The 109,314-nt window shown below is 69.3% G+C and carries 106 protein-coding genes and 3 pseudogenes; 75 read left to right on the forward strand and 34 right to left on the reverse strand.

Annotated features, from left to right (window positions below):
* The 7 genes and pseudogenes from AB0G56_RS07210 to AB0G56_RS07240 all read left to right on the forward strand — a co-directional run.
* Positions 1–343, forward strand: a pseudogene (locus tag AB0G56_RS07210) (hypothetical protein); the annotation flags it as partial.
* Positions 340–531, forward strand: a complete 192-nt coding sequence (locus tag AB0G56_RS07215) for a hypothetical protein (RefSeq protein WP_073946777.1) — start codon at positions 340–342, stop codon at positions 529–531. The pseudogene AB0G56_RS07210 and the gene AB0G56_RS07215, both read left to right, overlap by 4 nt.
* 435 nt (positions 532–966) lie before the next feature.
* On the forward strand, positions 967–1,485 hold the full coding sequence (mobC, locus tag AB0G56_RS07220) for a plasmid mobilization relaxosome protein MobC (protein ID WP_234377038.1): 519 nt from the start codon (positions 967–969) through the stop codon (positions 1,483–1,485).
* A gap of 59 nt (positions 1,486–1,544) precedes the next feature.
* Positions 1,545–3,266 carry a relaxase/mobilization nuclease domain-containing protein gene (locus tag AB0G56_RS07225; RefSeq protein ID WP_360964936.1) on the forward strand — a complete coding sequence of 574 codons (1,722 nt, stop codon included), beginning with the start codon at positions 1,545–1,547 and terminating at the stop codon, positions 3,264–3,266.
* Between the two features lie 83 nt (positions 3,267–3,349).
* Positions 3,350–3,805, forward strand: coding sequence for a hypothetical protein (locus tag AB0G56_RS07230; RefSeq protein WP_360964939.1), 456 nt, complete (start codon positions 3,350–3,352; stop codon positions 3,803–3,805).
* Positions 3,806–3,887: 82 nt separating this feature from the next.
* Complete coding sequence (locus AB0G56_RS07235; protein WP_334540778.1) at positions 3,888–4,586, forward strand: hypothetical protein; 699 nt, start codon at positions 3,888–3,890, stop codon at positions 4,584–4,586.
* Between the two features lie 153 nt (positions 4,587–4,739).
* Positions 4,740–5,090: a helix-turn-helix domain-containing protein gene (locus AB0G56_RS07240; protein ID WP_360964942.1), complete on the forward strand. Its 351-nt coding sequence runs from the start codon at positions 4,740–4,742 to the stop codon at positions 5,088–5,090.
* A gap of 21 nt (positions 5,091–5,111) precedes the next feature.
* On the opposite strand, the gene AB0G56_RS07245 is transcribed toward AB0G56_RS07240, so the two are convergent.
* The 4 genes from AB0G56_RS07245 to aspS form a co-directional block, all read right to left on the reverse strand.
* The gene (locus AB0G56_RS07245; RefSeq protein ID WP_360964945.1) at positions 5,112–5,966 is read right to left on the reverse strand and encodes a hypothetical protein; all 855 of its coding nucleotides are present in this window, start codon (positions 5,964–5,966) and stop codon (positions 5,112–5,114) included.
* Positions 5,947–6,348 carry a hypothetical protein gene (locus AB0G56_RS07250; RefSeq protein WP_360964947.1) on the reverse strand — a complete coding sequence of 134 codons (402 nt, stop codon included), beginning with the start codon at positions 6,346–6,348 and terminating at the stop codon, positions 5,947–5,949. The genes AB0G56_RS07245 and AB0G56_RS07250 overlap by 20 nt, the downstream gene beginning before the upstream one ends.
* Positions 6,349–6,596: 248 nt before the next feature.
* Positions 6,597–7,166: an amino acid transporter gene (locus AB0G56_RS07255; protein WP_360965228.1), complete on the reverse strand. Its 570-nt coding sequence runs from the start codon at positions 7,164–7,166 to the stop codon at positions 6,597–6,599.
* 128 nt (positions 7,167–7,294) lie between these two features.
* Positions 7,295–8,617: an aspartate--tRNA(Asn) ligase gene (gene aspS / locus AB0G56_RS07260; protein ID WP_360964950.1), complete on the reverse strand. Its 1,323-nt coding sequence runs from the start codon at positions 8,615–8,617 to the stop codon at positions 7,295–7,297.
* Between the two features lie 521 nt (positions 8,618–9,138).
* On the opposite strand from aspS, the gene AB0G56_RS07265 reads away from it, so the two are divergent.
* A complete protein-coding gene (locus tag AB0G56_RS07265) occupies positions 9,139–10,122 on the forward strand; it encodes a hypothetical protein (RefSeq protein WP_360964953.1) in 984 nt (327 codons plus the stop codon).
* A 44-nt stretch (positions 10,123–10,166) separates the two neighbouring features.
* On the opposite strand, the gene serS is transcribed toward AB0G56_RS07265, so the two are convergent.
* Positions 10,167–11,453 carry a serine--tRNA ligase gene (gene serS / locus AB0G56_RS07270; protein WP_360964956.1) on the reverse strand — a complete coding sequence of 429 codons (1,287 nt, stop codon included), beginning with the start codon at positions 11,451–11,453 and terminating at the stop codon, positions 10,167–10,169.
* 376 nt (positions 11,454–11,829) lie between these two features.
* Here serS and AB0G56_RS07275 point away from each other — a divergent pair, with 376 nt between their 5' ends.
* Complete coding sequence (locus tag AB0G56_RS07275; protein ID WP_360964958.1) at positions 11,830–12,441, forward strand: HD domain-containing protein; 612 nt, start codon at positions 11,830–11,832, stop codon at positions 12,439–12,441.
* Between the two features lie 10 nt (positions 12,442–12,451).
* Here AB0G56_RS07275 and AB0G56_RS07280 read toward each other — a convergent pair whose 3' ends face one another.
* The 5 genes from AB0G56_RS07280 to AB0G56_RS07300 form a co-directional block, all read right to left on the reverse strand.
* A complete protein-coding gene (locus AB0G56_RS07280; RefSeq protein ID WP_334540763.1) occupies positions 12,452–12,919 on the reverse strand; it encodes an NUDIX domain-containing protein in 468 nt (155 codons plus the stop codon).
* A gap of 7 nt (positions 12,920–12,926) precedes the next feature.
* Entirely contained in the window at positions 12,927–13,082 is a 156-nt protein-coding gene (locus AB0G56_RS07285; RefSeq protein WP_199880944.1) for a hypothetical protein, read from the reverse strand.
* Positions 13,083–13,344: 262 nt separating this feature from the next.
* Entirely contained in the window at positions 13,345–14,166 is an 822-nt protein-coding gene (locus AB0G56_RS07290; RefSeq protein WP_006143135.1) for a DUF317 domain-containing protein, read from the reverse strand.
* 16 nt (positions 14,167–14,182) lie between these two features.
* A complete protein-coding gene (locus AB0G56_RS07295; RefSeq protein WP_061915897.1) occupies positions 14,183–14,473 on the reverse strand; it encodes a hypothetical protein in 291 nt (96 codons plus the stop codon).
* 102 nt (positions 14,474–14,575) lie between these two features.
* Positions 14,576–14,878 (reverse strand): DUF317 domain-containing protein, encoded by a 303-nt coding sequence (locus AB0G56_RS07300; protein ID WP_360964962.1) that lies wholly within the window; start codon positions 14,876–14,878, stop codon positions 14,576–14,578.
* Positions 14,879–15,289: 411 nt separating this feature from the next.
* Between AB0G56_RS07300 and AB0G56_RS07305 the strand changes: the two genes are divergently transcribed.
* The gene (locus tag AB0G56_RS07305) at positions 15,290–17,080 is read left to right on the forward strand and encodes a reverse transcriptase domain-containing protein (protein ID WP_360964965.1); all 1,791 of its coding nucleotides are present in this window, start codon (positions 15,290–15,292) and stop codon (positions 17,078–17,080) included.
* Positions 17,081–17,809: 729 nt separating this feature from the next.
* Here the strand turns inward: AB0G56_RS07305 and AB0G56_RS07310 are convergent.
* A pseudogene (locus AB0G56_RS07310) lies at positions 17,810–17,972 on the reverse strand (SAM-dependent methyltransferase); the annotation flags it as partial.
* Positions 17,973–18,183: 211 nt separating this feature from the next.
* Positions 18,184–19,584 carry a Shedu anti-phage system protein SduA domain-containing protein gene (locus AB0G56_RS07315; protein WP_360964968.1) on the reverse strand — a complete coding sequence of 467 codons (1,401 nt, stop codon included), beginning with the start codon at positions 19,582–19,584 and terminating at the stop codon, positions 18,184–18,186.
* A gap of 248 nt (positions 19,585–19,832) precedes the next feature.
* Between AB0G56_RS07315 and AB0G56_RS07320 the strand changes: the two genes are divergently transcribed.
* Both AB0G56_RS07320 and AB0G56_RS07325 read left to right on the forward strand, forming a co-directional pair.
* Positions 19,833–21,011, forward strand: a complete 1,179-nt coding sequence (locus tag AB0G56_RS07320; protein ID WP_360964971.1) for a hypothetical protein — start codon at positions 19,833–19,835, stop codon at positions 21,009–21,011.
* Positions 21,012–21,218: 207 nt separating this feature from the next.
* Positions 21,219–22,742, forward strand: coding sequence for a gamma-glutamyltransferase (locus tag AB0G56_RS07325; RefSeq protein ID WP_360964974.1), 1,524 nt, complete (start codon positions 21,219–21,221; stop codon positions 22,740–22,742).
* Between the two features lie 643 nt (positions 22,743–23,385).
* Here AB0G56_RS07325 and AB0G56_RS07330 read toward each other — a convergent pair.
* The 19 genes from AB0G56_RS07330 to AB0G56_RS07420 form a co-directional block, all read right to left on the reverse strand.
* Positions 23,386–24,426 (reverse strand): carboxypeptidase-like regulatory domain-containing protein, encoded by a 1,041-nt coding sequence (locus tag AB0G56_RS07330; RefSeq protein WP_360964977.1) that lies wholly within the window; start codon positions 24,424–24,426, stop codon positions 23,386–23,388.
* A gap of 53 nt (positions 24,427–24,479) precedes the next feature.
* A complete protein-coding gene (locus tag AB0G56_RS07335) occupies positions 24,480–24,968 on the reverse strand; it encodes a hypothetical protein (protein ID WP_006143140.1) in 489 nt (162 codons plus the stop codon).
* A gap of 30 nt (positions 24,969–24,998) precedes the next feature.
* Positions 24,999–25,865, reverse strand: a complete 867-nt coding sequence (locus AB0G56_RS07340) for a DUF317 domain-containing protein (RefSeq protein WP_360964980.1) — start codon at positions 25,863–25,865, stop codon at positions 24,999–25,001.
* A gap of 31 nt (positions 25,866–25,896) precedes the next feature.
* Positions 25,897–26,517: an HAD family phosphatase gene (locus AB0G56_RS07345; protein ID WP_360964983.1), complete on the reverse strand. Its 621-nt coding sequence runs from the start codon at positions 26,515–26,517 to the stop codon at positions 25,897–25,899.
* Positions 26,514–27,659, reverse strand: coding sequence for an MFS transporter (locus tag AB0G56_RS07350; RefSeq protein WP_360964986.1), 1,146 nt, complete (start codon positions 27,657–27,659; stop codon positions 26,514–26,516). Before AB0G56_RS07350 ends, AB0G56_RS07345 begins: the two co-directional genes overlap by 4 nt.
* Complete coding sequence (locus AB0G56_RS07355) at positions 27,656–28,882, reverse strand: ATP-grasp domain-containing protein (RefSeq protein ID WP_360965231.1); 1,227 nt, start codon at positions 28,880–28,882, stop codon at positions 27,656–27,658. The genes AB0G56_RS07350 and AB0G56_RS07355 overlap by 4 nt, the downstream gene beginning before the upstream one ends.
* 213 nt (positions 28,883–29,095) lie before the next feature.
* On the reverse strand, positions 29,096–29,398 hold the full coding sequence (locus tag AB0G56_RS07360) for a hypothetical protein (protein ID WP_360964989.1): 303 nt from the start codon (positions 29,396–29,398) through the stop codon (positions 29,096–29,098).
* A gap of 32 nt (positions 29,399–29,430) precedes the next feature.
* The gene (locus AB0G56_RS07365) at positions 29,431–30,666 is read right to left on the reverse strand and encodes an MFS transporter (RefSeq protein WP_360964992.1); all 1,236 of its coding nucleotides are present in this window, start codon (positions 30,664–30,666) and stop codon (positions 29,431–29,433) included.
* Entirely contained in the window at positions 30,663–31,166 is a 504-nt protein-coding gene (locus AB0G56_RS07370) for a regulator (protein ID WP_360964995.1), read from the reverse strand. The genes AB0G56_RS07365 and AB0G56_RS07370 overlap by 4 nt, the downstream gene beginning before the upstream one ends.
* Positions 31,163–32,005 (reverse strand): winged helix-turn-helix transcriptional regulator, encoded by an 843-nt coding sequence (locus AB0G56_RS07375; RefSeq protein WP_006143148.1) that lies wholly within the window; start codon positions 32,003–32,005, stop codon positions 31,163–31,165. Before AB0G56_RS07375 ends, AB0G56_RS07370 begins: the two co-directional genes overlap by 4 nt.
* 42 nt (positions 32,006–32,047) lie before the next feature.
* A complete protein-coding gene (locus AB0G56_RS07380; RefSeq protein WP_360964998.1) occupies positions 32,048–32,461 on the reverse strand; it encodes a hypothetical protein in 414 nt (137 codons plus the stop codon).
* Positions 32,462–32,471: 10 nt separating this feature from the next.
* On the reverse strand, positions 32,472–32,915 hold the full coding sequence (locus AB0G56_RS07385; protein ID WP_360965001.1) for a hypothetical protein: 444 nt from the start codon (positions 32,913–32,915) through the stop codon (positions 32,472–32,474).
* Entirely contained in the window at positions 32,912–33,394 is a 483-nt protein-coding gene (locus AB0G56_RS07390) for a hypothetical protein (RefSeq protein ID WP_360965004.1), read from the reverse strand. The genes AB0G56_RS07385 and AB0G56_RS07390 overlap by 4 nt, the downstream gene beginning before the upstream one ends.
* Positions 33,395–33,489: 95 nt before the next feature.
* Positions 33,490–33,783, reverse strand: coding sequence for an SH3 domain-containing protein (locus AB0G56_RS07395; protein ID WP_360965234.1), 294 nt, complete (start codon positions 33,781–33,783; stop codon positions 33,490–33,492).
* 180 nt (positions 33,784–33,963) lie between these two features.
* Positions 33,964–34,704, reverse strand: coding sequence for a hypothetical protein (locus AB0G56_RS07400; RefSeq protein WP_360965007.1), 741 nt, complete (start codon positions 34,702–34,704; stop codon positions 33,964–33,966).
* A 16-nt stretch (positions 34,705–34,720) separates the two neighbouring features.
* Positions 34,721–35,149 (reverse strand): hypothetical protein, encoded by a 429-nt coding sequence (locus AB0G56_RS07405; RefSeq protein ID WP_360965010.1) that lies wholly within the window; start codon positions 35,147–35,149, stop codon positions 34,721–34,723.
* Positions 35,150–35,436: 287 nt separating this feature from the next.
* Entirely contained in the window at positions 35,437–35,922 is a 486-nt protein-coding gene (locus AB0G56_RS07410) for a hypothetical protein (protein WP_360965013.1), read from the reverse strand.
* Positions 35,919–36,461 carry a DUF4913 domain-containing protein gene (locus AB0G56_RS07415; protein ID WP_061915836.1) on the reverse strand — a complete coding sequence of 181 codons (543 nt, stop codon included), beginning with the start codon at positions 36,459–36,461 and terminating at the stop codon, positions 35,919–35,921. The genes AB0G56_RS07410 and AB0G56_RS07415 overlap by 4 nt, the downstream gene beginning before the upstream one ends.
* A 253-nt stretch (positions 36,462–36,714) precedes the next feature.
* Positions 36,715–37,470: a site-specific DNA-methyltransferase gene (locus AB0G56_RS07420; protein WP_360965016.1), complete on the reverse strand. Its 756-nt coding sequence runs from the start codon at positions 37,468–37,470 to the stop codon at positions 36,715–36,717.
* A gap of 516 nt (positions 37,471–37,986) precedes the next feature.
* On the opposite strand from AB0G56_RS07420, the gene AB0G56_RS07425 reads away from it, so the two are divergent.
* The 47 genes and pseudogenes from AB0G56_RS07425 (at position 37,987) to AB0G56_RS07655 (ending at position 91,307) form a co-directional block, all read left to right on the forward strand.
* A complete protein-coding gene (locus tag AB0G56_RS07425) occupies positions 37,987–39,120 on the forward strand; it encodes a C40 family peptidase (RefSeq protein ID WP_360965019.1) in 1,134 nt (377 codons plus the stop codon).
* A gap of 140 nt (positions 39,121–39,260) precedes the next feature.
* Positions 39,261–39,575, forward strand: coding sequence for a DUF6112 family protein (locus AB0G56_RS07430; protein WP_006143162.1), 315 nt, complete (start codon positions 39,261–39,263; stop codon positions 39,573–39,575).
* Positions 39,575–40,270 (forward strand): hypothetical protein, encoded by a 696-nt coding sequence (locus AB0G56_RS07435; RefSeq protein WP_360965022.1) that lies wholly within the window; start codon positions 39,575–39,577, stop codon positions 40,268–40,270. The genes AB0G56_RS07430 and AB0G56_RS07435 overlap by 1 nt, the downstream gene beginning before the upstream one ends.
* Before the next feature lie 37 nt (positions 40,271–40,307).
* The gene (locus tag AB0G56_RS07440; RefSeq protein ID WP_360965025.1) at positions 40,308–41,687 is read left to right on the forward strand and encodes an ATP-binding protein; all 1,380 of its coding nucleotides are present in this window, start codon (positions 40,308–40,310) and stop codon (positions 41,685–41,687) included.
* An 82-nt stretch (positions 41,688–41,769) separates the two neighbouring features.
* Positions 41,770–43,242, forward strand: a complete 1,473-nt coding sequence (locus AB0G56_RS07445; RefSeq protein WP_360965028.1) for an SCO6880 family protein — start codon at positions 41,770–41,772, stop codon at positions 43,240–43,242.
* Between the two features lie 58 nt (positions 43,243–43,300).
* On the forward strand, positions 43,301–43,750 hold the full coding sequence (locus tag AB0G56_RS07450) for a DUF6238 family protein (protein WP_360965237.1): 450 nt from the start codon (positions 43,301–43,303) through the stop codon (positions 43,748–43,750).
* A 28-nt stretch (positions 43,751–43,778) separates the two neighbouring features.
* A complete protein-coding gene (locus AB0G56_RS07455; RefSeq protein WP_360965031.1) occupies positions 43,779–45,293 on the forward strand; it encodes an ATP-binding protein in 1,515 nt (504 codons plus the stop codon).
* A gap of 333 nt (positions 45,294–45,626) precedes the next feature.
* Positions 45,627–45,887: a hypothetical protein gene (locus AB0G56_RS07460; RefSeq protein ID WP_360965034.1), complete on the forward strand. Its 261-nt coding sequence runs from the start codon at positions 45,627–45,629 to the stop codon at positions 45,885–45,887.
* A gap of 106 nt (positions 45,888–45,993) precedes the next feature.
* Entirely contained in the window at positions 45,994–46,242 is a 249-nt protein-coding gene (locus tag AB0G56_RS07465; RefSeq protein ID WP_360965037.1) for a hypothetical protein, read from the forward strand.
* Entirely contained in the window at positions 46,232–47,158 is a 927-nt protein-coding gene (locus AB0G56_RS07470; RefSeq protein WP_360965040.1) for a hypothetical protein, read from the forward strand. The genes AB0G56_RS07465 and AB0G56_RS07470 overlap by 11 nt, the downstream gene beginning before the upstream one ends.
* A gap of 29 nt (positions 47,159–47,187) precedes the next feature.
* Positions 47,188–47,961, forward strand: coding sequence for a hypothetical protein (locus AB0G56_RS07475; RefSeq protein WP_360965043.1), 774 nt, complete (start codon positions 47,188–47,190; stop codon positions 47,959–47,961).
* Positions 47,962–48,252: 291 nt separating this feature from the next.
* Positions 48,253–49,047 (forward strand): hypothetical protein, encoded by a 795-nt coding sequence (locus AB0G56_RS07480; RefSeq protein WP_360965046.1) that lies wholly within the window; start codon positions 48,253–48,255, stop codon positions 49,045–49,047.
* 141 nt (positions 49,048–49,188) lie between these two features.
* Entirely contained in the window at positions 49,189–49,704 is a 516-nt protein-coding gene (locus AB0G56_RS07485) for a hypothetical protein (RefSeq protein ID WP_360965049.1), read from the forward strand.
* 48 nt (positions 49,705–49,752) lie between these two features.
* Entirely contained in the window at positions 49,753–50,496 is a 744-nt protein-coding gene (locus AB0G56_RS07490; protein ID WP_360965052.1) for a glycosyltransferase, read from the forward strand.
* A complete protein-coding gene (locus AB0G56_RS07495) occupies positions 50,489–51,595 on the forward strand; it encodes a hypothetical protein (RefSeq protein WP_360965054.1) in 1,107 nt (368 codons plus the stop codon). The genes AB0G56_RS07490 and AB0G56_RS07495 overlap by 8 nt, the downstream gene beginning before the upstream one ends.
* 36 nt (positions 51,596–51,631) lie before the next feature.
* Complete coding sequence (locus AB0G56_RS07500) at positions 51,632–52,090, forward strand: hypothetical protein (protein ID WP_360965057.1); 459 nt, start codon at positions 51,632–51,634, stop codon at positions 52,088–52,090.
* Positions 52,087–53,277, forward strand: coding sequence for a hypothetical protein (locus tag AB0G56_RS07505; protein WP_360965060.1), 1,191 nt, complete (start codon positions 52,087–52,089; stop codon positions 53,275–53,277). Before AB0G56_RS07500 ends, AB0G56_RS07505 begins: the two co-directional genes overlap by 4 nt.
* 955 nt (positions 53,278–54,232) lie before the next feature.
* A complete protein-coding gene (locus AB0G56_RS07510) occupies positions 54,233–54,730 on the forward strand; it encodes a hypothetical protein (RefSeq protein WP_360965063.1) in 498 nt (165 codons plus the stop codon).
* 99 nt (positions 54,731–54,829) lie between these two features.
* The gene (locus AB0G56_RS07515) at positions 54,830–55,255 is read left to right on the forward strand and encodes a hypothetical protein (protein WP_360965066.1); all 426 of its coding nucleotides are present in this window, start codon (positions 54,830–54,832) and stop codon (positions 55,253–55,255) included.
* Positions 55,252–56,040: a hypothetical protein gene (locus AB0G56_RS07520; RefSeq protein ID WP_061915796.1), complete on the forward strand. Its 789-nt coding sequence runs from the start codon at positions 55,252–55,254 to the stop codon at positions 56,038–56,040. The genes AB0G56_RS07515 and AB0G56_RS07520 overlap by 4 nt, the downstream gene beginning before the upstream one ends.
* Positions 56,037–56,888 carry a relaxase/mobilization nuclease gene (locus AB0G56_RS07525; protein WP_360965069.1) on the forward strand — a complete coding sequence of 284 codons (852 nt, stop codon included), beginning with the start codon at positions 56,037–56,039 and terminating at the stop codon, positions 56,886–56,888. The genes AB0G56_RS07520 and AB0G56_RS07525 overlap by 4 nt, the downstream gene beginning before the upstream one ends.
* A gap of 13 nt (positions 56,889–56,901) precedes the next feature.
* Positions 56,902–57,603, forward strand: a complete 702-nt coding sequence (locus AB0G56_RS07530) for a hypothetical protein (RefSeq protein ID WP_360965072.1) — start codon at positions 56,902–56,904, stop codon at positions 57,601–57,603.
* A gap of 25 nt (positions 57,604–57,628) precedes the next feature.
* Positions 57,629–58,387, forward strand: coding sequence for a hypothetical protein (locus tag AB0G56_RS07535; RefSeq protein ID WP_360965075.1), 759 nt, complete (start codon positions 57,629–57,631; stop codon positions 58,385–58,387).
* On the forward strand, positions 58,384–58,587 hold the full coding sequence (locus tag AB0G56_RS07540; protein ID WP_360965078.1) for a hypothetical protein: 204 nt from the start codon (positions 58,384–58,386) through the stop codon (positions 58,585–58,587). The genes AB0G56_RS07535 and AB0G56_RS07540 overlap by 4 nt, the downstream gene beginning before the upstream one ends.
* A gap of 275 nt (positions 58,588–58,862) precedes the next feature.
* Positions 58,863–59,246, forward strand: a complete 384-nt coding sequence (locus AB0G56_RS07545) for a hypothetical protein (protein WP_061915785.1) — start codon at positions 58,863–58,865, stop codon at positions 59,244–59,246.
* Positions 59,243–60,046, forward strand: coding sequence for a DUF317 domain-containing protein (locus AB0G56_RS07550; protein WP_360965081.1), 804 nt, complete (start codon positions 59,243–59,245; stop codon positions 60,044–60,046). The genes AB0G56_RS07545 and AB0G56_RS07550 overlap by 4 nt, the downstream gene beginning before the upstream one ends.
* A 29-nt stretch (positions 60,047–60,075) precedes the next feature.
* On the forward strand, positions 60,076–60,432 hold the full coding sequence (locus tag AB0G56_RS07555) for a hypothetical protein (protein WP_360965084.1): 357 nt from the start codon (positions 60,076–60,078) through the stop codon (positions 60,430–60,432).
* The gene (locus AB0G56_RS07560; protein WP_360965087.1) at positions 60,423–61,244 is read left to right on the forward strand and encodes a DUF317 domain-containing protein; all 822 of its coding nucleotides are present in this window, start codon (positions 60,423–60,425) and stop codon (positions 61,242–61,244) included. Before AB0G56_RS07555 ends, AB0G56_RS07560 begins: the two co-directional genes overlap by 10 nt.
* Before the next feature lie 74 nt (positions 61,245–61,318).
* Positions 61,319–61,843 carry a hypothetical protein gene (locus tag AB0G56_RS07565; protein ID WP_360965090.1) on the forward strand — a complete coding sequence of 175 codons (525 nt, stop codon included), beginning with the start codon at positions 61,319–61,321 and terminating at the stop codon, positions 61,841–61,843.
* Positions 61,840–62,139: pseudogene (locus AB0G56_RS07570) on the forward strand (DUF317 domain-containing protein); the annotation flags it as partial. The gene AB0G56_RS07565 and the pseudogene AB0G56_RS07570, both read left to right, overlap by 4 nt.
* A gap of 105 nt (positions 62,140–62,244) precedes the next feature.
* The gene (locus AB0G56_RS07575) at positions 62,245–64,038 is read left to right on the forward strand and encodes a TraM recognition domain-containing protein (RefSeq protein WP_360965093.1); all 1,794 of its coding nucleotides are present in this window, start codon (positions 62,245–62,247) and stop codon (positions 64,036–64,038) included.
* Positions 64,035–64,253, forward strand: a complete 219-nt coding sequence (locus tag AB0G56_RS07580) for an XF1762 family protein (protein WP_360965095.1) — start codon at positions 64,035–64,037, stop codon at positions 64,251–64,253. Before AB0G56_RS07575 ends, AB0G56_RS07580 begins: the two co-directional genes overlap by 4 nt.
* Positions 64,147–64,491: an XF1762 family protein gene (locus AB0G56_RS07585; protein WP_360965098.1), complete on the forward strand. Its 345-nt coding sequence runs from the start codon at positions 64,147–64,149 to the stop codon at positions 64,489–64,491. Before AB0G56_RS07580 ends, AB0G56_RS07585 begins: the two co-directional genes overlap by 107 nt.
* A gap of 183 nt (positions 64,492–64,674) precedes the next feature.
* Positions 64,675–65,277, forward strand: a complete 603-nt coding sequence (locus AB0G56_RS07590) for a hypothetical protein (protein WP_360965101.1) — start codon at positions 64,675–64,677, stop codon at positions 65,275–65,277.
* Between the two features lie 194 nt (positions 65,278–65,471).
* Positions 65,472–65,942 (forward strand): hypothetical protein, encoded by a 471-nt coding sequence (locus AB0G56_RS07595; protein ID WP_360965104.1) that lies wholly within the window; start codon positions 65,472–65,474, stop codon positions 65,940–65,942.
* A 38-nt stretch (positions 65,943–65,980) separates the two neighbouring features.
* A complete protein-coding gene (gene trpA / locus AB0G56_RS07600; RefSeq protein WP_360965240.1) occupies positions 65,981–66,775 on the forward strand; it encodes a tryptophan synthase subunit alpha in 795 nt (264 codons plus the stop codon).
* A complete protein-coding gene (locus AB0G56_RS07605) occupies positions 66,768–67,235 on the forward strand; it encodes a hypothetical protein (RefSeq protein ID WP_360965107.1) in 468 nt (155 codons plus the stop codon). The genes trpA and AB0G56_RS07605 overlap by 8 nt, the downstream gene beginning before the upstream one ends.
* A 96-nt stretch (positions 67,236–67,331) precedes the next feature.
* Complete coding sequence (locus AB0G56_RS07610) at positions 67,332–68,195, forward strand: hypothetical protein (protein ID WP_360965243.1); 864 nt, start codon at positions 67,332–67,334, stop codon at positions 68,193–68,195.
* Positions 68,192–69,463, forward strand: coding sequence for a DNA cytosine methyltransferase (locus tag AB0G56_RS07615; protein WP_360965110.1), 1,272 nt, complete (start codon positions 68,192–68,194; stop codon positions 69,461–69,463). Before AB0G56_RS07610 ends, AB0G56_RS07615 begins: the two co-directional genes overlap by 4 nt.
* Positions 69,463–70,581, forward strand: coding sequence for a DnaB-like helicase N-terminal domain-containing protein (locus tag AB0G56_RS07620; protein ID WP_360965113.1), 1,119 nt, complete (start codon positions 69,463–69,465; stop codon positions 70,579–70,581). Before AB0G56_RS07615 ends, AB0G56_RS07620 begins: the two co-directional genes overlap by 1 nt.
* A gap of 65 nt (positions 70,582–70,646) precedes the next feature.
* Positions 70,647–72,017: a DUF317 domain-containing protein gene (locus AB0G56_RS07625; protein ID WP_360965116.1), complete on the forward strand. Its 1,371-nt coding sequence runs from the start codon at positions 70,647–70,649 to the stop codon at positions 72,015–72,017.
* A gap of 261 nt (positions 72,018–72,278) precedes the next feature.
* On the forward strand, positions 72,279–76,967 hold the full coding sequence (gene pglW, locus AB0G56_RS07630; protein ID WP_360965119.1) for a BREX system serine/threonine kinase PglW: 4,689 nt from the start codon (positions 72,279–72,281) through the stop codon (positions 76,965–76,967).
* A gap of 62 nt (positions 76,968–77,029) precedes the next feature.
* Positions 77,030–80,791 (forward strand): BREX-2 system adenine-specific DNA-methyltransferase PglX, encoded by a 3,762-nt coding sequence (gene pglX / locus AB0G56_RS07635; protein ID WP_356307353.1) that lies wholly within the window; start codon positions 77,030–77,032, stop codon positions 80,789–80,791.
* Positions 80,792–80,814: 23 nt separating this feature from the next.
* Entirely contained in the window at positions 80,815–84,714 is a 3,900-nt protein-coding gene (locus AB0G56_RS07640; protein ID WP_360965122.1) for a phage resistance protein, read from the forward strand.
* Positions 84,714–87,632, forward strand: a complete 2,919-nt coding sequence (pglZ, locus tag AB0G56_RS07645; RefSeq protein WP_360965125.1) for a BREX-2 system phosphatase PglZ — start codon at positions 84,714–84,716, stop codon at positions 87,630–87,632. Before AB0G56_RS07640 ends, pglZ begins: the two co-directional genes overlap by 1 nt.
* A 121-nt stretch (positions 87,633–87,753) precedes the next feature.
* Positions 87,754–89,106 (forward strand): BREX system ATP-binding protein BrxD, encoded by a 1,353-nt coding sequence (gene brxD, locus AB0G56_RS07650; protein ID WP_360965128.1) that lies wholly within the window; start codon positions 87,754–87,756, stop codon positions 89,104–89,106.
* 53 nt (positions 89,107–89,159) lie between these two features.
* Positions 89,160–91,307 (forward strand): DEAD/DEAH box helicase, encoded by a 2,148-nt coding sequence (locus AB0G56_RS07655; protein ID WP_360965131.1) that lies wholly within the window; start codon positions 89,160–89,162, stop codon positions 91,305–91,307.
* A gap of 246 nt (positions 91,308–91,553) precedes the next feature.
* On the opposite strand, the gene AB0G56_RS07660 is transcribed toward AB0G56_RS07655, so the two are convergent.
* Positions 91,554–91,967, reverse strand: coding sequence for an NUDIX hydrolase (locus AB0G56_RS07660; RefSeq protein WP_360965134.1), 414 nt, complete (start codon positions 91,965–91,967; stop codon positions 91,554–91,556).
* Positions 91,964–92,623, reverse strand: coding sequence for an NUDIX hydrolase (locus tag AB0G56_RS07665; RefSeq protein WP_360965137.1), 660 nt, complete (start codon positions 92,621–92,623; stop codon positions 91,964–91,966). Before AB0G56_RS07665 ends, AB0G56_RS07660 begins: the two co-directional genes overlap by 4 nt.
* Before the next feature lie 405 nt (positions 92,624–93,028).
* Here AB0G56_RS07665 and AB0G56_RS07670 point away from each other — a divergent pair, with 405 nt between their 5' ends.
* The 6 genes from AB0G56_RS07670 to AB0G56_RS07695 all read left to right on the forward strand — a co-directional run bounded on the left by AB0G56_RS07670 (position 93,029) and on the right by AB0G56_RS07695 (position 97,646).
* Positions 93,029–93,538 (forward strand): nucleoside-diphosphate kinase, encoded by a 510-nt coding sequence (locus tag AB0G56_RS07670; protein ID WP_360965140.1) that lies wholly within the window; start codon positions 93,029–93,031, stop codon positions 93,536–93,538.
* Positions 93,539–93,618: 80 nt separating this feature from the next.
* Complete coding sequence (locus tag AB0G56_RS07675; RefSeq protein ID WP_360965143.1) at positions 93,619–93,918, forward strand: hypothetical protein; 300 nt, start codon at positions 93,619–93,621, stop codon at positions 93,916–93,918.
* A 157-nt stretch (positions 93,919–94,075) separates the two neighbouring features.
* Positions 94,076–94,660 (forward strand): hypothetical protein, encoded by a 585-nt coding sequence (locus AB0G56_RS07680; protein WP_360965146.1) that lies wholly within the window; start codon positions 94,076–94,078, stop codon positions 94,658–94,660.
* Positions 94,661–94,699: 39 nt separating this feature from the next.
* Positions 94,700–95,464: a hypothetical protein gene (locus tag AB0G56_RS07685; protein WP_360965149.1), complete on the forward strand. Its 765-nt coding sequence runs from the start codon at positions 94,700–94,702 to the stop codon at positions 95,462–95,464.
* Between the two features lie 2 nt (positions 95,465–95,466).
* A complete protein-coding gene (locus AB0G56_RS07690; protein WP_360965152.1) occupies positions 95,467–96,858 on the forward strand; it encodes a hypothetical protein in 1,392 nt (463 codons plus the stop codon).
* Positions 96,859–96,908: 50 nt separating this feature from the next.
* Positions 96,909–97,646, forward strand: a complete 738-nt coding sequence (locus AB0G56_RS07695) for a methyltransferase domain-containing protein (protein WP_360965155.1) — start codon at positions 96,909–96,911, stop codon at positions 97,644–97,646.
* Positions 97,647–97,928: 282 nt separating this feature from the next.
* On the opposite strand, the gene AB0G56_RS07700 is transcribed toward AB0G56_RS07695, so the two are convergent.
* On the reverse strand, positions 97,929–98,825 hold the full coding sequence (locus AB0G56_RS07700) for a DUF5655 domain-containing protein (protein WP_189925590.1): 897 nt from the start codon (positions 98,823–98,825) through the stop codon (positions 97,929–97,931).
* Positions 98,826–99,413: 588 nt separating this feature from the next.
* Between AB0G56_RS07700 and AB0G56_RS07705 the strand changes: the two genes are divergently transcribed.
* The 10 genes from AB0G56_RS07705 (at position 99,414) to AB0G56_RS07750 (ending at position 109,018) form a co-directional block, all read left to right on the forward strand.
* Entirely contained in the window at positions 99,414–99,689 is a 276-nt protein-coding gene (locus tag AB0G56_RS07705; RefSeq protein ID WP_360965158.1) for a helix-turn-helix domain-containing protein, read from the forward strand.
* Positions 99,690–99,846: 157 nt separating this feature from the next.
* Entirely contained in the window at positions 99,847–100,857 is a 1,011-nt protein-coding gene (locus AB0G56_RS07710) for a cyclic GMP-AMP synthase DncV-like nucleotidyltransferase (RefSeq protein ID WP_360965161.1), read from the forward strand.
* Positions 100,854–102,599 (forward strand): ThiF family adenylyltransferase, encoded by a 1,746-nt coding sequence (locus tag AB0G56_RS07715; protein ID WP_360965164.1) that lies wholly within the window; start codon positions 100,854–100,856, stop codon positions 102,597–102,599. The genes AB0G56_RS07710 and AB0G56_RS07715 overlap by 4 nt, the downstream gene beginning before the upstream one ends.
* Before the next feature lie 134 nt (positions 102,600–102,733).
* Positions 102,734–103,894 carry an HNH endonuclease gene (locus tag AB0G56_RS07720; RefSeq protein ID WP_360965167.1) on the forward strand — a complete coding sequence of 387 codons (1,161 nt, stop codon included), beginning with the start codon at positions 102,734–102,736 and terminating at the stop codon, positions 103,892–103,894.
* Between the two features lie 600 nt (positions 103,895–104,494).
* On the forward strand, positions 104,495–105,367 hold the full coding sequence (locus tag AB0G56_RS07725) for a hypothetical protein (protein ID WP_360965170.1): 873 nt from the start codon (positions 104,495–104,497) through the stop codon (positions 105,365–105,367).
* 113 nt (positions 105,368–105,480) lie between these two features.
* Positions 105,481–106,422: a PIN domain-containing protein gene (locus tag AB0G56_RS07730; protein ID WP_360965173.1), complete on the forward strand. Its 942-nt coding sequence runs from the start codon at positions 105,481–105,483 to the stop codon at positions 106,420–106,422.
* Between the two features lie 160 nt (positions 106,423–106,582).
* Positions 106,583–106,837: a hypothetical protein gene (locus AB0G56_RS07735; protein WP_360965176.1), complete on the forward strand. Its 255-nt coding sequence runs from the start codon at positions 106,583–106,585 to the stop codon at positions 106,835–106,837.
* A gap of 170 nt (positions 106,838–107,007) precedes the next feature.
* The gene (locus tag AB0G56_RS07740; protein WP_360965179.1) at positions 107,008–108,261 is read left to right on the forward strand and encodes a hypothetical protein; all 1,254 of its coding nucleotides are present in this window, start codon (positions 107,008–107,010) and stop codon (positions 108,259–108,261) included.
* 140 nt (positions 108,262–108,401) lie between these two features.
* A complete protein-coding gene (locus AB0G56_RS07745; RefSeq protein ID WP_360965182.1) occupies positions 108,402–108,542 on the forward strand; it encodes a hypothetical protein in 141 nt (46 codons plus the stop codon).
* Positions 108,539–109,018 (forward strand): GIY-YIG nuclease family protein, encoded by a 480-nt coding sequence (locus AB0G56_RS07750; RefSeq protein WP_360965185.1) that lies wholly within the window; start codon positions 108,539–108,541, stop codon positions 109,016–109,018. The genes AB0G56_RS07745 and AB0G56_RS07750 overlap by 4 nt, the downstream gene beginning before the upstream one ends.
* Positions 109,019–109,314: the final 296 nt, after the last annotated feature.

The raw sequence follows: 109,314 nt of genomic DNA on the forward strand, positions 1-109,314 counted from the left end.
GACCGAGCCCACCGGGGACCGGGGACACACGGTGCCTCTGCGGAGCAAGACGGCCACGAAGCCCCGGACTAAGACCAAGGGGAAGCGCGCCCGGTCCCGCAGCCCGCAGACGCAGCGCGCGCCGCGGGAGCTCGAGCAGTCGGTAGACCAGCTCGTCCAGCAGGTCCGTCCGCACGTCTCTGCCCTGCTCGAACGGGACGGCAACGAGTCCGTCACCCGGGTCCAGCTGCGGGAGATTCTCCGCCGTGAGGGCCTGAAGGGCGGCCGGAACGACCGGCTGAGCCTCGTCCTCCAGGAACTGCGGAGTGACGCCACCACGACGACAAGGAGCTCCGCCCGATGAAGACCTGCCACCAGTTCGACGCCGTCCGTGCGGAGTACGAGCGGGAGATCGGCTTCATGCTCGCCCACTCAAAGCGGCACGAGGGCAGGCCGGCGGCGAAGTCCAGCGCGAAGCAGGCTGCCTCGACGAAGCAGCGGATGGCCCGCGCGCTCAACAGCCACGTCGGTCGCTGCCCCGAGTGCGGCTGAACCGGCAAAACCCCGCTCAAGGCCCCCTAATCGCAAAGGGTGGCCCGACTCCGTGCCGGGCCACCCGCCCCGCTTGAGGAGACACGCCTTGATTCCGCGTCCTGTTCGCTCATCCGAGGCCACGGTCGTCGAGGCCAGCGCCTGGGCGGACGTCCTGGTCCGCCGGAGACTCCTGCACGCCGCCGTCCTCGCGCCTACCGGCCAGTGGCTCATCCAGGGCCACTCATAAGGATCCGTCCGTGTCCTTACGGGACCGGCCGACGTCCTCGCGCTGGCCGCGAGCATCCAACAGCACACCCGCTCCACGAGGCCCGAATCCTGATGACGAACCCCACCCAGACCGGCACCGCCCCGGAACCTGCTCCCAACTCCAACTCGGTCTCGGGGCGAGCAAGTTATCGGCCAAGACACTCTTCCCCGTCGGGGAAGCGCGCCTTGGCCAAGCCCGCCCCGGGGGTGGCGAGAGCGGACCAGCACCGGGGGGTGCTGGTCCGTGAGACAGCGACCGAGGGCGGATCGCAGCCGGAGGAGACGCCTTCACTGCACAAGCCGCGCGCCGCGAAGAAGACCTCGCGCAAGCGCTCGCCCAAGCCGCCCTCGCACAAGCGTGATTACGTCTGCAGCGTCCGCCTGAACGGCGACGAGAAGACCCTGCTCTGCGCTGCCGCCACCGCGACCCGTACGAGCCTGCCAGGCTTCCTCGCCCGCAGCGGGCTCGCCGCCGCTCACGACCTCGACAGCACCGCCGCCGCCATCGCCGGCCACCGCGAGCTGATCGCCGAGCTGTTCGCCGCACGCCGGCACCTCGGACAAGTCGGCAACAACCTCAACCAGATAGCCCGGGCCATCAACTCCGGCGGCCAGCCAGCGGAAATCGACGCGGTCGTCGCGGCGGTCCAGCGCGCCGTGACCCGCGTACAGGCAGCCACAGACCGACTGCTGGAGCAGCGCTGAGCTGGCTCCCCTTACCGCCCCGCATCCCGCCACTCCCAGCGACGACCTCGGACAGCAGCATGATCCCCCGGATACAAAAGCGCGGGCAGCGCACCATCGGTCTCCTCTACTACCTCTACGGGCCCGGGAAGCACGAGGAGCACATCGACCCGCACCTGGTCGCCTCGTGGGACCACAACGCTCCCGACCCCGGCCGCGACCCGTCTGCCACCCTCAAGCAGCTCCAGCAGCTCCTGGACCAACCCGTCGAGAACATCGACCAGGCTGACCGGCCGAAGAAGCACGTGTGGCATCTGTCCGTCCGCAACAGTGCCGAGGACCGGATCCTGACCGACGAGGAGTGGGGCGAGGTGGCCCGCCGGATGGTCGCCGCCACCGGTATCGACTACCCCGAACAGGGCGCGGGCTGCCGGTGGGTGGCCGTCCGGCATGCCGACGACCACATTCACATCGTCGCCACGCTCGCCCGTGAGGACGGCTACAAGCCCGACCTCGACCACGACGCCGCTCGCGCCCAGGCCCAGGCCCGCGCCTTGGAAGCGGAGCTGGGCTTGCGCCGGCTCAACAAGGGCGACGGCACCGCGGCCCAACGCCCCACCAGCGCCGAGCGCCACAAAGCCGAACGTCAGGGCCGCGAGCGCACCGCGCGGGAGGAACTGCGCGAAACCGTGCGCCGCGCGGTGGCCGGCGCCAGCAGCGAGACCGAGTTCTTCGACCGGCTGGCCGCCGCCGGCCTGATCATCCGTAAGCGCGTCGCCCCCTCCGGCGACCTGCTCGGCTACAAGGTCGCCCTGCCCGACGACCGCAACAAGGACGGCGAACCGGTCTTCTACCCCGGCGCCCGCCTGGCCCCCGATCTGTCCCTGCCCCGTATCCGGGAGCGCTGGTCCGCCGACACTCGCGACCAGGACGCCACAGCGGCAGACGTGCCCGCCCCTGCGGCGCCGAGCGACCCGGCCGCCGCCCGCCGACGCACGGCCTCGGCCGCGTGGAACGCGGTGCTCGTCATCGAGCACGGCGACGACGCCATCGCCGCCGCGTACATTGCCGCTGCCGGCGAGGTCCTGGACGCGCTCGCGAAGACCTCCGCGGCCCGCACCAGGCGCGAACTGCGTGACGCCGCCTTCGCGTTCGAGCGGGCCTCCCGCTCCCACGTCCGCGCCGAGCGTGGCCACGACCGAGCGCTGCGGCAGGCCGCCCGTGACCTCGTCTATAGCGGTCCGGCGTTGGGCCGCGGCGAGGACGGCGCGACCACCGCGATGGCGATCGACATGCTGTTCTTCCTCATCACCGCCGCCGCCCACTGGCACGCGAAGAAGAACCACGCCCAGCAGGCCGCCGCCGCCCGCCAGGCCGCCGAACATCTGCGCGCCGCCTACCAGGCCGCCGCCGCCCAACCCCTCGGTGCCCTCTACCAGCGAGGCCGGCGCCTGGGCCGGGCGCTGCGGCAGCGGCAGACGACGGTGCTGCGCACAGCGCTGCCGGAGTTGGCCGAGCAGATCCTCGCCGAGCCCGGCTGGTACGCGCTCGCCGCCACCCTCGCCGACGCCGAAGCCGCCGGCCATGACCCGGCCGCCCTGCTCGCCGACGCCGCGGGTCGGCGGGAGCTGGACACGGCGGAGTCCGTCAGCGACGTCCTGGTGTGGCGGCTGCGCCGGGCAGCGGACCTGCCTGCGGATACCACCGGCATGGTGCCCGACGCTCACGCCGCACAGCGCTCGGCACAGCGCGCCGGGCAGCACATCCCCGGACAGGCCCGGCCTGGGCGTGGCCGGTCGTGACTGTGGACTTTGTGAATTGAACAGGTCAGCGGACTTCGCGCACGATCATGACGCGTGCAGGACGAGACGAGGGAGGACACCGGGTGTTTCACCGGATACGACGACGCCGCCGCGCGGTTGAGGAAGAGTTCAGTGAGGTGCAGCGCCAAGCGTGCGAGGCGTGGCTGCGGATGGCCGACCAGGTGCCGCCGGTCCTGCAGATGCAGGAGGAGCATCAGCTCGCGGAGCCGGCGCCGGTTGTGGACGACTTCCTCCCGCCGGAGCTGCGCGTCCCCAGCCACGACCAGCTCGACGGCCGGGTGATGCCCTGGCCGTGGCCGGTCGTCCTGGACGGCGAGGTCGTCGCCTGCGCCGAGTGCGGCGCCTACCGCGAGTGGCTCATCCTCTCCACCCACAACCAGGTCTGGCTGCGCTGCCAGGCCGGCCACGAGCAGCACGAGACCCGTCTCGACACCGCGTGGTTCAACCGGCACTCCGGCCCGGGAGATGCCATCCACGCCACGTTCGAGGACTGCCTGCGGCACCTCGGCCACCGCTGACCTCCACTCCTTCGGCCCCTTCTCGGGCTCACGGGCCCGCACTGTCCAACCGTCACCGAGCACCACAGGGGTCAGTTCACCCATGCGCGTTCGCCTCACCATCACCGCCCTCGGCCTCACCGCCGCCGCCCTCACCCTGCCCGCCTGCTCCGCCGGCACCAGCCAGGCGAAGTCCACCTCCCCGTCCTCCGCCCCCGCAGACCACCCGGCCACCACCAAGCAGAGCGACGCCCCGCTGTCGTCGGCCGCGCTTCAGCCCCGCCTGCTCGACGAGAGCGACCTCGGGTCCGACTACACCCGCAAGCCGGAGGACACCTCCAGCCACGACGACGTCACCGTCACCGGCTGCCCCGCCCTGGAGAAGCTGGGCGGCGACGCGGCGGCCAGCGGCTCCCTCGACTTCCCCAACAAGGCGAAGGTGTCCTTCACCTACACCGGCGGCAGCGCCGGTTCGGAGGTCTCCGAGGAGCTGTACAGCGACACCTCCACGAAACTGTCCGCCGGCATCGATCGGATCTTCGACGCCATGACCGGCTGCCCGACGTACCAAGTCGTCTCCGGTAGCACCGCCATCAACGTCACCTCACAGAAGACGACCGCGCCCCGGCTCGGCGACCAGCAGTGGAGCCAGCTGATGATCTTCACCTCCGGTGGGCAGGACAGCGTCGTCAAGCAGACCGCGATACGTGAGGGAAGCCTGCTGCTCATCGTCTCCGGCGCCCCAGCCCTGGTCGACCAGCATCTCGACAAGGCCCTCGCCAAGGCGACAGCAACCCGCTGACGCGCCCGCAACGGCGCCCTCGACCACCGCTGTCGAGGGCGCCGTGTCGATACGAGGCTTCAGAGCATCTGGGTGAGCGTGCTGGGTGTCGCCGAGCAGCAGCCCGCCTGGCGTGGCGGGTCAGACGGCCCTCGACTTGAACCGCCATACCGCGTGCTCCATCCCGCCCGGTTCGTGTCCGAGGGCGGCGGCGGCCTCCTCGTACACAGCTCGCAGCTCCTCGTACTGCAGGCCCAACACGCCGGCATCCGCAGCGAAGGCCCGCAGGTGTACGTCCACAGCGACGTGCGATCGACCGAGGAGCTCACGGCCGTCCACAGCCGGTACGACAGTCTCCGGTCCGACAACGCTGGGTCCTCCGGTGATGCCCCGCGGCCGGGTGGGGACGGCAAGCTGGACATAGCCCGTGCGCGACGCGACAAGGGCGAGAGCGTCACCAGCATTGCCAAGGCGCTGGGAGTCCACCGCGCCACCCTCTACCGCCACCTGGCAGAGAGGGCCTGAGAGAGGCGCGCAGGGGCGCAGTCAGGCGCTCACCTCGGAGTGCACCGGAACGGGCGGGCGCACTCCCGTGAGTGCCTCCGCTCGGGCGAGAAGGTGGGGCGCAAGGTCGGGGTACCAGCCACGGGCCACGGCTTGCAGCATCTCGGCCAGGGCCGCGAGTTCCCCGATTCGACCGGCTGGGGTGTCGAGGATGGCGGCGAACTCTTTGCGGATGCGGGCGGCTACGTCGGGTACAAGCAGGCTGTTGGCGTGGAGAAGCCCCGCGTCATAGCCGAAGGGCACCAGGCCCCACCGCTCCCAGTCCAGCAGGCACAGGGGCTCGGCGGTGAGGTTGCCCCAGTGCAGGTCACCGTGACCGGTCACCCGCTCCACGTTGGCGGGGGCCGGGATGCCGAGGAACTGGGGGAAGGCTCGTTCGATCCATCCGTCCCGGACAGTCGTCTTCACACCCTCCGCTTCAGCGAGCAGGGCAAGGGCTTGGCGAAGGTCCGCCCACCATTCGTCAGGCAGCGCCGGATCGTGGTCGATGTCGGCTCTGTCCGGGGACACCACAGGTTGCGTGAGGTAGTCCAGGACTTCGGCCTCGAAGGCCCACTCGCCGTCAGTCCAGTCGTGCACCCCGTGCAGGCGGGGGCGCGGGACGCCTTCGGGTAGGAGCTGGGAAGCCCCGACGATGCCCTCCCCCGGCTTCCTGCCCGCGTTCCTCTTCGCCGTCCGGCTCACCCGTAGCCACCGGTCCTCCGCTCGGCGTCCGAGGGTGACACCGAGGAAGCCCCACGCCAGGGGACCCGTGCAGCTGAGGCCCAGTGCCTTGGCCGCCCGGTCGTGGGCTGCCTCCATCAGGGCTCGTACCTCCTCATTCACCGGCGAGTTCATCCGTCACCCTCCTGAGTTCCTGGGCCGTCAGCGGCGCAGCCAGAGCCTTGGCCATATCGTCCCAGTGCTCGCGGGTGCTCGCGGAGGTGAGGACGACATCGAGGCCGGGGCACGAGCCAGCGGTCAGCAGGGCAGCGGCTGCGGCCGACAGGCCGGGGCGGATGAGGTTCACCAGTTCGGGTGTCATGGCGTCGAGGAGTTCGCCCCCGTGCAGGGGCGCGGAGCCGAACGTGATCAGCCCGGCGTCCTTCGCCTGTACCAGTGGTCCGCCGCCGTTCAGGGCCTGTGTGATCGGGGCATCCATGATCAGGCTGACGGGCATCTGCAAGCCCGTAAAGTGATGCTCGGCGGAACCAGCCGCCTGGCGTGCGAGCGCGAGCAACTCGGCGACACTGAACGCTCCGGAGGTTAGGCTTGACCAAGTGGCGACGCCGTACCCACCTCCTGCCCGCATGGGCGAACTCCTCCAGCGCCGTGAAGGCTTCCCGCTGATCTGCCTGCGGTTGGTTAGCGTGGCTTCGCCATGGCCTCGTCGACCAAGTGTTCACTCATGGAGTGCCAGAGCTTCAGTTTGTATAACTCTCGTGCCACCTTCGTGTCTCCCGCGGACCGCGCTCGGCGGCCGACGTCTCATTTGTGTGCGTCCGGTGGCGTAAGACGCTGCCGCCATGGGTGGTCCGGCACGGTTACTGCGATGGCGTTCGCCAACCAAATGCGTTGAGGTTCGCCGAGCAGCGGCAGTACCGCTTCGAAGTCTGTCTCATCCTTCTCCCGTGTCGCCTTCGTCTTGTAGTAGAGCTGCACCTCGGGCGCCAGGTAGGGGATACCAGTCCCGCTTCTTCGTCCCAACCGCTCGATCGGAAGCCGGATCCGTGGGGTACGCCGGGAGACCCAATGGGTGCCCTCCGCCTCGTCCAGCATGAGCTGCACGGACCAGGGCGCCTCAGGCGTGCGTCGGCACCAGATGTCGTGGAGGGGCGGCTGAAGAGTCTCCCCAGAACGCCACGGCCGCAGCCGCCCCAAGCCAGGTGGGTCCGCCACGTACAGGTCCCAGTCGGTCAAGAGATCGCGCACGCGAGCTTGGTCCCGTCGGAGGACGAGGACATCGAGATCGCCGTGCGGGCGTAGCTCACGGCCGACGGCGAGTTCGATCGCGTACCCGCCAGCGATCCACCACGGGAAGTCGGCCGCAGCGAACATGACAGCTAGATCTTCGGGACGAGCCGGCACCCAGCGCCCCACTCCCTCAATACTCACCTGTCCATGCTCTCAGTGAACGAGGCCCCGGAAGGGAAATCCGACGTAGGCCAGCCATACACAGAGGCCAGCTATGGGGTGAGCCGGTTCGGTCCGCGGAAGAGGAAGGTGGCCTCGCGGATCGACTCCAGTCCGAGCAAGACCATGAGCACGCGTCCAAGGCCCATGCCCAGCCCGCCGTGCGGTGGGCACCCGTACCGGAACGCGTTCAGGTAGTCCTGCATCGGCTCCGGACTCATGCCCTTCTCGGCGGCTTGCTTCAGCAGCACGTCGTAGCGGTGCTCGCGCTGGGCGCCGGTGGTGATCTCCAGCCCCTTCCAGAGCAGGTCGAAGCTCAGGGTCACGCTCGGGTCGTCGGCCGGCCTCATGTGGTAGAAGGGCCGGATGCCCACGGGGTAGTGGGTGATGAACACGAACTCGTGGCCGGTGGCCTGCTGGATGTGGGCGCTGATGCTCCGCTCGCCCTCCGGGTCCAGGTCCTCCTTGGTTCCTTCCGCGTCCCATCCGCCCTTGCGCAGGATGTCGTGCGCCTTGGCCATGGTGATGCGGGGGAAGGGCGTCGTGGGGACGGTGATCTCCACGCCGAACTGCTCCCGGACCGCATCGCCGTGTGCACCCGCGACCTTGGTGATGGCGTGGGCGAGCATCTGCTCCTCGAACGCCATAACGTCCTCGACGCCGTAAATCCAGGCCAGCTCGACGTCGACGCCGGTGAACTCGGTGGCGTGCCGGGAGGTGAACGACGGCTCTGCACGGAAGACGGGGCCGATCTCGAAGACCTTCTCGATTCCGGCCGAGATCGCCATCTGCTTGTAGAACTGCGGCGACTGGGCGAGATAGGCGCTGCGATCGAAGTAGCCCAGTTCGAAGACCTCGGCGCCAGACTCCGAGGCGGTGCCCATGAGCTTGGGGGTGTGCATTTCCGTGGCGCCCTGGGCATAGGCGTACTCGCGCATCCCCTGCTCCAGGGTGGTCTGCACTGCGAACATCAGCTGAGCGGCGGGACGGCGGCGTACGTCCAAGAACCGCCAGTCCAGGCGGTGCTCCAGGCTGGTGTGCTCGTCGATGGGCAGCGGTGTCGCGGCCCGGTTCAGGACCTCGACCCGCTCCGGGATGATCTCCAGGCTGTGGAGCTTCACGATCGGGTTCTCGACGACGCGGCCGGTGATCCGCACCGCGGACTCCGGCGTGAGCTGCTGCAGGGCGGCCTCGATGTCGTCGCCTGCGCCGCCGCGCCGGTGGGTGACCTGCACCATGCCCGTGTGGTCGCGTACGACGACGAACTGGACCTTACTCAGCAGGCGCAGAGTGTGCGCCCAGCCCGACACGGAAACGGTTCGACCCAAGTGCTCGCGCAGGTCAGATACCAGTACACGATCGGTCGTATGGATCATCGCAGCCCTCCCGGGCGTCATGGTGATCCCTTGGGGGCGCGGACGACAAGGGTACTCGCGGTTCCACCACGCCTTCACCACCACTCGACAGTGGCGGCCTCATTCGTGGCCGGTAACGGGGCCAGCCGGCGGGGCATTGGACCACATGGCCTTTCCTCCCCGCACTCAGGAGGGTCTTCGCCCCGGGGCGCGAGGCTGCCTTCCCAGCTGCCAGCAGCTCTCTCGGCTCGCGTGATCCCGGGCTACTCGTCTCCGTCATCGCGTTGTGACGGAGGATAGCGAGCCAGGGCCTCGAGACGACAGCGAGATTTCTGCGTAGATCGTGATCGTGCCAGTGGGCAGGTTCGGAAGCAGGTGCGGCCACCCGACGATCAACGGCGCCAGGAAGGAGGAGGTGTAGTCGCACTGATGAGGACGCTACCCGGGGCGCAGCCTACGAGGCTCAGTCAGCGAATGGACGGACACGGATCCGCGTGACAATTTCGTGGCGCCGGGAAACACAGCTCCCCCATCCTGACGGAATGCCCGACATCATCACCTCGCGCCTTCAGTACAACGCCACAGCGGTACGCCCAGACTGGAAGGACCTCCCACAAGACGTTCGCCATCTCATCACCCGACGCCTCGGAGGCTCAGTACAGGCCGGGCGCAGCGCAGGGAGCGGATTTACCAGCGGCTTCGCCGCTGTACTCCGCGGGGCCTTCGGACCTCTGTTCGTCAAGGCGGTCAAGAGCCTCGACAACAGCGTGGTGGCCGACTCCTACCGCAGGGAAGCGTTGATCAACCAGGCGCTCCCGGCAGAGATTCCGGCGCCACGCCTGCAGTGGATTGAGGAGCACGACGGATGGGTCGTTCTCGGCATCGACGCTGTCCCCGGTGGCCGCATGCCCACCACACCGTGGAAGCCTGATGAGCTAACGGCCACTCTCGACGCATACACGATCACAGCAGAGGCACTCTCCACCCCACCCACAGCACTCCAGCATGTGGGCCTCAAGCCGGTGGGTGACGGCGGTGACTTCGCCGACTGGCGCAACCTCGCCCGAGGCGCCACGCCCACGAACGCCCTGCCTTCCTGGGTACCACTCGACCTACTGGACGTGCTGGCCAGCCTGGAAAGCGGATGGCGGGAGGCCGTCGCAGGCAATGCCGTCCTCCACCACGACCTACGACAGGACAACGTGCTGATCGATGCGTACGGCGCCGCGTGGATCTGCGACTGGAACTGGCCCTGCCTGGGGGCGAGCTGGTTCGACCTCGTCCTGCTCCTGGCCACCGCCTACGCCGACGGGCACGACGCCACCGCCCTGTTCACCCAGCACCCCACCGCCCGCGGAGTCGCCGACGAACAACTCGATGCGGCGCTCGCCGCTCTCTCCGGTTTCTTCCTCACCTCCGGCGGACAGCCCGCAGCAGACTGGTCACCGCATCTTCGCCAGCACCAGACGTGGTGTGGAGAGGTCACACTGCGATGGCTGGCTAACCGGCGTGGTTGGGCATTCTGACCTGGAGCCCACCCGTTCAGTGTTCGACAGACAGCCCGCTCAGCTCAGGCCGAGGGCGGTGCTGTCAGGACACCGCTCGGGATCCACTTGCGCAACACGTCGGGTACCTCCACCGTGCCGTCGGCCCGCTGGTGCTGCTCCAGCAGCGCGGGCACAAGCCTGCTCGTGGCCAGACCTGAGCCGTTCAGCGTGTGGACGAACATCGACTTCCCCTGTTGCGGCCGGTAGCGGATGTTGCCACGCCTCGCCTGGTAGTCGCGGGCATTCGACACCGAGCTGACCTCGACGTACGCCTCGATGCTCGGCAGCCACACCTCGACGTCGTACGTCTTGGCCATCGCTGCGCTGGTGTCCCCGGCCGCGAGTCGCGTGATCCGATAGTGCAGGCCCAGTCCCTTTACCAAGTCCTCCGCTCTGCCGAGAAGCTCCTGGTGTGCGACGTCCGAGGCGTCCGGGTGGGTGAACTGGAACAGCTCGACCTTGTTGAACTGGTGACCGCGCAGGGTCCCCCGTTCAGCCGTGCGGTAGCCGCCGGCCTCCTTGCGGTAGCACGGCGTGTACGCGACGTACTTCCGAGGCAGCTCCGTCTCGGGCAGCGTCTCGTCCCGGTGCAGATTGACCAACGCTGTCTCCGCGGTCGGTAGCAGGAACCGCTCCGGACCGTGCTCCCCCTGCTCCAAGGCGAAGACCTCGTCCGCAAACTTGGGGAACTGGCCCGCGGTGTACCCGGCCGCGAAGGTCAGGATGTGCGGTGGCAACACGAACTCATAGCCGTCCCGCACATGTGCCTCCAGGAAGTGGTTCAGCAGCGCCCACTCCAGGAGCGCGCCGTCGCCCCGGTAGAGCCAGAAGCCGCTGCCGCCGAGCTTCGTGCCCCGCTCATAGTCGACCAAGCCCAGAGTTCGAGCGAGCTCCACATGGTCCCTGGGCGTGAAACCGAACTCCGGACGCTGGCCGGCTTCACGAATGACCTCGTTGTTCTCCTTGCCCCCGGCCAGCACGTCCGCGTCGGGTAGGTTCGGCAGCGGATCAAGGAAGACCTGACGCGCCTGCTCCAGTTCGATGAGCCGCGCCCCGACGGCGGTCAGCTGCTCGCCCACGGCCGATGCTTCACCGTGCAGACTTGCCACGCCCTCGCCAACCCGCTGCCGTTTCGCGATCTCGCCCGAGATCCTCTTGCGCTCCCCACGGAGGCGTTCCATCTCAGCCCGCACCTGTCGGTAGTCGTCGTCCAGTCGAAGAAACTCGTCGAGGTCGACGTGGACCGCCCGCTTGGCTAGCGCCTGCTGGACACGGACTGGGTTCTGGCGAATCAGGGTGACATCGATCATCCTGCCGTGCTCCGTTCGATCAGTCATCATGACGTGATCCCTTGGGAGCGCGGGCGAGAAGGGGCAACTCGCGGTGCCACCGCGCCTTCGCCACCAGCAGATGGTGGCCTCATTCACGACCCGGTCACGGGGGTCAACCGGCGGGGCATTGGACCTTCCCTGAGGCCGTTCCTCCCCGCACTCGGGAGGGGATTCACCTGGGGCGCGAGGCTGCCTTCCCAGCTGCCAGCAGCTCTCTCGGCACGCGTGATCCCTGGCTACTCGTCTCCGTCAACGCGTTGCCCGGAAGGATACGTACGCCGCGATCGGGTCCGCAATCGAGAAACGCTTCGGCGGCTCCCGCAGCGTCCAGGCTTCCCCTTTGCGCACGGCCAGGATGTCCAAGACGTCCTCGCCGTCGCTGCCATATCCTCCCCAGGTGGCAACGACCAAGGTTGACTGGGCGTACGAACTGGCTGGTGAGCTGCTGAGTAGCAGCCTCCCGCGCAGGTGGGCACACTCGCAGGGCGTTGCCGCTTGCGCCCAGACGCTGGCGCCGCTGGCCGGTAACAGCGCCGAGGTGCTGGAAGCGGCTGCGGTGCTGCATGACATCGGCTACGCGCCCCCGCTCGTCTCTACGGGATTCCATCCGCTGGACGGAGCACGGTACCTCCGGGACGTGCACGGGGCGGAGGGACGGGTTGTCCGCCTGGTCGCGAACCACTCGTATGCGCTGCTCGAAGCCGCGGAGCGTGGCCTCCGGACTGAGCTGGCCGACGAGTTCCCCCTCCTGGATGATCCGCTCCTCGTGGACGCGCTGGTCTACTGCGACATGACCACGACGCCGGACGGCCGACGGACGACGCCCCATGAGCGGCTGCAGGAGATCTTGGGCCGCTACGGCGAGGACAGCGTGGTCGGGCGTTTCATCCGCCGGGCCGCCCCGCACATCCACGCGAGTGTGGATCGGGTGCGGGCGGCAGCGGTCGAGGCCGGCGTGGAGCTGTAAGTCCGAGCGGTCAGCCGAGGTAGGGGTAAGCCCCGGTCAGGTAGTGGCCGATCTGCTCGTGCATGCTCGGGTGGATGTCGAGCTTGTCCAGGTCGTCCGGGTGAACCCAGCGCACGCCGTCGGCCTCCTCATTGACGGTGGGCTTGCCCCCTACGGGGCGGCCGATGTACACGGCCTCGTACTGCTGCCGGATCTCGCCGTCGGTGTACTCGATGATGTGCTCCGGGTTGGAGTAGACGCCGAGGAAGCCGGTGACCGCCGCGACGATGCCGGTCTCCTCCTCGCACTCGCGGACGGCGCACTGCGCCGGGCTCTCGCCGATGTCCTGGGCTCCTCCGGGCAGGGCCCACTGGCCGGTGTCGCGGCGTCGCTGGAGAAGGATGGCGCCTTCGTCGTTGACCACGAGCAGGTTGCTGGCGGGGATAAGGGTGTTGGCCTTGGGGGCCTTGGGGTCGTGGTAGTACTCGGTCCTGCCCACGGCAGTGCTACTCCTGTCTGTCGGGCGCCCAGGGGCGCGCGGATGCCCACACGGCCTCGAAGCTGTCGCCGTACCGCTGGAACCACTCCCCGCCGTCTATGTTGCGGAGCTGGAGTAGCGGGTTGGCGCTGGCCGGCTGGCCCCAGATGTGCGGGTTGACCATGAGGTGGTCGTCGTAAGGGTGAACATGGACGAACGATGGCACTCCGGTCTGACAATCGGGGCGAGATCGTGGAACGCATCGTCTGGGCAGGCAAGATGGCACTGCTGGTGGGGATTACGGGTTCTGTCGCCGCTGTCGTCACATACTGCCGTCACGGTCCGAACCCCTCAGCGCACCGGCAAACACAGCAGCATGAAGCCCGCCCTTCCCGAAATCGGGGAGGCCGGGCTTCATGCGTCGAATGAAGGACGGACACCGGCGTTCAGCCAGCCGGGGCGCGCAGGAGCCGGTCCCGCGTGCTCGCCGGCAGCACCCGGCGCAGGACCGGTGCGGTCGAGCTGAGCGAGGCGGCGAACGCGGCGACCAGGTCGTGCGGGACGCTGGCTGCGAAGGACGCCGCCCACAGGCACTGCGTGCCCAGCGCGGGCTCGGCCCATGCCTGCCATCCGGCCGGTCCCGCAGCGTCGGCCTCGGCGACCAGGGTGCGCGGGTCGGCGTCCTGGATGAGCGGCGGCACCTCGCCAAGGCTGATGTGCGAGGTGAACGTCGGGTCCGTCGCTGCCGCCTGGGGCTGGTCGATGTCGCGGAGCCAGCCGTGTGCGGCGACGGTGTCGAGGACCAGCTCGGGGCCAGCGAGCGGCAGGGCGGGCTGGTCGCGGGCGTCGAGCGCGACGAGGAAGTCGGTCACGGCCTCGCCGGGGACGTCGGGGGTGAAGTAGGCCGACCACTGGGCGAGCGGGTTGTTCGTGTCCGCACGGGCGGAGATCTGCCAGGCGATCGGCAAGTCGCCCAGGTGGAACGGCTCGTCCGCCAGGCTCCACTGCGCCCAGCAGCGCGCGTCGGGGCTGATGTGCAGGACGGTGCTGCGCAGGACCTGGCGGTCCTCGGGTGCTTCGTCCGGCTCGTGCCGTCCACGGACGATCGTCAGGCTCGTCCAGCCCAGGCCGGCGAGCGTGTCGGCGACGGTGTCGTAGAGGCGCCCATCGTCACCGGCCAGGTGCCGGGGGCCGACCCAGAACGCGAGCTGGCCGCCGCGTGGAGTGGACGGGTTGGGCGGGAATTCGGGGTACAGGGGCGCCTCCAAAGGGCTCGGTGCGGGTCTAGTTGCCGCCGGCACGGCGGCGGGGGCGGCGCGGCGGTGCCTGCGTGTCGCCCTGCCAGGTCAGAGCGACGGCGACCTCGGGCGGCAGATGGCCGAGCTGTGAGCCCTCGTCTCGGCCTTCGGCGAGGTAGACGACGGTTTGGCCGGTCTCGTCCACGGACTGCACGACTTGCGCCAAGCGGTGTGCCATCGGAAAGAACGGGTTCATGGCCTGGCGGACGGGAGCACTGCGGTCGCAACCAGACAGCAGGTCGATGAGATCGCCGACGGTCATCTCCGTGGACGTCATGAACGGCCTCCTTGGGTGAGGAAAACGGTGAGCGGTGGAATCAGCCGGCGGCCTGGCAGTCAGTCGGCCACCCTCCCAGCGAGGACTACGCGTGGGGCACTGTCATACGCGACGTGAGGTTTCCAGCACGCGCGCCACGGCGGCAGCGACGATGTCGGCCGGCGTCTCGGTGTCGAACGACAGCTGGTAGCCGCGTACGTTGGCCGTGCCGGTGACGGCGATCTTCCATCCCTCGCCGTCGGTGCCGGGACGACCGAGCGGGAACCAGCCGAGGTAGAACCGGCGTGCGCCGTGAGGCGCTTCGTTGTATCCCCGACGCAGTCGGGAGGAACAGGAGGGAGGTTCTTGGGTCTCCTGGCTTACCTGGACGCGAAAGCGCGAGGGGACAGAAGCATGCCAGATCAACGGTGGTCGTCCGGAAGCGTCCTGGACGGGGTGCCGTGGGACCCGCGCGACATGGCCAAAGCTGGATTGCCTGAAGCCCAATCCCCAGGTGGTAAAACTACTGACCCGCCGGAAGGACGCTTGAAACCGGTGCCACACCCTGCTCTGGCTACGGTCGATGGTCGGGGCACCCTCTGGGTCGTGGACCGCCGCCCAGTGAGGGCGGCCAAGGGGATGAGTGGGCGGCCTACCTCGCGCTCGATACGTACAACGAAGACGTACCACGGGATCACCTACCGGGCGCGAGCCCCAAGGTGACGGAGTGCCCGTAGTAGTCGCAGGAGTAACGACCTGCCAGGGAGACCGGGAAAGCCGGTCGCAGGGCGAAGGGGCACAGGTGTTCTGGACGCTCAGCGAAGGGAGGTATGCGAAATGCAGAGCGCCGAAACGGTGCTGGGCGTCATCCGGGAACGCGGCAGGCGCGGCCTGCCGCTTGAGAAGCTGTACCGGCAGCTGTTCAATCACGAGTTGTTCCTCCTTGCCTACGGGCGCATCCGCTCCAACGCGGGTGCGATGACTCCGGGGGTGAACGGGGAGACCGCGGACGGCATGTCGCTGGCCAAGATCGGCACGATCATCGGGGCGTTACGCCGCGAGTCGTACCGATGGGCGCCAGTAAGGCGGGTCTACATCGAGAAGAAGGGATCGAAGAAGAAGCGCCCGCTGGGCCTGCCGACCTGGTCGGACAAGCTGGTCGCTGAAGTGGTGCGCCTGCTCCTTGAGGCGTACTACGACGTCCAGTTCTCTGACCGGTCCCACGGATTCCGCCCGCGTCGGGGCTGCCACACCGCCCTGCGTGAGATAGCGGACAACTGGCAGGGGACCCACTGGTTCATCGAGGGTGACATCTCCGACTGCTTCGGGTCCCTCGACCACGCGATTCTGGTCGAGACCCTCGCGGAGAAGATCCACGATGGCAGGTTCCTGCGCCTGATCGACCGGATGCTCAAAGCCGGGTACCTGGAGGACTGGCGGTGGAAGGCGACGCTCAGCGGTGCGCCGCAGGGTGGCGTCGCCTCGCCGATTCTGTCCAACATCTACCTGGACCGGCTCGACCAGTTCGTTGAACAGCGCCTGATGCCGGACTACAACCGGGGCAAGCAGCGCCGGAGCAACCCTGCGTACGTAAGCGTCCATAACCGGATGAACCGGGCCCGCAAGCGCGGCGACCGTGAAGCGGTACGGCAACTGCGCAAGCAGAAGCGCCGTCTGCCGGTCGGAGACCCGTTCGATCCGGATTACCGGCGGTTGCGGTACGTCAGGTACGCCGACGACTGGCTGCTCGGGTTCGCTGGGCCCAAACGCGAAGCGGAGGAAATCAAGGCCCGCGTCCGGGAGTTCCTGCGCGATGACCTCAAACTGGAGCTGTCGGAGTCCAAGACTTTGATCACGCACGCCGCCAGCCAGCCGGCGTGCTTCCTCGGCTACGACATCAAGACCCAGTACGCCGACACGAGGATCACCGGCGGTCTCCGGGGCGTGAACGGAACCATCGGCCTCTTCGTGCCTCGGCAGGTGATCCGGCAGCGCTGCGCGCTGTACATGAAGCGCGGGAAGCCGGTGCACCGTGGCGTACTGATTCACGACAGCGACTACTCGATCGTGTCTCAGTACCAGGCGGAGTACCGGGGGCTGGTTCACTACTACCTCCTCGCTCAGGACGTATTCCGGTTCAACCGGCTGTGTTGGGTGATGGGGTACTCGCTGCTCGCGACCCTGGCGAACAAGCACAAGTCCTCCGTTGGGGCGATGGCTCACAAGCTCAAGACGACCATCGACACTCCCCACGGGCCCAGGACATGCTTCGAGGTCAAGGTCCACAGAGACGGCGGGAGAGAACCACTGATCGCGCGCTTCGGAGGCATACCGCTCAAGCGCCAGCGCACCGCTCAACTGGTCGACCATGCACCGCCGGAGAGCCGGGCAGGCCGCAACGAGCTGCTGCACCGGCTTCTGGCCGGAGAGTGCGAGCTCTGCGGAACGCGGACCGGACTACAGGTCCACCACGTCCGCAAGCTCGCCGACCTCAACCGGCCAGGTCGGCCACCTCGGTCCGCATGGGTACGCCTGATGGCGAAACGGCGGCGCAAGACCCTCGTGGTCTGTCTGCCCTGCCATCAGGACATCCACGCGGGCCGTGCCACAGCCTCAACCCGGAAATGACCACTGGAGAGCGGTGTGCCGGGAAACTGGCCCGCACCGTTCGGGAAGGGGCCGTCGGAAAAGGACCCGCGCCACGGGCACCTCGTCGGCGGCCTACTTCACCGTCCTTGGAGCTGACGTGTACGTCCGCACGGTCGTCCACGATGAGGTTGAAGTCCTCCGCGGAGAACTGGTCCATGACGAGCGTGGGCTGGCCAGGACCCAGCTGCCACTCGCGCAGCCGCAGGGCTTCGACGGTGGTGGAGAATCCAGGGCCGGCGGGAGCCACGGTCACGGGTAATCACCTCTCTGACCTGGGGTTTCTTGCAAGGTCGTCTACGTTGACATGCTCTCGCGCACGTTGGCCAGTCCTTCCGCGATCTTTCCTGTCTGCCCCCGGCGAACTGCTGTCCTTCGACACTGAAGTTAGTCGACGTCGTCGCTCTGATCTGGGGCGACTGGCTTCCTTGTCAAGGCGTCTGCCCTCTCGCCACCCGGCACAGGACGGCGAGGAGTCCTTGGCTTCGCCAGGCGCGAAGGGCCAGCCCGTCGCGACGTCAATCCCACCGTCGTGGCAGACGTACTCGGCCCCGGGAAACTCGCGCAGCCACGCGGCCAGAGTCGGGGCGGAGCGGTCGGGCAGGACGTCAATCCGCTCAATTGACGGCGTCGATGCCGAGGTGCTTCGCCACCCCGGCGATCTGGCGGCCAGAGGCGCAACCGTCCGGCGATCGCCATCCGGGATCAGGTTTAGGTTTTCCGGGCCAGTCCGGTGGCGATGAGGTGTTCCCAGACCGTGAGACCTCGTCTTTCGCCCATATCCCACGCGATGTCGGTCTCGTCGGGACGCCACAGGGAAGCGGGGGCGATCCCGGGGTCGTTCCAAACCGTCTAGCAGGGAGGCGATTTCCGATTTCGCTGTCAAGGCGTCTGGGTTGGCGACGCGGGGCTTCGGCTTCGCCTGGGGGGAACTGCGCGACCCCAGACGTCGCCGCGGCGACACCCTCAACCGCCCGCGAGGCATGGGGAGCTCAGCACCGGAGTATTCCGGCGGGCGACGTAGTGCGTCAGCTGATCCTCAAGACCGCGAGTTAGCAGACCCCATCAGGCCCGAGTCCGGCGTGTCAGTCTTCCTCGTCCCAAGATTCATCGAGTTCGATGTCCAGGGCTCCGATGCCCATCGGCGGACGGGACGCAGCCGCTCGGACGAGCCAGTCATAGGTGCGGATCTCAATGCGATTCTCTTCCAAGAACTCGTTGCGCATCGCCTCGGTCGGCGCGCCAGGGTTGTCGCGTCCAATGATGATGAGTCCAGGGGGATTCACCCGGATACCTTCAAGCCCTGTGCCGCCGCGGTCCTCGGGAGAGCCAGCTGTGTGGAAGTGTTCTGTGATCCACCGGCGCCAGTCCCGGATCTGCTGCGTGGCCTTGCGGAGCTCTTTTGAGGGTTGCCCGTCGTTGAGGACTAGCCGAGCGGTGGGGCTTTCCAACTCGACGAGCCGCCAGATCACGCCCATGGACGTGACCCCGCCGACTACGAAGTCGGCCACGAACTTGTCAGCGAACCGCACTTGGTGCCTGACGAAGGTGTGGTGGTTGCCGGTGACCAGGTGCCCGAGGATCTGCGGGTGCTGTTCCAGGACGAGCTGCATCGGTCGTTCGTCCGAAGCCTGAGCGAGAGCATCTTCCAGAGCGCGCAGATCACCCAGGTTGGGCGGGTCTTCTACCCTCCACTTGTGCAGCCGCTCCAGCTGTCCAGTGCCCAGCACATGCGCGTTCTTCCGCCGAAGCGCGGACTGTTGCTGCGCCTTGGCAAGGGCATCCACGTACTCCTGCTCGCCTGGCCGAATGATGCGCTGCACGTGCTGTGGCCACGCCCACTGGCCACCACCGCCACGGAAGTAGAGCCTTCCCGAGGCAGCGATCGAGGAGATCACGTCGAAGCGGTCCCCGGGCCCACTGCGGCAGACAACCACCTGGCCGGGCTCGGGCTTCCAGATCTCAAGGCTTTCCGCCACACGCTGAGCGTGTAGGGCACTGATCCATCCGTGGGCGAGCTCCCGATCGATGCCTGCATCCGGCACGACAGCACCGGTCGACTTCGCTAGATCATGCAGATACGAGGACTGCCCATAGGTGCACTCGCGGGCTCTGCCCAGTTCGAGCGGCCCCCGCAGATGCATGCGCAGGATGCCCGCCGCCACAGCAGCTGGAGTGTCTCCTGCTAGGTCCACATCCAGACCGGCAGCAAGCTCCAACTGCGCCGCCGTGGGAGCGGAACGGTATCGCTTCAGTTCCGCCGCGACCGACGCCCACCGTGGTGCGGTCACCGTCATCGCTCCTTTGCCGTGCAGGTCATCATTCAGATCACAAAGTTCTTCCTCTCCGGCCAGCAGCTGACTTGTTTTGCGTTCGCTCAGAGCTGGGCGGAAGACACGCTGCGTGAGGGTATCGATACCACCCCGGACGCGGGGAGAGTTCCCCGAAGTCGGCATGTGACGAAGCCGCTGCGCCACCAGCGCCACAGGGCGATCAACCTCGCATGACTGGGTTGCTGTCGCCGACGCCGAACGGCCGGGTTCACTGTCAAACGCCTCGCTCGCATGACGAGGGACAACTGCCGCCCGACGACATCGGATGGCATTCAGATGGCGTCACCGCATCTCACGACCGCTGGCTGCTCGGTGGCCCATGTGCCACAGATGGGAGACCACTTGTTTCCCGTGCCAGTCGACCATGCCTCGTTGTCAGTGCCTTGCGACACACTTCGAGGATGATCCTCGTACTGATCGAAAACCCACGCCTGTTGGTCGCCTTACTCGCTCTGATCGCAGCCGTCTACGGTGCGCGGCGTGCATGGATGCGCTGGGCGCGCCCGGTGGTACGAGCCCGGGTAGATACCTTCTCGGCCGACACCGAACGCAGGATCTCCACCGCGATGCGGGAGGCCCTGGAAGGCGTCGTGACCCGCGGACCGGAGACTCGTGGCCTTGTGGCTGTATCCGTCCGGCGCTGGGCGCGAGCCATGCCCACGACCATGCTCTGGCAGCTCGCCGTCGTGCTCGTGGTGTTCCTGCTCGTAGACCTTGGCCCCATACCGCACGACATGAAGACCTGGGTTGCCGCAGCGCGTGGGGAGTGGGATGCGATAAAGAGCCTGCCGGGAAAGGCCGTTGCTCTGGGGCAGCATCCGGGCCGGTTCTTGCCGCTTCGGTTTCTCTTTTTCTGCTTGATGTTCGGTCTAGCCCTCTTGGTGTGCTGGCCCGCGCACCTGGCGCGTTCAGGAGGCGAGGCTCAGCTCACCGGTTCGCCGAGGCAGACGCATAGGCGCGAGGCCGCCGAAGCTGCCGCACTGAACTGGCCGGTCGTGGCACTGGCCGTGTGCGCGATCCAGTGCGGCCGTGCGTATCACGAGTTGCAGCGACAGTCCCAAGCGCCGACGGGAGTGCTGGAGCGCAAGCCAGTCTCCGTGAGGCGAGCGGAGAACGTGATCAAGCAGGCATGGCGCACGTGCTATCGGGTCGGCCCGTTCAACGGGGTGCGCCGCCACGACCGGAAGGTGCTCAAACAGCACGCCGAAAAGGTCATAGCCGCTCTGAGGAGTGCCGAGAGTCGCCAGTACAAAGACCCCTCGGGTGCGCTGCCCGAGTTGGCGACGATGCTCTTGGTGATCGCCGAACGGTACGCACAAGGCCGAGTCTCACAGTTGCTGGACGACGAGCAGCTCGAGAACGTACAGGTCCCGCGGGATTGGGGGTGGCTACGGCTGCTGTTCGGCGGAGTGCTGATCACAGTCGCGCTGGTTGGCGTGGCACAGATAGGGCTACCCGACACCGCCGTAAGCCCTGTAGCGGCACTGCTCATCACGCTGGTTCTCACCATGGTCTACCGAGGACGCCTTCCGAGCCTTGGCGACCTGATCGACATCATGCGGGGTGCGGATCGACGCTAGCCGATGATCACCAGCGCCCAGCACACCAGAGGTTGTCCAGGATTGTAAGACTCACCAGCATGGCCGTGGCGCAAAGTGAATCCAGAACCAGCGGGCCAGCAGCGCAATTGCGGCCGGAGGGCGCTGGAACCTACCTCGGCCCCTGTCCGTGATGCTCCTTGATACCCGGCGCCGGGAGACCTCGAGGCCCGTGCCAGAGTGATCGACATGATCCCCGCAGACGTTCCCGACGAGCCGCCGCCCACGTATGCCGACAGCTTCGACGTGCCGGTCCTGTTCCGTAACGGGCCCGCGAACAAGCCGCGCAGACAGTGGCGGACGGCCGAGCATCAGCCGTGGGCCGGGTCGAACGGCTTCCCGGCGGCCGACGGCTGGTACGCCCCGACCACCACGTGGCGGGAGATCATCAAAGCCGCCACCGAGGTCGGCCGGGACGTCACCCCGCACCTGCAGAACCAACCACGCTACGCACACGGCGAACTGGTCGCTCGGGTTTCCCCGCTGTACGCCTACCTCGGGGCGCACTCCGTCGAGCCCCGTCACCCTGTGCCTGGGTCCAAGGGACGACGCCTGACCTGGAACCCGGTGTACGCGCACGGCACCGAGCGCAGCGCTAAGAACGCCGCCGGCTACCGGCTGGGCATGACGATGACCGAGTGGGCCTGCCGCTCGCTGCTGGGCCTCGGTCAGACTCAGCATCTTGAACTCGGCGGCCCCATCCCGGCTCTGTACGACACGTTCAAGGATCCAAAGAAGAAGCTGCCCGACCTGTGGGGGCGCCACGAGGCAGAGGAGATGTACTGGCTGATCGAGGCCAAGGGGGGCGACGTCGGCCTGGGCACGCTTCGCAAGGGGTGGGCGCAGCTGGCGGCCGGCAGCAAGATCCTCGGCGCGTACGCGCACCGCACCGTCCTGGTCGGAGCATCCGTACGGCCCGGTGACGATCTCTTTCTCACCATCGACCACGACCTGCACCCCGGCCAGCCGCCCATCAGCCCTGACGGGTCCGGCATCGACGAAGAGGCGGTGGGCCCGGGCAACCTGGAAGACCACCTCAGCGACAGCGACGACGCGCTCATCGGCGCGGCCCGCGCCCAGATGCTCACCTACCTCGCCTTGCGCTCCGCTCCCGCCTCGCAACTGCGCACCGTGCCGGTGGCCGCCGACCGCACTTCCCGCCGCCGACGCACCGGGCTCACCACGCCCCTGGAGCACGACGGGCTCACGCTGGCCATGCGGGCCGACGCCCGCGGAGCAGCGCTTCAAGCCGAGCAGCAGACCTTGCGCGCCGGTATCCGCTCCATGGGGCTCGACGACTTCCTCACCTGCCGCATCCCCGGAACCGAAGTGCATCTCGGCATGTCCCGGAAGCTATTCGCCGCCTGCGAGCGCCTCCACGAGGAAGACCTAGCCATCGCCCGGCGCACTCCAGGACTTCGCGCCGAGGACGAGCCGAGCTTCGACCAAGAACTCAGCGACGAAGCCCAGGAAGAACAGCGGCTCACCCAACGGCGGATCTTCCGCGAACAGCAGGAGGGAGCCCGCCCCCGGCTGCGCCTCTTGCTCCGCGACGCCTACGAGCGGGGTGCGACGAGCGACTGGAGCGAACTGCTGCGCCGCCCCCAGGAGCCGGCACTCGACCTGGAAGGCGACGCGAGTCTTCTCGAAGCGGCGACCCCAGAGACGTACCTGGCTGTCAGTCGCTACGACCTGCCCCCGGTACGCGCCTAGATCTCCACATCAACCGACCCCGAACGGTGGCGGTGCGTTCCTGGGAGCCGCTCACCCAACCTGGATGACAGAGCGGTAGGTCAGCTGCCGTCGGCCAGCTGGAGCACCGTACGCACGGAGACGATTCGCTGATCTTGGGGCGCGGCCGACAGTCGGAGGCGGGAACTGATCACCGGCCGCTGGTCCTCATCGGCACCCCCAAGGGCGGTCCGCAGCGTCAAGGGCATCACGGGCCGCTGGTGTGGCGGGAAGTTCCCTACCGATTGTGCGTCCGTGAGCGCCGACTGAGCGTCAGCGTGCGTGGTGCTCAGGTGCTCACGCGCCCGCCCCTCAGTGTCCAGGGTGGATCACGACTGCGTGGCGGAACGGCAGTCTACGGAACCGCCGGCTGCACCCTGTTGGTCCTGGCGGACACACGCCTCCAGCAGCGTCGCGAGGCGCAGATGGGGCCTCCTCCGGATGGCACCGCCTCCCATCCGGGCGAAGGAAGTATCGCGTGCGCCGCCCGTCTCGCTCCGGTGTGAGGTAGCCGACTTGTTCCAGGTCCTCGATGATGCTCTGAACGGTGCGGTTCGGCGTCGATAGACGCCAGCAGGCCCCCGGATTCGCTTCACGGGGGCCTGCGGCGGTGGTTGATGTTCGGCTAGTTGGTCTTGCTGTTGTCGTCGGGCTCGGACTCGGTCGTCGTACGACGGCGGACGGCGACCAGGGTGACGACGCCCGCGATGACGAGGATCCCCGCGCCTGCGGCGATCCAAGGCGTGGCGTCGGCACCGGTGTGGGCGAGGGAGCCTGCCGGGGTCGGCGGCGAGGAGTCGCCGTCCGGGGCCGTGGCTGCGGTGGACGAGGAGTCAGCATCCGCTGTGCCGGTGTCCGGCGCTGAGGGCTTGACCCCGCCGGTCCCGTCGCCCGGCGTGTCCGCAGGAGTCGGGGTGCCTGTGGGCTTGGGCGTCGGCTTGTCCGAGGGGTGGGGCTTCGGGCTGGTGGCGGTTTTGGTGTTGGTAACGGTCACCGTCACCGGAGCGCCGGGGCCCGCGGTGAATGTCTTGGACGGCTTGTAGCGGTCGTATCCGGCGGGTGCCTTGACCTGCTTGACCCAGAACTCCATGTTCCGGCTCGACACCGGCAGCTCCCCTGAGGCCGTGCCCTTGTCCCCGGTCGTCAGGGTGAGCAGCGTCGATGTGCCGGTGCCGATGTTCACCGTTGCGCCGGGCAGGAGCTTGCCGGTCTTGTCGTCCTTGGCCTGCAGGAGAACCTTGGCGGCCTTGAATGGGTCGGTGATCGTCAGTCGCGTGGTGGCGCCAGGCGTGATGATGACGTCCTGGTCGGCGACAACCTCGTGGAGCGGGCTGTTGGAGGCGGTCTCCTTGAGTCGGTAGATGCCCGGGGCGAGGTCGGGGAAGGTCAGCTTGCCCTGCGCGTCGGTTGTCCCGTGTCCGGCCTCCTGGCCAGCTGAGTTGAGCAGCAGGAACGCGGCGCCGGGGAGCCCATCGCCGGCCGTGTCCCTGGTGGTGATCTCGACGCTGCCCGCGTCCGGGGCCGGTGTGTCGGCAACGGTGGCCGACGCGGAGGGGGTCGGTTCGGAGGGTTGGGCGTTCGCGGCCGGCGCCCAGGTGAGGGTGCCGGTCACTGCGGCGACGACTGCGGCGGATCGGACGGCGCCACGGACGAAACGAGCGTGCACGAGGAAGGGGGCTCCTTGATCGGTTGGTGGAAGGTCGGTCACCGCACGGGGATTCAGCGGGTGCGGGCTTGGCTGCGGGTGGCTGGCGGGGCGGGCGCCCGGTGCGCTGCGCGGCTCGCCGCGGGGCTTGGCGTGGTCGCGGCCCAGGCGCCGGGGAACCAGACGGTGGTGTACTGCTCGATGGCGTCGCGCAGCCCGGTGGTGACGGCTCCCTCCCAGGGTGGCCGACCGGGGCGGCGGTTGGTGCTGAACGTGCCGTACTGCTTGGTGTTCGGCCGGGTGTTGTGGGCTTCGTCGCGGCGGTGGAAGGTGCCGTGATCGAGGAAGCTGAGGGCGACCACGTCGATTTCACCGCGGTCCGGGTGGATGACCGCCACACGAAGTCCGCCGTAGGTGTCCGCGTGGATGGTGGCGGTGAAGTCGATCCGCAGCCGCAGCGGTGCGCCCGGGACCGGGGCGGCGAAGTAAGTGGCGCCCACGACGGCGTGGTCGTGGAAGGGGAGGCACAGTTCGGCGAAGAACTCGGCGGCGTGCAGGGACAAGGGGGATCTCCGGTCGGGGACGGGCCGGCGCTATCGGCGCGGGCCGGGCAGGGCCGGTCGGCTGTTGGTGCTCCACCGAGGGACACTCGCAGCCGGCAGCGCGGCCGGCCGGCGAGAGGCAGCCCGCTGCACGTCGAGCGGAGTTGGGGCCTGCGGCTGCGGTGGGATGATGGGGGTGAGCTGGGCCATGCCCTCGATGTAGCTGAGGGTGTCCTGGCGCCACCGGGGAAGCGGAGCCGGATCGGCGACGCACTGGGTGACTGCGGTGAGCAGGGCGACGGGGGTGTCGGTGCTGGCCGTCGCGTACCAGACGGGCCGGTCGATGGATCTTCCCGCCCACAGCTGCCAGCGAGCGTCACGGGTGGTCAGCTCGGCTTCCGGATCAAGGTCCCCGGTGGTGAACTCCAGACCGGCGAGGCCGTCCGGGGCCTGGACGGCGAACACGCCCCAGCGGGGACGGTCGATCTCCCAGCCTTGTTGCAGGAGAGGCACGACGGCGAGGAAGGGATCGTGCTCGTCGGTTCCCGAGACCGGTCTGGCGAGGTAGGCGTCCGGCCCCTGTTCGTAGGCGGTGGCGAGGGCGGTGGTGAACGCCTGGACGAACTCGGTGGGGACGCGGTCGTTGAAACAGACGCCCCATGTCGGCGGGCCAAACTGGTCCTTGTAGGCGTTGATGCGCCAGAGCCCGTCGTCCTCGCCTTCGGGCAGGTAGCCCAGGCGCATGCGCCGGTCGGGAGCGTTGACGTACACGTTGCCGAGGTCGTCGTGCTGGACGTCCCAGCCATGGTCGATGAGCGGGGTGAGGGCGGGGTCGCCGGTGTTGGTGCTGCTGGCGAGATGACGCGGTGAGACGAAGACGTCTCCGTCAGGCGTGTGAGGGTCGTCGTGGAGGGACACGGGTTCCTGATTGGCGGCGTGGGCGGATGAGTCAGTCAGCGGGCAGCAAAGCTGCTCGTAGGGCGTCGGTCGAGCCGGTGTAGTGCAGCGTGCGAAGGCCCAAGCGGGCGGCGGCCTGGCAGTTGTCGGGGCGGTCGTCCACGAACAGGACACGTCGTGGATCACCGACCCCGGTGGCCGCCAGCGCCTGCTGGTAGATAGCCGGGTCGGGCTTGCACAGCTGCAGGCGGGCCGAGTAGAGCGCCTGGGTCATCATTCGGCGCCAGTCGTGGGTGTCCAGCACCGTACTGAGGTGGGCGGGTGCGTTGGACAACAGCACCATCGGCAGTCCGGTGGCATGGGCGCGGCACAGGACGGACAGAACGCCCTCGTCGGTCGCGGTCCACATGTCGGTGTCTGCGGCGAGGAGTTCGCGCAACAGGCGGGGGCCCGGATGGAAGCCGAGGACGCGGGCCCAGTACGCCAGGTCGCTGAGCTGGCCGGCGTCGTAGAGGTCGCGGGCGTTCCAGAAGACGCGCTGGAATGCTGCGAGATCGTCTTCGGGCCAGGAAGCGGTACGGGCCAGCCGTAGCCACTGGGCGCGGGTGGGCTGCAGGCCGAGGACGCCGTTGTAGTCAAGGATGACGGCGTCGGGGCCGGTGGGGCGGGTCAAGGGGCGGTGTTCTCCAGGGCTCGGCGGGTGAGGGCGGCGAGAGCGGCTGCGAGGAGGGCGGGCAGCAGCAGGGCCGTGGGCAAGGTGGTGGCGCTGGCGAGGGCGCCGATGACGGCGGGGCCGGCGAGGAGGCCGAGGTAGCCGGTGACGGATACCGTGGCGACGGCCCTCGGGCCGTGTCTGCCGGCGGCGGTGATCAGGGAGGGGACGGTGCTGGACAGGCCGAGCCCGAAGACCGCCCAGCCGGCCAGCGCCGCAAGCACGCTGCCGACCAGGACGCCGGTGGTAAGTCCGCCGGCGGCGAGCGCAGCGCCGGTGCGGACCACGGCAGGAGCGCCGAAGCGGGTCATGAGCCAGTCGCCGGTGAGCCGGCCGATCGCCATGCCCATGCTGTAGAGGGCAAACGCTGTCGCGCTGAGGGCGGTTGTGGCGTGCAGCGTGTGCAGGTGCACTGCGGCCCAGTCGGCCGCCGCCCCCTCCCCCAGCAGGCTCGCAGCCGCCAGCGCACCCAACAGCCACACACCTCCCGCCCGGCCCTGACCGGCCCCCTGGGGCTCCGGCAGCTTGGGCTGGTCGGCGCCGCTCAGCGCGAGGGTGCGCGGCCCGGCCACGAGCACGGTCGCGGTCAGCGCGAGGCCGGTGGCCATAAACAAGGCGCTGTGGGCTGTGCGCGCAGTGGCAGCGGCCAGGGCGGCACCGCCCAGGGCACCGATCGAGTACGCGGCGTGCAGGGAGGACATGACCGGCCGGCTGGCGGCGTTCTGGCAGCGAACCGCCGCGGTATTGGCGGCGACGACCAGGACACCGTGCGCGGCACCGAAGGTGACAGCCGCCGCGAGTAGCGAGGTCAGCGTCCGGCACTGCCCCAGCACGGCGAGAGCCGCTCCCAGTGCGACAGCTCCGCCAATCAGGAGCAGGGGAAGTCGGTCGGGCCGGGCGAGTCGGCCGCCGGCCTGCAGTCCGGCAACCATGCCGACAGCGGCGGCGAGCAGGACGAGCGACAGGCCGGCGGTGGTGAGGTGAGCGGCGTGCTGGACGGCCGGCATCCGGGCGCCCCAGACCGCCATCACCACGCCCAGGCCGAGGAAGTAGCTGGTCAGCAGGACACGGCTGCGGCGCACGGAAGCGTCGGCGCGGGTCATGCGGGGCGGCCACCCGCAGCAGGCTCGTCGGCCGTGTGCGGCACCAGGGCGACCTGCAGATGGCGCACAGCCTGCTTGGCGCGGGCCTGTGCGAGGTCCGCGGTGGGCGCGGTGGTGATCAGGTAGCCGATACGGGCGGTGAACATGTTGCCGCCGTCGGCCGGGAGGAGCAGCTGGTCGCCGACCTGGTGCTGGAAGTGCACGCGTTCCAACCAGCGCGGGCTGGCGCCGTCGAATCCGAGGCGGAGCAAGGTGCCGGAGGTGTCAGGGTAGAGCAGCTGCATCGCGGCGGCCGAGGACCGGGTCGGGGTGAGGTCGGGGGCACGGCCGCAGGCGATGTCGGCGGCGGTGCGCGGCAGGTCGATGCCGGTGGCGAGCTGGACGAGATGGCCGATCATGTCACCGGCGATCCGGCCGTTGACCTCGACCAGCCGCGGCCGGCCGTCGACCAGCCGCATCTCGACATGGGAGACGCCGTCGGTGATTCCCAGGGCGTGGATCGCGGCGCGTGCCGCCGGTGCGACCACGTCGAGCAGTGGGTCGGCGGCGTCGACCGAGTGGGCCAGTTCCTCGAAATACGGCGGGGCGCTGACCGTCTTGCGGGTGACGGCCACCACGGTGCTCTCACCGCCGTAGGTGACACACTCGGCCGACACCTCGGGTCCGTCGAGATACTCCTCCACCAGCACGCTGGTGGACTCGAGTCCCAGCCCGGCCGCCTGGTCGGCGAACGCGAAGGCGGCGGTGAGCTGTTCGGGGGTGTCGGCGCGGATCACCCCGATGCTGGCCGCGTGCGCGGCGGGCTTCAGCACGACCGGGTAGCCGATCCGCTCGGCCGCCACCTGGGCCTCGGCACGCGTGCGCACGCTCACCGAGGCTGCCGACGGAACCCCGTGCCGGGCGAACAACGTACGGGAGGTGGCTTTGTTGCGGCATGCCTGCATGGCTTCCGGGGCAGTGGTGGGCAGGCCGAGCTGGCGGGCGAGGCGGGCGACCGGGACGAGGTACCACTCGGTCCACGTGAACACGCCGGCAAGGTCGTAGCGGTCGGCCAGGTCCTGGCCGGCGGCGGACAGCGCCGCCTGGTCGGTCGGATCGGACACGACCACGCAGTCCCGCAGGTACGGCGTCTCCCACGAGGGCTCTTCGCCGGTGATCAGGACGACGTCGTAGACGGCGGCCACGGACTGAAGGCAGTACCCGCGGTACGCCTCGGCCTCCATGTCGGATGCGGCGACGACCAGGACGACAGGACGGTCGGGCAAGAACAGGCTCCTCGGAATCTAAAGAGGGGGCAGGGATATGTGGACGGCGGCCCTCGGCGGCGCAGGGCCGCTGAGTGTCCGGCGAGCAGCCGCCGCGAGCGGGGCCGGCGGAGCAGAGCGGCGAAGTCGGTGCCGGCCGAGGATGCTTAGGCGGGAGGAAACCGGGAGCTGTCAGTCGGCACTACGGCGGCGCAACTCGAACGCCGCAGCCCAGTGCGGGTTTTCGCTGATCAGCCGACGGGCGTAGAGGGCGGTGAAGTTGTTGTTCAGCCCGGCGACCCCGTACGGGAGTTGGCGGCGCAGGTCCTCGAAGAGGTCCTTCACACCGACGCGTGTGGCGCCGGAGGCCAGACGGCGGGCGGCCATGCGTTCCAGGGCCCGGTAGACGTTCGGGTTGTGGGCGTCGAAGGCGTGGAACTGCTCGGTGATGGTGCGACCGGTCGCGCGGTGCGATCCGAGGGCGGCGATAGACATGAAGTTCTCCACAGGCTGAGGACGCAGCAGGGTCAGGTGCGCAGGACGGGATCGGTGCGAAGGCGGGCGAAGGAGCAGAACAGGCCGATGGCCTGCAGGGCGGCGCATGCGGTGATGACGTGTCCCAGTGCGTCGGGCGGGGCGAGCGCGGTGAGTACGCCGGCGACGGGGAAGGGCAGCAGGAGGATGAGGATGGTCGCCGACAGGGTGCTGCCGAACTTCTCCGGAGGGATCAGGCGGGAGCGCAGGGTGCGCAGGACGACCGTCATGCCTCCTTCGCCCGCCATGAGGACCGCGACTAGGACGAGGTAGGACCGGTAGTCGGGGGCCTGGGCGGCGGCGAGACAGCCGAGTGAGGCGAGGGCGGCGCAGGCGGCGCCGACCGGCCACAGACCGAGGCGGTCGATCGCAAACCGGCAGAATGTGACGCTGAGGAGCGTCGCTGCGGCAGCGGCGGACCAGACGAGGCCGACGGCGGTGGTGGACTGCCCGAAGTGCTTGACGACGATCACGGGGCCGGCCGCTTGGAGAAGGCCGGTGGCCAGGTTGGACAGGGTCAGCCCGGTCACGAGCCAGCCGAGCGCGGGCAGCGAGCGGATGGTGCGCCACCCGGTGAGCAGTCCGGCGCCGGACTGCCCCTTCGGCGCGCGGGCCGGTGCCACGGGCGAGGGCGGGGTGCGCAGGGCGAGCATGGCAGCCAGCAGCGAGAGCACGCTGATCATTGCGAGCATCGGCGGCGGCCCGGCGAGCAGGAGCACTGCGGCGAACGCCGGCCCGGCCATGGTTGCGGTCTGGTCGATGCCAAGCAGGACGGCCTGGACACGGTGGGCCCGCCGTCCTGCTCGCCGTCCGGCGGCGGCGCCCGCGGTCTCGGCCGCGATATAGCTGAACTCGGTGAGCACGCCGGTCGTCGCCGCCAGCACCATCACGGTCGCGCCCGCCACGGTGCCGGACGGGTGGAGGTGGAGCAGGACCGCGCCAGCGGCGAGGGCCAGCGCCCTCCCCAGGGAGGCAAGGTGGAAGACCACCGAGGCACCGCGCCGGTCAACGACCGAGCCGGCCCACCCGAACGCAGCCAGCCGCGGAATCCACTCCAGGGCGAAGGCGGCGCCCGTCAGCGCAGCGGATCGCGTCGTGGCTAGGACAAGCAGCGGGATGCCGTAGGTGGACATCGCGAACGCCAACGCGTCCGCCGTGCGCGGCAGGTAGATGCTGCGCATCAGCCCGCCGGTGTGGCGTGCGTGCCGCGGTGTGACCGCTGCGCTCACGCGACCGGCTCAGGCTCGGGCACCCTGGCCACCTGGGGGTTGTCGGCCAGCCACTGGATCAGGAGGGTGCGGGGACGGCCCAGCCCCGCCTCGGCACCGTCGCCGGTCAGCGGAGAGAGAGCGTCGGCGCGCTCGGTGGAGAGCGACGGTGCCAACAGGTCGAGGACGTGCCGGATACGGCGGCTGAACTCGCAGACGGGGGCCGGGACGGCCTGACGCCGGGCCCAGCGAGCCATCGCGTCGTACAGGTCGGCCAACTCCGCTCCTTCCTCGGTAAGTTCGAGACCGGAGCCGGGTGCGATCCGGACGAGGCCGTGGGCGCGGGCCGTGTCGGAGGCGCTTCGCAGTTGGTGCGTGGAGAGGTCGGGCAGGGTGCCGGCCAGCCGTCGCGGCGGTATGGCGCCGTTGTCGTCGATCTCGGTGACCAGGCGGATCAAGGAGCGCGAGGCGAGAAGTTCGACGGCGTGGCGTACTTCGGCAGGGGTGAAGGGGGTGCTCATCGGCGCGGGCCTCCCGCCGGGATGGCTGCCTTCGGGCGGGCGGTCGTAGCGTGCGAGAAGAGATCGCGGTGGTGCCACGCCGGAGAGGATGCGGTCGTGCGAGCGGGTGGGAGCGCCGCGGGGGTCGGCCGTGGCTGGCTGCTGAGCCACGGCCTCGGCGCGGGCTTCGCCTGCGGGTGTCCCCAGACCGGGTGTTGGGCCGCCTGGTCGAGGCTCTGCCCGGCGGACCAGGCGGACAGGGCGCCGAGCACGGGGCCAAGGCCGTCGCCGGCTGCGGACAGCCGGTAGGGCTGGCCGATGCCGTCGGTGTCGACCAGGCCGTCGGCGACGAGCTGCCGCAGCGGCGGATAAATGTTGGTCCAGTCGCTGCTGGGCATCACGATCCGGGCCAGAGCCCGGCCGCTGACCTCCTGTCGGGACTTGAGCACCCACAGGATGGCGGCGGCGTGGCGCCGGGTAAGCAGGGTGAGGCCGTCCTCGATCTGCTCGATCGCGGGCAGCGGACCGTCCGCCTTCTCCAGGTGTTCCTCGGCCCAGGTGACGATCACCGGCAGGACCGGCAGCAGGGCCGCGCCACGTTCGGTGTGGCGGTAGCTCACGTGCCGTGCGGTGTGTTCGGTGCGTTCGACGAGTCCGGCGTCGCACAGAGACTTGAGCTTGGGGTGGAGTTGGCCGTTCTGCAGCCAGGACACCTTGGCCGCCAGCTCGCTGTAGCGCAGCGGCGGGCCGGAGAGGGCCAGGAGGATCCTCACGTTCCAGCGTGGGGTGATCATGGCGAGGGCCTCGGTGACCCGGGCGATGTCGGCGTCGGTGTCAGGGGGCAGAGCGGTGATGGCCAAGGGAGGAACTCCTGGGTGAAGGAAAGAGAGAGATCGCCTGGGTCAGCGGCTGTGTGCCGGGCTCGGCACCGGTAGAGGCGGAGCTGGAACGGACGGCGAGGGAGCCGGCGGGGCAGGCGTCGAAGCCGCGACGCGGGCCAGGCTCTGCAGGACGGCGGCGACCGACTTGGCCTGGACGTCGCGGACGGCGACGGCTTCGGCGAGCCGGCGTGCACCGTCGAGGAGGTGGGAGACCTCGTGCGGGTCGATCTGCCGCTCGGGGTGGATGAGCCGGGCGAGGTGGTCGCGGTGGACGTCGATGCTGCGCTCGGCGAGGGCGAGGTCGTCGTGCATGCCGAGCAGGGCGGAGAGCATGCCGGGCGGCTGGTCCTGGGCGTGGGCTTCGAGGTCGGCGAGCGGCGCGCCGTACAAGTCCTCGATCCGTCCGGCTATGTCGGTGGACGTGAGGTGGGGCAAGCGTGGGCTTTCACGGTCGGCGGGCCCGGGCCGCCCCGGCACGCTGCGGTGCCGGGGCGGCAGACGGGAGCAGGGTTGCGGTGGCCCTGAGCTGAGCCGTTCGTACGGGCCGAGCCTGCTGGGCAGGCGGGGGCATGGTGCGCAGCAGTCCGCCGAGGGCGGCGCGGTAGCCGTCGCGGGCCTCCAGTGCGGCTTCCAGCCACTGCGCGTCGAAGCGGAGCTTGTCCGCCGACAGTTCGCCCATGTCGCGGTCCGGGTCCATGTCGGCGTGGACGCGGTCGCGGACGCGGGCGACCTGCTCCTCGGTGAGCGCCAGGAACGAACGCAGCTCCAGGGCACGGGCGAGCGCGGGCGAGGCACCTGGGCTGGCAGCCGTCTCGTACAGCTCGGGTAGCGGGTTGCCGAAGACCTTCTGCAGGTCGGCGTCCATGGTGCTGGCCTTGTCCCGGCTCATCGGGCGGTCCTTGCCGGCCGCCACGCCGATGCCGGTGCGGCTGTGCCGGCGGGCCGGTGGGGAGCGCTGGTCTGCACCGCCGGGCCGGTTCGGGGCCGGAGGCGGGCGAGGCGCTGGGCGGCGAGGTCCTTCTTCCCCGGGGCGTCCGGGTCGAGGAGCCAGCGCACGACCATGGCTCGGCCGTCGCGGGCGGTGACGGCCGCGTTCACCCGGTGGGCGAGGCCCATCGTCGGATCGTCGATCTCGCTGGGCTGGGTTTGCAGCGCAGCGAGGAGGTCGTCCTCCGCACGCTCCAGCACGGACTGGGCCTCGACGAGAAGGCCATGCCACTTGACGACGTCGGTGGCATCGGGATTCGCGGTCGGCGCGGCGGCGACCGCGGCCTTCAACTGGTCCATGCCCATGTCGAAGCGCGCTTCGATCCGTTCGGTGAGCACGCCCACGACATCCTCAGACTCATCGGATATGCCATCGAGCAAGCGGAAATCTCCTGTTCTGGAAAGGCCGATCCCTGGGGTGGGAGGGGCTGCCGTACCCGGTGGCTGAGCCGCTTACGGGCACCTGCTGGGCTCTGTCAGTCCAGGCACATTCGGACGTCGCGGTAGACGTACGTTCCGGAGACCCAGCCCTTGACCCCGGTGGTCTTGTCCGTGATGTAGAGCCAGTTGCCGCTCTTCTTGTGCACGGTGAACTTGTGGCTCTTGTAGAGCACGCCGAGCGCGGTGGACTTCGTGGTGGCCTTGGACCGGATGGTCACGGCCTTGGTGTGTACCTCGTACGGCAGCGGCGGCTGGGACGAGCAGCTGCTCGCGGGGGTCGCGCTGGCGGTGGTGGCGAACAGCACAGGCAGAGCGAGTGCGCCGAGCATGGCTGCGGATATGGCAATTCGGGTGGAGCGCATGCGGAAGAAACCTCCGTGAAGGCATAGGGATTGCGGGGAAGGTGCCGCGGGTGTTGTCCCGGCGGCTGTATAAGAGTCCGGATATTCGCCGGTTTGGCTAACCGGCGATCGTCGGCTATGTTGCGCCGCCCTGGTCGGCTTTGACGCTCAGCGTGAGCGGCCGGGAGGGCGCGGGGCAGGAGCCTTCGGCAAGCCGGCCGGGCGGCTAACTGCGGCTGCCGGGCGGACCGGCGGAAGAGGGCCGGCCTCGCCCGCGAGGCGGTCGTCGCACCACTGCAGTGCCTCGCCGAGCGTGTCGAAGCCGCCCTCGCGCAGGGTGTGCGTCCACGTCTCGGTGTCGACCTCTTCGACCACGACGCGGAACGGCGAGGGAGCTCGCTCGTCCAGGGCACGCAGGGCCACGACGATGACCATGTCGTCCGGGTCGTCGCTGGTGTAGGAGTAGCCCATGGCGTAGTGGTCGCCGTCGCCGGCGAGGCGCAACTCCAGCGCGCGCGTGGCCTCGTCCGCCGGCGGCGGGCCCAGTGGGGCGAGGGCGATGGCATCGGACGGACAGCCACGGTGGATGAGCCAGGACTGCGCCATCGCGGGCAGCGGCAGAGGGGCATGCTCGAAGCTGAACGTCCGCTTCTCGCGGTCCCGTTGCAGATGCACGGCGAGCACCTGCGGCACGCCGGGGTGTCCCCAGGTGGTGGTGCGGTCGAACAGGACGTAGTAGCTGTGCGGGCCGTCGTGGTGTTCGGCGAGGGGAACGAGCATGTCCTCGTGGACGGCGACCTTGCGGTAGAAGTCGAGGTATTTCTCCTCGTCGGCGTCGAGGTCGTCCAGGTCGAAGTCGACTTCGGGGAGGGGCTTCCGGTCCGGCGCCGGGTCGGTGGGAGACAACAAGGGCCTTTCGGTGAAGTCAGCGCCGCTGCGCCGGGGTGGGCCGATTTGCGCCGGGGCGAGCCGGGACCTTCGGCGCCTGCACCGTGGGAGCCCGGCGGGCGGCGAACAGCGCGGCCCGTCCGGCGTCGGTGAGCGCGACCGGCTGGCCTGCGTGCACGGGGTGGCCGGTGTCCCGGACGACCAGGCCGGCGTCCTCCAACTGCTGCAGCTTGGCGTGGGGGATGCGGGTACCGGAGGCGGCTGTGACGGACATCCGGCCGGTCAGCAGGTGTTCGTAGAGCTTGGCGCCGCCAGCGATGGCGAGCAGCGCCGCCTGGTCATCCGTCGAGAGCTGCCGTGCGTCGGGCGCGGAAGCCGCCGCTGCGGCTTCGATGGGCTCCAGGGCGGCGAGCACCGCCCGGGCGGCGGCGTCCCGCGCGGCGGCGGCCTCTTCCAGCTGGTCCACGGTGCGGTCGATGCGCGTGAACAGGGCGCTGTCGACGTCGAACTCGCCGCTGGACAGGCGGTTGAGGAGCCGGAGGTAGAAGGTGACGCTGGTCTGGGCCTTGGCCAGTTCACGGTGCCGGTCGACCAGGTGGGCGTGCTGCTCGTCGAGGACGCCGCGGTCGCGGTAGGCCCACAGGGTGTCGATGTCGTGCCCGGTGACGGCTTCGAGGCGGTGGTCGAGCGGGGAGACCGGCGCCGACCTGGTGTCGGCGCGGGTGGAGGGGGCATAGGCGGACCTCGGTGCGTTCAGCGGGTGTGATGGTGCGCGGGGTTTGGGGCGGGACGGGGCAGCCCCGGCAGTGCGGTGGGCGGCGGACCGGGCCGGGGCACGGGAGCGCGGGTGGTCAGCTGCGGGGAACGCGAGCGTGCCGCGTGGGTGCGGGCGCTCAGCGGCCGGCGGGTCATCCCCAGGCGGCGGCCGACCTCGTCGTAGACGTCGTTGCCTGCTCGCGGCCGGATGGCGACGACGTGGATCTCCTTGGGATGCGCGGACTCAGCGGGTGCCGGGCGGACGCCGTAGACGACGCGCCAGTCCTTGCGCGAGTCCACGAACAGCTTCCGGAATCCCTCCAGGTCACCGTCGAGACGCAGGCCGAAGCGCTGCGCGTTCACGACTTCCTGCAGGTAGGCGAGGGTGAGGTCGCGGATGTCGCTGGGGGCCTGGAGGAGATCGGTCAGCGCGCGGGGGTCGAAACTGAGTCCGAAGGCGGGCTGTTCCGCTCCCGCGGTCATGACGTCGGCTCGTCCGGTTCGGCGGCTTGTGTCGTGTTCGCCGTCTCCGTGCGCACGGACGGCGGCGGACCGGGCAGAAGGCGGTGCGCGGGCCGGTCGGGCGAGGTCATGCAGGCCGACAGCGGCCCACCCGGCGCGCGGATCGCCGCGACGGCGTGGGTGAGGAAGTCCCGGTGCCACACGAACAGGCCGGACAGCCCGGCTTCGGGATCCTTGTGCTGCTGGTAGGCGAGCCACAGGGCGTGGAGCCAGGCCACGACGTCGTCGTGCTCCTGCCACTGCAGGCACCAGGGTGCCGCGGTGGTGACCTCCGCCCCGTACACCGGGAGGAAGAAGTCATCCACCCAGTCGGACAGGGCGTCGAGTTCGTCCTCGCGTTCTTCTCCATCGAGTTCCAGGATCGGGCGGGGCTCCGGTGGAGCGGCGGGAGGCGGCCCACCGAGTCCTGGCATGCCGAAGGCCGCGAACGGTGATCCGCTGGGCGGCGGGGCAGACGCGAGGTGGTCGAGCTGCTGAGCCTGTTGCGCCGACTGCTCCATGAGCCGCCGCACGCTCGCCTCGATTCCCTCCAGCTGTCGATCCGGAATACGAACCGGCTCCAACTCGCCATCGTCAGGCGACTTTGTTGATTCGGGCATTGAAAAGCTCGGCCTCCTACGAGACACGGGATGAGAAAAGGACGGAAGCGTCTGCGCGCGGCCCATCCGGCGAGCTGCACGGCCACTACGGCGGTATTTCGCCGACGGCTACGCTTGGGGAGCCGGTCGCCTTGGCAGCAGGCAAGGACGGGGCTCAGCCGGTAAGGTCCACGTCGTCCTGCGTGAGGGTTTCGCGGATCGTCTCGGTGAGCCGGTCGGCCGCGATCGACGCGTAGTGCTCGGTCTTCTCCACGCCGATGAAGTCCCGGCCTTCCAGCAGAGCGGCCACGCCCGTGGAGCCGGAGCCGGCGCAGAAGTCGAGGACCGTGCCGCCCTCGGGGCTGATCTTGACCAGCTCGCGCATCACCTCGACCGGCTTCTGCGTGATATGCCGGCGCTGCGCGCCCGACGGCTGCGACGCCGAGTACATGCCGGGCAGATAGACCGGGTTCCGGGAGCCGTCGATCGCCCCCTTCGACGCCCAGACGATGAATTCGCAGTTCTGGGTGAACCGGCCCTTCTGCGGCCTGGCCTGCGGCTTGTGCCAGGCCAGCACACCGCGCCACAGCCACCCGGCGGCCTGGATCGCGTCCGTCGTCGTCGGGAGCTGACGCCAGTCGGTGAACAGCAGCGCGGTCCCGCCGGTCTTCGTCAGACGGTGCGCTTCGGTCATGATCTGCGTCAGCCAGAACGCGTAGGACCTCTGGTCCATGTTCTCGCCGGTGAAGTCGGCGAGGTCGTTCTTGGCATCGGCGGAGGTGTACTTCTGCTTCGCGGAGCGGGTGGTGCGCTCCTTCGCGGTCCGGCCACCGCTGTTGTACGGCGGGTCGGTGATGACGGAGTCGACGCAGCCGTCCGGAAGGCCGGAGAGAACGGCCAGGGCGTCGCCCTGGTGAAGGGAAAAAGGCAAAGAGGGGCCCCTATTCGGGTGCGGATTCACGGTGGGAACTAGCCGCCTCGCACAGGAGTCCTCGCAGGCCGGAAGTGGGCGTGCAGAAGCCCAGGGCCGCAGACCGAGGAGGCGAGGGGAGTCCAAAAACTGTAGAGGCGAATCCGCCGACGACCAAGAAGTGCCGTGCGAGGGTGCCGGATTCCGGCACCCTCGCGCCAGCTTTTTGGTCAACCGCCAATCCGCATCTACTGTTTTTGAACCGCCCGGCGCACACCGCCGCTGGCTACTCCCCCGCCACACCTCACGGAGGTACCCCCTTGCCCCGGCACACCTAGCTCACGGCCCGGCCAGCTGGGAGCGAGCGGCAACTCGCCCCGCATCGGTCCGCCTTGATCGCCCACCCCGGCCGCCGCGCCCTTCCACCACGCCTCGCGCACGCGGCACGCCGGACACCGCACCCCCGAAGGACACGCTCATGACGTCTCGCTACCCACCCCTGCCCGACCTCGCTGACCCACGAGCGGTCCGCTCCGGTTGAAGGCGCTCGCCGCCGGCATCGGTGTCGTCTTCCTCTCCCCGCTTCTGCTCGCCGGCACCGGCATGATGATGGCGTCCTCCGCGGACGCCGTTCAAAGCAGCAGCAGCTCCCTCATCTGCCTGAACGACATCGACACCGGCAAGGTCGCCGAGCAGGTCACCAAGATCCTCGACGGGGCGTCCGGCAAGACCGTCCACGTCGAGGGCCTGGACCTGCCCGCCGAGCAGGTGCCCAATGCCCAGACGATCGTGGCCACCGGTATCAGCCTCGACGTCCCCAAGAAGGGCCAGGTCATCGCGCTCGCCACGGCGATGCAGGAGTCGAGGCTGCGCAACCTCAACTATGGCGACAGGGACAGCCTTGGGTTGTTCCAGCAGCGTCCCTCCCAGGGCTGGGGCACCGCCGAGCAGATCCGTGACCCGACGTACGCGAGCGAGCAGTTCTACAAGCACCTGCTCAAGGTGCACGGCTGGCAACAGATGACCGTCACCCAGGCCGCCCAAGCCGTCCAGCAGTCCGGCCTGCCGGACGCCTACGCGCAGTGGGAGCACCTGGCCACCGCGCTGCAGGAAGCCATCGCCAAGACGTTCCCCGGCGCCGGCAACAACAAGGACGCCAAGGAACCGAACCCAGGCAAGGAGCCGGGAGCTGGCACTACTGGCTGCGCTCCGGGCCAGGACGGCTCCGGCTTCGGCCCGATCCCCGAGGGCAGCGTCCCGAAGGGATACAAGATCCCCAAGGACGCCGACCCGAAGGCACGCAACGCCATCAAGTGGGCGATGCACCAGCTCGGCACCCTCTACCAGTGGGGCGGATCCTGCACCAACGCCCACGGTCCCGACCCGATGGGCCGCTGCGACTGCAGCTCGCTGATGCAACAGGCGTACGCGCACGCCGGCGTCACCCTCGCCCGCACCACGTACACGCAGGTCAACGAGGGCAAGGCGATCTCGCCCGCCCAGCTCAAGCCCGGTGACCTCATCTTCAGCCGCGGCACCACCGCCCGGCCTGAGCATGTCGGCATGTACATCGGCGAGGGCCTCGTGATCGAGGCACCGCGCACCACCAAGCCGGTCCGGATCACCCCGATCAAGGACTGGACGATTCTCGCCGCCCGCCGCGTCATCTGAGGCCACCGCCCGGCCACCGCTCCAGGCCGACCGCCGCGGCGATCTCCCGCGCCCCGAGCCCCTCTCCCCACCCCCTCTGCTTCCCCTCCCCCCGCCGGCCCCTCGTCTGGCCCGCGTATGCAAGGAGCCCCGCCACACCTATGTCCCTCCCTCTCGCAGACCGCGTCATCCAGCTCGCCTACGACCCAGGGATCTCGCCCAAGGGCGGCGGCCTGCCCGGGCTCAGCGTGCTGAAGAACGTCGTCAACTCGATCAACATGTTCGGGATCATCGCCGTCGTCGGCGCCCTCGCGGTCTCGCTCGGCGTGTGGGCCTGGGGCCACCACACCGGCGGCCACCAGGCCGAGGCCAACGGCAAGAAGGGTGCCGTCGTCGCCGCGGGCGCCGCCCTCGGCCTCGGCGCCGCGAACGGAATCGTCGCGTTCTTCTCCACCCTCGGCTCGCAGGTCCACTGATGCGGAACCGATTCCCCACCCTCTCGCTGTCCTCTTACGGCGTCGGCTGGTCGGCCCACCGGCGCATCGCCATCGTCGCTCTGGTCGTCTCCGTCCTGCTCGCCATCGCCGCAGCCGTCGCCTGGCTGTCCGGCAGCGGCAACGCCCACCGGGCATCGGATGCTGCCGGGCCGGCCGCGACGCACAGCCCGTCATCCTCCGAGGCCCCCGCCCCGAAACCCGAGGCCGACTCCGGTTCCGTACCCAAGCCTCCGCAGATCGCCGAGCCGGTCGCGTACGCCAGGGCAGCAGCCCAGATGCTGTGGTCCTACGACACCCGCGACACCAGTCGCGACCAGCAGCTCGCCGGCATGCGCGAGTGGATGACCAAGGAGCCCACCTACGCCGACTGGGCGTCCGTCTCCGGCCAGGTCCCTGATCCGTTGCTGTGGTCGCGGATGGCCGAGCAGGACCAGCACGCCACCGCCCGCGTCACCGAAGGCCACTACCCGGGCGCGTTCAAGCAGGCCCTCGCGGAGGACCCCTCGGCGATCACCGAGGCGTACATCTACGTCGTCACCGTCAACGGCAAGCAGCAGATCGCCTGGAAGAAGGGCGGTGGCGGAGCCGAGGACCGCGCCGTGACCCTCGCCGTGCAGTGCCGCCCCGGCCACGACTGTGCCCTGGCCGCCATCGCTCCGAGCGTCACGCAGTGACCCGCGCCTGACACGATATAAGGAGGAGTAATTCCCCGTGGGTTTCTGTGATTACCCCCTGGCGGACAAGCTCTGTGCCGTCGGCGACGCGGTCGATTTCGCCTCGGACCCTGGCAAGGCCATCGGTGACTGGATGGCGAAGTCCGCAGGTGAGCTGGCTGCGGCAGCGGCCGACTTGGCCGCCAAGGCGGTCAACACCACCACGAGGGTCGACCTGAACGCCGGATGGTTCCGCGACAACTACGAGATGCTGCTGCCGTTGGGCCTGGTCCTGCTGGTCGCCACCTTCTGCGCGCAGCTCGTCCGGGCCGCCGTCAGACGCGACGGACAAGCCCTCACCCAGGCGTTCACCGGCACCATGTCAGGGGTCCTGTTCGCGTTCTGCGCCATCGCCCTGACCACGGTCGCCGTCGAAGTCGTCGACGCCGTCAGCGACGGCCTGTTCAAGACCGCGCACCTGAGCATCGAGTCGGCCGTGCGCCGCATCGTGAAGGTCAGCCAGATCGGGTCCCTGGCCGGACTCGGCTGGCTCGTCCCGGTCGTCGTCGGTCTCGGCGCTGCCATCGGCGCCTTCCTCTACTGGTGCGTGATGATGGTCCGCAAGGTCGGCATCCTCGTCATGGTCACCCTGGCCGTCTTCGCGTCCGCCGGTGGCGGCTGGGAAGTCGCACGCCGCTGGCGCAAGGGCTGGATCGAAGCCACCGCCACCCTCGTCGTCAGCAAGCTGCTGATGACTGTGATCTTCGTGCTCGGCATCGCCGCCATGGGCAAGACCGACGCCACCGACGGCATCGCCGCCCTCGCCGACGTCATGTCCGGCATCGTGATCATGATCCTGGTGCTGCTGTGCCCCTATGCCGTCTTCAAGTTCGTGCACTGGGCGGCCGACGGCACCGACGGCGAGTCCATCCACCGCGCCGGCGGCGCCGGAGCGCAGATCGCCAAGGCCCACGCCGAGAACGCCGCCCGCAAGGCCGCGGCAGCAGCCGCCACCGCCGGAACCGGCAGCGCGGCAGCCGGAGCGGGTGTCGCCGCCGCGCAAGGCCCCGACGCTGGCGGAGGCGGATTCCCCGGCGACATCGCCGCCAACCCGACCGGCGACAGCGGCGGCGGCAAGGACGCTTCGCAGGGTGGCGGAACGGGCGGCTCGTCCGGTGGCGGTGCCATGAAGTCCGGCCTGGAGAAGGCCGTCCAGCCCGCGCCGACGAGCGTGTCGGATGACACCAGCGGCCAGGTGGGCGGCAGCCCGGGGCCGGGCGGATCCGGCGTGAGCGCCGCGTCCGGCCAGCAAGGCGGCTGGCAGTCAGTGCCGCCGACCACGACCCCGCCGCCGCAAGGCGCACCGCCGTCCCCTGGGGCACAGAACGCCACGCCCAGCGGGACGGCCTCACCGCCGCCGCCTGCGACCGGCCTCTGATCCCCTGTCCGTCTACCGGGGGCGGGACGTGTACTGCACCCCCGCCCCCGGGTTTCCGCCCGCGCCTTTCAGGACCCGCCCCTTGACTGATCTCTCCGTCGCTCCGGTCACGGTGAAGTTTCCGCACCGGTCCCGCCGCGGCATCCTCCTCGGCCTCTCTCTGCCGCAACTCGTCCTTGTTTCCTGCACGCTGGGGCTGCTGCTGATGACGGTGGTCTCCACCGGGCTGGTCGGCGCCGTCGCCCTGGCCCCGCTGTGGGCGGCTTCCGGTGCGCTCGTGGTGATCCGTCGGCACGGACGCTCCCTGATCGACTGGGCGCCGATCGTCGCCCGCTACGCACAGCGCCGACGCACCGGCCAGACGCTCTGGCTCGCCCGGCCCGTCACCCGGCCCCGGCAGGACGGCCTTCTGCATCTGCCCGGCACGGCTGCCTCGCTCAAGGTGGTCACGCCCGGCGACTCCGCCAACGGCGCCGCGGCCGTGCACGACCCGCACCGGCAGACCCTGACCGCCATCGCCCGGGTCAGCAGCCGCGCCTTCGCCCTTCTCGACGCCGCCACCCAGAACCACAACGTGGGCAGCTGGGGCCGCGCGCTCGCGGGCATCGCCCGCACTGGGCACATCGCCACCGTGCAGGTGCTGGAGCGCACCGTCCCCGACAGCGGCGACACCCTCACCCGCCACTGGGCCCAGAACGGGCAGCCCCAGACACCGGTCGCCGGACAGATCTACTCCGAACTGGTCGCCTCGGCCGGTCCCGCCGCCGCACCCCACGAGACCTACCTCGCCATCTCCCTCGATCTGAAGGCCGCCCGGCGCCTGATCTCGCAGGCCGGCGGCGGGCTGCCCGGGGCGTTCACCGTCATGGAGCAGACCACCGCGTCCATCGCCCAGGCGGCCCGCAACGCCGGACTGATGGTCACCGGGTGGCTGACCTCCCGGGAGATCGCCGCCGTCATCCGCACCGCCTATGACCCGGGGGCCCTCGCCGCACTCCAGCAGTGGTCCGACACCGGCCGCGCCGAGGCCGATCCCGCAGCCGCAGGTCCCGTCGTCCAGGTCGAGGAGTACGACCGCCTCGCCACCGACAGCGCACGGCACGCCACGTACTGGGTGGAGAACTGGCCCCGCACCGAGACGAACGCCGGATTCATGCACGGCCTCATGTTCACGGCCGGCGTGCGACGCAGCCTGTCCCTCATCTATGTCCCGCAGGGGCTCGAGTCCGCGCTGCGGGACGTCCAGCGCAAGAAGGCCGCGATCATCGCCGACGCCAACGAGCGCGCACGCCGCGGGCAGGTCGACAGCGAGGAAGACTCCGTCGAGTACGCCGACGTCAAACAGCGTGAGCGCCAGCTCATCGCCGGACACGCGGACGTCGCCCTGACCGGCCTCGTCACCGTCACCGCCGAGACCGACGCCCTCCTGGACGCCGCCTGCGCCCAGATTGAGACCCACGCCGTCACCTCGGGCGTCGACCTGCGACGGCTGAACTACCAGCAGCCCGACGCGTTCGCCGTCGCCGCACTCCCCCTGGCCCGCACCACCCTGTAGCTGCCAGTTCGCCCCCACACCCCGCTCCCGCCTCTTTGGCGGCAAGGACCTCCCATTGATCCCTCCCCGTCCCAGCGCGCCCGACGCGCACCCCTACCTTCGGGCCGCCACCGCAGGCGTCCGCCACCACGCTCGGGCCCTCAGCCGTGCCGCGCCCCCGGATCGCGGGAACCTCGACACCCTCCACGCCCACCTCACCGAACTACACCGCTTCATCGACCAGTTGGCCGAGGTAGCGCGGCCCCCGCACCCTGCAGCAGGCCGCCACCTCGCCACCGCGCACACCCGGCTGTGGCAGGCCGCCACCGAGCTCCATGCCGCCTTCCACCTGCTGCCCGGCAATACAGCGCAGGCAGACACCGAGACGAGCGCGTGCCATCCGGAACGGCTGCCCGAAGGGCCGCCCGTGCTGACCATCTGCCAACGCCACCTCGCCGCCGGGCACAGCATCCGGCGCAAGACCACCCCCACCGACCTCCGTCCGCACACCACGGCCTGCGTGCGATGAGCACCACCCGCAGAATCGAGGGCCTCCGATGAGCCACCGGCCCGCTCGCCGCGCCCGCCGCGCCTCCGCCAGCCCGCTGTTCACCCCCCACGGCACCGACCGGGCCAGCCGCAAAGCAGCCCGCCGCCAGCTCGCCGAAGCCACCGCCAAGGCCCGCGCCGAAGCCAGCGCCCACCAGGCAGAAAGCACACCCGCCGAGCACGAGATGCCCGCTCCGCTCTACCCTGCGAGCGGACGTCCCGGGCCCGCCTCCGCGCGCAACAACCGGCTGAAGCTGCCCGCACACCGCATGACGACCGCGGTGGCCGCCGGCGCGTACCCGTTCCTGGCCGAAGGCGGGCTCGGCGCCGAGGGCATCTACATCGGCCGCGACGTCCACGCCGAGGCATCGTTCGTCTTCGACCCGTTCGCGCTGTACGGCAAGGTCGAGGGATTCACCAACCCCAACCTCCTGCTCGCCGGAGTGATCGGCCAGGGCAAGAGCGCGCTCGCCAAGTCCTTCGCGCTGCGCTCGGTCGCCTTCGGCTACCGCGTCTACGTCCCCTGCGATCCGAAAGGCGAGTGGACGCCGGTGGCGAACGCGCTCGGCGGCCGGTCCGTCGCGCTCGGCCCAGGACTGCCCGGACGCCTGAACCCCCTGGACGCGGCCCCCCGCCCGCAGAGCGTCACGGAGGCCGACTGGGTCGGCGAGATCCGCAAACGGCGCCTGCTCCTGCTCGGCTCCCTCGCCCGGACAGTCCTGGGGCGGGACCTGATGCCCATGGAGCATACCGCCCTCGACGTCGCCCTCGACGCCGTCGTCACCCGCGCCGCCGCCACCGGCCGCACCCCGCTCCTCGGCGACGTCGCAGCCACCCTCAACAACCCCCACGCGCTCGACGAAGCCGCCGGCATGATGTCGGGCCAGCTCGGCGACGCCGCACGCGACCTGGCCCACGCGATGCGCCGCCTCGTCCACGGTGACCTGGCCGGCATGTTCGACGCCCCCTCCACCGTCGCCTTCGACCCGCACGCGCCGATGCTCACCATCGACCTCTCTCGGCTCGGCGGCTCCGGCGACGACACCGCTCTCGTCCTGGCCATGACCTGCGCAAGCGCCTGGATGGAGTCCGCCCTCTCCGACCCGAACGGCGGCCGGCGCTGGATCGTGTACGACGAGGCGTGGCGCCTGATGCGCCACGTCGGCCTGCTGCAGCGCATGCAGGCCCAGTGGAAACTCAGCCGCGGCCTCGGCATCGCCAACCTCATGGTGATCCACCGGCTGTCCGACCTGCTCACCGCCGGCGACGCCGGATCACAAGGCCGCGCCCTCGCCGAGGGCCTCCTCGCCGACTGCAGCACCCGGATCATCTACCGCCAGGAGACCGACCAACTCCACGCCGCCGCCGCCCTGCTGGGCCTGACCTCCGTGGAAATGGACGCCATCGCGCACCTCAACCGGGGCCGTGGTCTGTGGAAAGTCGCTGGCAGATCCTTCATCGTCCAGCACCTGCTGCATCCCCACGAGCTGGCGCTCTTCGACACCGACGCCCGAATGCATTGAAAAAGCGTCGAGTTCACGAATCCTGACAACACCCCATCGAAGGACTTTCGTATCTCCCCGCGTGACCCGGACTTCGAGCTGTACGACAACGTCGGCCGCGACGCCGACCAGATCCACGCCGCCCGGTACAACCTCGCCACTCGCGGCGACCTGAAGCGGTGGGCGCGACGCGACGCGCAGCCCTTCCGCGACGCGCATCCGCTGCCGGACCAGCCCTGGCCCGCACCCGACCTCACCCCCTACCTGGACGCCCTCGCCGCGGCGCAGACTCCGGCAGAGATCGAAGCAGTCACCGACCACTTCCTGGACGCCGCCGAACCTGCACTGCGCGCCGTGAGCGACTACCTCGTCGCCGCCGCCCGGTGGCGGCGGGAGAACCGCGGTGCGGCCAAGGGATCTCCCTCAAACCTGCTGATGACGGCGGCCAGCCGGGCGCTGTCGGTCCTGGCCCTCGCCGACGAGGCCGGCCTGAGCAGGCTGCGCGCCGCCTACGACCCGGTCCTCACCCCCGCGACACCGACCGGCGGCCAGCCTGGGGCTAGCGCAGGTGTCCCACCTGCTCCTCCGTCCCCCGGCACCGCACCCCGCCGATAGCTCTCTTTCTGCGATTCCAGTCCCGCCCGACTCTCGCAAACGCGATCCCGAGGGACCACCACTGTTGATCGACACGGCACCGCCACCGCCTGCACACGGAGTCCTCTTGAAACGTCCCCCTCACCTGAACGCCACCGAATGGGCCGAATACCAACAACGCCGAGCCGAACTCGACGACCTCGTGGCACAGGTCGCCGACCAGGACGCCCAGATGGAACACGACCTGATCGCCACCCACGACGAGTACGAACTCGGCTTCAGTCAGGAGTCGCAGCCGGTAGTCACCCCCACTGGACGGACGCCTCCACCGCACCGATCTCCCGCCTCCTCCCGCAGGAGGAACCGTGGCCGCTGACGAAGCGAGCACCCCAGACTCCCGCCGCGTTGCCTCGCTCGCACCGCTTCCCGACCACCGCAACGTGAACACCCCGTGGTGGCAGGAGCTGTGGCGTCGCCACGCGCACATCACCACGCCGCTGCGGGCGCGCGGCCTGCAGTGCGACATCGAGTTCGGCCTCAGCGCCTACATCGTGCGCGTCTCTCTCCCCGACGACAGTTACCTGATCATCGGTCCGCCGCAGGAGCCGTCCTCCGAGCGCCCGCCCGGAGACCCCGAGGGCTGGATCGCGACGCGTGAGCACCCCGACGACCCGTCGCTGTTCGAGGTCCTCTACGACTCGGCCCCCTCCGACGACCCCGGCGCTCCCCAGCGGCCCGAAGCCCGCCACGGCGGCAGCGCCCAGCCCCTGATCGAGGCGATCAACCACCGCCTGACCCAGCTCGGACTGCTGCCGCACCCCGTCTTGCCCGGCGAAAGCCCACACGTGCACTCAGCCCAGCCGACGCCCCCGCCCCAGGCCCGTGACGTCCCCGGCACACCCGACGACGCTCCCATCTACGTCTACGGCGACGCGCTGCGCGCTCTGACCGACCGGCTCAACGGAGCGGAGTCGCATGCGGATGCCGCTGCCCTGCTGCACCAGATCCTGGAGCCCACCGACGGCCTGCTGGCGCAACTCGGCGAGTTCTTCGAAGCAGCCGGGGAGAAGGCAAAGGAAGCGGAGGAGGACGACGGCTTCGACCTGTCCTACGACCTCGCCGACGCCGCCGCCGAGATCCGCAACCTCGCAGAGGTCCTGCACGTGACCGAGGACCGGATGCGGGCCCTCACCCCGCTCGCGTCGGCACCGCGACTGCCCTCCAGCCCGGCCCGTACACCGTCCCTTCCCCCGCGAGTGCTCCCGCCGGCACAGCCGCGGCACACGCGCTGACCCGGACCATCGCTTCCCTCCAGGAACACATGACCTCACCCCGCACCGACCTGGCTGCCTTCGCCGCCGGCCTTGCCGCGCGCCTGCCCGGCACCTGGACCAGCGAGTACCAGTGCCACACGCAGTACGCGGATCAGTTCCCCCGTACCGAGCAGCTCTGGGACACCGGTCACGTCGACTATGTCGTCAGCCAGTACGTCCTCACCCACGACGCCGTGCTCCACGGGCCGGCCGACCAGAGGCTGTACGTGGCCGACCGCCCCCGCTATCTGCACCAGTTCGTCGTCGCCCCGCTCGCACCCGACAGCACGCACATCAAGCCCCACCACTTCGCCGGAGTCGCGGAACCCAACGGCATCGCCGTTCCCAAGGACCCCGCACGCGCGGCAGCACGCATCGCCCGGCGGCTGCTGCCCCGATACGAAGAAGCCCTGCAGGCCGTCCTCAACAACGCGGCGCACCAGCCCCAGCCACCGCTCCGGCCCCAACCGCCACAGGTCGACCAGGTCCTCACGCTGACCCTCTACAGCGACGGCGCCCTCGGCGCACCGTACGAGAGCGTGCCGGTGGATGCCCGCATGACCCTGTACACCCACGGCTTCCAGTACCACCCGCACCAAGCAGCGTTTCTCCTGCCCACCGCCTACGGGGACACCGGTCGTGCCCTTCGCGTCCACTCCGTGGTCCAGCAGCTCACGGCCAAGGGCATCGGCGTGAACCTGCGCCACTCGGCGCTCACCACCAGCGCCGCCCTGCTGCCGGCCTCAGCGAAGGCCGTGTCCCTGCTCCGCCGTACGCGCTGACCCCCCTGCCCCTAGATCCTTGGAGTCTCCATCCGCATCGCCCGCCGCACCCTGCCGCTGTTCGTCGGCGCCGCCTGCCTCGCCCTGGCGCTCACCGGTTGTGCCACCGACAACGATGCTGCCGTCGCCAAGCAGACGCCCAGCGCCAGCAGCGCGCCGCAGCCGGCGCCTGCCCTCAGCGCCGCCCAGGCCCGCGCCGTCATCACCCACTACTCGCAGATCAACAACGAGGCCAACGCCGATCGCAACCGCGCCCTGCTCGGCACCATCGAGGACGGCCCGCTGTACGCCATGTCCGTCTCGGACTACGCCGAGACCGAGGGACTTCCCGCGGCCGACCGCACGCCCTACAAGCCCTGGTCCTACGACACCGCCAGCACCAAGCTGTACATCCCGCGCCTGGCCGCCGGACAGGACCGCTGGTTCGCCGCCGCGCTCTCGGACGACAAGGGCAAGGCCCCCTCGCGTCTGGCGGTGTTCGCCGAACGACCCCAGCACAAGCGCTGGGAGATGGTCTCCGTCGTCGACCTTGACAGCCCGAAACTGCCGGACATCGCACTCGACCACGACCGGTACGCGACGGCCGTCGCCGCCGACGGCAACAAGCACCTCGCCGCCGACGTCGGCGTTCTGCGTGCCGCGGTGCTCGACAACTTCGCCACCGGCGGCACGCACACCGGGACGAAGGTCTTCACGCCGACCACGGCGAGCAAGCGGCAGATCGAGGTCCACGACAAGACCGGCACCCGCTACGGGGACCAGGGCACGACCGTCTTCGCCGGCGCCGACAACCGCTACAAGGACGCCTACGCCCTCAAGACCACCGACGGCGGCGCGCTAGTTCTCTTCTCCCACATGCACACGCAGACCGACGCCGTCGCGCACTCCGGCCTGCAGATCAACCCGGGCAAGGAGGACCGGGCCTGGCTCCACGATGTGCCCCGCACCTCCATCAGGTACACGTTCGTGTGCAACGACGCCGCCACCGTCCCCGCGAAGGCTGCCCCGTCCCGCCTGATCGGCTACACCTGCGCCCGCACCGATGCCTCCGGCCCGCCGGTCCCGTCCTGGTCGGACCGCGTGTAGACGCACCCGCGCGCCACCTGATGGCCGCCGAACATTTCCCGCCCCCTGCTTGCTGCGGAGAGCTCCCTGTCCACTCGCTCCTTCATCGCCCGCCCCACCGTCGGCACGGGCTACACCGGCATCCATGTCCAGCTCGACGGCGTGCCCAGCCACCACCTCCCCCTGCTCCTGGCCGCCTACCAGTACAAGTTCGGACGCGACATCAAGGCCATGTGCCGGCACCTCATCGATGACGTCGCCGTCGGCTGGGACGAACTCGGCACCGATCTCCTCGACGATGCCCCGCCCGCACTCGTGACCGCGCTGACCGGCGGCAACCACTGGCCCAGCCGAACCCTCGACCACCTGGTCACCCCGGACGGCTCGCCGCCGGTACGCATGTCGGTCACCGACGAGACCGCCGATGCGCAGGACATGGAGTGGGGGTACGTCCTGCACAAGGAGGGCGTCGAGGTGATCAGCCTCCTGCACGAGGACATCGGCCCCATCGTGAGCTGGGCCATCGACCCGCGCACCGCCTTCAACGACCACCCGGCGGCCTGGTCCTCCCGCGACTCCCCGCCCGCTATCCGGGCATCACGCAGCACGCCGAGTCCGAGCGCTCCTGCCGCAGCCCCGGCAAAGGCCGGCCCCTCGCGCCCCACCGCCCGCCGCTAGCTTTCCCTCCTCTTCCCGGAGCCTTCCCTGCCCCCGCGCACCACGCCCTTGATCACCGTCGTCATCGCCAGCCGCCTGCGCGAAGACCGGCTCGACTACCTGACCGCCATGCACGCGAGCCTGACCCGGCAGTCCGTGCCGTGGGAGGCCGTGATCGCACTCGACGGTGCCTCGCCCGACCGCCTGCCGGCCCCGCTCGCACAAGATGCCCGCGTTCGCACCCTGTCGCTGCCCCGGCCGGTCGGCGCCGCCTGCGCCCGCAACCTGGCCCTGAACCACGTACGCACCCCGTACACCAACTGGGCGGACGATGATGATGAGTTCACCGACGATGCGATGGCTCTACGGCTGAACACCCTGGAGTCCACCGGAGTCGGCTGGTGTGCCGGCTGGAGCGAGGACCAGCACCCCGACGGCTCGACCATTCTGTGGCGCTGCCCCACGCCGCCCGGCCGGCACGAGGCCGGTGACGTGTGGACGTACTGGAAGTCACCGGCGGACACCATCCCCATCGGGCCGACTACGATCCTCGCCCGCACCGACCTCGTGCGCGCCGCGCCGATGGGCGGCCTCGTCCAGGGCGAGGACTACTGCGCGGCCCTCGGCGTCACCGCTCTCGCGCCCGGGATCCTGCTGCCGGTCCCCGTGTACCGATACCGCAAGTGGAACGGGCAGATGACAGCCCAGGTCGGATACGACCAGCTGGAGGTGGCGGCCCGCGAGCACGCCTGGGCGTACGGCCGCAGCCTGCGCGCCGTCCTGCGCGGCGGCGAGGACCTGGTCCGTGACTGAGGCGCAGATCATCCTGGCGCACAGCCGGGAGTCCGGGATCGTCGCCATCGCCTCGGGCGAGCGGTATGCCTGGGCGCACACCGCCCTCGCGGAGAGCGGCTTCCAGCGGGACGACGAGGGCGTCTGGCACCTGCCCCCGGACGGCACCCAGACCACCGTGGTCGACCTGGTCACGTGCGCGAAGCGGCACCGCACCAGCGTGCACACGAGCAGCCGCCGGTTCATCGGCGACGCCGCCCGCGACCTCGCGCGCCTCCTGCCCGGCCAGTGGCACGCCTCGGTCGAGATCTACTCGCACCCCGCCTGGCAGGAAGACCTCGTCCCCTGGATCTGGGACAGCGGCGAACTCGGCCGCGCCGTCCAGAGCGAGCGAATCCCCTACGCCGCGCTCCTCACCGACGCGGTGCAGGGCACCACGCTGCTGTTCATCGAACGCCCCGGCCGTCAACTCGACTACCTGGTAGGGGCCTTCTCGCCCGAGGGGCTGGAAGGGGGCTACGGCGATCCCCACGCCCCGCGCAGCATCGTCTTGCCGCCGTTTGCCGGACGGGCTGCCCAGGCCCTCACCGGCCGGTACCTCCCCGCCTACGAGCAGGCCGTCCACGCCCGCCAGACGGCGGCCATCGCCGCCGTGCTCGGGGACATCCGCTGCGAGCACGACACCTGGCAGGCCATGAACGCCTCCGGCCGCTACAGCGACGCCACCCCGCTGAGCGCCGCCGCTCTCGGCGCCGCGACGGAGTTGTTCCTCGACCACGCCTGGCGCCGTTTCCTGACCGTCGTCGACCACGCCCCGGCGCTGCTGGACCGGTGCCGACCCGCGAGCAGCCCGTGGCCCGACGACGCCGCGGCCCTCTCCCGTCTGGCCGACGCCGTGATCGATGCCGAGACCCTGGTCGACGAGATCGTCCACGGCGGTTTCGTGCCGGAGCAGGAGCGCCGAGCACGCGCGTGGCCGGCCATCGAGACCTGGCTCACTGACGGCGAAACGTTCTTGCGGCAGACCCGCATCAGCGCACCCCACCGCCGCCCGGCTCTGCCCGTCGCCGCGCCGGCCCGCCCCCTCACCGCGGCCCGGCCCGCGCACCGCGGCCCCTGACCTTTCCGCCCCCGCCCCGAGGAGAACACCGCCCCCTTGCAACCCGGCACCCACTTCGCCTTCGGCGACCACGAGGAACACGGCTTCGTGGCCTCCTTCACCGCGTCTATGCCCGCGCACCTCGCCCACTGGTACCTGGAGCGCGAGCAGTTCGAGCCCGTTCCCGGAGAACCCGGCCTGTACCGGCTCAGCGAGCCCGAGCGTGACGGAGTCCGCCGCACCCGCCAAGCCGTCCACGACCTGCGCCGCCACGGCTACACCGTGCAGGCCGACATCCGCCTTGACCCGTCCCTCTCGGCCGGCCCGGCACACCCCGCCCGGCCCCACGGACTCGAGGAGCGCCGCAGCCGTCTCGCCCAGGCCGCCGCCGGCCGGACGACGCAGCGTTCTACACCGCCCACCACCTCCCCGCCTTCGGCCCGGCCGATCCCGCCGAAGCCCATGTACGCTCCGACCGTCCATCTGACGGCCGCGACCGGCGGGCGGTCCCGATGACACCCGCGAGCAGTCCGACCCCCGACGGCCCCTTGCCGACCGCTCCCGAACTGGCCAACGCGGCACGCGACTTCCGTTTGCGGCTGGCGGTCATCGACCGCGAGACCGAGGCCGCGCTCGACATGACACGCGACCGCTACGGCCGTACCGTCCACGCGGGCGCCGCGGCAGCCGCACGAGCCCACCGCGACAAGGCCGCGGTGGAGGCGTACGCCGCCCACCTCGCCCCGCACGCCGAGGCTCTCCTCGATGCCGCCCGCCTGGCGCTCGATGAGCTGCCACCCGCTCGGCACCTGGCCGGGTGGCGGGCCGTCCTGGACGGCCTGGCCGTTTCGGCCGCCGAGATCCGCCGGGCGCTCGACCGGCCAGCCGCACCCGGTTCCCCGGCCGAGCGCGCTCAGCACGCGGCCTTGTGGCCGCACCTGGCCGCCTGGGCGGACCACGGCTCCATCGCCAGCAACCTCGCCGACCAGCAGGGCGGCCAGCACCACAAGGCTCCGCTGACCGACGAGGAACAGCAAATGTGGACCAAGAAGGCCCAGGCCGCGCAAAGGCGCGGCGAGCTGGAGCTGACCGAGTCGTGGTACTCCACCGACGGGCAGCCGATCACCCTCGCCTATTTGGTCGAGGATGACGACTCGACGGTGGTCGCGCTGCGCGGCGATCCGGACGCACCGGGCTGGCAGGTGATCGGGCACTACGCCCACGAGTACGAGGCGGGCAAGGTGCTGCCCGCTCCGGTTCCGCCCGGCGTGCTGCGCGCGGACGTCTCCCGGTTCAACCGCCCGGCACCGGTCCCGGAGGTGTCCCTGCAGGACCTCATCCGCGATGTCGTCGAAGGCCACAGTGCCGGTGACGCCTCCAATGCGCTTCTCAGCGCTGTCCAGCGCGGCTATGACGCCGGACCGATGGTCCGCCTGCAGGAACTCCTGGAGACCAGCGGCCAGTTCGCCAGCGCCCTGGAGACCGTGCAGGGCCGCCAGATCGCCGCCCGCCTGGCAGCGCTGAGCCGGCAGATCGAGTTCCTCACCCGCGAAGTCGAAGAGGCGGCCGAGGACCTCGGCGCGACCGTCGCCGTCCTGCCCCCGCACCGCACCCCCGTGCTGCGCACCCGTCCGCGCCCCGCCGTGGACACCACACCGCCCAAGCCGCCACCCCGCGCCAGCACCACCGCCCGACACCGCTAAGCCCATGTCCCACCTGGTCTTGACGAACACGAGCCCATGGAGCAGTACGCGATCAACCTTGCCCTCGCAAAATACGAGCACGATCGTGAGCTGTCTTGAGCGCCCACGGCCTAGGGGCGGCCATGCCAGCCGCCCCGGAGCAGCGGCTACTGCTGACGCTTACTCACGTGTGACACGGCGGTCATGCCGGCGCCGTAGGTGAAGGCAAGGACCGCACCGCCAGAAGCGACGGCGGTGAGGGCAGGCTGCCCCAGAACAGCGGAGCCGATCCCCGCAACCAGCCCAGCGATGACGGATACCAGCGCAACGACGACAACGTGATACACGCGGTGGTCACAGGTAGAAGTGGTGGCAGACAAGTAGGGCCCTCCCATACTCCGTCGGAGCGCCGTCACCTGAATCAGGGCAGGGTGCAGCCTGCGCTGGATTCACGTCACAGCGTCGCCGCCCAGCGGGCGTCGCGATAGGGAAGCGCCGGCCAGGCGCGCCTATCGCTCCTCGGATGGAGCGCCGTAGCGGTTGGCCATCATCACCGATGCACCATGCCTTTCAAGGATCTCGTCAACCACGTCCATGGTAGCCAACCCCACTGACACCCAGGCAAGTTGGTAGCCGTTTCTTGGGGGCCCAAGCTGCAGCGACTCCCACTCACCTGGTCTTCACGCGCGAAGCCTCGTTGCAGGCACACCTCTCCTGGTGGCCGTGATTCCTGGCCAAGCGTCCCGCCCGCCGCACCGCCCTCGCCGGACACCTCGCCAAGCAGCCGCTCGCCGACCCGGCGCTCCCTGGCACCGGCGCGGCCTTCGCTCTCACCGTCCTTCTCGCCGCGCGCCGACGTCTGGGCCCCGCGGGCAGTCGCGGTGCGGCTGGCGCCGGTGCCTGCTCCGTGGCCGGCATAAGACGCCCTGATCAGGGCGCAACCCCCACCTTGCAACCCCTTTGAGGAGATCGAATTATGGCTGTTCGTACGCACTGGACCGTGGAGCACGCCTGCTCCCACCGCGTGGATCATGACCTGTCCAATCGCCCTGCCGACAAGCGGGCAGGCTTCGCCCGCTGGCTCGCGTCGAAGGACTGCACCGACTGCTGGAAGGCGGCGCGCGACGCCGACACCGGGTCCAAGGAGGAGTGGCTCGCGGCCAAGCGGGCCGAGGAGCAGGAGGCAGCCCTCGCGTGGGCGAAGCAGTTCGACATGCCGCAGTTGGAGGGCCCGGCCAAGGCCCTGGACTGGGGCGACCGCTCCCGCCACCAGCTGATGACATCCGCGCACACCGCGCTCGTCATCGAGGGCACGTGGGACGAGGCGGACTGGGCGGAGCTGGAGGAGAAGGCCCGCGCCATCACCCGTGCCGGATGGTGGATCGACCAGCGCGACGCCGAAGGCACTGACCTGCTCGAACTCCTCGACGCAGCCAGTGAGGCGGACCGCGGGACGGAGAACCCGTTCCACTGACGGCTGGGCAACATAGCCGGATAACGCCGGTTAGCCAAACCGGCATTCCTCCGGACTATTGATGCTCCCACCCCGCCAGCATCTGCGTGGAAGGAACTCATGTCCCAGCTTCCGCCCACCTCGGCGTTCGCATCGACGCCCGACCCGCTCACCCCCGATCGAGACATCACCCACGCCCACTTCCAGGCTGGTGACACTGTCGTCGTCCTGAAGGGGATGGCCGGCGGAGAACTGTGGGGCGATGCGATGCGCGTCGTGGCCCCGTCCTGGCACACCCCGACCGACGAGGACGGCTGGCGGCTGCGTGATGCGACCGGCGGCGCCCAGTCCTACGTCACCGCCCACCCCCGCTACCTCGTGCACCTCTCGCGCCGCTGCCCGGACTGCCTGATCTACCTGCGCGCCATGGAGGATGCCCTCTTTACGCGGTTCGCCGACCGCGACGAGCTGATCGACTGCGGCTGGTACACCACCACCGCCCTGGGCCAGCTCGTGCACATCGCGGACATCCGGAGTGGCCGATGACTTCCCCCACGCACCGTCCCGGCCGTTCCGCCGCGCTCGACAGAGCCAGGGCCCGAGCCACCGCATCTCCGGTCGATTCTTCCTGGCCGCTTCACCTGGCCGAAGACCTCCGCGACATCGAGGCCGACTGGAGAACTTCGGCCGAGGTGTGCGCGGATGCTGCCTGGGCGGCACGGTCGGCCGGCCACAGCGTCCTGGCCCTGCTGTCCCCGCAGGACGTCACCGCAATGGGCCTTGACCCGATCACCGCCCGCACCTTGGCTCATCTGTACCTGAGCGCCCTGCGGTTCGACTTCCGCTGCCCCACCCTCCAACGCCTCGTCGAACAACTCGCGGAAACCGCGCGTCAGCCGCTGGACTGCTACACCCGGGCCTTGTACGCCTTCGCGCTGCTGGGCCAGTCCCGCCCGGAGGGCCTGGCGGTCATGGACGAGGTCCTCGCGGAGGCCGGGCAGCACACCAAGACCCTGCACGTCCTGCTGCACGGGCTGTGGCTCGGCCAGGACCTGGACCAGGGCGCGGAGCGTCTCCTGGCCCTCAGCTCCCGACCGGCCCTCGCCACCGGCAGCGACCCGATCGTCCTCTTCCGCGTGGCGGGTGCGCTGCGCCGGCTGGGCCGGTACGACGAAGGGCTGGGCGCCATCGACAGGGCGATCGACTGTCTCCCTCCGGGGGACACCTCGGTGCACGCCGACCTGGTCCGCGAGCGCTCCCTGCTCTGCACAGCCCGCGACCTTCATCAGCACCGGCCGCCCACCCGCACGTCGAGCGGGGTGCCGTCATGATCCCCCGCCTGCACGCGCGGACCCACTCGCCGCGCGACCCGCTCGCCGAGGCACTCGGGCGGCCCCTTTCCCCGAACGAGGGTCTGACGAAGTACACCATCGTCGCCCACTGGCCGGACCTGGACTACTACACCCCCAACGACGAGCAGAGAACCTGGACATCCGCTCAGTGGGCCGAGCACCTCGAAGATCCCTACCTGGAGCATCCGTTCACTGCCAGTGCGGACGACGACCGACGGGCGATCCTCCATCTCGACATCCGCCTCCACCCGGACGACCGGGAGCTGACCGGTCCCGAGTGGGCCGAAACCGCTCACCGGTTCGCGCGAGCCGCCGGTATCGAGATACCCGGCGCCGCGGAGCACGGCTGGCGGTGGATCGCCGTCCAGGCACAGCCCGGGCGCCTGGACCTGATCGCCAACCTGATCCACCTCGACGGCACCTGGCGCACCCCGCCCTCAGACATACTGCGGCGCCTTGCGGACGAGGCACGCCGCATCGAACAGGACCTCAACTTGATCCCCGCCCGCACCGGACCCGCGACACGCCCCGCTGTCCGTACGGCGCCCACCGCATCCGCGCAGTTCGCGAGCGTCCTTACGCAGCTCGCTGACGAGCAGGCCGGCCCGCTAGCCACGGTCCGCGGACTGATCGAGCACACCGCTCACCGCATCGCCCGCCAGCCCGGAGCCGCCAGCACCAACTCAGCACACGGTCTGGAGCTGATCGCCCGCCGGCTCCACGCGATCCAGCAGGACCTGGACACCACCGCGGCCCACCTGGTCCGCCGGTCCCGGATCGCCGCCGCACCGCCCGTAGCCCGGCACACCGCCCACAGATCTCCGTAGGAGTAACGCCTTCTTGCCCCATACCGGCCGCTTCATGGACATCCGCCGCGACTCGGGCTCCAGCGAACTCCTCGCGCGCGGCGGCGACTTGGAGGCACACAGCATTCTCCAGCGCGCGGGATTCATCGCCGTCGTCCGCCTCCACGAGACCTACCACCGCGCCCCCGCCGGCCTCACCGAGGACGACGAGTCCCGTCTCGCCACCGATGCCGTAGCGCACCTGCGGGCTGCCGGGTACCACGTCGACTGCGACGAACCTTTCGACACCGACGCCCGCCCCGCGCGCTATCCCACGCTCGATACCTCGGTCTCCCACCTCGCCGAACGCCTGCGCGAAGCCACCGACACCGCCGAGGCAGCCGACATCCTCACCGAACTCACCGCGCCCCACGACGGCATCCTCGCCGGGTTGGAGGAAACCCTCGGCGCTCTGGCGGAGTTCTTCGACGGACTCGGCAACGCGACCGATCCGCACACCGCCCGGCGCCTGCGCTACCTCGCCGACGAATACGTCCGCGTCATCCACTCCGACCTCGCGTACACCCGCGAACGGCTGGCCGACCGGCACGCCCCTCACCCCGGCCGCCGCCCCTGCGCCGAGCAGGTGCCCGACCACGAGACCGAACGCTCCGCCGTGTGCGCCTGCCCACCCCCGCCGCGTGCACTGCCGGCCCCGGCACCGCCGCCCGTCGGTGCCGCCCGCCTGCGCCGCTGAGCCCCTGCAACTGCCCAAGGACACCATGCACGACCACGACACCTCCGAGCACCTCGCCTCGTACGCCGACGTCCTCGCCGGTGAACTCCCCGATACCTGGACCAGCACGCACCTGACAGCCGACGCCAAAGACGACCTCGCCGAACTCGCCGACCGGATCTGGGACCTGGACCTGGTCGCCGCCTCCCTCGCCGAGCACCCGCTGACGCAGGCAGCCGTCCTCAGCCGCCCCGACGGCGCCCAGCTCGTCCTCCTGGACCGGCACGACGGACGCGACGGCTTCCTTCTCGCCGCCGTCGCCCCGCGCGCCCTGCCCGACGAGGCGTACCGGGCTGTCCCTGAGCCCAACGGCGTCGCCCTGGCAGACGACCCGTTCCTGAGTGCCGAGCAGGTCGCTGGCGATCTGCTCGCCCGCTACGACCGTGCGCTCGCACAGGTCCGGCACAACGCCCTGGGTGGCATCCAGCCCTCCCAGCCGGACCGGATCGTCCTGACCTGGCAGCCGGACGGCAGCGTCGCCACCGCCCCCGCCGACGACCGGGCCGGCACGATCCTCGTCGCCCACGGCTTTATCCAGGACCCGCAGAGCGGCATCTACCGCCTGGGTGGTGACGACACCCAGGTCCAGGCCCGCGCCCTGCGCGAGATCGGCCCGCGCCTCGACGCGCTCGGCATCGGTACCGCCCTCCAGCACCCCGCCGGACGGACCGCGCCTACCTCAGCCCCGGCATCCATGCCGCCGACCCCGTCCGGCACCCGTACGGCCTCCGCCAGGACTCGATGAACCAGGCGGAGGCCGACCTGGGCATCCCCTCCCTGCTCCTGACCGGTCATGACGTCAAGTGCACGCCCGGCGTCTTCGACGAAGCCACCTACCGGCGGGCCATGCACGGCCTCCGCACCAGAGCGGCCCGTCCCGCAGCGCAGCAACCGGCACCGGACGGCTCCCCGTCGCACTCCGCACCGGCCCGCCGTACCCCGTAAGACGCCCGAGCGGCCCCGGCACCACGCCGGGGCCGCCCAGCACACCGCCCGACTCCCGGAGAAACCCGTAGCACCCCGCACACCCCCACCGATCAGCAACCGGCTCAAGCCCCGGCTCGCCACAGCCCTGTTCCGCCGCTATCTGCGCGCTTGCATACCGACCGGTCCCGACCACACCTCCCCGCTGACCGGCGCCCGCCCGGAGGGCGTCCTCACCGAGTCACAGCGCGTCGGGCAGCGCCACCACCACTGACCGTTCACCGCCCCGGAGGAGCATGTCCCACCCCGCCCCCTATCCGGTGAGACTGGCCGACGAGATCACCCGCCAGCTCGGCCAGCTCGCCGACCACCTCTCGCAGCTTCCCCCGCCCCAGGCCGCGCAGGTCATCGCCCGCGTTCTCGACCCGGACGCCGGAGTCCTCGGCGGCGTCACTCACCTCGTCGCCACCGGAAGCGTGTTCGCCAAGGACCAGGCAGAGCGCGGCGCGCTCCCCGCGGAGGTGTGGCTCGCTCTGGGCCGTGCCTCGAACGAACTGCACGACATCACCCTCGACCTGGACGAACACAAGGACGCCCTGGCGCACGTCAGCACCCAGCCCGCCACCACCGAGGCGAAGCGCCCAGTGCCCGCACCGCTCGTGGTCCGGCGGCGCCGGTGAAGAAGAAGCAGTGGCAGGGCTGGGGGCCCGGCGAGCAGGCCGAGCAGCACTACCTCGTCCAGCCCCGTGCACTGGCAGGCGGCGGCGACGTCCGGCACGTCTCGGAGTTCCTGTGTGCCTCGGGCTGGCGGGACAAGTCCAAGACCGGCGGCCCCTTGTTCATGGAGAGCCCGGACCGGACCGTCCGCGTCGCCTACGACCCTTACGTCCTTCCCGGCGGCTGGACCATCCACGGCCGGGCAGACGGGGCCAGCGGCGAGTGGTCGGCGCACCTGGGCCGTCAGGCCCCGGTGGAGATCGTCGCCGGCCTGACCGACGCCCTCACCCGTCCCCGCTCCGCACACGCCCCCAACGTCTGGGCTCCGCTGCAGGAGCAGAACTGGCACACGCGTTTCGAGGGCGAGCACTACGTGGCGACCAGCCCCGATGGCACCGCCTGGATGCAGTACCGCCAGAACCCCGACGGCACGGCGATGTGGTGGACCGGAGCGCAGGACAAACAGGGCAACGGCTGGACGGCCCACTTCACGCCGAACAGCCCGATGCACCTCGTGCAAGCCTTCTCCACCGAACTCGCTAGCCCCGACCCCGTGATGCGCCCACGCGGACGCGTCCCGCACAGCGCGCAGATCCGCACCTGGTCGGTATCCGTCGAGCCCTCCCAGCTCAGCGCCTGGCAGCAGGCCCGCATCACGGCCGCCCGGGCCGCCACCTGGGCCCGCAACAGCGCCCGAAGCACCAGACCGCGCACCACCGCCCGCGCCCACGCCGCCGCCGACGGCGCACGAACCCGCCGCTGACCACGACACCCACCACCCCGAGGAGCCCGATGCCCGCACTCACCCCGGACACCATCCGCGCCGCGACCGACACCCTGTGCCGTCTCACCGAATACCTGCGCGAGAACCCCGACCCCAAGGAGGCGCTCGCTCTCGTCGAGCCCCTCCTCGACGAATACACCGGCCTGCCCATCCAGCTCGGTGACACCCTGCGCGCCCTCGCCCGCGCCGTACAGAGCCACCCGAACACACCGCGCAGCGAGAAGATCAGTGATCTGGTCACCGAGCTGCGTACCGCGGCGTGGGTGCAGACCGACCAGTACATGCTCCACTACGTCCTGGACGAGCTGCGCAAGGTGATCGGCAGCGCCGCCGCGAGTGAGCCGGGGTGCGGTCGGTGCCGCTGAGCGAACGGCAGCTCGCCGGGTTCGCCGACAAGCACGCCTGGCGGATCCCCTTCGACACCAGCCCCCGCCATCTCGCCGGCCCCGGGGATGCCCGCCACGTCACCCACGGCCTGGCCGCCGCCGGATGGAGCGCCGTCTCCGACCCTTTGAGTGCCGAGATCGTCCTGCGCAGTCCCGACCTTCGCCACAGCCTCCAGTTCGACCCGCAGTCCACCACCTCCGCATGGTGGCGGCTGCGGGCCGAGCCCACCGACACCGAGCCCGGCTGGTACGCCGAGTTCGGTGAACTCGTGCCCGCCGAGGTCCTCGCCGGCTTCACCGATGCCCTCATCGCCCCGCCGCCACAACAGCCAGACCCGTGGCAGCCGGTGACCTCGGCGGGCTGGCACCGCGACGCAGACGGTACGGCGCGCTCGCCGGACTCCATGTGCCACATCGAACTGCGCCCATTGAGTGAATTCAGTGGCCGGTCGTCCTGGCACGTTGAGACCTGCGAGCCCGGCGACGGGCAGTTCCCCGGCCCGCGCATCTGGCACGCCTACTTCGACGAGGACGTCCCCGCCCACCATGTCGGATCGTTCCTCACCGCGCTGGCCGACCGCAGCCCGCTCCAGCGCGGCATGTACGACCGCACCGGCCACTACAGCGCCGTGCAGGAGCCCAGCCCGCTGCGCCCACAGCAGGTGGTCGACGCCCACACCGCCCGTATCGAGTCGCTCCGTGCCCGGGCACGCTCCGCCCGCAGGCAGCAGACGAAACCCGCACCGACCCCGGCAAAGGCCCACACCGCCCAGCCGGCCGCCCGCCGCTGAACCGACAGGACCCCTTTCCCATTTCCGCCGATCACCGCGCACACCGCGCCCTCCTCCGTCACCTCGACCATTACGTGAGCGACAGCAAGAAGATCCTCGACGCCTGGGACGCCTACTCCGACGAGCACACCGACCTCGACGGATGGCCCTACGACGACCACGCCTACGGCCTGCGCGCCAGCCAGCGCGACGCCGACACCGCCGAGGCATTCGAGCCGCTCCGGTACGGCGCCCGTCACCTGCTGGCCACGGCCGAAACGCAACTGGCCCAGCTCCCGGAGACCAACGTGCAGAGCCGCTGGGTCTACCAGCTGGGCGTCCTGCGCGACGCCCTCGACCGACTCGACGAACTGCACGAGCAATGGCTGCTCACCCGCGACGCCCTCCCCGCCACCGCCAAGCCCGGCACCCCGGACTTCGACGACGCACTCGCCGCACATCACGCCGAATCGTGGAGCTACCTCGACGACTGGGCCACCCACGGCAAGGCGCTCCGCGAGATCAACACGGCCGCCCGCAAAGCCCCTTCACCCCTGGCCCCCACACCGACACCGGCCCCGGCCACCGCGCCAGACCGGCGAGCTACGGCACGGAAGTGAGCACGCCCCCGACTCCCGAGACCGTCGAGGTCGACTTCATCAGGCCGCGCCACCTGGTCGGCGGCGGTGCCCCCGCCTGGATCACCGTCTCCCTGCACCGCGCCTGCGGCTGGAGCCACGGCAACGACCCCCTGATACCCCGCGTCCTGCTCTCCAGCCCGGACCAGGAGACCCTCCTGCGCCTGGAACCCGATCCCGACGGACAGTGGTGGACCCTCAACCATGCAGCGGAGCCGGACCGGCCCGCCTGGTACGCGAGTTTCGGCGCCCGCACCCCGGTCGAACTCATCGCCGCCTTCGGCGACGTCCCGCCGGCAACTCCAGGCCCGCCGCGCCCGCCGCCGGCCAGGAACAGCCGCAGCCGCTGAATGCCCCGCCCCGCCCGGAAGGCACGTAACTCTTTGCCCCCCACCTCCTCCAACAGTTCCACCGACGGGTACGACATCGTCCTGCGCCTCCTGATCGGAGTCGCAGCCGTCGTCGTCCCCCTGTCCCACCTCGCCTGGCTGTCCGGCAACATCACCGCCTACCTCACCGGAGGCGGCTGGGCGCCGTACCAGCCGACCACCGCCCTGCTCCACCCCCAGCGCCTCTGGCCCCACGCGGGAGAAACACCCCTGCTGATCGGGGCACGCATCGTTCCCGTTCTCCTCCTCCTGGCCCTCGGGACAACAGCGGGCATCCTGTGGGCCCGGCACAAGAACCGCAGCGGCGGCCGGAAGAAGAAGATCACCGGCATGGCCAAGGCCCGGGACATCGAACCGATGATGGCCAAGGCGATCACCGACAAGGCCCGCTCCCTGCGCCCGAGCCTGAAGGACGCCAAGCACATCGAGGCCCGCGACACCGGCATCCTCCTCGGCAACCTGCAGGGCACCAAGCAGGAGATCCGCATGGGCTACGAGGACGTGGCCGTCGCCATCATGGCGCCCCGCTCGGGCAAGACCACCTCGCTCGCGATCCCCTCCATCCTCGCCGCGCCCGGCCCGGTCCTGCTGACCTCGAACAAGGCCGCCGGCGATGCGTTCACCGCCACCTACGACGCCCGCGCCGCCGTGGGACGGGTGTGGTCGATGGACCCGCAGCAGATCGCGCACGCCGCACGCGAGATGTGGTGGAATCCCTTGGCGGACGCCAAAACCCTCGACGGCGCCGGGCGGCTGGCCGGCCACTTCCTCGCCGCCTCCGTGGACGCCTCCCAACAGGGCGACTTCTGGTCCAAGGCCGGATCCAACATCCTCGCGCAGCTCTTCCTCGCCGCGGCCCTGGACGAGCGGCCGATCACCGACGTCATGCAGTGGCTGGCCTTCCCCGCCGACCGCACCCCGCTCGACATCCTCCGCGACCACGGATTCACCGCCATCGCCGCCCAACTCAAGGGCACCGTGGAAGGACCGCCGGAAACCAGGGACGGCATCTACGAGACCGCCCGCCAGTACGCCGCCGCGCTGCTCAACAGCGAGATCGCCGCCTGGGTCACCCCGCAGAAGAACGTCCCCGAGTTCAGGCCGTCCGAGTTCGTCACCTCCACCGACACCCTCTTCCTGCTCAGCAAGGACGGCGGAGGCGGAGCCTCGGCGCTGATCGCGGCGTGCGCCGACTCGGTGATGCGGGCCGCGACCGCCCAGGCCGAACGAGCCGGAGGACGCCTCGACCCGCCCATGCTCGCGATCCTCGACGAGGCCGCCAACGTGTGCAAGATCTCGGACCTTCCGGACCTGTACTCGCACCTCGGGTCGCGCGGCATCATCCCGATCACGATCCTGCAGTCCTACCGCCAGGGCCAGAAGGTCTGGGGGGACGCCGGCATGGACGCCATGTGGTCCGCCTCTACCGTCAAGGTCATCGGCTCCGGTATCGACGACCCCGACTTCGCGGACAAGCTGTCCCGCCTGATCGGCGACCACGACGTCGAGACCACCTCGACCTCGCACTCCGAGTCCGGCAAGTCGACCTCGGTGTCGATGCGACAGCAGCGGATCCTTCCCGCCGACGAGATCCGCGCCCTGCCCAAGGGCACGGCCCTCTGCTTCGCCACCGGTCTGCGCGCCGCCATGCTCGACCTGCGCCCGTGGTACCAAGAGCCCGGCGCAGCAGAACTGTCCGCGGCGTCCGACCGCGCATCCAAGGCGATCACCGCCCGGGCCATCGCCAAGCACGCACCGGTCCAGTCCGATTTCGGGCCCGCCGCGTGAGCGAATCGCGCCTGCACCTGGTGCCCGTCCGCTCTCGGGACGCCAAGGAGTTCGTCCGCCTCTGGCACCGGCACCACCCGCCGCCCGCCGGACAGATCTTCTCCCTCGGTGCCGCCGACGAGGCCAACATCCTGCGCGCCGTGGCCATGGTCGGCCGCCCTGTCGCCCGCCACTTGGACGACGGCACCACCCTCGAAGTCACCCGCACCGCCTGACGGCACACGCAACGCCAACTCCCTGCTCTACGGAGCTGCTTGGAGAGCGGCCAAAGCGCTCGGATACCGGCGGCTGATCACCTATACGCAGGCAGGGGAGAGCGGAGCCTCGCTGCGCGGCGCGGGGTGGCGCGTCCTGGCCCACCGTCCTCCAAGGCCGGGCTGGCACACGCCGTCCCGGCCGCGGACGGACCGCGGAACCTCGCAGATCGCTCGCACACTGTGGCAAGCGCCCTGACAGGACACGCTCATCGGCACCTATGCATCCCACGAACGCGACGACATGACGTCCGTCAGCAGCGCTGGACGCGGTCATCGCCGGCGGCCGTCCCGCTCAGCAAGCGGGGTACCACCACGTGCAGGCTCGCCGGGCCCGCTGAAACAGCCGCCAGATCCCGTTTCCCCGATCCCCTGGACCACCGTGTCTCTTTTGGACTTCCCCGATGTGTTCATCGGGTCCACCGACGACGGGCACACCTTCATCGTCATCAACCGCCGCATCCGCGATGCCGACCGGCTGCTGACCGAGGCCGGGTTCCTCGCCCGGGAGCACCTCGGCCGCACGCTCTACCTGCTGCCGCCGGGCACTGCCCAGGACGCGCACGAGCGTGCCGGGATCGCGATGTACGGGCTCCTGGCCCACACCCACGACCTGGTCGATCTCTGCTGGACGACCCGCTGGAGCCCCGACAGTGCCGTCGCCGATCCGGAGATGCGCTTCCACTTCAGTGCCGGCACCGTGGCGGTGACGGCCAGGACCGCCGCCGCCCGTTCCCTCCTGGAGCAGCACGGCTTCACCCCGGTGGCGAACGGCTCTTCCTATCGCCCGCCGGACGGGCTGGACGAGCGCGGCCTGCTCGGCGCCGTGACAGCTGCCGAAACCCACGCCTACACCCACGGTCTCGGTGTCCGCGTCGACCTCGGCATCCCCACGCCGGCCGACATCCCTCCCGCTCCCCGCCGCCCGTCAGCTGCCGCCCCCCGCACGCCGACCACGCCTTCGACCCGTCGTCGCACCCGCTGACCCCACGCGGGTGCGGTCGGGTGTGAACGATCGCCGAGCTGCGGCCAAGGGCACGCGGCGGTACACACCTTCGCACTCCAGCCGTTGACCGCTATCCCTCTTGGAGTCTTGCCACGTCACCCAACACCCCGAGCGCGCATGACCTCGCCTGCGCGCTTGCGGACCAGATCCGCCCCGGCGCTGCTCCCCGTGATGTGACCGTCAGCTTCAGCGTCCGCCGACAGGCAGCAGCCAAGTATGACCACGGCTCCTGCGGCGGCCCGGTGACGGTCTTCGCCCAAGCACTGCACGCCCGCCTCTACGGCCTTCCCACGGACGACGATCCGCTGCCCACCGCCCTGGACGCGCTGCTGCAGGCCACACACATCGCGACCGCCCCCGAGCAGCAAACCGCGATCCTGCAACAGCTCGCCGAGCAGCTGCGCAACGCCATCGAGATCATCCAGCGCTACCAGTACCAGGCCCAATGGGACCGGCTCCCCGACACCGTCGCCGAGCAGCTCCGGGATGCCCGCGACCAGGCCCAGCAGGTCGCCAAGACCCTCGACGCCGTCGCCCCCGCCTTCAGCAGCCAGCCCGCCGCGCCCCTGCCGCCTGCCGCGCAACCGGCCCGCACCGCCAGACCACCCGCGCTCACGACTCCACCGGCCGGGCGCCGCCGCTGACCTCCGGCGACAGCCCACCCGCCGGGAAAGGCACCAACCTGGCCACCGCCGATCGCCTCCACACCCGCCTCACCCAAGAACGGTGCGCGCTGGGCGTGTTCGTCCCCGCCGGCCTGCACCCGGCAACCGCACAGCGCCAGCACCTCGACCAGCTCGCGCAGGCAGGTGCCGACCTGTTTGAGGTCGGCCTGCCCACCGAAGCCGCCCTCGACGGCCCCGTCATTCAGGCCGCCTACCACCGCGCCCTGCGCAGCGGAAACGCCCTCGACCACGCCGTGCGCGCCGTCGAACATGCCGCCAGCCTCCGGCCGACCGTTGTCATGACCTACTGGGAGCCCGTGAGCCGCCACGGGACCGCGTACGTGGCCCGCCTGTTCGCCGACGCCGGCGCCGCCGGCGTGATGATCGTCGACCTGCCCGCCCACCAAGCGGTCCGCTGGCACGAAATCGCACGGGAGACGGGCCTTCGCACCCCGCGCCTCATCCCGCGCACCACCCCTGAGCCCCTGCTCCCGGCCGCGGTCGCCGGCGCGTCCGGATGGCTGTACGCACCCGCCAGCATGGCCCCCACCGGCTACCGAGGGCCGCTGGACATCCCGGCGCTCGCCGGCTTCACCCAGCGCCTGCGTGCCGCGAGCCCGCTGCCCGTGGTGTCGGGAGTGGGGATCTCCACCCCGGCCCTCGCCGCGCGCGTCGCTCCGCTGGTGGACGCCGTCGTCATCGGCACCCCCGTCGTCCGCGCCCTGGCCACCGATCCTGCCCAAGCCCCGGACGTGACGGCCGCGTTCGCCCAGGCCCTGCGCCCGCCCACTCTCACGGAGACCCGTGCCTGATCGCTCCGCCCCGACCGAGGCCCTCGACCGGATCGTGGCCGACGCCCTTGTCCTGCACCGAGCCCTGCGCACCAACACCATCGGCCACGCGAACGCGCTGGCCGCGCGGATCACCGACGCCCAAGCCCTCGCCGGCGCCGCCCTGCGGCTGTTCCTCGACCTCGCCCAGCACACGCCGCACACCACGTCCGGGGAGCTGCTGCTCCTCGACCACATCGCGCAGATCGCCAAGGCCGCCCAGGACGCAAGCGCCGAACTGACCGCAGCCCTCGCCCGCGCCGTGGAGAACCAACGCCGCCGAGCCAACGCCACGAAGGGGCCGGCCATCCTCATCCGCCCCTCACCACAGCAGTTCATCGAGTCGGCCACCGACCTCCTCGACCGCATCCCCACCCTCCACCACGCCATACACCGCGACCGGCTAATCCCGCCCAGCCGGCTGACGCACCAGCCTCATTGAGGGCGCGCCCCCATTTCCCCATCTCCAGGACAGACCATTTCAGATCAGCCTCAATTCCGTGCCCTTTCCCTGGGCGCGGGAGTTCAGTCCAGCACCCTGCTCGCCCTTTCCGCCGAAGAGATCCTCCCGAAGGTCGACTACGCGATATTCGCCGACACCGGATGGGAACCCAAAGCCGTTTACGCTCACCTGGACCGACTGGAACAGGAGATAGCCAAGCCCGCTGGCATACCGGTCCTCCGCGTCTCAGCCGGAAACATTCGCAGCGACGCCCTGAATCCGGACCACCGCTTCGCCTCCATGCCCCTGCACATCCTGAACAAGGACGGGCGGCCTGGCATGACCCGCAGGCAGTGCACCGGCGAATATAAGATAAAGCCGATAAAGCAGAAGGTACGCGAACTCCTCGGACACCCCTACCCCTCGCGCGTTCCCAAGGGCGTGTTCGTTGAGCAGTGGGTGGGAATCTCCACCGACGAATTCCACCGCGCCAAAGACGCCGACGTGAAATACATGCGCAACCGGCATCCGCTTCTCGACCTGAGCTGGAGCAGAGCAGACTGCGTCCGTTACCTCTCCTCACTCGGGCTGGCCGATACACCGAAATCAAGCTGCCTGGGATGTCCATTCCACGGAAATGTGCAATGGAGGCATATCAGGGACACGTCCCCGTCCGAGTGGGCGGACGTCGTCGAATTCGATGCGGCCATCCGGCAGGGCAATGCCCGCGCCAACGCCTCGGGCAGCCGACTGCTCGGCGAGGCGTTCCTGCACCGCTCCCGCGTCCCGCTGAGCCAGGCGCCGATCGACCACGTCACCGCCGCCGAACGGGCAGCACTGCGCATAGACGCAGACGAAGCCGACGCGCTGGAGAACGGCGTCGTGGACGGCTGCTCCCCGTGGGGGTGCCGAGGGGACGCGGACGTGCTGACCCGCGACGACTTCGGGCTGGCCACGTGATACTCGACCTCTTCGCGGGTCCGGGTGGTTGGAGCAGGGCACTGGCAGTCTTCGGTGTGCGCGACGTCGGCCTGGAATGGGACGAGTGGGCCTGCAAAACCCGTGTGGCTGCCGGACAGTTGACGATCCGCACCGACGTGGCCATGTATCCGACGTGGCCCTTCCTCGGTCGCACGCGCGGGCTGATCGCGTCCCCGCCGTGCCAGGCATGGAGCATGGCCGGCAAACGCCTCGGCCTGCTCGACCAGCCGCTGGTGCACACGGCGGTGGAGGACCTCGCCGTCGGCCGTGACACCCGCGAGCGTCTCCTCGCCGCCTGCCGCGACGAGCGCTCCCTGCTCGCGGCCGAGCCGATGCGCTACCTGCATGCCCTGAACACGGTCGGAGAGCCCGAGTGGGTCGCGATGGAGGAGGTGCCGGACGTTCTGCCGCTGTGGAAGCAGTACGCGGCCGTTCTGCGCGGCTGGGGTTTCTCGGTCTGGTACGGGATCCTCAACGCCGCTGACTTCGGCGTTCCACAGACGCGCAGGCGAGCGATCCTGATCGCCTCCCGGGTGCGTACGGCACAGCCTCCCACGCCCACCCACGCCCAAGTCGCCGAGCCTGACTCGCTGTTCGGTCCGGGCCGCGCCCGCTGGGTCAGCATGGCCGAGGCCCTCGGATGGGGCGCGACTGACCGGCCCGTTCCCACCGTCTGCGCCGGCGGCGGACCCGGCGGCGGACCCGAACCGTTCCCTTCGGGCTCCCGCAAGTCGCTCTCCGACGCCCGGGAGCGCGGCACCTGGATGCCCAGGCCGGACGGTGTGCTCCTGCAGTCCCGCCGCGAAGGAACTGGCTGGAAGGCACGGCACGGCGCACGACAGAACCGTGCCGCCGACGCTCCGGCGCCGACGTTCTCCGCCGACGCACACCGCTGGTCCTGGTCCCTGCGCAGCAACAACCAAGCGAACGCCACCGTCCGCCCGCTGTCCGAGCCGGCGGGCACACTGTTCTTCGGGCACCGCGCGAACGAGTGCACCTGGGTCGCCGGACCAGCCTCGCCTCCGACCGAGGACACGGACACACCAGCGGTACCCGAGCCGATCCGGATCACCGCCCGCGAGGCCGGCCTCCTGCAGACCTTCCCCGCCGACTACCCCTGGGCCGGCAACAAGGGCCAGCAGTTCTCCCAGATCGGCAACGCCGTACCGCCGTTGCTCGCCGGCCACCTCCTCGCCCCGCACCTCGGCGTCACCCTCAACCCCGACGACTTCACCCTCGCAGCCTGATGCCCCACGTCCCCGAACCCGAAGAAGACCACCTCGACGCCATCGCACCGCCGCAGCCGGTGTTCCACGTCGAGCAGGCCCTCCTCGGCGCCCTCCTCCTTCATCCACACCGCCTCGGCGACGTGACCGGCATCGCCGCCGACTCGTTCTCCACCGCCGCGCACGCCGCCCTGTTCACCGCCATCAGCACCCTGCCTCCGCCCGACCCCGCCGAGCACGCGAAGAACACCAAATGGCTCGACCAAGTGCTCGCCACGGGGCGCGAACAGGCGCGCGGGCTGACCGCCTCCTACCTGCACACCCTCGTCCAGGTCTGCCCCTGGCCCCGCCACGCACCGGCCTACGCCCGGATGGTCGAGGCCGAACACGCCCGCCGGCGCCTGCAGACGGCCGCCGAACGCCTCATCCAGAGCGTCGACGACGCCACCCACCCGCACCCAGTCGAGACAGTACTCGCCGAGGCCGACGCGCTCACCGCGGTCGTGGACGACATCGCGAGCCGGTTCCCGCCGCGCGCCGGAGTGCTGCCCCGCACCGCGGCACCGCCGCCGGCCATCACCACCGACCGCACCGAGGCGGTCGAGGAGGAGCAACTGCTGCTCGCGACCGCCACCGCCCACCCCGCCGACATCGAGTCCGTCCGGTGGCTGCTCCCCGACGACCTCACCCGGCCCCTGCACGCCGGCCTGTGGCAATGCCTGACCGCCCTGGCCCGCCGCCGCGAGCCCGTCGACCCCGTCACCGTCCTATGGGAGGCCCAACAGCGCGGCCTGCTCGACAACGCGAGTGAACCCGGCGAGGTGCTCCGCCTGCTGGCCGAACCGGCCGGTTCCGTGGAGCACTGGGGCGAACGTGCCCTGCAGCGCTCCCTCCTGGCCACCGCCGATCACGCTGGCCGGCGCATCTCGGCGTACGCCGGAGACCCGGCGAACACCCCCTTCCAGCTTGTGGTGGGCGCCCGCCGCTCCCTCGCCGACATCAGCGCCGTTCGCACCCGCTGGCAGCACGCCACCGGAACTGTCCCGCCACCACGGCCGCGCCCGGCACCCGCCACTCGCGCCGGCCCGCCGACCACGACGGCCGCTCACGCCGCCCGCGCCGCGCGAGCAATCCGATAACACCCCACTCACGCCGGTGGCCGGACCCGAAGGCCCGGCCACCGGCAGAAGAGACGACACCCAACGTGACCACCTCCATCGACGCTCACGTCCGCCTCGACACCCACCCAACCCATCCCAGCGCCGTGACCGCTGTCCTGACCGGCAGCCAGGCCCGCATCGCTCTCATGGCTCTGGAGGCAGCCGACTGGGCCGTCCTCGCCGACAACGTCCTGGTCCTGGCCCGCATCGACCACGAGGAGCCCTACTGGGCTGAGGATGCAGCCAATCACCTGTCCGCCGGCGGCATCACCGTCGAAATCACCCCTCGACTCCGGGAGGCCATGGACGAGGAATGGACCTGGGCGGACTATCCGATGCCGTGGTGCACCCGCAGCGAGATCCGCGAGGTCTCCAACCAGGCGCAGAAGATCCACGACGACATCCGCTACGGCCATCTCCTCATCCACGCCCACGCCCACGACGGCCACACCACCGTCGCGGTCGGCACGTACCTCGGCCGCAACGGCAAGTCCGTCTACCTCCACGGCGAGGACCACCTGCGCCAGGTCGCCGACACCTTCGACTCACCCGCCCAGGCCCTGCTCGCCTTCGAGGAGATCCACGGCACCGACATGCGCCCCGGTCCGGCACCCCTGACCGACGCCGAGCGCGCCGCCGTCGAGGCCCGCGCCACCTTGGACCTCGGCGCAGCGATACCCGGGCCTCACTGCCCGGAGCCGGAGACCGTCCCCGTCTACCTGGCCGATGCAGGCGACCACGACGCCCTCCTCGACTCCTTCCTCGACCGGCACGGCGAGTTCGAGAAGTGGCGGACCTGGTCCGACGAGACAACCCACGTCATCCACGAGTCGCAGACCCTGCGCATCGAGCGCGTCCACGAGACCCCGGCCCACGAGACCGCGTGGACCGTAGCCGCCTACGAGACGCCCGTCTCCGACCGCATGTGGGTCCTCACCGCGACCGGCGCCACCCCCGCCCCGGTGATAGCGGAACTTCTGAATCACCTCGCCGACGGCGACGGCTGGGACACGACCACCGGCGTCCCGGTGGACGAGAAGAGGGTCACCGCGGCCACCCAGCCGCTCTCCGACGCCGGATGGAAGCACACCGTGGACGGGCGATGGATCCGCTGGACATCCCCCGACGGGAACGTGGGCGTCCAGTTCGACGCCTCCACAGCACAACACCCGAATCAGAACCTGGCCACCTGGACCGTCTGGGCCGGCCCCGGACCGGACCGGCCCATCTGGGCCATCACCGCGTCCCCGCATACCCCGAGTTCGCTGCTGGCCGATCTCTCCGAAACCCTCGCCCACGAGACCGGCAGGCGCCAGGCACAGCCTGCGGGCCGCGAACACAGGACCAGCCTCGCTACCAGTCCGCCGGCCACGCCCATGTTTACGGCCGACCCAGCCGTCAGCCGTTCACGCTGAGCATGGGCGCACACGAGCGGGGCAACACAGTGCGGGATCGCCGGTTGGTCAAACCAGCGATCCCGCGCACATTCGTTCGCGGCGCACTCTGCCCCGTTCCATCGACGCCAGGTCTGGGATTCCGCGGCCTCGGTCGTAGCACGCTCAGGCCGCTCTTGATGTCAGTGACACCCTTTAGGATTCGGTCCGAGGGTTGAGCTGTGCTTCCTGAACGCAGCGGCAGGAACTACGGCAGGCTTACAGACACGGACGGGGAGCCGCATGCTGGAAGACCGGTGGACGACGGTCACCGAGTCCGAGTATGAGCACGAGCGCCGTGGTCTTGAGGCGATCCGCCGGCGCCTGCCGGATGAGGAGCCGTGGCGTGCCTGGACGAACTTCATGTTCACCGCGAACAGCGGGCACGTCCGTGAGGTCGATCTTCTGGTGGTAGCGCCGGCCGGGGTCTTCCTGGTCGAGTTGAAGGACTGGCACGGCTCGGTCCACGGCGGCGGCAACGACTGGGTGCAGACCACGCCCAGCGGGACCAGCCGTCGGCATGGCAACCCGCTGCACCTGGCGAACCGGAAGGCCAAGGAGCTGTCGGGCCTGATCAACGGCGTCTCCGGTCGGCCCGCGCACCGAACGAAGATCTGGGTGGGTGAGGCTGTCTGCTTCACGGACGACAAGCTTCAGGTGAACCTTCCGGCTGCCGACATGAACGGCGTGTTCACGGTCAAGCAGCTGGTGGAGATGCTGGCCGTGCCGCCGGGAGACGCCCGCTACCAGATCACAGCCGAGGCATCCCGCTTTGTCGATGCAGCCCTGAAAAAGCTCCGTATCGCACCGATCCGCCGCCAGTACGAGGTGGGCTCCTACCTCCTGGAGGCGAAGGCGTTCGACTCCGGGCCGTCCTGGGCCGACTATCTGGGACGCCATTCCCAGCTGCACGATCTGGCACGGGTGCGGGTCTTCCTCAGTGAACGTGGTGCCTCCGACGACGAGCGGCGCTCGGTGGAGCGTGCCGCCGCCCGCGAGGCATCGGTACTCAGCCGTTTTCGTCATCCCGGTGCGGTACAGCTGAAGAATTATCTGCCGTCGGGGCATCCCGCCGGGCCCGCGATCCTCTTCGACTACCACCCGGAAACGCTGCGCCTGGACGATTACCTGGTCCAGCACGGTGAGGGTCTCGATCTGCAGGGGCGCCTCGCGCTGGTGCGGCAGCTTGCCGAGACGGTGCGCTCCGCGCACTCCCGGCGGGTCCACCACCGCACGCTGTCGGCGCACGCGGTGCATGTGATTCCGCGCGACCGCGGTCCAATCGGGCGGGAGCTCGGCGAGGAGCAGCGCTGGCTGCGTCCGTGGACGCAGATCGCGGATTGGCAGATCGCCACTGGGCAAAGCTCCAGCCGCGGCCGGCCGCTGACCCTGGCTCCGACTAACGTGACGGGGTTCCATGTCGCCGAGCAGGCTGATCCCTATCTGGCTCCGGAGCTGAGGATTCCGAAGGCCGATCCGGTGCGCCTCGATGTGTACGGGCTCGGCGTGCTCACCTATCTGCTGGTGACCGGGCAAGCGCCTGGCGCGAGCCAGAGCGAGGTCATGGCACGTCTGGAGGCCGGCGAGAGTCTGCGTCCCAGCGCGCTCGTCGACGGTCTCAATCCGGACATCGACGATCTGGTGGAGGCTTCCACCGCGTACGAACCGGGTCGGCGTCTGTCCACGGTCGACGACTTCCTGGAGATGCTGGAGTACGTCGAGCAGGCATTCGTCGAGGAGGTCCCGGGCGGCGGGGACGCGGCTGCAGTCGCGGGCGGGGACGGCGGTTCACCCGCAGGCGTGGGCGAGGAAAGATCCGAGCCGGAGAAGGACCCGCTGGAGGCCGTGGCCGGGGACGTGCTGGCCGGACGCTGGGAGGTCGTGCGCCGCCTCGGTACAGGCTCGACCGCGCGGGCCTTCCTGGTGCGGGATCTGGAGGGCGAGCCTCGGCGCAGCGGCAGCCTGCCGGTGGCAGTGCTGAAGGTCGCGCTGAGCGAGGCCAAGCATGCTGTCCTGGATCGTGAGGCGGAGGTCCTGGGCCGGATCCACAGGGACTCCAGCATCATTTCGCTGTACGAGCCGCAGCCCCTGACATTGGCTGGGCGCCGGGTCCTTGTCCTGGAGTACGTGGGCGACAGCCGGGAGCTGAAGGACCAGGACGGCAGTGCGAGTAAGGGGCCGCGCCGCAGGGAGGACACCGTTGCCCGCCAGCTGCGGGACAACGGCCGCTTGGGCATGGACCAGCTGGAGGCGTACGGGAAGTACCTCTTCGGTGCTGTGGAGCACTTGGAGGCGGAGGGGATCTGGCACCGGGATCTGAAGCCGGACAACATCGCGATCCGGGTCCGCCCCAACGGCACCCGTCAGCTGGTGCTGATCGATTTCTCGCTCGCCGGGTACCCGGCGAAGGAGATCGAGGCGGGCACCGAGGGCTATCTCGACCCGTTCGTGGGCGTCATCACGCGCGGCTCGTACGACGGGCACGCCGAGCGGTATGCGCTGGCCGTGACGCTGCATGAGATGGCGTCGAACGAGCTGCCCCGTTGGGGTGACGGCTCGGTCACGGCCCGGCAGACGGATGCGAAGGAATGGCCGTACCCGCAGCTGGCGGCAGACGCCTTTGAGCCGGCCGTCCGGGACGGCCTGGTGGCGTTCTTCCGTAAGGCGCTGGCCCGAGATGTGAAGGACCGCTTCCCGGATCTCAAGCCGATGGAGCGTGCCTGGCAGCGGATCTTCCTGGACGCACAGCAGACCACGGCGCCGAGCACCGGTCACGGTGAGAAGTCGGGGCGCGGGGCGAAGGGCGGCACCGACGCGGTTGCCGGGTCGGCGGCGCAGCCGCGGATCGGGCGGGAGGACGACGACGTCTCTGCCGAGCAGGTCCGCGACCAGCAGGCCGAGCGCGCCGACCGGAACACGCCGCTGTCGGTGGCGGGTCTGACGGTCGCAGCGCAGTCGCAGCTGTTCGCGATGGGGCTGAACACCGTCGGGGACGTCTTGGAATACTCGGCGAAGAAGTTCCTCACCGCGCCGGGCATGGGCTCGCGCACCCGGGAGGAGATCCAGCGCCGGCAGAAAGAGTGGAACGCACGCCTGGGCAAGGCGGCTCCCGCGCCGCTCAGCGCGGAGGCCCGCAAGGCGGCGGGCCAGGAGCTCTCCGACCTGGAGCGGGCGGTCGCAGAGTCGGTCGCCGCCGACGGGGACGGCGCCGACCCGCAGGTGCTGGGCGGCCTGAGCCTGGACGCCCTCGCCGCCCGTCTCGTACCGAAGCCATCCAGCGGTAGTGCCCGCTCCAATGCCAAGGAGCGCGAAGCAATCCGGCTGCTGCTGCGGCTGCCCGATGAGACAGGGACGCTGCCCGGGGGCCTGGCCTGGGTCCGGCAGCGGGACGTCGCCGATGCGGTGGGCCTGACCGCGGGCCGGATCCCGCAGATCGTGAAGAAGGCGCGCGAGCGCTGGTACAAGGACGCGGCCCTGGGGCTGCTGCGTGAGCAGGTGGTGGAGCTTCTGGCTGAGCGCGGCCGGGTGGCCCCGGTGATCGAGCTCGCCGACGCCCTCATCGCCCGGCGCGGCACCCAGCACGTGGAGCGGCGCGACCGGCGTGCACTCGCCCTGTCGCTGCTGCGTGCGGTGGTCGAACGAGAGAGTTACGACAACGAGTCCCCGCCGCTCTTCCGCTACTTCCACGCCCGCATGCCCAAGGGCGCCGATCCGGTACTCGGCCTGCTCGCCCTGGATGTCCGGGAGGACGTGGACGGTCCGGACACCCCGGCGCTGCCCGCCCTGCAGGAGTACGCGCTGAACCTGGGCGTGCGGGCCGACCGGCTCGCGGCGCTTGAGTCCCTGCCGACGGCGAGCACGGTCCTCACCGAGCTGGACGCGGTGCGACGGCCACCGGGCAGTCTGGGCTGGGACGAGCGGCGGACGGCCGAGATCGCGGTCGCCGCCTCCACCCGGGCCGCGCTCACCCCGCGGTTGGAGATCTACCCGCGCGACCTGGACCTTGTGCGTGCGCTGCGGATCACCCAGGCCGGCGTGGTCGCCGTGCAGCCGGGCGTCGAGGAGGAGCGGCAGCCGGGCCTGACGGTGGACGCGCTGCACAAGCGGGTCGCCACCCGCTTCCCCGACCTGGGCACCGATCCGCTGGCGCCGCGCGAGCTGCCCACGGGCAGCGCCCTGGTCCGCGCCCTGAAGCAGGCCGGCTTCGAGCTGAAACTAGCCACCCGCTACGACAAGGTGCTCCGGCTCATCCCGGACCGCCCCTCCGGGGACGCCACTGCCGGGCTGACCTCGGCGAGCTGGGGTGCCTCGGCTGCGCGCCGCTCGGCCCCCACCCAGTACGACGCGGACGCGGCCGTCGCCGCTGCCGTCAAGGCTGAGCAGCGACTTATGCACTCGGCGCAGCAGGACGGCTTCCGGGTCCTGACCGTGCCCCAGCGGCGGGCCGAGGACGCGGTGCGGCGGCTGGCCGGCGAACCATACAGGGCTCGGCCGGTGTCGGTGACCGCATTGTTCGTGGCCGAACTGCGCGGCGTGGTCGGCGAGGCTGCCCGGCCGACCTGGGAGACCGTCCTCAAGGCGGACGCCGCCGAGCCGGGTAGTCGGGCTCACCAACAGCTGCGCATACGCACCGACAAGGCGTGGGGGCGGATCGAGCCGCAGCTGCGGGAGCAGCTAGCGGAGGCCGATGGTCCGCTGTTGCTCACCGACACTGCGGTGCTGGCCCGCTACGACGCGCTCGACCTGCTCGGGCGCCTCTCGGAGGAGGCTCGACAGGGCGGCAGCCCGCTGTGGCTGCTCGTCGCCCAGTCCGATCCGGCACGGGCTCCGCGGTTGGCCGGGCAGAGTGTTCCGTACCAGGCGGGGTTCGACGAGTGGATCGTTGTGCCTGACGCCTGGGTCGCCCGCAAACACCTCGCACCGGACGCCTGACCTGTTTCACCCCTTCTCATCTGATCTTCTCCCTCCTCTCCCATTCCCGACTGGAGCCGTTCGTGATCGACCGCCAGAGCCTCCTCGCCGACCTGCAGAAGCAGGTCAAGGCGGCAGAGACCGACCTGGAGCAGCAGGTCAAAGCCGTCCCTGAGGTCGGGACGCGGCTGCGTGGTGAGTATGAGCAGGCCCGGAAGCTGGGCCGTACGGCGGCGACGTGGAACGCCTGGCTCGGCGAGCGGATCACCCAGGTCGCGGTGGCATGGGTCCTCGGCACGGTCTTCGTGCGGTTCAGCGAGGACAATCGGCTGATCGCCGAGCCGTACATCACCTCCCCCGACGTGGCGGGGCGGGAGATCGCGCAAGCGCGGTTCGAGGAATACCTGGAGAAGGACACCGACCCGACGTACCGCGGATGGCTGGAGAGGGCGTTCACCGAGCTGGGCGCCGGACAGGCCGGGCGGCTGCTCTTCGATCGTGATCACAACCCGCTCTACCAGATCCCGCTGTCGCACGACGGCGCCGGCGCGCTGCTCGCATTCTGGCGGGAGCAACGCGCCAGTGAGGTCAGCGGGGACGAAGGGGCGGGCGGTCCGGTCCTCGTGCACGACTTCAGTGACCCGCTGAGCGAAGACGGTACCGGGGGCTGGGATACCCGGTTCCTGGGCGACCTGTACCAAGACCTGAGCGAGGCGGCCCGCAAGACGTACGCGCTGCTGCAAACGCCGGAGTTCGTGGAAGAGTTCATCCTCGACCGGACGATGACCCCGGCGGTGCGGGAGTTCGGCTTCGAAGAACTGAAGATGATCGATCCGACATGCGGGTCGGGGCACTTCGTGCTCGGGGCGTTCCGGCGGCTGGTGCGGATGTGGGCTGAGCAGCGGCCCGAGGTTGGCGCCTACGAGCGGGTGCGAGCGGCCCTGAACTCGGTGCACGGGGTGGACCTCAACCCGTTCGCGGTCGCAGTGGCCCGTTTCCGACTGCTGGTCGCGGCGATGGCCGCGAGCGGCATGCGGACTTTCAAGGAGGCACGGCGCTACGAGTGGCCCATCCAGCTCGCGGTCGGCGACTCGCTCATCAAGGACCGGCAGCTGGAGCTGCAGTTGGGGCTCGCTCTTGAAGAGGAGGGCGGCAGCGCAGCCGGTGACCCGCTGGCCGACTTTTCGTACGCTACAGAGGACGTGCACGAGCACCCCGGGATCCTGGAGCAAGGGCGCTACCACGTGGTCGTGGGCAACCCGCCTTACATCACGGTCAAGGACAGGCAGCTCAACCAGCTGTACCGGGAGCTGTACGACGCGTGCGCGGGGACGTACGCGCTGTCCGTCCCCTTCGCCCAGCGGTTCTTCGAACTGGCCAAGCGGGGCGGAGCCGACGGGAACGGCTACGGCATGGTCGGCCAGATCACAGCGAACTCCTTCATGAAGCGCGAGTTCGGCACGAAGCTCATCGAGGAGTACTTCGCCCACAAGGTCGAACTCACCGAGGTCATCGACACTTCGGGGGCTTACATCCCGGGGCACGGGACACCGACGGTGATCCTCGTGGGACGGCCGAGGGATGGGTCGAAGCGGCAGTCAACGATTCGGACGGTGAGGAGCGTACAAGGGGAGCCTTCGGCTCCGGAAAACCCCGGGGAAGGACTGGTCTGGCTGGCGATTACGGACCAAATCGATCAGCCAGGGAGCGCAGGACAATGGGTCTCGGTAGATGACCTGGAGCGGGGACAGCACTTCGGCAAGCAACCTTGGGTCCTAGCGGATGGCGGGGTGGAGATGATCGAAATGCTGAATTCAGCTTCACCTGGAAAACTCGCGCTATCCACTCGGAGCGTCGGACGAACAACCGCCACTGGCGCAGATGACATCTTCTTTCTCCCAGATCGAGCCACGGCACATAGACTGGGAGTTTCCGACTTTACTCGGCGTCTCGTCACTGGAGATTCCGTTCGAGACTACACATTCTCTGATGGCATCGAGGTAGTTAGCCCTTACAGTGACAGAAAGCAGTCGGACCCGCTACCTAGTACTGAGGGTCCTGTATACCGCTTCCTTTGGCCCGCGCGCACACAGCTCCGCGAGAGAGTCATCTTCGGAAAGTCAATGGAAGAGAACGGCAAATCATGGCATGAACACCTGGAGAATTACTCCAGCAAGCTCTCCGATCCCCGCGGCTTGGCATTTTCATTCGTCGCCACCCACAACCACTTCACGCTCGACCGCGCCGGACTCCTTTTCAATCGCACCGCACCCGTAATCAAACTCCGAGGAGAGGCGAATGGCGAGGGGGAATACATTCGACTCCTTGGGCTTCTCAATAGTTCTGTAGCCGGGTTCTGGCTCAAAATGGTGAGCCATGACAAGGGAAGTCAGGGCGTTAATGAAGGGTACAAGTCCCAGGCGTGGGAGCGTTTCTATGAATTCACAGGTACCAAGGTCCAGGAATTCCCCCTCCCTGTGTCCTACCCTGTGCTCCTCGCCACCGAGCTTGACGCGCTCGCCAAGCAACTCTCCGCAACAACCCCTGCCATCCTGACCAGCGAAGCTACCCCCACCGCCCTCGCCCTTCGCAACGCCCGCGCCCATCACGCGTCCACCCGCGCCCGCATGATCGCTCTACAGGAGGAGCTGGACTGGCAGGTCTACTACCTCTACGAGCTTCACTCTGAGGACCTGCGGCTGCCCGACCCCTCCGCCGTCCCCGAACTCGCCCTCGGCGAGCGTGCCTTCGAGATCGTGCTCGCGCGCCGGGTCGCCGCCGGTCAGGCCAGTGATGAGTGGTTCAAGCGGCACGGCTCCACGCCGATCACGGAGATCCCGGCGCACTGGGCCGCCGACTATCGGGCGCTCGTGCAGCGGCGGATCGACGTCATCGAGTCGAACCGTGCTATCGGCATGGTGGAGCGCCCGGAGTACAAACGGCGCTGGGCCACCGACGGCTGGGATGCTATGCAGCGGAAGGCGCTGAAGTCCTGGCTGCTCGACCGGGTCGAGGACCGCGCGTACTGGTTCGACGCTAGCGGCAATCCCACCGTCACCACCCTCGCCCGCCTCGCCGAAAATCTGTCCACCGACGAGGACTTCACGTCCGTTGCTGAGCTGTACGCGCCCCGGCAGGATCTCGTGAAGACCGTGCGGGAGCTGCTGTCCGAGGAGCACGTGCCGTTCGTGTCCGCGCTGCGGTACAAGCCGTCCGGGCTGAAGAAGCGTGCCGACTGGGAACAGGTGTGGAAGTTGCAGCGGGAGGAGGACGCCGCGCCCGACGAGCCCGCCAGGCGGAAGGTCCGTGAGCGGACGCCCGTGCCGCCGAGGTACACCTCGGCGGACTTCCTGAAGCCGAGCTACTGGCGTGCGCGCGGCAAGCTGGATGTGCCCAAGGAGCGGTTCGTGTCCTATGGCACGGTCAACGCGCAGTCGCCGGATCTGTACGGGTGGGCCGGCTGGGATCACCTGGAGCAGGCCCTCGCGCTCGCCTCGCACATCCAGCAGGCTGGGCTCAGCGACGACGACCTCGTGCCTTACCTGGCCGGACTGCTTGAGCTGCAGCCGTGGTTGGAGCAGTGGTATGGCGAATACGACCCGGAGTTCGGGGCGTCGCCGGCCGCCGAGATCCTGGCGTTCAGGCAGCAGAAGCAGGGCGAACTCGGGTTGACCGACGATGCACTGCGGGCCTGGCGTCCGTCGGCCGCCAGCCGTGGACGCGGCGCGTCGAAGGCCGCCACATCGAGGACGCGCACGGGCACGAAGGCCGCCGTCCAGACGTCCATCATCGACGCCGACAACGACACCGTCACCGAGGCCGTAAGCGGCGCAGAGTCCGCCTGAGCAGGGCGAGGAGCAGACACACCATGGCTTTCATGAACAGGAACAATCCTCGTTCCGAGGACCGGCCGCTGCTTCGGGAGCTGATCGACATCCCGGAGTCGGTGTCCACCTCCGACTTCGTGTTGAAGCTGAACGAAGCGGTCACGCCCGAGGGGGCCGAAGCGGCGCTGAAGGACTACGTCGTCACCGACCGGCTGCTCGGCAACTTCGACGAAGCCCTCGACCTGATCAAGTCCGCGCTGGACAGCCGCTCGTCGAAGGCTGCCTATCTGCACGGCTCGTTCGGTTCTGGTAAGTCGCACTTCATGGCGGTGCTCTACGCACTGCTATCACGGAACCAGGCCGCCCGGGCGCGCAGCGACCTCGACCCGGTGCGGGCCCGGCACGCCTGGCTGGATGCGGACGACCGCAAGTTCCTGCTGGTGCCGTACCACATGCTGGGCTCCAAGTCGCTGGAGCAGCGCGTGCTCGGCAAGTACGTCGAGCACGTACGGAAACTCCACCCTGGCTGCGCGCTGCCGCAGGTCTACCGGACCGACGGGCTCTTCGAGGACTTCGCCGAGCAGCGTCGTCGTAACGGTGACGAGCGGGTGATTGAGCAGCTCGCCGATGCCGGCGACGGCCAGGAGGACGAGTGGGGTGACTCCTTCGCCTGGACCTCTGAGCTGCTGGACCAGGCGGTGAACGCTCCGGAGGAGCATGAGAACACCAAGGACCTCGATCTGGAGAACCCTTCCACGCCGCGGGAATTGCGGGCCCGTCTCGTGCAGGACCTCACTCAGACTCTGTTCCCGTCGTTCTCGCGTAACGCCTCCGAGGACGCCGACGGGTTCGTCTCTCTGGACAAGGGTCTCGGCATCATCGCCGCGCACGCCAAGTCCCTTGGGTACGACGGGCTCGTCCTCTTCATGGACGAGCTGATCCTGTGGCTGGCCTCCCGTATTCACGACCAGAAGTTCGTCTCCCGCGAAGCCGACAAGATCACGAACTTTGTGGAGGGCGGCGACGAACGGCGCGCCATCCCGGTGGTGTCCTTCATCGCCCGCCAGCGCGACTTGCGTGAGCTGGTCGGCGAGGAGATGTCAGGGGCCGCCGAGGCCGCCGTCCAGGACAGTCTGAAGCTCAGCGGCGGGCGCTTCGACAAGATCGTCCTGGAGGACCGCAACCTCCCGCAGATCGCGCAGGCCCGCCTGCTCAAGCCCACCAGCCCGGAGGCCGAGGCGAAGGTGGAGGCTGCGTTCGCCGAGGCCAAGAGGCTCGGCCCGGACGTGTGGGACACCCTTCTCGGCCATGACAAGTCCACCACCGGCGCGGACGAGGGCGCGTTCAGGCGGACGTACCCGTTCCCGCCGGCGTTCATGGATACCCTGGTACACATCTCCGCGGCCCTGCAGCGCTCCCGCACCGGCCTGAAGCTGATGAGCCAGCTGCTCGTCGACCACCGCGACGACTGGCGGCTCGGGCAGCTTGTGCCGTTGGGTGATCTCTACCCGGCGATCGCGGGCGGCGGCGACAAGGCGTTCAGCGGGGAGACCAGTGTTCATTTCGAGGCTGCCGACAAGCTGTACCGGGACAAGCTGCGCCCGTACCTCCTGAAGACCAACCAGGTCACCGAGGACCAGGTCGAGGCGTACCGGCGCCGCCCCGAGACACTCGGCGACCCACAACTTGCTGCACGCTGCCGCGATTTCACCGGTGACAGCCGACTGCTGCAGACCCTGCTGCTGTCTGCGCTCGCGCCCAGTGTGCCCGCGCTGGCCGACCTCACCCTGGCGCGGCTGCACGCCCTCAACCACGGCTCCATCACCACCCGCATCGCGGGGACCGAGGTCGGCCGGCTTGAGCAGAAGGCGAAGGAGTGGGCGGCGACCTTCCCCGAGATAAAGGTGACGGGTACCGGGCCGGGTGCGGTGGTGCGCCTGGAGCTCACCGGTGTCGACCTGGACGCCGTCCTCGCCAACGCCCAGGTCCACAACAACCAGAACAACCGGCGTGCCAAGATGCGCGGCCTGCTCAAGGAGGCGCTCGGCGTCAGCGACGGGCCTGGCGGCTTCGACGCGTACGACGTGCTCAACCTGGTGTGGAAGGGCACCGAACGGCAGGTCGAGGTGGTCTTCGGTAACGTCGCCGATGTCGACTCGCTGCCCGAGGCGACCCTGCGACCGAGCCAGGAGGACGCCTGGCGGCTCGTTGTCGACTTCCCCTACGACGAGGGCGAGTTCGGGCCGATGGATGACCTGCAGCGGCTGCGCGCCCTGCGGGAGAAGCCGGGCGGTGACTCACGCACCCTGGCCTGGTTGCCCACCCACCTGACCGATGCTTCCCGCGGCGACTTCGAACGCCTCGTCGTCATCGACAAGGCCCTCGCTGACGAGACCCGCTTCGACTCCGACTTCGCGCGCAGCCTCAACGCGGACGACAAAGAGCGCGCCAAGGGCATGCTCCAGTCGCAGCTCCTCATCCTCACCGAGCGCGTCAGCCAGGCGTTGCGGCAGGCGTACGGGCTCACGCAGAAGCAGGAAGGGGTCGTCGACCTCAGCTTCGACACCCACCTGGTCGCCCAGCAGGACGTGCCCGAGCTGCGGCTCCCGCTCGGCGCGACCTTGGATACCGCCGCCCGTGACCTGGCCAGCAAGCTGCTCGCCCACCAGTACCCCGCCCACCCCGACCTGGATCCGGACGGCACGGGCAGGCCGGTGAAGCCGGCCGAGATCAAGACCGTCTTCGAGTATGTCCGCAAGGCCGCCGAGAACCGTGACGGCCAGACCGAGGTCGACTCCAAGGACCGCAAGACCATGGCGCGGATCGCGGGCGGCCTCGGGCTCGGCGCGATGCGGGAGGCGTACTACCGGCAGTCCACCGCCTGGTCCGACCACTTCAACGACCGAGCCCGCCGGAACGGCACCGCCGAGCCGACCCTGGTCAAGCTCTCCGACTGGAGCGACCTTCCCGAGCCGCGCGGACTGCCCGAGCCGCTGCGCCGGCTGCTCGCCGCCGCGTACGCGGAGATGACCGACCGGGTGTGGGTGCGCGGCGGCGTCCCCGTCGAACCCGCGCCCGCACCGCACGAGCTGAAGGGCGACTACGCCCTGCGCGAGCAGCAACTGCCCACGGAGAGCGACTGGGCAGAGGCGCGCAAACGGTTCGAGACCATGCTCGGCGACCAGGCGCCGCAACTGCGGCGCGGCCGGATCGTCAACCAGTTCGCCGCACAGATCAAGCAGGCCGCCGCCTCACTCGGCCAGGACGCCGGACGGCTCGTCGGGGAACTGGAGAAGCACCGTGCCTTCCTCCAGTTGAACGACGACTCCCCGCGGCTCGTCCTTGCCCGGCGGGCGCAGGAGCTGGTCAAGGAGGTGACGGAAGCGGGCATCGAGGCGAAGACCGTCGTGGACCGGCTCGCCCGCTTCCCTCTCGGCGACTTTTCCGCACACCGGTACGGCATGTCGTTGAAGAGCGCAGGGAAGGTCGCCAGCGCGCTGCAGAACACCAGCTGGGACCAGCTGAGCCTGGCCGACACCCTCGGCGTGGACGGCGCGGCCGTCCTGGAGCGGGTGCGGGATGCTGCTGCTGGCGACCCGGGTGATTACCCCGACCTGCCGGGCGTGCTGCACGCCAGCAGCCGGGAAGTGCTGTCCCTGCTGAGGTCTCGCCAGAGCACGACCGAGCGCCCCCAGCCGTCGCCCACTCCGCCGCCGAGCTCCGACAGCGTGGACCTGAACGGCGGCTCCGCCCACCCGCAGGTGCTGCCGGAGCCGCCGCAGCAGCCGGGGCCGCGCACACCGTCCCGGTCCGTGGCCCGCTCCGGCGGCGGGCGGACTACCGCCGCCCGGGCCGCCGCCGAACTGCAGGCGGAGATCGCGGCGCTCGCGGCCGAGCACCCGAACGCCACCGTCGAGGTCACCTGGAAGGTCGTCGACTGATGTCCGACACGGTCACCACAGCCCCCGCGACCGCCGGCCCCGCCCGGCTGTCGGCAGGAACCGTCCGTCAGTACCTCGCCGCCCGCAGTCGGCTCGGTGACGGCACGGTCCGCGTACTGCTGCTGCGGGCCGCTCCCGTCTGGGACGGGCCCGCCGTGCAGCGTACGGCGAGCGGGCTGCAGGCGCGGGTGGTCGTCGCGCCCTCGGTGCTGGCCGTGCACGAGCAGATCCTGGGCCACCTCGACGCGCCGACTCCTCCCGACCCCAAAGTCCTGGTCGTCCTCACCGACCGCGAGGACACCGACCTGGACCCCGGGCTGCTCGCCCGCGTCTACGGCGGAAGGATCCGGTCCGTCGACAATTGGGAGGTCGTGCAGGAGGCGTTCGACGCGCGCGGTCTCGACGGGCGGCTGCGGAGGGAGACCTGGGCGGCCGAAGCACTCCTTGACGCGGCGGCCAGCCGCGGTTGGCCCTCGCTCGGCAAGGGACTGCTCTCCCGAGACGAGGCCCTCACCCGGCTGGCCCGGCGTCGGCTCCGGCTCGGCCGCCGTGACACGGACGCGTTGGGCGGGCCGGCCGCACACGACGACGGGGACCGCATCGACCCCATCACCCTGTTCCGGTGGACCCACATCCCCGGCAGCCCCAACCTCCTGCGCGACCTGCGCGGACCGGAACGGGCCGGCCTGGCCCGCTTCCTCGCCGAACCCGAACAGGCCGGCTCCACCGGAAAGATCATTACCGCCCTGGTAGACGCCGACCACGGGGCGGACGCAGCCGCCTACGCGGTCGTCTGCGCGGCTCTGTGGGGGCACGCGGAGGCCGACCACGACCTTTACCGGGCGCGCGGGCGCGCCGAGCGATGGCTCGGTGACCAGCCCCCCGCCCAGGGCGACGACCTCGACCGACTCCTCACCTCCTTCGGGCAAAGCGGTGAGGCGTACGTCCGCGGCCTCGTCGACCGGGGCGAACACCGGCTCGCCGACCCGGTCCTGAGCAGGGCCGCACAGCTCGTCACACAGTTCGGGGCGCAGACCGCCGCCGCTGCCAGTCCGCTGCTCGCCGCCGGACTCGATGCCCGCTTCACCGCCGCGGGCCGCGCCCTCGCCGACGGCGGTCCCGAGACGGTCACAGCTGCCATCACCGCGCTGGCCGAACACGCCCTGGCCGTCGACGGCGCCACCCAGGCCCGTATCGAACGGGTACGGATGGCAGGGCGGCTGCGGCGGTGGCTGGCGTCCCAGCCTGAAGTCGACATCGCCTCGGTGGCAGACGGCGCCGACCGCCAGATCCGCGAACTCGGCTGGGTAGACCGAGCCTTGGAACACCTGGACACGGGCGGCGACGCAGATGACGCACTCGCCAACGCCTACAGCCGGATCGGCGAGCAGGTGCGCAGCAAACGTCGTGAACTGGACCGCGCGTTCTCCGAGCGGCTCGCGGTGTGGACCGCAGATGGCACCGCCCCCGGCGCCATGCTCACCGTCGAAAGCTTCCTGGACCGGGTCGTCGCGCCCGTCGTGGACTGTCCCGGCCGACGGGTCCTGCTCCTCCTCATCGACGGAATGAGTGCGGCGATCGCAGCCGAACTGGGTGAGGAACTGCACGCACACTGGTCCGAGTTCGACCCGCTGCAGGGCGCGACCGGAGCACCGGTGAGGCGTGCCGTGGCCGCTGCGCTGCCCACTCTCACCGCCGTTTCCCGCACCTCGCTGTTCGCCGGCACCCTGATGAAGGGCGACCAGAACGACGAGAAGCGGCTCTTCCCTCAGCACCCGTGCTGGAAGGGGGCCCCTGCGGCTGTCTTCCACAAGGACGATCTGCGCAGCCCCGACACCGGCTCGCCCTTCTCCACCGCCCTGACTGAAGCGCTCGCCGACGAGCGCACCCATGTCGCGGTCGTCCTCAATACCGTCGACGACCGGCTCGCCAAGGAGCAGAAGCTCGGCGACGGCGCTTGGGAGATCAAGGAGATCGGCGGCCTGGAACCGCTGCTGCGGGCCGCCCGCGCCAACGACATGACCGTGATCCTCACCTCCGACCACGGCCATGTGGTCGAGCGACGCGGCAGCAAGATCGACACGGCCGCCGGCGCCATAGGGTCGGCCCGTCACCGTGCCCCCGGCGGACCCGTCGCACCGGCCGAAATTGAGCTGTCCGGACCACGGGTGGTCTGGCCGGAGCCCGGATCGCGGATCGTCGCGCTGCGGGACCACGACGCCCGGTACACCGCGCTCAAGGCGGGCTACCACGGCGGGGCAACCCTCGCCGAGTTCACCATCCCCCTCCTCGCCCTACTGCCGTTCGGCGCGGAGCCACCTGCGGGGTGGCGGGAGCTGGGCGACCTTACGCCCGCATGGTGGGAGCAGGACAACGACGCCACCACCGGACTCGAGGCCGAGACGAAGGCCGGAGCCGATGCCATCGCGGCACCCGAGGCCACCGCTGCACGCCCAAGCCGCAAGCAGGCCAAGAAGTCAGCCCCGCCCGTGACAGAGGGCGCTATCAGTCTCTTCGGCGAGGACGAGGTCGCACCCTCCGCACCACAGGAACCTGTCGCCCCTGTAGTGAAGCCTGCGGCCGTACCCGTCTCCGATCAAACAGAGGACCCTGCCACCGCACTGGTGAATCGCCTCATGGCCACCGAGCTGTACCAGGAACAGCTGGCACTGCTCGCCCGTGTGCCACGCGACAAGGCGGTCCTGCCGAAGGCTTTGGCCGCGCTGGTCGAAGCGGGCACCCTGCCCATGACCGCCCTGGCCGAACGCGCCGGCCAACCCGCCACCCGAGCCCCTGGCCTCGCCGCGACCCTGGCCCAGCTCCTCAACTATGACGGCGCCCAGATCCTGGAAATTCTCCCCGACAACCGCACCCTGCGCCTGCACCGGGGCCAGATGATCGAGCAGTTCGGACTGTGAACCGGGGGTCTGCGGCCATGCCGGGCGGTGCAGTCGGCCCGCCCGGCCGCTCCGAGCACCGGCGGCGCGGTGCACGGCCGGGTGTCCGGCCAGGTGGGCAGCCGGATGGGAGACTATTCGGGTGAACGCGTTTGGATCTTCAGCATCCGGGGCTACCACCCCGGTCAGCGCGGTGCGGCGGCGTGCTGTCGTGGACGCGCTGCGGCGCGGCGCCGTCCCCGAGAGCGGCCTCGACCTGCTCGCCACCGGACTAGACCGCTTCGAGCGGGCCGTCGATGAGGAACTGGACACTGCCGCCGCAGGCGGTTCGGTGTTCAAGGCCGTGCGCGGCGAGTACGGATCCGGCAAGACCTTCTTCACTCGCTGGCTCAGCGAGCGCGCCAAACGGCGCACCTTTGCCGTGGCCGAGGTGCAGGTGTCAGAGACCGAGACCCCGTTGCACAAGCTGGAGACGGTCTACCGGCGACTCACTGAGCGCCTGGCCACCGCGAGCTTCCCGCCCAGCGCCCTGCGGCCGGTCGTAGACGCCTGGTTCTACGCACTCGAGGAGGATGCACTCGCCGACGGCGCGAGCGAGAGCGAGCTGCCACAGGCCGTGGACCGGCTGCTCACTGCCCGCCTGGCCGAGGTGTCCCGACACGCCCCCGCGTTCGCCACCGCCCTGCGCGGATACAAGCAGTCCCTGGATGCCGGCGACGAGGCCACCGCCGCAGCGGTGATGGCCTGGCTCGGCGGCCAGCCGCACGTCGCCGCAGCCGCCCGGCGCAGTGCAGGCGTCCGCGGTGACCTCGACCACTTCGGTGCCTTCGGCTTCCTTCAGGGCCTGCTCACCGTGCTGAGAGACGCCGGGCACGCCGGCCTCGTCCTCGTCCTGGACGAAGTAGAAACCCTGCAACGGGTCCGCTCCGACGCCCGCGACAAAGCACTCAACGCGCTGCGGCAGCTCATCGACGAGGTCCACTCCGGCCGCTTCCCCGGCCTGTATCTCATCATCACCGGCACGCCCGCCTTCTACGATGGACAACAGGGCGTACAGCGACTCGCACCGCTCGCCCAGCGCCTCGCCACCGACTTCACCACCGACCCCCGCTTCGACAACCCGCGGGCCGTCCAGATCCGGCTGCCCGGATTCACCGAGGCATCACTGACCGGCCTGGGCGCCACCATCCGCGACCTGTATACCGAAGGCTCCCAGTCCCCCGACAGGATCAAGCAGCTTGCCGACGACGCCTACCTCACCGACCTGGCCCGGGCTGTGGGCGGGGCACTGGGCGGGAAGGTCGGAGTCGCACCACGGCTGTATCTGAAGAAGCTGGTTGGCGACGTACTCGACCGGATCGACCAGTTCCCCGACTTCGACCCGCGCAGGCACTACAAGCTGACCGTGGGCAGCAGTGAGCTCACCGCCACCGAACGGAACTTCGCCGCGCCCGCACCGGCCGCCTCGGCTGACGACCTCGACATCGACCTCTGACGCCCCAGTTCCCGAAGTCCCGAACTCTGACGATCAGCCCTGGAGTTGCAGACGTGCAGGAGCAGCCGCGCGGCACTGACCCGCTGGAGCGCCTTGACCCGGTAGTCCTGCACCACATCGTCAACACGCTCGGGTGGCCCGATCTGCGCCCGCTGCAGAAGGCGTCCGTGCACCCGCTGATGAACGGTGAGGACGCGGTCCTGCTCGCGCCGACGGCGGGCGGGAAGACGGAGGCCGCCACCTTCCCCCTGCTGTCCGCCATGCGAGAGCAGCGCTGGACCGGCACCTCCGTCCTCTACCTGGCCCCGCTCAAGGCGCTCCTGAACAACCTGGTGCACCGGGTCGACAGCTACGCCCAGTGGCTGGGGCGCCGAGCCGCCCTCTGGCACGGCGACACCCCCGAGTCCGTACGCCGTCGCATCCGCACCGAATCCCCCGACTTCCTGCTCACCACACCCGAGTCGCTCGAAGCGATGCTCATCAGCGTCAAGACCGACCACGCACACATGCTGGGCCGGGTGCGTGCCGTCGTCGTCGATGAGGTGCACGCCTTCGCTGGGGACGACCGCGGCTGGCACCTGCTTGCCGTGCTCGAACGCCTGGAACGGCTCGCCGGCCACCGCATCCAGCGCATCGGGCTGTCCGCCACAGTCGGCAACCCCGACACCCTGCTCACCTGGCTCCAGGGCGCACGCCCCGCCGACCGCCCTGGCCGGGTCGTCGCCCCCGGCGTCACTCTGCCCGCCACAACTGGCACCAGCGAACACCCGCGCCCCGCAGGGGAGGTGGAGCTCGACTACGTCGGATCGCTCGCCAACGCCGCCAAGGTGGTCTCCGCCCTGCACCGAGGCGAGAAACGGCTCGTCTTCTGCGACTCTCGCAAGCAGGTGGAAGAACTCGGTGCGGCACTGCGCGCCCGCGACGTCACCGTGTTCCTCTCACACGCCTCACTGTCCACCGACGAACGCGCACGCTCTGAGCAGGCATTCGCCGAAGCCCGCGACTGCGTCATCGTGTCCACCTCCACCCTGGAACTCGGCATCGACGTCGGCGACCTAGACCGTGTCATCCAGATCGACTCACCCAGCACAGTGGCCTCGTTCCTGCAGCGCATCGGCCGCACCGGGCGTCGCGCCGGCACATCCCGCAACTGCCTGTTCCTCGCCACCCGACCCGACAACCTGCTCCAAGCCGCCGGCCTGCTCACTCTGTGGGCCCGTGGCTGGGTGGAACCCGTCACCCCGCCCCCCTCACCCCGCCATCTCGTCGCTCAGCAGCTCCTCGCCGTCACCCTGCAGGAACACCGCGTCGGCGACCGGTTGTGGCCCGAGCAGTGGAACTGCCTGGCTCCCTTCGACCAGTCTGCCGCGCCCCTCCTGTCGCACCTGGTCGCGGAAGGCTTCCTCGACAGCGACGGCGGCATGCTGTTCATCGGCTCCGAAGCCGAGAAGCTCTTCGGCCGCCGGCACTTCATGGAGCTGACCGCCTCCTTCACCGCACCCCCCGAGTTCACGGTGCTCGCTGGACGCACCGAGATCGGCACCACCGACCCCACCGTCCTCACCGAAGAACGACCGGGCCCGCGCCGCCTGCTGCTAGCCGGCCGCAGCTGGCAGGTCACGTTCATCGACTGGGCCCGACGCCGTGCCTTCGTGGAACCCGTCGAAGACGGCGGCATTGCCAAATGGCAGGGCAGCGAAGCTCGCGGGCTGTCCTACGTCCTCACGCGCGCCATGCGCGACGTCCTGCTCGGCACGGACCCCGACGTCCGCCTCACCCGCCGCGCCGTCGCGGCCCTCACTGAACTCCGTATGGACCGCGCACCCCACGAAGTCCACCCGGCGGGCACCCTGCTGGTCCGCGACGCCGACGCCACCCGCTGGTGGACCTGGGCCGGATACCGCGCCAACGCCACCCTCACCGCCTCCCTCGGCAACCTCGCCGACCCCGTCCAGCGCCCCACAGACACCCATATCCGGCTCCGCCAGGACCTCTCCCCCACCGACTGGAAAACCGCCCGCGCCGAACTCCCCGACTCCCTCACCCTGCCCACCGTTGACCCGCGGGCAGTCCGCGGCCTCAAGTTCTCGGCGGCCCTCCCGCCCCGCATCGCCACCACCACCCTTGCCGAACGCCTCGCCGACTTCAACGGCGCCCTCGCCGCAGCCCGCGAGCCCGTGCGGATGGAATGGGGCACCTGAACAACCCGGAACACAGGCGAATTTTCAGGCGGCTGAGGTCCTTCTTGGCCTGGAGGACGCTCGCGCTTGTCTCGATGTCGATGCGGTGGCCGGTGCCGTCTACCCACCTAGGCTTCCACCACGAGGGGCAGGCAGGTCCTGCTCACCAAGATTGAGGTCCGCCTCCAGCAGCCACGCCCCAGTTCCAGTCCTGGTACCAACGCACTTACTCGAGGTCAAGAGATCGCCCATTTGAGATGGAACCACTCAGGTCGCCATGACCGCGTCGAGATACTCTTGCACCGGCTTGAACAGCCCATATGGCACATACTGCGGGATATCACCATGGGCGACCCACGCAAGCTCAGCCAACTCCTCGGCGTCCGCGACATGAGCAGTACCGCCCACCACCTCACAGGCCGTGTACGACATCAACCGACCTGTCTTCGGGTGGACCCGCTCGCCGAGCAGCTTCATGGCGGCCACCTCCACCCCGGTCTCCTCGTGGGTCTCTCGTACGGCGGCGTCTTCGCGGCTTTCACCCGGCTCAATTTCGCCGGCCGGGAACTGCCACGAGAGCTGTCCCTCGCTGACCCGGCGCCGCACCATGAGCACGCGCCCCTCGCTGACGACGATGGCCGCGGCGATGCCCGGCTGCTCCTCCGCGTTCTGCTGCGTCACGTCTGCTCCTCCAGGACAGCCAGGATGGGTGGGAAGATCCTATCGACGGGGATGAAGCGGGGGACCGAGTTTCTTGGGACCCACATGACGTCGATGTTCTCGACTGCGTCGGTGTTGCTGGCTTCGCCCGCCAGGTATTCGCAGAGGAAGTATTCGCACAGCACGCCGGTCACGGGATGAAGCCGGTTCCCAAGGCGCTGCCGGACCGCGCAGTGGACACCCGTTTCATCCAAGGTCTCCCGCACGGTGGTGGTCTCCGCCTTGGCTCCTGGCTTGATGACACCGGCCGGGAACTGCCAGGTGATCCCGGCGGCGTCGTCGTCGCGCCGGCACACGAGCAGCACATCTCGGTTACGGATGACCACAGCGATGGCCACGCGCAGCGCCTGGGCGCCTGACGGTGTCGAATCTGTCGGGCCTCGCTCCTTCGCCAGTAGGAGCGCGAAGCGCTGCCGCGCAGCCACGGGAGCCTGCTCGTAGGCCGTGTCGAGGAGCTGCTGCATCTCCCTGCGAGGGACGACCGAGGCGTCGGAGTGCCAAGCGGCCACGGTTCTCGCGGCGATACCCAAGTGCGCGGCGAACTGTTCGTTGCCGAGGCGTAGGGCGGACTGCAGCAGGCAGGCGTAGCGGCCGGTCCAGCGCTCGACCACGTCCATGATGCTGCCCCCTCATCGTCGCTCTGGTGCAGGAACCTGCGCGCGGAAGGTGCACTCCTACCGCACTGGCACTGCATGGTCACGCAGCTGGAGCGTCGGAAGAATCGGAGTCGCCAGGAGCCAGGCAAACACCCGCCACAGGCTCAGCCCTTGGGCAGGCCACAGAAGGGACGAGGGCACCAGACGATCACATAGGGATTCTAGGTGCGTATCACCGGCGGACGACAACGGAGGCGAAGTTGGCTAGATCGGTCACCTCGATTGGCTGGTCAGCGACGCCATGCCGACGTCCACCCATCCGGGGTATTGCACGCTCGCCCGAGCACCCCGGGCGGCGCCGGTAACCTCAATTAGTGACGGATGATTGACCGTCATATGCCGTTGCTGGAAAGGCGAAAGGGAGCCATGTCCGAGGTTGAGGTACACACCGTCGAGCGCACGCTCGTCCTGCTCAAGCCCGATGCGCTGGCGCGCGGCCTGGCAGGAAGGATCATCGCGCGCTTCGAGGACGCCGCGCTGAAGATCGTCGGCACCAAGATGAAGTGGATGGACGAGGAGTTCACCCGTCGGCACTACTTCGACCTTGAGGAACGGCTGGGCTCGGAGGTCTACAACGTCACGTCGACGTTCATGCAGCAGGGCCCGGTCATCGCCCTGGTGCTGGAGGGCTTCGACGCCATTGCCACAGTCCGCAAGATCGTCGGCAGCACGTACCCGAACCAGGCTCCGGCCGGCACGGTGCGGGGCGACTTCTCGCACTACAGCGCCGCGGCCAGCATCGCCTCTGGCAAGGCCGTCGCGAACCTCGTACACGCCTCCGGCAACGCGGAGGAGGCCAAGCAGGAGGTGGAGCTGTGGTTCGACAAGGGCGAGCTGCATGAATACAAGACGCTGGCCGAGATCTACACCTACTAGCAGCGGGTCACGGCGTCACTGCGGGGACGCCGTCGCGTTGATCACCACTGGGGCACGACCGTCTGAACCGAGAGGGCACCATGACCAACCAGACCCGCCTGGCCACCACCGACGAGCTGGAGGCGATCTTCCAGCGTGAGCTGGGGACCGACCTGTGGGCGGCCACCGAGACCGCGTATGCCCTGGCGGCGCGCCACCGCGACCTGGGCGACTGGCCCGCTTCGCGTGAGTGGGCCGAGCAGTGCCTCCGTCTGCTGGAGGGCTTCCCCAGCGAGACGGAGGAGCAGGTCGCCACCGGCCGCACATCGGTGGGAGGCGTCCAGCTGCCGACCTACCTGCACTCAGGTGTCGTCCAGGAGCGCTTCGGCGCCCTGGGCTGAACCCCACCGATCCACCGGGGTGATGCGGCCGGGACCGCATCGGCCGCATCACCCCGCGTTCGACCACCAACCCCATAGCGATCGCCCGACCGGACAGGCCCCGCACGGCAGGGTCCGGCTGGCTTCGCCATGCCCGAAACGAGGAGGCAGCAGCCCCGTGGCCGTCGAGATCGAGATGCGCGCCCGCTTCACCAAGGAGGTCCACGACCAGCTCGTCACCCGCCTGAAGGCGGACGGGGAGGACCTGGGCCCCGACGACAAGCACATCTACTTCTACGTGCTCCCCGACCAGCTCCTGAAGGTCACCGACAACACCGCTGCCGGCACCGCCAAGATCACACTCAAGGGGAGCAAGATCGGGCAGGGCGCGGCCTTCACGGAGACCGAGTTCGCCATCGCCCCAGCCGACGTTCCCGCCGCGGTGAAGGTGTTCAACGCCCTCGGGTTCGAGACGTCCATGCACGAGGCGTTCAACTTTCGTCACAACTTCCGCCTCGACGGCGTCGAGATCGCGGTCAAGTGGAGTGAGGCGTGGGGCTACCACGCCGAGTTCGAGGTCCTGTTGGAGGACGGCGCCCCGGACGCCACCCGCGCCGAGGCTGAGGCCAAGATCACGGACGTCGCCACGGCACTCGGCGTGACCTTGATGACGGAGCAGGAGCTGACCGACTTCACCGCAGCCTTCGAGGCCGCCGAGAAGGAGCGCAAGGAGCGCGAGGAGCAGGCCGCGCCGATCCGGTAGGGAACATCACCGCGGAAACCACCAAGGGGGTGGGCACGAATGAGCACGACCCCGTTGACCGCAAGTCTGATCGACCTGGCCGCCCAGGGGCAGCTCCCGCTCCACCAGCACATGGATCACGCCACTGTCGCGTGGATCAGCGACCACAGGCCCGACCTCCCGCCGGCGCCACAGCCAGCCTTGCGCCCGCAGTCGAAGGAGCTGCTCGCGCACGGCGGTCTGCCCACCCGATGGTGGGCAGACCCTCGCCTGTACACCTCCCTCCACGGAGTCCGGCACGCAATGAGGACGGCGGCGCTCGCCGCCCTCCTCGCCGAAGCGAACGACCTCGGCGACGGCGACGCCACCACCGCGATCATCGCCGCCGCCATCCACGACTGCCAGCGGCGCCACGACCAGGACGACTGCGGACACGGCGCCCGCGCGGCCATCTGGCTCGCTGCGAACGCCGACACCGTCTGGGGCCACTTCGGCCTCACCGCGACACCCCGACGGATCGTGCAGGCGTGCACCGCCATCCGCCTGCACGACATCCCGTACGAAGCGTTCACCGCGGACGACAAGGCCGACCACGCCCGGGCCGAGCGCATCACCGACGTGGTCAAGGCCGCCGATGCCCTGGACCGCTACCGTCTGCCGAAGCTGAAGTGGTGGCCGGACGCCCGGTACGTCCGCGAGCCCGCCTTCGACCAGCTACGCGGCCTCGCCTTCAACCTGGTCCTCGTCTCCGAGCGGGCCCACCTCGCCGGGGCCAGCGGCTCCACAGCCGTCCGCTACGCGCTCGCCGAGAAGGGCCTGGTCTAGCCGTGGACTTCCTCGACGCTTACCACCTGTGGGCCGACGCCCACGCCTTCTTCGACTCCACTCTCATCCCCAGTCCCTCCGACGACACCGACCCGCTCGCCACTCAGGCCGCAGGCTGGGACAGACGGCTCGTCGAGGACACTCCGAACGGCCACCTGTTGCGGCGGAACGCCCTCTTCGAGGCCCTGAGCGGCAACGGCAAGCTGCACCTGCTGCACGTCACCCACGCTCTGGAGGAGATCAGCCGGCAGGGGGTGCTCTACCCCTCGGGCGGTTGCCTCGTCGGAAGCATCTACTGCGCGCCTCTCACCGCGACCGACCAGGGCTTCCGCATGCACAACCTGGGCGCCTACGTCCTGACCAAGGAAGCGCCGACCTTCCTGGCCAAGCTCGGCGTCACCGGCCGCGTCCCCACCCCGCTGATCTTCGAGATCGACACCCCGCCTCAGGTGTACCGCGGGCTCGCCGGCGTGGACTACCTGCGGCTGGGCCTCATCCACCTGCAGATCTACAGCCACCTCGAATATCTGCTGAGCAAGAACGAACGACACCAGCTGCGCGAGACCGTCGTCAGCCGGGTCAAAAACTCGGCCGCGTTCCTCGCTACCGCTGCCGCCGTCGCCTACCAGGGCACCAGGGTGGGCGCCGATCCGTTCCTCAAGCTGCTTGACGAGACGATCCCCCGCCTGCCGATCCTCGGCTACCTGTATTTCGAAGCGGTCGCCGAATACCTGATGCTCCACTCGGTCTCGCACCAGACCCGACGCCTGGCCGAACTCGGTGAGCTGAACAACTGGCTATACAAGGAGATGCTGTTCGCCGCCTTCCCCGCCATGGCCGGCAAGTTCGACCTGACGAGGTTCCGGCCCCGCCCGAAGCAGCTCTCCGCGCTCATCCACCGAGTCGATCCGACCATCGATGCCAGACACGCGAGCGCGTACTTGGTCGAGCGGATCAGCTATCTCGCCGCAGCCCGCCTCTTCGCACCCGGCGACGTCCCCGAAGACTGGCACCACACGCGCTGGGAGTTCGACTCTCTGGCCACCCAGCTCGGCCCTCTGCTGGGTCATCTCATCCACCGGGAGTTGCGCACATTCGGCCGCTACCCCGACTTCTACTTTTACTTCGACCAGCACAAGGCGCTGCAAGCCTGGAACTACTGGAACCACATGGACATCGTCGCCCCGTTCAACGGCACGATGCCCAAAGGTGAGGTCGGCATCAATCCGGCCTACCCCAACCTCGACTACCGCGTCTGGCGCGCCGAGCAAGACGAGGCCGGCCACCTGCACCCGGCCGAGGAGCTCTCGCTGACCATCGCCCCGCGACTGGTGGACATCAAGTACACCCTCATGCGCAACAACCAGTGGTCCCCCGCTCCTAGCGCCGCCTGAGCCACCAGCGGGTCCACCCATCACAAGCACTCTCGCACAGGAGCCCCGTGATGAGTCCCTTCGGTGTACCTTCCGTCGACCTTCTCAGCGAGCAGATCGAAACCGTCCTCGCCGACCCCGCCACCACCCACGGCCTCGCCCGCGCCCTCCGGGCCGCCGCCAAGGAGATCGAACTCCACCGCTACCACCACGCCAGCCGCCACGCCTGGCCCCACGGCCGCATCGACGACAAGCCCGCCAAGGTCCAGATCGGTGGAGGGGCCCACCGCGTCGACGGCTTCTTCAACATCGACCTCGTCCCGCCGGCCGACCTCCTCTGGGACATCCGCGAAGGCATACCCCTTCAGGACGACAGCGCCGAGGAGATCTTCTCCGAGCACTTCCTGGAGCACATCGACTACCCACGCTCCGCGAAGCACTATGTCCGAGAGGCGCACCGAGTCCTTGTACAGGGCGGCCGGATCGTCACTGGTGTCCCCGACGCCGCCTTCGCCCTGAGCGAGTACCCCAATGCCCTGGAAGACTCCGACGAGATGATCCGGCGCTGGTATGCCAAGCGCGACGGCCTCAGCGACATCAACACCCGCCTCGACCTCGTCAATCTCGTCTTCCGAGACCAGGACGACGACCCCACGTACACCCCGCACCTGTGGGCCTACGACCACGACAAGCTTGTCCAGCTCTTCACCGAAACCGGCTTCACCACCGTCGAACCCTGGACGTTCGACCCCACCATTGCCAACCCGAAGCGCCAGTGGGGCAGCGTCTACGTCATCGCGACGAAGTAGTGCGCCAGCCCAGCGGTCGGCGCAGACAGGAGCCTTCGGCTGCCAGTAGCGCTCGCCGGCCCGACGCACGGCACGAGGACTCTCCGCCGCTGAGCCATTTGCGCGGTGAGCCAAGACGTTCATCGAGCATGTAAGCGTGGGGCGGCGCAACATAGCGCGGGGTCGCCGATCCCGCACATCATTGGTAGTCCGCCACCACGTCCTGTCCCTACGTCGAAAGGCATCACCCGACGAGCCCGGACCGCCCACACGAGCAGGCACGACCGAGGAACCCGCCAGCGATCACGCTGCCGCGTAGCTCGCCAGGAACAGGTTTTGCGCCCGCTCCACATCCCTCGGCGTACGCAACTGCACCTCCAGATCACCCGTCCCATGGTGACCGAGACCGGAAACATCCCGGGTGAATCCCGGGACAAGGTCGACGTCCTTCGGATCAACCTTCAGGTAGACCAGCAGCTTGCTCCGCTGCGGCGGACAGAGGCAGGCGAAGTTCCGCAGCCGCTGGTACGCCCGGTACGTTTTGCGCTCGACGCGGTTCACACCGTCCCCGAGCCCGAGCAATGCCTCATCGACCGCGCTCGCCAGCTCAACCATCGACGCGTCCTGGATGCCAGCTGTCGCCCGGGCAACCGCCTGGCGGCGGGCTCGGCGTGCCGCCTGCATGCCGCCGCTCCCGGACGCCACGGTCTCAAGCCCGAGCAGGTCGCTCCCGAACAGTCGGTAGCGAACCAGGTCGATCGACCGCCGGTGCTCGTGCACGGCATGCACGTCGTAACGCGTGAAGTCGCCGGCGATACAGATCAGGCGAGGGCTGCTCCACAAGACCTGGGACGCGGCCCTCATCCCGAGCCGGTCGAGGACCAGGTGCTCGAACTCGGCACGGTGGTCCATTAGCCACGCCAGGTAGAACAGGCCCTGGTTGATGACGCCGGCGTCGATGCCGCGCTTGTACTCGACGATGACCGGCGATCCGTTCTCGTCCAGCCCGAGCGAATCGATCCGGCCCTTGTGGACCGGCCCGGTGCCGTACTCACTCGCCAGGAAACGGACGCCTAGCAGCGTCTCCATGTGCGCCTCGACGAGACCCTGCACATCTGCCTCGACCTCAGCAAGACGCGGCATGACCTCGCTCACGCCACATTTCGATGCGTCCGTCCGGAACAACTTCAAGCCGACCACCCCCGTTATCGCATAGGAGATCGACAACGTCGGACGGGCAGAGATTTGTTTCCGCAACCGGCGCGAGTCACGTGAAGAAGGTGTGCCGGATGCCCGATCGACTGGGTCAGCTGCCCCGGCGCGCAGCACGCAGCCCGGTGGTACCCGTGATTCGTCAGCGTCCAGCACGAATCCAGCACAGCACCGGAGATCCGGAGTTGACGGCAGGTGACGAGGGGTCAGGAAATCCAGTACCTATCCAGCACGGTGAAAATTAAGGGGCCTGACCCCGAAGAGCCAGACCCCAATTGACCTACAGTGGTGCAACGGGGCGAACTGCGACCCATGCAACACCCAACTCATCCGCGGTAACCGTTCGTCACAGTGCTGGGCAATGCAGTGAAGTGCTGGACTCTGCCGACTCCTCTCCGGCATCGTGCCTCACGCTGTCATAGTGAGCCCCTCCACGGCGAGCGAGGCAACATAGCCCCAAATCGCCGGTTAGCCAAACCGGCGATAACGCGGAGTATTGACGGTCACCGCGATGACCGGCGCATGCGGTGTCCGTAGGCCCGGCACGGGCTACCCGCCAAGACGAAAGTAATCGGAATGCACACGCAGATCGAAGGGACTCTGGGCCCTCGCTATAGCCCCGCTCACATCCGCGCCACCTGGGACGGGACGGGGAGCGTGGAGGACGCCTCAAAGGCACTGGGATTCTCACGGGCCAAGGGATACGACCTGATCCGCAACGGGCAGTTTCCGTGCCGTGTGCTACGCATCGGCCGTAGGACGCGTGTTGTCACGGCGTCTCTACTCCGCGTCCTCGAAAGCGGAGATCCGGAGTATAACGATGCCCGCGCCGGATGCCGCCCCACGCCCTAAGCCAGCTTCGACGAGGCTCCGCTTCCGGCGGAGCTTCGTCGTTCCAAGCGCGCCCTTTCACTACCCCGCTCTGAAGGCAGGCTGGCCAGCCGTGTCACCGTCGCTGTCGTACCCCCACGCTACGGTGTCATCATCTTCGGTGAAGACGATTTACGGGATGGCGCCAGTGCAGCTCACCACCTGTTTCACCACGCTCCTCACGGACACGGTCAACCTGAGCCGGTTCAAGCTCGACATGCTCGACAACCGAGTGGACAGTGTCTACCGAGCCCTCAAGGCAGACGAGGAGATCGGACACCTCGTCCTCGACAAGATCCCTCAGGGTTCGTGGGCGCAGAGAACCATCATCAACCCGGTCGGCGACAAGGAGTTCGATGCCGACTTCCTCCTTCTGATGGAGGAGAACCCGGACTGGCACGGCAGCCCCAAGACCTACATCGACAAGGTCTACGCGGCACTGGACCGCCACAGCCGTTACCGCGAGATGCCGCACTCGCGCAAGTGCCGTTGCGTGCGTCTGGAATACAAGAACCTGATGCACGTGGACATCGTCCCGTACGTCCAACTCAGCGACGGCCGCGAGGTCATCGTCAACCGGGACGACAACTGCTGGGAGGCGACGGACCCCGAGGGCTTCACGGCCTGGATGCGCAATCAGGACGACATCACCGGCGGGAACCTGCGGAGGGTCATCCGGCTGATGAAGTACCTGCGCGACCACAAGAACTCCTTCACCGGAACCCGGTCGATCATCCTCACGACTTTGCTCGGAAACCAGGTCAGCGACACCAAGGCGCTGATCGATCCGGGCTACTACGCCAACGTCCCCACGACCCTGCTCCACCTGGTCCAGGACCTCAACACCTACCTGCAGGCCAACCCCAACAAGCCGTCCATCGCCGACCCCTCCGGGTCGGGCGTCACGTTTGACCACCGCTGGACCCAGGACACCTACGCCTACTTCCGCGAGCGGATCCGCGTGCACACGGAGGAGATCGAGGCTGCCTACCACCATGCGGACAAGGAGACCAGCATCGAGCTGTGGCAGGGTCTGTTCGGCACGGGCTTCAAGGAGCCCGACGCCCAGCAGAGCAGCGCGAAGTTCCCCGCCTCGGCCGCGTCCGTGGCCGCCGTGACGACGACGGGGCGGTCGGGGCGCGCTGGATGAGCAAGCGAAAACCCGGGCGGTTCGGCGCTCCCACACCGTGGCAGAGACAGGCGCTCGCGGATCTCCGCGCGATCGGTGCCGAGCAGCCGGACACCCTGCGCGTGGTGGGAGTGCCTGACCGTACGGACGACGGCGCCCTGGCAATCACGATCGAGATCGACACGAGGGGGACCGTCTCGGTGGAGGGAGGGATTCGGCTTCAGCCGCGCGAGCGGTTCGTTCTCCGCGTCCCGTCCTCCCCGCTGCTCCCCCCGCAGGTCGACGTCACGCACACCCGGTTCATCGGCTACCCCCACGTCCTGCAGGGCCACCGGCTGTGCCTGTACCTGGACCCGGCGCGAGAATGGAACCCGGCAGGCGGCATCCGCTCCAGCCTAAACCGCCTGTGGGCCTGGCTCGGCGATGCCGCCGGCAACCGGTTCAACGCCTCAACCGCCCTTTATCACGCGGTCGGCGGGGTCCTGCATCAGTCCGCAGGAACACCCACCATCGTTGTGCGTGAACCCGTGCTCGGAAAGTGCGTCCAGGCCGCATACCTGATCCCAAGGACCGCTCAGCGCCTGGACCTCACCTTCACTCCACAAGAACCTCCCACGGCACGCCTGCCGGTCATCATCCTCCCCGCGCCCCTGCCAATGGGAGCCGGCACCACACTCGTCGAACTCCTCCAGCAGATCGATGCGCCACTCGCCAGCCGTGCCCCCACCGCCAGGCCGTTCGCGCCGGCCGTGCTGACCTCCCTCGCGACCAGCGTGGTGAGAAACGCTGAAGACACACCCCAATACCTCCTCCTGGCCGTGCCCCACCCCGCCGGCGGCCCACCCCATCTGCTCGCGGGCCGAATCCCCGCAAGCGCCGCCAACGAACTCCGCAGCCTCGCAAGGCGCCAGCCCGGTTGTCTGAGCACTCTCACCCCCAGCGCGGTCAACCCGGCCCTCCCGACCGAGTGGTGCCGAGTGTCCGACGAACGGCATACCGTCACAACCCGCCGCGACGACAACCGCCCCGTCAACAGCTACCAGAACAAGCACATTCACATCTGGGGCTGCGGAGGCATCGGATCCTGGACCGCCGAGTTCATCGCACGCGCAGGAGCAGCACGCATCACGCTGTGCGACCCCAGCGTCGTCACCGGCGGGCTGCTCGTCCGGCAGAACTTCCTCGAGACCGACCTCGGCGCGGCCAAGGCCGCCGCACTGGCTGACCGACTGCGTAACATCGACGACCGCCTGACCGTCGACATCGCCGAGGGCCTCCTCCCCGAGGACGCCGAACTGATCATGAACCAGGCCGACCTCGTGATCGACGCCACGGTCAGCATGGCCATCGGGCAATGCCTCGATGTCCTCGCCCGCACACCCAACCGCAAGGCAACCCTCGCCCAGATCGCCACAGACACACGCACCGGGACACTTGGCATCCTCACCGTCTGCGCACCGGGAACCCTCCAAGGCCCCCACAGCTTGGACTCCCTGGCCAGCCCCTCGGTACTCAACGACCACCAACTCGAGCTGTACCACACCCTGTGGCAAGAAGGAGAGCCCGACGACGAACTCATCCCGACCCGCGGCTGCTCCGTTCCCACCTTCCACGGATCCTCAGCCGACCTCGCCGCCGTCGCCGCCACGCTCACCACGTTTCTCGGCATGCAGCTGGCCGCGTCGAAGTCGGGAACCCACCTGGTCGCTCTTCCACACGCCCGCAGCGGACCGCACCATCACTACGTCCCCCATGTCCCCTAGCCCGGCCGGTGCGGCCAGACCGAGCGCTCATACCCCCTACTTCCCCTGCACGGCACCACAGCAACAGACCCGGTGTCCCCGAACCAAGGCCCGCGACACACTCAACCCCCGCCTGCGCCAAGAGGAGTCGACCTGTGGCACGCAAGTCCATCCCCGACGTCGAGCGGCTCAAGGTCTGGGTCCGCGCCGGCGGACGATGTGAACTTTGCGGAACCTACCTTCTCGAGGGAAAACTCACCTATCAGGACTTCCCCCTCGGAGAGCTCGCCCACATCGTGGGGCAGGACGCAACGCCGAAGTCACCGCGCGGCATGGACCCCCTCCCGAAGGACCAGCGCGACCTGGCTGACAACCTCATGCTGCTGTGCCGTGGCGAGCATAACGAAATCGACCGCAAGGGCTCTCTCGACGTCATGACGGTCGAACGGCTCCGGCGCATCAAGCGCGATCGGGAGGAGTGGATCCGGCGGCTGACCGCTCTTAACCCGGAAACCGGCACCGTGGTAATCCGGCTGATCGGACAGGTCCGCGGTCAGGAAGTCGAACTCACCAAGCCCACTGCCGCCGAGGCCGTCATCCGCTCCGAAGAGCGATTCCCCGACTTCCCCCTCAGCCTGCACGGCGACGGCTTCGAGATCGATCTACGACGCATACCCGGTGAGAAGGCCGGCGGGCCAGCGTACTGGGAACAGTGCCAGCAGCAAATCGATCGGGTCCTGGAACACAAGCTGGCGGAAGCGCTGCGTGAGGACTCAGTGCACCACGTGAGTGCCTTCGCCTTCGCGCGCTTGCCACTGCTTGCCTATTTCGGCTCCCGCTTGGACGACACATTCACCGTCTCCATCTACCAACGGCACCGCAGCACGGAATCCTGGTCCTGGCCCGACACGACGGACCGGATGGTGCGCTTCGTCACCGAGCCGCCTCTCTCTCCTGCCCCTGACGCCTCTGACGGAGTGCTGATATTGAACATCTCCGGATCGATCCAGGCAGAAGAGCAACCCCAACAGCTTGCCCTGCTTCCGCGCTGGACGATTCGCCCGTACGACGTCACCCCGTCCGTCGACGTAATCAATTCCGTTCCCACGCTCAACGAGTTCACCTCGGTGCTCCGGAAACTGCTCTCCGAACTGGAGGCCAACCACAAGAACCTACGACGACTGCACATACTGGCAGCTATCCCCGTGTCAGCTGCGGTGACGCTCGGCCGTGTCCACGATGCCAACGTTCACCCCGACCTGGTCATCTATGACCGCACCGCCGGCCAGTACACGGCAGCGTTGCGCATCTCTTGACGATCACGCACAAGGCGGCAAAAGCCTGCAGCAATGATTGCCTGCCCCAACTGCCGTGCGACCAGGACCTGCAGCACCGTGACCGCCGAGTTCCGCCAACTGTTGCGTAAGCGACTACGGCTCCACAAGGGGCAGCACTTGCCTTACCTCGTGCTGCTCCTGGGGCGTCGCCGCGAGAGCGCACCGGTCGCGGCAAACCGTCGCGTTCCCTCGCAGGATTGACGCCTCGTACAGCCCGCGAAGCCCGGTCGCCTCTCAAGCCCCTATAGCGGGGGCCTACAATAAGTCGGCTGAACTGCATTGTGGCCACGACGCCCTGGCCCCCGGTCAGGTTCCGGGTTGCGGACAGCGTCCGGCAACGAGCGGCGTGTAGCGATGCCACAATTCGGTTCTGGCCGCGATTTCGTGAATGATCTTGGACTTCTGGCTTGGCCTGCCGAGCTCTTGCTCCCGATCGGAAGACTGCAGTGTTCTGAGGTGGCGGAGTCGCCCGCCGCCCCCGTGTCCAGCCGGGGCTCCCCGCCAAGGGCGCCTTCGGCGTCACTCACGCGATGGTGGCTTCGCCCCCGTGCTGTCAGTGCCGCCTCCTACAGTGCTTCCATGTCTGACAACGAACGGCCGCCGAACCACAGGCTGGTGGTGGCCGTGTATCCCGCCGGCACCCACCTCGACTGCTCCCGCGCCTCCTCCAACGGGATGCGCGGCAACGTACGCGACGACCGGGACAACTCGCTCATCGGCCAGGCCGAACTCTTTGACGCCCCCGACCGGTACGCCGCTGGCTACCAGGACGGCTACGACCACCGGTCCCACGACGACGAGTTCCTCCGTTACCTCGCGGACTTGCTCGCCCGCGAGGTGGTCCAGTGGTTGGGGGGCCTCGCTTTTGACGCGGCGGCCCGCGGCTACGCCACCGCCCGCCCTCGCGTCAACGCCTGGGTGCGCCAACGCGTGGACAAGTTGCGCAGCCGCTCACCGAGGGTCGCTGCAGCCACCCACCCCAAGCTCGCCCAGGAATCCGGTCCCGAGCACGTACCGCCGCGACCGGCCGCCGCGACCGCGGGCCACCACCGGGTGGACCCCGTGCTGCGCGCCGACCAAGGCGATGCCTGCGTGAACGCCGCCCTGGAGCGGATCAGCGCTCGGGCGGTCGAGGTCCACGGGATGGCCGCGCGCTACGCCGCGGACCTGCCTGCGGCCGATGCCGCCGACGAGGCCATGCGCCAGGCCGTGGCTGCGGCTGCGGCTGCGCCAGGACTAGCCGCCGCCGCTCTCCAACTCATCGCTTCTGACGAAGCGCTGGGCCTTACCCCTGAGCAGCAGATGTACATGTGGGAGCGTGCCGCCGAACTCGACCTCGCCGTGGTCGAAGACCTCACTGGCACTCACACCATGCCGGCAGAGGACGTCGCGCTGCAGAGCCTTGGTGCGCGAGGGGCTAGAGGCTCGGCCAGCGAACCAACTCAGCCCTGATCGCTGTCAAGGCTCGCGGATCTCGGTGGCCGTCTGCCGGGATCGGCTGCCACGATGTGGCTGGCGAAGTCGCCCGCAAGGATGCGGCAGCCCGAGAAGCAAGGGAGTCGTCCATGTTGCTGCGGCCCGGGGTCACCTGCGAGAAGGCGATCAGGTTCCTGGACGACCTGGTCCAGGGCGGCCTCAACGACGTCCGCAACTCCGTCCCGAACTTCGCCCAGCCGATGCTGGCGGGTGTGGAACCCTCGAAGCTGGCCGGGCCCGACCTGGTGGTGACGCTACGGCAGTACACCGAGTGGACCGCGACGACCGCCCGGCAACTGGCGGATGTCTTCGCCGACCCGGCGGTGCCAGCGCGGCTGCGCGGCGGGCACTACAGCCACATCGTGCACAGCCCCCTGACGCCCTACCGAACCGCGCTGCTGCTGCACTGGGAGTTGGACGAGCTGGCGACGTACTTCATGGAACTGCAGAACCAGATGCGGCAGACCGTGGAGGAGTACCGCAGCTACCGGCAGCGTGTGCTGGTCGTGGACGCGAACACCCTGCTGCACTGTCAGCGCTTCGACAAAATCCCGTGGTCTCGGGTGTGCGGGAAGGGCCCGGCGACGCTGGTGATCCCGCACGTGGTGGTGGAAGAGATCGACACCAAGTCCTACTCCGAGGGCAGCGAGAAGATCAGGAAACGGGCGCGCGGGGTCTACGAGCTGCTGGGCGACGTTCTCAAGGGGCTGTCCACCGAAGGTCGCTTCGAATTGCACGACGGCACCGAGGTCCAGGTCCTACGCGACGAGCTTGGGCACCGACGCCTGCCGAACAACGACGACGAAGCCGTGGCCCGCGCGGCCCACCTGCAGCAGGCCATAGCACCGCGTCAGATCACCGTCATCACGCGCGACAACGGGATGCGCGGCAAGGCCATGACCTGGTGCCTGCCCTGGGGCTTCCCACCGGACAAGTACCTGATCCCCGAGGATGGCTTCGGTGCGAAGCACCGAGAGGCGAATCTCGCGAGTATCAGCGTCGACGTCCCCGAGGACGGTGACGACACGTAGTCCCGCCTTGGGACCGCGGCCTTCCGTGACGGCTACGACCGGTGCTTCATCGGCCCGCGCCTCCGAGTAGATCGTTCACGGCGCCGCGGTCAGAACCGTTTTTCAAGGCTCTGGCCGCGATTCCGCGAAGCCACGGAAGACGTGTGTGGACAGGCCGTGCATGAAGTTCAGAGACTCCCGGGTGCCCTGTGGCGGCGAACTGACCTATGACATCGCGAAGTTGCTCAAGGAAGTGGCGCAGACTGGCGGCCACGGCATAGCACTCGTCGTTCCAGGATGCAGTCCTGGACATGTGGACCGGGCCGTTAGCCGGGAGAGAGTCCTGGTGTCGCGCGTCGCTGGCTATGACGTCGTCAACCGGACCCAGCGTGACGGCCCGAAATGGCCCCACTTTGTGAAGACCACCGACGGGTGATGGGGCTCCGGCGTGGCCCGGAAACCGCCGACCTCCCGGCCCGGCCTGCCGTGGGAGTGACGCTTAATGCCCCACGACCTCACGGAAGTCGTGATTCTGTTACTCCAAGCGCCACCGTCCAGCACTAGGGCGTGGTGGCGGTCAGGGTCAGGCGTGGGGAGAGGCCAGAGGTGAACGAGGAGAGGTTCAGCGAGATGGCGGGCCAGCTCGCCCGAGCCAGCTTGGATTCGTGGCGCGCGGGAAACCGAGCCTTCGCAGTGCTGCATTGCGGCATCGGGTGCGAACACATTCTCAAGGCCCTCTTGTGCCGCCACGACCCGCTTCTCATCTCAGAGAAGGGCGACCGGGCCCACCGCTTCCATGCCCTCGGATTCGGAAACGCGCCAGGAGTCAAGCCGCTGGCCGAGGCTCGAACCATCGGCATCACGGAAGCGTTCAGGGACGCGACAGTCTTCATGGACGGACGTATGCCCCTCGACGAGCGCGGCTTTCATCCGGTCGCCGCATCACGCAACGGCGTTGCTCATTACGCGCACCACAGCGAAGAGTCTGCGGCCGAGGTAGTCAAACTCGGTCTCCAGGTCATCGAAGCCGTACGCGCCGAACTGTGCCTCGACTCCTCCACCTTCTGGGGCGAGTACCAGTCCGTCTTCACGAACCTGGACAAGGTCGCCGACCTGCCGAGCCAGAAGGGCCAGAGCGACCGGCCGGCCATCGAAAGAGCGACCGAGGACCTAGCGTTTCGCCAAGCCCAGAAGGTCTTCAGCGAGCTCACCACAGCCGCCCGGACGGCTCAGTCGGTCATTGCATGGTGGGCTGAGGCGCGGCACGCCGACGTCCAGGAAGCCGTAGCCCGCCCAACCTTGAGCGCAGCCCTGCTCACCGCCCTCGACTCCGCTGGGGACCGGATAAGGGACGCGGCGAGAGAGCTTCTCGTCGCCTACGACATAGTCCCCTACACCTTCCCGCTCGAAGCTCCGCCCAGCCCTTCCGAGATCGAGCAGCGGGCGCGGACCGCAGTGATGGTGAAGGTCGTACTCGCATCGAGCGTGGGCGCCGCCATCCGTCGCGTTCACAACGACTTCCCTGCCTTGTCCATCGCGCCGATCCTGGCTGAAGTCAGCGCTTCAGGGCGTCTACTGGAAGACGCCCTGGCGAAACCCGGCACACGCCGCTGGTGGCATAACTGCCCGGCCTGCGGATACAGCGGCAACGTCTACGGTGACCTGGAGCCCAGGGGCTGCTCCTGCGAAGGGGAGTGGGACACCTGCCCGCACGACGACCGGAACGAGGGGGTGGGAAGTATCCAGTCGTTCCTCTGCCCGTTCTGTGGGCTACTTCTGAATCACAGCCCTGAGCTGGCGGCGGCCGGCGTCGCGCCCGAGACGGCAGTGCCCTTGGACGCGTCACCGGCGAGTGGGTGACATAGAACCACCGCCTGCGCCAGGACGGCGTGCAAGATCCGCCGGACAGACCCTAAGCGTCACGAACACCAATGTCAGTGGCATCGGCGACGATCGCCCCGCCCGGCACCACACCACCCCTTGGTCTGAGAGGACACCTCGTGGCCCAATCCTTCACCGTGCAGCTGACCTTCGGCAGCCACCGCATCGAGAACGTCACCTTGCAGTGGGGGTTGGGATGGGCGGCGATACGCGAAGGGACGCTCCCAGCTGGGGCACTGACATCGAAGTCCCGGCTGTGATTGAACTCCTCGATCTGATTACAGCTGGAGCGATCACTGCCGAGCAGGCCCGAGACAAGCTGGACCGTCTGACAGCCGCAATCAAAGAGCGGATGGATCGCGAGTATGAGGAGATGATCGAACTGATGGAGCAGCCCACGCCTCGTGCGGTGCGCGAAAAGATTCGCTTCGATGACCGGTGGGTGTATGCCATATCGACCGACGGCACCCCTGGCTCAGTCAAGATCGGCGTTGCGAAGGACATAGCAATGCGGATCAAGTCGTTGCAGTCAGGCTCCGCGACCAAACTGGAACTTCTCTGGAGCGCTCGCGGTGGGTTCCCTCTTGAGCGCTACCTGCATGAGCAATTCAACGCCAGGCGCACCCACGGGGAGTGGTTCGACTTCGAAAGCTGCCCCGACCCCGTCAAAGAGATCAACGAGGCCGCTCACGCCTTCCTCCAGCAGTTCGCCAAGGAAGGCTCCACAAACCCCTAAGTCCACTGGACTCGTGCATGCCCCCGCGGTGGACTGCTTCATACCGTCGGTGGTCTTCACAAAGTGGGGCCATTTCGGGCCGTCACGCTGGGGCCGGTTGACGACGTCATAGCCACGTCGCCCTGCGGCGTCGTCTCGCTCAGGCGCAGCGCGAAATCCGTGCAGCCGGGTCGCGGATGGATGATCCATAAGAAGGGCCCTAAGGGCTTGCAGATCATTAACACGTTGTCTTGATCATGCTGCTGGGGTCGCCACTCAGGGCTTGAACCCGAGCCTGGAGGGCTGTGAGGGCGGCG

It is taken from the genome of Streptomyces sp. NPDC021356 (genome assembly GCF_040641015.1).
Classification (GTDB): domain Bacteria; phylum Actinomycetota; class Actinomycetes; order Streptomycetales; family Streptomycetaceae; genus Streptomyces.

Coding starts and splice junctions, on each gene's coding strand:
- AB0G56_RS07215 (WP_073946777.1), top strand. CDS start 340: ATGAAGACCTGCCACCAGTTCGACGCCGTCCGTGCGGAGTACGAGCGG.
- AB0G56_RS07225 (WP_360964936.1), top strand. CDS start 1,545: ATGATCCCCCGGATACAAAAGCGCGGGCAGCGCACCATCGGTCTCCTC.
- AB0G56_RS07235 (WP_334540778.1), top strand. CDS start 3,888: ATGCGCGTTCGCCTCACCATCACCGCCCTCGGCCTCACCGCCGCCGCC.
- AB0G56_RS07245 (WP_360964945.1), bottom strand. CDS start 5,966: ATGAACTCGCCGGTGAATGAGGAGGTACGAGCCCTGATGGAGGCAGCC.
- AB0G56_RS07255 (WP_360965228.1), bottom strand. CDS start 7,166: ATGTTCGCTGCGGCCGACTTCCCGTGGTGGATCGCTGGCGGGTACGCG.
- aspS (WP_360964950.1), bottom strand. CDS start 8,617: ATGATCCATACGACCGATCGTGTACTGGTATCTGACCTGCGCGAGCAC.
- AB0G56_RS07265 (WP_360964953.1), top strand. CDS start 9,139: ATGCCCGACATCATCACCTCGCGCCTTCAGTACAACGCCACAGCGGTA.
- serS (WP_360964956.1), bottom strand. CDS start 11,453: ATGATCGATGTCACCCTGATTCGCCAGAACCCAGTCCGTGTCCAGCAG.
- AB0G56_RS07275 (WP_360964958.1), top strand. CDS start 11,830: ATGTCCAAGACGTCCTCGCCGTCGCTGCCATATCCTCCCCAGGTGGCA.
- AB0G56_RS07285 (WP_199880944.1), bottom strand. CDS start 13,082: ATGGTCAACCCGCACATCTGGGGCCAGCCGGCCAGCGCCAACCCGCTA.
- AB0G56_RS07295 (WP_061915897.1), bottom strand. CDS start 14,473: ATGACGTCCACGGAGATGACCGTCGGCGATCTCATCGACCTGCTGTCT.
- AB0G56_RS07305 (WP_360964965.1), top strand. CDS start 15,290: ATGCAGAGCGCCGAAACGGTGCTGGGCGTCATCCGGGAACGCGGCAGG.
- AB0G56_RS07320 (WP_360964971.1), top strand. CDS start 19,833: ATGATCCTCGTACTGATCGAAAACCCACGCCTGTTGGTCGCCTTACTC.
- AB0G56_RS07325 (WP_360964974.1), top strand. CDS start 21,219: ATGATCCCCGCAGACGTTCCCGACGAGCCGCCGCCCACGTATGCCGAC.
- AB0G56_RS07350 (WP_360964986.1), bottom strand. CDS start 27,659: ATGACCCGCGCCGACGCTTCCGTGCGCCGCAGCCGTGTCCTGCTGACC.
- AB0G56_RS07355 (WP_360965231.1), bottom strand. CDS start 28,882: ATGGAGGCCGAGGCGTACCGCGGGTACTGCCTTCAGTCCGTGGCCGCC.
- AB0G56_RS07360 (WP_360964989.1), bottom strand. CDS start 29,398: ATGTCTATCGCCGCCCTCGGATCGCACCGCGCGACCGGTCGCACCATC.
- AB0G56_RS07370 (WP_360964995.1), bottom strand. CDS start 31,166: ATGAGCACCCCCTTCACCCCTGCCGAAGTACGCCACGCCGTCGAACTT.
- AB0G56_RS07385 (WP_360965001.1), bottom strand. CDS start 32,915: ATGAGCCGGGACAAGGCCAGCACCATGGACGCCGACCTGCAGAAGGTC.
- AB0G56_RS07395 (WP_360965234.1), bottom strand. CDS start 33,783: ATGCTCGGCGCACTCGCTCTGCCTGTGCTGTTCGCCACCACCGCCAGC.
- AB0G56_RS07410 (WP_360965013.1), bottom strand. CDS start 35,922: ATGACCGCGGGAGCGGAACAGCCCGCCTTCGGACTCAGTTTCGACCCC.
- AB0G56_RS07415 (WP_061915836.1), bottom strand. CDS start 36,461: ATGGAGCAGTCGGCGCAACAGGCTCAGCAGCTCGACCACCTCGCGTCT.
- AB0G56_RS07430 (WP_006143162.1), top strand. CDS start 39,261: ATGTCCCTCCCTCTCGCAGACCGCGTCATCCAGCTCGCCTACGACCCA.
- AB0G56_RS07435 (WP_360965022.1), top strand. CDS start 39,575: ATGCGGAACCGATTCCCCACCCTCTCGCTGTCCTCTTACGGCGTCGGC.
- AB0G56_RS07455 (WP_360965031.1), top strand. CDS start 43,779: ATGAGCCACCGGCCCGCTCGCCGCGCCCGCCGCGCCTCCGCCAGCCCG.
- AB0G56_RS07475 (WP_360965043.1), top strand. CDS start 47,188: ATGACCTCACCCCGCACCGACCTGGCTGCCTTCGCCGCCGGCCTTGCC.
- AB0G56_RS07480 (WP_360965046.1), top strand. CDS start 48,253: ATGTCCGTCTCGGACTACGCCGAGACCGAGGGACTTCCCGCGGCCGAC.
- AB0G56_RS07505 (WP_360965060.1), top strand. CDS start 52,087: ATGACACCCGCGAGCAGTCCGACCCCCGACGGCCCCTTGCCGACCGCT.
- AB0G56_RS07510 (WP_360965063.1), top strand. CDS start 54,233: ATGGCTGTTCGTACGCACTGGACCGTGGAGCACGCCTGCTCCCACCGC.
- AB0G56_RS07515 (WP_360965066.1), top strand. CDS start 54,830: ATGTCCCAGCTTCCGCCCACCTCGGCGTTCGCATCGACGCCCGACCCG.
- AB0G56_RS07520 (WP_061915796.1), top strand. CDS start 55,252: ATGACTTCCCCCACGCACCGTCCCGGCCGTTCCGCCGCGCTCGACAGA.
- AB0G56_RS07525 (WP_360965069.1), top strand. CDS start 56,037: ATGATCCCCCGCCTGCACGCGCGGACCCACTCGCCGCGCGACCCGCTC.
- AB0G56_RS07535 (WP_360965075.1), top strand. CDS start 57,629: ATGCACGACCACGACACCTCCGAGCACCTCGCCTCGTACGCCGACGTC.
- AB0G56_RS07540 (WP_360965078.1), top strand. CDS start 58,384: ATGAACCAGGCGGAGGCCGACCTGGGCATCCCCTCCCTGCTCCTGACC.
- AB0G56_RS07545 (WP_061915785.1), top strand. CDS start 58,863: ATGTCCCACCCCGCCCCCTATCCGGTGAGACTGGCCGACGAGATCACC.
- AB0G56_RS07555 (WP_360965084.1), top strand. CDS start 60,076: ATGCCCGCACTCACCCCGGACACCATCCGCGCCGCGACCGACACCCTG.
- AB0G56_RS07620 (WP_360965113.1), top strand. CDS start 69,463: ATGCCCCACGTCCCCGAACCCGAAGAAGACCACCTCGACGCCATCGCA.
- pglW (WP_360965119.1), top strand. CDS start 72,279: ATGCTGGAAGACCGGTGGACGACGGTCACCGAGTCCGAGTATGAGCAC.
- AB0G56_RS07640 (WP_360965122.1), top strand. CDS start 80,815: ATGGCTTTCATGAACAGGAACAATCCTCGTTCCGAGGACCGGCCGCTG.
- pglZ (WP_360965125.1), top strand. CDS start 84,714: ATGTCCGACACGGTCACCACAGCCCCCGCGACCGCCGGCCCCGCCCGG.
- AB0G56_RS07665 (WP_360965137.1), bottom strand. CDS start 92,623: ATGGACGTGGTCGAGCGCTGGACCGGCCGCTACGCCTGCCTGCTGCAG.
- AB0G56_RS07670 (WP_360965140.1), top strand. CDS start 93,029: ATGTCCGAGGTTGAGGTACACACCGTCGAGCGCACGCTCGTCCTGCTC.
- AB0G56_RS07675 (WP_360965143.1), top strand. CDS start 93,619: ATGACCAACCAGACCCGCCTGGCCACCACCGACGAGCTGGAGGCGATC.
- AB0G56_RS07685 (WP_360965149.1), top strand. CDS start 94,700: ATGAGCACGACCCCGTTGACCGCAAGTCTGATCGACCTGGCCGCCCAG.
- AB0G56_RS07695 (WP_360965155.1), top strand. CDS start 96,909: ATGAGTCCCTTCGGTGTACCTTCCGTCGACCTTCTCAGCGAGCAGATC.
- AB0G56_RS07705 (WP_360965158.1), top strand. CDS start 99,414: ATGCACACGCAGATCGAAGGGACTCTGGGCCCTCGCTATAGCCCCGCT.
- AB0G56_RS07710 (WP_360965161.1), top strand. CDS start 99,847: ATGGCGCCAGTGCAGCTCACCACCTGTTTCACCACGCTCCTCACGGAC.
- AB0G56_RS07715 (WP_360965164.1), top strand. CDS start 100,854: ATGAGCAAGCGAAAACCCGGGCGGTTCGGCGCTCCCACACCGTGGCAG.
- AB0G56_RS07725 (WP_360965170.1), top strand. CDS start 104,495: ATGTCTGACAACGAACGGCCGCCGAACCACAGGCTGGTGGTGGCCGTG.
- AB0G56_RS07730 (WP_360965173.1), top strand. CDS start 105,481: ATGTTGCTGCGGCCCGGGGTCACCTGCGAGAAGGCGATCAGGTTCCTG.
- AB0G56_RS07735 (WP_360965176.1), top strand. CDS start 106,583: ATGAAGTTCAGAGACTCCCGGGTGCCCTGTGGCGGCGAACTGACCTAT.